The following is a 115343-nucleotide window of genomic DNA, read 5'->3' as shown; positions in this document are numbered from 1 at the left end:
GCGGCGAGCACACCGCCGAGGGCGAAGACGGAGCCGACGGACAGGTCGATGCCGCCGGTGATGATGACCATGGTCATACCGAGGGCGACCACGGCGAGGAAGGACGCCTGTACGGTCACGCCGCGGGCGTTGTCCAGGGTGGCGAACGTCGGGTAGACGAACGAGGCGATGATCACAACGGTCAGCAGGACGGCGAGCACGCCCTGGCGCTGGAGGAGTTCGGCGAGCCGCTGCTTGAGCGCGGGCTCGGGACCGGTCGCCGCCGGGCGGGGCGTGCCGCCACCGGACGGTGTGGGGATCTTGCGCGCTGCCGGGACCTGGGCCACCGCGGCGGGTGTGGTTTCGTTCATCGGGACCGACGCTCCCGGGCGACGTAGACGGCGGCGATGATGATGGCCGCCTGGGCGATCTGTGCGGTGGAGTCGGGCAGGTCGTGCTTGACGAGCGTGGCGCGCAGCAGCTGCATCAGCAGGGCGCCCGCGATGGTGCCGAGCACCCGGATGGAACCGCCGTTCAGGGGGGTGCCACCGACGACGACCGCTGTGATGGCGGAGAGTTCCATGAGGGTGCCGAGCGAGGAGGGGTCGCTGGCAGTGAGCCTGGCAGTGGCGAGGATCCCGGCGAGGGCGGCCAGTACGCCGCAGAGCACGTACACACCGATGAGTACGCGCCGTACGGGCAGTCCGGCGAGGGCCGCGGCCGAGCGGTTGCCTCCGACGGCGACGATCTGGCGGCCGAACGTGGTGCGCTGCACCAGGAAGGCGACGGCCACGGCGAGGATCGCGGCGATCAGCACGACCAGCGGGATGCCGAGGAAGGAGCCGGTGCCGAGCGAGAGCAGATCCGGGTTGACGATCTGCTTGAGCTGTCCGTCGGCCATCACGAGGGCGAGGCCCCGGCCGCCGACGAACAGGGCGAGGGTGGCGACGATCGGCTGCAGCCCGATGAGCGAGACCAGGGCGCCGTTGACCGCCCCGACGACGGCGCCCGCGAGCAGCGCGACGACGAGCGCGGGCACGAGCCCGTATCCGAGGTAGAGCGGCAGGAGCGCGGCGGCGAGCGCCATCGTCGAGCCGACGGACAGGTCGACGCCCTCGGTGCCGATGACCAGGGCCATGCCCAGGGCGACGATGACGATGGGGGCGACCTGGACGAGCTGGGTGCGGAGATTGTCGGCGGTCATGAAGTGCTCGGTGAACAGGGCGTTGAAGACGAGCACCACTGCCACGGCGACGTACACGCCGTACTCCTGGTACCAGGCGGGGTCGCGCAGCCGCGCCAGGGGGCGGGCGGGGGTGGAGAGGGCGGCCTGGGTCATCGGGGGTCCTCCTGAGCGGCCGGGGCCTTTCCGACGGGCGCGGGTGTGTGGTCGGCGAGTACTTCGAGCAGATGGCTCTCGGTCACCTCGTCGCCCACGAGTTCGCCCGCCACCGAGCCGCCGCGCAGGACGACGATGCGGTCGGCGCCCTCGATGAGTTCCTCGATGTCGGAGGAGATGAGCAGGACGGCGAGGCCTTCGCGGGCGAGGTCGTCGATGAGGCTCTGGACCTCGGCCTTGGCGCCGACGTCGATGCCGCGGGTCGGTTCGTCGAGCAGCAGCACCTTGGGTTCCAGGCAGAGCCAGCGGGCGAGGAGGACCTTCTGCTGGTTGCCTCCGGAGAGTTCGCCGACCTTCTGCTCGGGGCTCGCCGCCTTGATCCGCAGCCGCTTCATGAAGATGTCGACGATGCGGTCCTGCTTGCGGCGGGAGACCACACCGAAGCGGGAGAGCCGGGGCATGGCGGCCAGCACGATGTTCTCGCGCACGGAGAGGCCGGGCACGATGCCTTCGGCCTTGCGGTCCTCGGGCAGCAGACTGATTCCGGCGCGGATGGCACCGGCCGAGCCGAGTCTGCGCAACTTCCGTCCTCCGACGGAGAGTTCGCCGGTCTCCAGGCTCAGCGCCCCGGCGAGTGCCTTCGCCGTCTCGCTGCGGCCGGAGCCGAGGAGGCCGCCGAGGCCGAGCACTTCGCCGCCGTACAACGACAGGGATATGTTGTGCAGTTGATGGCGTCGGGTGAGGCCGGTCGCGGTGAGTACGGGGGTACGTGCCGCGTCGTGCGCCTCGCCGCCGAAGCTGGTGAGGCCGGTGCGGCGGACTTCGGACAGATCGCGGCCGAGCATCATCGAGACGAGCTGCATGCGGTCGAGGCCGGCGAGGTCGCCGGTGTGGATGTGGTGGCCGTCGCGGAGCACAGTGACGCGGTCGCAGATCCGGTAGAGCTCGTCGATGCGGTGGCTGACGTAGAGGACGGCGATGCCCTGACCGCGCAGGTTCTCGATGACCCGGAAGAGGGTCTCGACCTCGCGCGGCTCCAGCGAGGAGGTGGGTTCGTCCATGATGACGACCTGGGCGTTGACCGAGACGGCACGGGCCAGGGCGACCATCTGCTGGGTGCCGATGCCCAGCGTGTGCAGGGGCCTTCGGGGGTCGACGCGTACGCCGAAGCCGTCCAGCAGTTCGGTGGTCTCGCGGTGCATCCGGGAGAAGTCGATGAGGCCGAGGCGGTTCTTGGGCTCACGGCCGAGGAAGATGTTGCGCGCCACGCTCATCAGCGGGACGAGGTTCACCTCCTGGTAGATCGTGGAGATCCCGGCCTGCTGGGCCTCGAACGGCCGGGCGAACCTGACGTGTTGCCCGCTCAGCCGGAGTTCGCCCTCGTCGGGCCGGTAGACACCGGTCAGGACCTTGATCAGGGTGGATTTACCCGCGCCGTTCTCCCCCACCAGCGCGTGGGTCTCCCCGGCGCGCAGCGAGAAGGAGACGTCGTCGAGGGCGACGACACCCGGGAACCGCTTGCTCACCGAGCGGGCTTCGAGGACGGTGCCGGCGGCAGACGGAGCGGTCACCTCCTCCGGGTGGGCGGCCGGCTCCGGCGCCTGCGGTACTGCTTCGGGTGGTGCCATGAGTGGTCTTGGCCTTCCGCTGTTCCAAGGATGTGGGCCCGATGCCGCCGTGGCGGGGTGGTGTGCCACGGCGGCGGTGGACCGGGGGTTGCGGGTCCCTGCGGATCGGTACGGTCAGAACGCCCCGCCGAGCGAGGCCTTGGCGTTGGACTCGTCGTACGCCCGGTCGGAGATGATGACGTTCTCCGGGATCTCCTCGCCGCCGTAGAACTTCTGGGCGGTCGCGAAGGCGAGCGGTCCGAAGCGCGGGTTCGACTCGATGACGGCGTTGTACTCGCCGTCGACCAGGGCCTGCACGGCGTTCCGGGTGCCGTCCACGGAGACGATCTTGACGTCCTTGCCGGGCTTCTTCCCGGCGGCCTTCAGCGCGGTGACGGCGCCGAGCCCCATCTCGTCGTTCTCCGCGTAGACGGCGGTGATGTCGGGCTTGGACTGGATGAGCTGCTCCATGACCTGCTGGCCCTTGTCGCGGGCGAACTCGCCGGTCTGCTGGGCGACGATCTGCAGGCCGGGCGCCTGGGCCTTGAGCTGGTCGACGAAGCCCTTGGTGCGGTCGGTGGTGACGTTGTTGCCCGACGCGCCGAGGAGGATGGCGACCTTGCCCTTGCCGCCGGTCGCCTTGATCATCGCATCCGCCGCGCGCTTGCCCTGCTCCACGAAGTCGGAACCGAGGAAGGCCACATAGTCCTTGCAGGCAGCGGAGTTGACCTTGCGGTCGATGGTCAGGACGGGGACCTTCTTCGCCGCGGCCGCCTTGAAAGCCGGCTCCAGACCGTCGGAGTTCAGCGGGGCGACGATGAGGAACTGGGCTCCCTGGGAGAGCATGTCCTGGATGTCGCTGACCTGCTTGGAGAGCTGCGACTGCGCGTTGGTGGTGAGCAGTTTCTTCACGCCGACCTTCTTGGCCTCGTCCTTGATGGACTGGGTCTCGGCGATACGGAACGGGTTGGCTTCCTTCTCCGACTGCGAGAAACCGACCACCGCGTTCTTCAGGTCCAGCTTCGGCGCACCGTACGTCTGCAGCGAACAGCCCGAACCGGAGCTGCTCTCGGGGGTCTTGGCCGCCTGGGCGCCCTGGCTGCTGTCACCGCCCGCGTTGTTCGAGGTCTCCGACTTGGAGCAGCCGGAGGCGGCCAGCGTGGCGGTGGCGGCGAGGAGGCAGGCCACGGCGAGGGTACGGGATCGGCGCTGGATCATCATGCGCGGGACGCTCCTTGGCGGGATGACGGCACGCTCGCTGGCGTGCGGTCGGGGCATGGCTGGACGATGCATCAACCGCTGGGCGGCTGATGTCACTGCATTCCTCACGACCCCGCTTCGAGCTGCGTGAACAGCTGCTGAACCTACGGTCGTGAAAGCCTGCGCGGCCTGTCGGCGGCTCGGTTTACAACGTTATATAGGCGGCGCGGCACGGGCGGCAAGAGAGTTGCCGATGCGTTTCCAAAAAGTGTCGGACCCCGGAGCGACAACGGGCCCGCAGCGGACCGCAAGGTGACGCGGAACCCCTGGACAGCGAATCGGCGGCGTGCTGTCATACGGCCGGACGCCAATTTTCCAACGTTGCAAGCCAGTTGATGCATTGCCGCTACCGAGGCCGACGGCGGCCTTGCCATGCGTGGAGACAGCGGCCGATTCCGTACCGGCTCGCCTTGGCTCCAACTCGCGGCCCATTTCCCCGCTTGGGCCGTTACCCGCACAGCCGGCAGAGCAGGAGCTCTCACCCATGCCCCTCAACCGCAGACAACTCATGGCCGGTGCACTGGCCACAGCGGCCGCCACGACCGCGGCCGGCCGCTGGGCCGCCACCGCAACCGCCGCCGAGCACCGGATGACACCGGCCCACGGCGGGCACTACTCCCCCAACGCCGCACCCCTGCACCCGACCGCGTTCCTGAAACTGCCCCCGGGCAACGTCACCGCGCGCGGCTGGCCGGCCGGACAACTCCGTCTCCAGCTGGACGGTTTGTGCGGCCGCTACGAGGAGTTCTCGCACTTCCTCGACTTCTCCGCCACCGGCTGGGTGCGCCCCGATCTGGGCGGCTGGGAAGAGGTCCCGTACTGGCTGCGCGGCTACACCGATCTGGCGATCGTCACGGGGGACGCCAAGGCACTGGCAGCCGTACGGCGCTGGATCGACGCGATCCTCGGCACGCAGCAGAGCGACGGCTTCTTCGGCCCGAAGTCACTGCGTACGTCGCTGAACGGCGGTCCGGACTTCTGGCCCTTCCTCCCCCTCGTCCAGGCCCTGCGTTCCTGGCAGGAGTACAGCGGCGACAACCGCGTCATCCCGTTCCTCAGCAGGTTCTTCCGCTATATGAACGCCCAGGGGCCGGGCGCCTTCAACACCAGCTGGATCGCTCTGCGTTGGGGCGACGGCCTGGACAGCGTCTTCTGGCTCTTCAACCGCACCGGCGACACCTTCCTCCTCGATCTCGCCGACAAGATCCATACGCACGGGGCGGACTGGGGTGACAATCTGGTCAACCTGCACAATGTGAACATCGCGCAGGGCTTCCGCGAGCCGGCCCAGTACGCCCTGCGCAGCGGCTCCGCCGCCGACACCCGTGCCACGTACGGGACATACGGCAAGGCGATGGACCAGTACGGGCAGTTCCCGGGCGGCGGCTTCGCCGGGGACGAGAACGCGCGCCCCGGGCACGGCGACCCCCGGCAGGGCTTCGAGACCTGCGGCATCGTCGAGTTCATGGCCAGCCACCAGCTGCTCACCCGGATCACCGGCGATCCGCTGTGGGCCGACCGCTGCGAGGAGCTGGCCTTCAACTCGCTGCCCGCCGCGCTGGATCCGTCGGGCCGGGCGGTTCACTACATCACCAGCGCCAACAGTGTCGATCTGGACAATGTGCCCAAGAATGGGCGGCAGTTCCAGAACGGCTTTGCCATGCAGGCGTATCTGCCGGGCGTCGACCAGTACCGCTGCTGTCCGCACAACTACGGGATGGGCTGGCCGTACTTCGTCGAGGAGCTGTGGCTGGCCACCCCGGACGGGGGCCTGGCCGCCGCGATGTATGCGAGCTGCGAGGTCACCGCGAAGGTCGCCGGCGGCACCGAGGTCACCTTCACCGAGGAGACCGGATACCCGTTCGAGGACACGGTCACCCTGACCCTGAAGTCACCGAAGCGCCTGCCCTTCCCGCTGGTGCTTCGCGTTCCCGCCTGGTGCACGGAACCGGAGATCAGGGTCAACGGGCGCCGCGTCGAGGCACCGGCGGGCCCGGCATTCACCCGCATCGAGCGTACGTGGGCCGACGGGGACAGGGTCACCCTGCGCTTCCCCCAGCGCACGACCGTACGCACCTGGGCGGCGAACCACGGCGCGGTGAGCGTCGACCACGGGCCGCTCACGTACTCGCTCCGGATCGGTGAGGAGTACCGGCGCATCGGCGGTACGGATCAGTTCCCGGAGTACGAGGTGCATGCCACGACTGCCTGGAACTACGGGCTCGTACTGGACGGGGAGAAGCCCGCCTCGTCGCTGCGCCTGCACGCCGCTCGCCGCTCTCCCGGCGACAACCCGTTCACCGTCGACGGCACCCCGCTGGCCATGACCGCGCGCGCCCGCCGGATTCCCGAGTGGAGCGCGGACAGTGAGCATGTCGTCGCCCCGCTCCAGGACAGCCCGGCGCGCAGCACCGAGCCGGTGGAGGAGGTCACGCTCATTCCCATGGGTGCGGCGCGGCTGCGGATCACGGCCTTCCCGACGGCCGGTCCGGACGCCGGGCAGTGGCTCTCCGACGACTGGTACCGGGTCCGTAACCTGCACTCCGGCAAGGTGCTGGGTGTCGACAACATGTCCACGGCCGACAGCGCCCACGTCGTCCAGTTCGACGACAACGGCACCGACGACCACCTCTGGCAACTCGTCCCCAACGGCGACGACTGGTACCGCATCCGCAACCGCCACTCCGGCAAGGTCCTCGGCGTCGACAACATGTCCACCGCCGACAGCGCCCACGTCGTCCAGTTCGACGACAACGGCACCGACGACCACCTCTGGCAACTGCTGACTCCATGACCTGAGGAACCGGGGAACACACGACCACGGCCGGCCCGGCAGCGACGGTATTCCGACGCTGCCGGGCCGGCCTCTGTCCGCTCCGGCGCCGTTACGGCTGTTCGCCGTCGTGGAGGGTGCTCACCTCATCCGCGGTGAGCGCCTTGTCGTACACCCGCACCTGGTCGACGGCGCCGTTCCAGAAGTCGCCCTTCTGGCCGGCGTACTGGGCACGCCCCACGGACAGCGGCCCGGTGCTCACATCGGCGGGTCCGGCAGCGGCGTTCGCCACGAGCTTTCCGTCGACATACAGCTTCAGGTCGTCGCCCTCGCGCACGCCGACGAGGTGGTACCACTTCCCCAATTCGGGCTTCATCTCCACCCGGGCCCGGTGACCACCCGGCGTGCTGAACGCGAACGCGCCCTGCCCGTACTGGAGATAGAACGGATTCTCCGTACGGCGGCCGTCCTGGCTGAGGACGGTGGCGTAGTTGCCCGGGAGCGATTCCATGGTGGCCCAGGCCGAGACCGTGTAGTTCTGGGTGGTGTCGACGACAGGTCCGCGGGTCTCGGCGGACTGTCCCTGGCCGTCGAACTCAAGCGCGGAGCCGTGTACGCCCGGCGTCCAAGTGGTGCCCTCGATGAGGGTGAGCGCGCTGTGGTTGGGGCCCTGGTCGGCGGCCGTGGTGCCCTTGCCCTCGTCGAGCCGCCAGTCGGCGCCGCCCTTCATCTGTTCGCGGTCACCGGCGGCCGCCCCGGCGGCGATGACCTGCTCATTGATCTGCCGCACCTTCTTCGGGTCGACCTTGATCTCGCGGCGGTCGTAGGTCCAGAACCCGTTGAGCTCGTTCTCCAGGTCGGAGACCTGGGTGTACACGGAGCCGGACAGCTCGGCGCCCGCGGCCGCGAGGTAGTACGTACGGGTGTTGTCGACGTACTTCGCCGTCAGGGCGTCCTTGTCGGCGACGCCGCTGTAGATGGCCGCGGGTGCGCCCGGCCACATGTGCCCGGGGGTACGGAGGGTGAAGCCGCCGTGCTCGCCGTCCATCGCGGCCCGGTCGTCCGGGAAGGGTGCCTCACGGTTGAGGTAGTCGTGGTGGTCGATGATGTCGCCCTTGCCCGAATCTCCCTTGGACGAACAGCAGTTGACACCACTGTGGGCGTTGACGACGCGGGACGGGTCGGCGGCCTCGACGGACTCGGCGATCTTCCCGGTCTCGGTGCGGTCCCACTCGCCCCAGCCCTCGTTGAAGACGATCCAGCCGCCGATCGAGGGCGAGTTGTGCAGCTGCTGCATCATCTGCTTGCCCTGGGAGAGGAAGGACTGCTGCCCCGTGGCATCGGTGATGTTGCTGGAGACGAAGTCCTGCCAGACCAGCAGGCCGAGCTTGTCGGCGTGGTAGTACCAGCGGGCCGACTCCACCTTGATGTGCTTGCGGACCGCGTTGAAGCCGAGGTTCTTCTGCGCCTTCAGGTCGAAGGTGAGGGCGGCGTCGCTGGGCTGGGTGTAGAGGCCGTCGGGCCAGAAGCCCTGGTCCAGCATGGCGAGGGAGAAGAACGGCTTTCCGTTGAGTACGAGCTTCTGGTAGCCGCCGACCTTCTTGATCCCGATGGAGCGCATCCCGAAGTAGCTGTCGACGGTGTCCTTGGACCGGCCGTCCGTCAGGGTGACTTCCAGGTCGTAGAGGTACGGGTCGTCCGGGGTCCAGAGGTGCTGCTTCGCGACGGGCAGGCTCAGCGTGTGGTTGGCGGGCCCGGTCACCGTGCCGACGACGTGGCCCTTGCGGTCGCGGGCGACGGCCTTGATCCGGGCGCCGGGCGATGCGTCGGCGGAGTTCACGGTCAGGGCGAGGCGGCCCTTGTCGATGTCGGGCGTGGTCGTCAGCGTGTCCACGGAGGCGGCGGCGACGGGCTCCATCCACACGGTCTGCCAGATTCCGGAGGAGGCGGTGTAGACGATGCCGCCGGGGTTGCTCGACTGCTTGCCCATCGGCTGGTTCGGGCCGGTGGTGTCGGTGACGGCGACGACGATCTCCTGGGGACCGCTGCCCAGAATCGCATCGGTGATGTCGGCGCTGAAAGAGGTGTAGCCGCCGGTGTGATCGGCGACCTGCTTGCCGTTGACCCAGACTTGGGCCCGGTAGTCGACGGCACCGAAGTTGAGCTTCAGTCGCTTGCCGTTGCCGCTCTTGTGGCCGACGGCCCAGCTCTTCGGCACCTGGACCAACTTGCGGTAGAACATGTGGTCTTCGTGGCGCTCCAGGCCGGACAGCTGGGACTCGACGGGGAACGGCACGGTGATGCGTTCGTCGAGCGGCTTGCCGAAGACCGGCTTCTCGCTCGCCGCGGCACCTGCGAACTCCCAGGGCCCGTTGAGGTTCTTCCACTGGTCGCGGACCTGTTGCGGACGGGGGTACTCGGGCAGCGGGTGGTTGCGGTCGAGCTTGTCGCCCCACTCAGTGGTCAGTCGGTGGGTGGACAGGTTCTTGGCCGTACGGCTGATCTGCGGGACCGCGGCGCCGCCTGCCCGGAGACCGCCCTCCCCGTCGTACGCGACCCTGACCTGCTGGTTCTTCTGGACGGGGGCGGCCAGAGCGACGATGAGGGCCTTGGGGTTGCCGGACGCCTTCGCGACCGACTTCACCGGCATCGGCGAGGTGTCGGCCTCGATCTTGAGATGGTCCTTGACGTCGCCGAGGTCGTCGATGTCGTCCTTGAAGGTCGCCTGCAGCCGCAGCCCGTCGTCGGCGACGCTCAGAGCGACCGGATAGATCTCGAAGCCGGCGGGCGGTGTGAAGGCCGACTCGGGCACGATCTGCTTCTTGAGCTTCGCGCTGGACCAGCGCAGGAACATGGTGGCGCCACCGGTGTCCTGGAACATCTCCAGCCGGAACTCATGGGGCTCCCCGGCGGTCAGTGCGACCGGCTTGCTGGTCTGCTCGACGTCCCAGTCGGGCTGCCAGTGGTCGATGACGGCCTTGCCGTCGATGTACAGCCTGAACCCGTTGTCACCGATCGCGGCGAACGTGTAGTCACCGGTCTCGGGAGCCTCGATCCGGCCCGTCCAGCGAGCGGTCGTGTTCTCGGTGCGCCCGGTCGTGGCCTCGAACGTGCCGGTGAGGCCGGGGAAGTTGATCTCCGGGTCGAGAGCCACACCGCCGAGCTCGGCGAAGTCACGGGCGCCCGGTGCGGACATGCGGAAGTACTCGCCTTTGAGCCCGTGTACATCGGTGACCGGGTCGTCGGCCGCGAACGCGGTCGCGGGGGCCGCCGAAGCGCGGACGGCGGGGGCCGCGGCCGAGGCCGGGACCAGGGTGGCACCCAGTGGAATCAGCAGCGCGGCGGCACAGGCCAGGGATCTGAAGAGCCAGCGGGGGCGAGGTAGTTGTCGGTTCAAGGCGTCGTCCTCGTCGAGAGCAGGAGTGCCTCACACCTGTGAGACACAGCACACAATCGAACATTGAGCCACAACACCAAACACATGACAACGGTCGTGCACGCAGAATTTTCAACGATAGAAAGAGGTCCTCGGCAGACAGCCCTGTGCGGCTCACCAGCCTGCCTGTCCGCCTGCCGAGGAACTGAGTACCTCCGTCGCGCGAGCCGCCTACTGCGGCAGCCCCGAAGGCGCGGTGGCCCACCCGGTGTTGGGCTCCTCGGACAGCCGGTAGGTCAGCGAGCCTCCGCGGGTGACCAGGCGCGCATCCGTCCAGGACCGGTCACTGGTACGGCCGTTGACCTCGACCGCGTCGACGTACGGATGCGTGGCATCGGCGTCCGGGGCGCTGATCGTGATGTCCTTGCCGTGCGGCCGGCCGATCACCGCGTTCGGGAAGAGCGGGGCGCCCAGCAGCATCGTGGCGCTGCCCGGCGTCTGCGGATACAGGCCCAGCGCCGAGAAGACGTACCACGCGGACATGGTGCCCAGGTCGTCATTGCCGGGCAGACCGCCGGGGCCCGTGCCGTAGACGGTGTCGAGGATCTGACGGACCGTCGCCTGCGTCTTCCACGGCTGAGCCAGCGCGTTGTAGAGCCACGGGGCGTGGATGCCGGGCTCGTTGGTCGGGTCGTAGCGCAGGGCGTCGCCGCCCTTCACCGACCAGGATCCGTCCGGTTTGTGGAAGAAGGCGTCGAGCCGCTTCGCCGCGGTGTCCCGGCCGCCCATGGCCTCGGCCAGCCCCTGGACGTCCTGGGGAACCATCCAGGTGTACGTGGCGCTGGTGCCCTGCGCGAACCCGAGGTCGCTGCCCGGGTCGAACGGGGTCAGCCAGGTGCCGTCGAGGTTGCGTGCCTGGATGTAGCCGGCGGTCCCGGCGCCGTCGGTGGCCGCGGAGTTGAACACATTGCGCCACCATGCTCCGCGCCCCTTGAAGGACTTGGCCTCCTCGTCGCGCCCGAGCAGTTCGGCCCAGCGGCCGAGCGCGGCGTCGGCCACCGCGTCCTCCAGTGTCTCCGCCGCGCCGCCCCAGCAGTGGCACACGTCCTGGGGTGCGTAGTGCGACGTCAGGTACTGCGCCAGATTGGGCCGCTGGCCGGTGCACTGGCCTGGGCACCCGGCATCCGAGAGACCGTCGTCGACGGGGACGGTCGCCTGGCGCGCCAGGGATTCATAGGCCCCTTCGTAGTCGAAGTTCCGTACGCCCATGGCGTAGAAGGTGGCCAGAGTGGCCGCCGTCGGGTCTCCGGTCATGACGTGCGTGGCGCCGTTGATGTGCACCCAGCGGTCCCACACCCCGCCGTTCTGCTGCGCGAAGTTGTACAGCGACTGGGCGAAGTCACCGGCGATCTCCGGCTTGAGCAGGGCGAGGAGCTGGATCTGGGCCCGGTACTGGTCCCACCCGGAGAAGTTGCTGTACTGCGCCCCTTGCCCGCGCTTCACCCGGTGCGGCGCGCCGTCCATGCCGGGGTAGCGGCCGTCGGTGTCGCTGATCAGGTTGGGCTGCATGAGGGAGTGGTACAGCGCGGTGTAGAAGGTGGTGCGCTGTGCGGTGCTGCCGCCGCCGATGCGTACGGAGCGCAGCTCGTGGTCCCAGGTGCGGCTCGCCGCGGCCGCGACCTCGTCGACCCCCGCGTGCGGGGCCACTTCCGCCTTGAGGTTGGCCTCTGCCCCGGCCTGACTGACGTACGAGATGCCGATCCGCATGTGGACATCGCTGTCGGCACCGGTGTCGAACCCGACCCAGCCGCCGGATCCCCGGCCGGCCCGGTCGGCGCCGGTGGCGTAGCCCTCGCCGCCGCTCCCCGTGGTCGCGCCCGGGGCGAGCGTGCCGTCCTTCCACGTACCGGTCGAGGAGAAGTCACGGTCGAAGGAGGCGCTGAAGTACAGCCGGTAGTAGCTCTTGCGGTTGTTGGTGCCGCCGTTGGCGCGGCGCCCGCAGAAGGCTCCGGTGAGGACCGAGCCGGTGACCTTGCGGTGCGCGGTGTCGATGTCGACCTGTGCGTCCTCGCTGCCGTTGAGGGAGTTGGAGACGCGGAACAGCAGATTGGCGGGCTTACCGGCCGGGAAGCGGAAGTCGGCCACGCCCGCGCGCCGGCTGACCGCCAGGTCCGCGGTGGCGCCGTTGTCCAGCCCGACGGTGTAACGACCCGGAACGGCACGCTCGTTGTCGTGCGAGAAGTTCGCGGCGTAGACGGCGTCCTTGGTGTCGGCGGACGGCGAGGAGGTGACGTCCCCGACGAACGGCATGATCGGTACGTCACCGGCGGCGCCCGGGTTGCATCCGGCACCGTTGACATGGGTGAGGCTCAGTCCACGCAGCCGGGTGGTGCCGTAGTCGTAACCGTTGGCGGCGCCGGTGCTCGTCTGGTCCCCTCTGGTGCTCGTCGGCGACCAGCCGATCATGCCGTACGGGAGCGTGGCGCCCGGGTAGGTGTTGCCGCCGTTCGAGGAGCCGATCAGCGGGTCGACGTAGGCGGTGGGGTGCGTGACGAGGCCGGCGGTCGCCTCGGCGGCCGGGGGCATGACCGCGGCGGCGAGCGCGCCTGTGACGATCACGGCGGCCGTTCGCGCACCGAAGCGCTTCGCCGCGGGCAACGGTCTGGGGGGCATGTCGCAGTACCTTCCCGAAGTGTGGACAACGTTGTCGAAGCCGAGGGCCGGCCGGAACAACGGTGATCGATTCGCGGCCGAGCGTAGAGGCCGACGGCGTGGGAGGGAATGCTGCGAACGGCATACCTGGTGAATGAGCGGTGAACGCAGTCGGCGGGCGGACGAATTGGCGTCCTGCCGGATCCGTGGCTGCTGAAGGACCGCCGCCCCGCAAATTCCCCGCGCGGGCGTCGTACCCGCTGTGACAGGGTCCGGTGGAGCAGATCGACTCCGGTTCCCGGGACCCACCACGCCACCACGGGAGCGCCCGATGGCGACACCACCGCGCCTGATCCCCCTGTTGCGGCAGTTCGACTTCGCGCGCAGGCGCCTCACCGACCGAATGGCCGGCCCTGCCATGGACAGCGGCAACGGCACGGACATCGAAGTCGCGCCGCTGACCGACGAGGAATATCTCCGGGAGCCGGTGCCGGACTGCTGGTCGATCCGTCGTCGCGTCACCGGTCCCGGGCAGGCGGCGCCCCTCCTGGCCGGTGAGGGCGACCGGGGTCGCGACTCGGCGCTTCCCCCGCACCCGACGCCGCCGCCGTTCACCATGCTCGCGTGGCGGTTGAGCCACCTCAGCGAGCTGCCGGCCCTTCGCGCCGACCACACGAACGGCAGCCACTCGCTGACCCGGGACGACTACCGCGTCATCGCGGACGCCGCCAGGGCGATCGCGGATTTCGACTCCAGCGCCGCAGCCTAGCGGGAGGCGCTGATCGGCGTCGACGACTCGGCGCTGGACACGGTGGGGCACAGCACGTACCCGCATGGCAGCGACCCGGAGGATCCGTTCATCGAAACGGTCTGGTGGGTCAATCAGGAACTGCTGCACCGCGGGGCCGAGATCGCCCTGATCCGCGACCTGTACCGCGCGCGGCGGGGCTGACGCAGAGCCCTGCGCGGCGGCCGGCCGCGACGCACCGGGCCCCCGCCGGATGTCCGGCAGGGGCTCGTCGTGTCAGACGGCACGAAGGTACTGGGCGGGCTTGTGGACCTCGCCGCTCAGTTCGCGCGCTGCGTGCTGCGCCCATGACGGGCTCCGCAGCAGCTCCCGGCCGAGGAGCACGGCGTCCGCCTGCCCGTCGGCCACGATCTTCTCCGCCTGCTGCGGCTCGGTGATCAGTCCCACGGCCGCGACGGGCAGCGAGGTCTCCTCGCGCACCCGGGCGGCGAAGGGGACCTGGTATCCGGGTCCCGTCGTGATGCGTGCGTTCGGAGCGTTGCCGCCACTGGAGACATCCAGCAGGTCGACGCCGTGGGCCTGGAGCTCCTTGGCCAGTCGCACGGTCTCGTCGACGGTCCAGCCCTCGCGCTCGTCCTCGTCGTTCTCCGTGAGCCAGTCCGTCGCGGAGATCCGGAACAGGACGGGCAGTTCCTCGGGCCAGACCTCCCGCACCGCGTCGACGACCTGCAGCGCGAAGCGGATGCGGTTCTCGAAGCTGCCGCCGTACTCGTCCGTACGCCGGTTGCTGTGCGGGGAGAGGAACTGTCCGACGAGGTATCCGTGGGCTCCGTGCACCTCGGCGACCTCGAAGCCCGCGTCGAGCGCGCGGCGGGCGGCCTCGCGGAACTGGCCGACGACGCCCTGGATCTCGTCCACGGTCAGCTCGTGCGGCACGGGGTGACCGTCGTCGAACGGCAGCGGGCTGGGGGCGACGGGAGTCCAGCCGTACGCGTCCGGGCCGACGGGACCGCCGCCCAGCCAGGGGGCAGCCGTCGACGCCTTGCGACCGGCATGGGCGAGCTGGATACCGGGAACCGATCCCTGCCCTTTGACGAAGTCCGTGATCCGGCGGAAGGCGGCCACCTGGGTGTCGTTCCAGATGCCGAGGTCCGCCGGGCTGATCCGGCCCTCGGGGCTGACGGCCGTCGCCTCGGTGAGGATGAGACCGGTGCCGCCGGCGGCGCGCGCCGCGAGGTGGGCGAAGTGCCAGTCGGTCGCGACGCCCGCGTTCGGCCCCACAGGTTCGGCGCTGTACTGGCACATGGGCGCCATCCACGCCCGGTTGGGAATGACGAGCGACCGCAGGGTGTAAGGCTCGAAGAGGGCACTCACGTCGGACTCCGTTTCGACGGGTCGGAAGAATCGTTAGTACGATACATCCCGTACTACGACACCCGTCAAATTACGACGTCCCTCGTACAAGGGCGCGGACATGCGTGAGGCCCATTCCCGGTCCGTTTCCGGCCGGGAATGGGCCTCACACGCCGCCGAGCGGCCGTATGCAAGCTATCCGCGACGCCTCAGTGTGATGTCGGCGTCCGCGTCGTAACCCTGGGTCCAACTGCGTCCGGCGCCCGACTTCCAGGTGACATGGGCGGTGGCGCCGTCGATCCTGACGCCCTCCACCGTCATGGCCCGGTCGCCGTCCCGTACATCCCCCCGACGCAGTTCGCGCGCCTTGACGGTGACGGGCTCCGCCGACTGCGTGCTCTCGGCCTCGTCCGCCGCGAGGGCGAGAGCCGCCGCCAGTTCCCGGGCGCGGGCCGGGGTGCAGATCAAAGTGAGCTCTCCCGACGGTGCCACGCCCCGGACCCGGACCCCCGCCCCAACGGGGGTCACCTCCAGGGCCGCAACGTGTCCGTCGCGGTCCTCGATCCCACTCGTCATCGCTCTGCTCTCCCCTTGCCCGGTGCGCCCTTCGGCTCAGTGCAGCCGGAGGCTCTCCGGCGGGCCCAGATAGCTGGGCTTGAGGCCGCCGGTGTCGACCACCAGGTTCTGCAGCACCACCGTCGGGTCGACCATCCAGAATTTCAGCACATGCACACCGGACCGGCCGATCCGGTGCACCGTACTGGTGACGTTGACGTTGTCCGAGGTGTTGCGGGCCCACTGGACGTTCATCGTGCTGTCGTCGGAACCCGTCACCGCCGTGACGTTCACCTTCTGCGGTGCGTCGTCGTCGAAGGAGACGGCGTACGTGAGCCCGTCGGAGGCCAGGGCGTTGTTACGGGGTGACAGGTAGGCGTGGACGGTGACCGGGCCGGTCGTGAACAGGGAGACCCGGTACTCCAGCCGCGGGCTGCTGCCGCCCGGGGTCTGCCGGGCCGCGGTGACCGGGAAGGGTTCCATGCCGGCGCCGGTCCGGCCGATGCCGGGGATGCGCTGCCAGCTGATCCCGCCACCGCCGACGGAGCGGGAGTAGTGGTCGGCCTCGATGGAGACGTATCCGTTGGCCTCGACGAAGCCTTCGAGCTGCGAGCGGGACACCCTCGGGTGGTCGATCACCGCCTGGACGGTCACCTCGCGGCCGTCCGGTCCGCTGACCGTGACCGGTACCTTCGTGATGCCCTTGGGGGCCCGCGACCAGTCGACGCGGAAGGTGACCCGGTCCTGCTTGTCGACGCGGCCCCGCGTGCGGTCGGCGGTCAGCCAGGAAACGCCGGTCCGGACGCGGTAGTCGAACGGGGCGGTGCCCCGGTTGAACACCTCGATGTACTGCGCGGGCTGGCTCTGGTACGGGCTGAAGACAGGCAGTACGGCCGGGCCGCTCTCCTGGGGCCACCACTTGTCCGAGCCGTCGACGGCCACGCCCATCTCGGCACCGGCCGGCAGGTCGATGCGCTTGACCGCGGGGAAGAGCACGTCCTTGATGGCGACGTTGTTGATCTCGGGCTGCTGCCAGGGGGCGTTCGGCCCGTAGCGGGCCACATCGCCGTAGTCGATGTGCGGCTGGGTCTGGAAGCCCTGCCACTTGCCGTCGGCGACCTCGGTGTCGAAGCGGTCCGCCAGGGCGAGGTCGTCGGAGAGCCGGGCCTCGGCGGCGGCCGCCAGATCGTTGGTGAGCGCACGACCCTGCGCCGCGTAGTGCAGGTTGGTGAACTCGGCCTCGCGCAGCGCGTACAGGTTGGCGGTGGCCTGCACCTCGTACCCGACCAGTTCGTACCAGGCGTCCTGGACGGAGGCGGGGAGCTTGCGGCCGATCCGCCCGGCGTCGGCGGCGAGCCGCTGCCAGTCCTCGGTGACCCGCTCCAGTTCGCGGTAGTCGACGATGCTGAACGGGGTGGCCTGGTCGTCGTAGACGATCGCCGACCCGTCCTTGGCCGGGTCCTTGGCCGGGTCGAGCGTGATCTTCCGGTTCAGCAGCTCGGGCTTGCGGCGGGACTGCAGCCGACCGTACGTACCCAGCACCTCGGCCACGTCCGCGGCCTGCTTCTCGCCGAAGTTCTGCCGGGCGTACTGCTCCTCCCACTCCGGGAGCCGGTCCAGGGTCCAGCGCTCCGGATTCCAGGCGTACTCCAGGAAGAACTGCGTGGGCAGTTCGTTGCCCTTGAAGTCGCCGACGTTGGTGACCCAGAGGCCGTGGTTCCCGTAGGCGACGGACTGGTGGAGCTGGTCCCACATGTTCGGCAGCGAAGTGGTGTCCACCCACTTGTAGTTGCGGCCCACCCCGACGTAGTCGAAGTGGTAATAGAGGCCGTAGCCGCCGCTGCGGGCGTCGTTCTTGAGGTCGGGCACCTTGCGGATGTTGGCCCAGTTGTCGTCGGTGAGGACGACGGTGACGTCGTCGGGCACCCGCAGCCCGCGGTCCCAGTAGTGCTGGACCTCCTTGTAGAGCGTCCACACCTGCGGAATGGTGGTGACGTCCTTGCCGGAGACGTCGGCCAGGATCTTGCGCTGGGTGGCGATGATTTCGGTCATCAGCTCGATGCCGTCACCGTCCGGCAGGCTCACATCGCCGTTGCCGCGCATGCCGAGGGTGACGACGCCCTCGAAGTCCTGGTCCTTCATACGGCGGATGCCGTCGGCCCAGTAGGCCTTGATGGCTTCGGCGTTGCGGCGGAAGGACCACTCGCCGGTGCCGCCGTAGGGGTCGTGGCCGGGGGTGGTGATGTTGCCCGCGCTGTCGCGTACGGCAGCGACCGCGTGCCGGTTCCACTCCTCGATGCCGCGCATCATCGGCGCCTCGTGCGAGGTGCCCATGACTACGCCGTACGCCTTCGCGGTGGCGTGGTTGAGCGGGTCGTCCTCGGCGAAGGCGCGGCCCCAGACGGCCGGCCACAGGTAGTTGGCCTTGAGCCGGAGCATGACCTCGAAGATCTTGGCGTAGAAGTCGGCGTTGAAGCCGCCGTCGAAGCCAGGGGCCTTGCCGGGGCGGAAGAAGGCCGGGGCCCAGGTGCCGAGCGCAGGGTTCTCGTCGTTGATGAAGAACCCACGGTACTTCACGGCGGGGGTGCCCTGGGTGTGCCGGCCCGGCAGAACGTGGACCTCGTTCCGGTGTACGGGGGGCACGTCGTCCCACCAGTACCAGGGCGAGACGCCGATCCCCCGGGAGACGTCGTATGCGCCGTAGACCGTGCCCCGCTGATCGCTGCCCGCGATCACGAAGGCCCGGTCGACTCCGGGCAGGGGCTTCTCGACGACGGTCTGGAGGCTGGTCTCCCACTTGCCCTTGATGCCGGAGACGTCGAGTTTGCCCGCGGCGATCAGTCCGTCGATCAGGGGGCTGTGGCCGATGGTGCCGACGAGGACGATCCCGTGGCCCTTCGGTACCACGCCCCGCGAGAGGCCGGGACGGACACCGGTGACCCGCTCGATGTCGGCCTGGAGGTCACCGGCCACCCGGACGACGCCCGCGTGGTCGCTGTCGCTCACCACGATCGGGGCCGCTCGTCCGTCCCTGACCAGTGGGAAACTGCCGGAACGGGGGGTGAACGAGATGTACGCGCCCGGGTCCGTGAGCCGGACAGCGCCGCTCGGCACGGCTGCCGATGCCTCGCCGGACAGGCCGAGGAGGGAGCCCAGAGGTGTGGCCGTCAGGGCGGTGAGCCCCAGTCCGGCCCCAAGAATCGCTCTGCGACTGGTGTGTTGTTGCGGGAAGTGCTTGTCCATACCGCTCTCCCATATTTGTTCACACACATGACAAATAGGTCGGGTGTGTGCCTTGACGAGTTGTTCCTTGGCCCGCTTCGAGGGTGCTGCGTCAGTCGACCGCGCCGGGCACGGCCGGCTGAGGCACCGGCGCCGCCGCCGGGCCGTCGTCCCCGTCGGGGCCGGGCGACACCGCGGCCACGATCGCGTCGGCCGTGTCGTCCGCCTCCGGAAGGAGCAGACCGACGACGACGTACACCACCAGTGAGGTCACCAGCGGAGTGACGATCACCAGAGTCTGGTCCGTACTGTCGAGCACGAACTTCACCAGGACATAGCCCAGCAGCCCCAGCGCCCAGGAGGACAGGGCGGCGCGTGGGCCGCATCGGCGGAAGGCGGGCAGCAGGCCGAGCAGCATCGGGATGGAGATGGGTCCCATCACGGCCGCGACCAGTCCGACGATGATGCCGAGCACTCCGCCGAAGTGATCGGCCTCGATGGCGACGACCATGCTGATGGTGATGAAGACGACCGTGCACACCCGGGCGATGAGCAGCCCGGTCGCCGGGGCCAGGTTCCTGGCGCCGCGCACGACCGCCGGGATGATGTCGCGGGTGACGACCGCGGACACGGCGTTGGCGTCCGACGAGGCCATGGCCATGGTGTGGGAGAACATCCCCGCCAGGGTCAGACCCACCAGTCCGGCGGGCAGGTACGACTCCGCCATCAGCGCGTAGATCTTCTGCGGGTCGGCCACGTCCGGCATCAGAACGGCAGCGGCGACGGGCGGGAACAGCAGCACCGCCGGCCACACCACGTACAGCACAGCGGAGAGCCCCGCCGAACGGCGGGCGGCCTTCGGGGTGTCCGTGGCCATGTAGCGCTGGGCCAGGTTCCACATGCCGCCGTTGTACTCGAAGAGCTTCACGACGACATACGCGCCGAGGAACGTCGCGGTGTACGGACCGACCAGCGGGTGGGTGTGGCCCTCGGGCAGCTTGTGCCAGATGGTGCCGAGGCCCGCGATGCCGTCGCCGAGCCGGTCCAGGACCACCCAGACCATGGCGAGCGCCGCGACGCCCTGGATGACGAACTGCCCGAAGTCGGTGAGCGCGTCGGCCCACAGGCCGCCCACGGTGCAGTACAGCAGGGTGACGACACCGGTGATCAGGATGCCGGCCGTCATCGACATACCGGTGAACACATTGAGCAGCACGGCGACCGACGCCCACTTGGCGGCGACGTCGAACACCTTGAGCAGCGCCCCGCTCCAGGCGAGGGCCTGCTGGGTGGGCACGTTGTACCGCTTGGCCAGGTACTCCAGCGGCGAGGCGACCGCGTAACGCTGTCGCAGCCGGTTCCAGCGCGGGGCGAACAGCCAGGCACCCACACCGGTTCCCAGCGCGAGCGGCAGGAACGCCCATACGTAGACGGTGATTCCGTAGCTGTACGCAATGGCCGCGTAGGCGACGAACACGGCGGCGCTGTACCCGGACATGTGGTGAGAGATGCCGGACAGCCACCAGGGCATCCGGCCACCACCGGTGAAGTAGTCGTTCACATCACCGACCCGCCGGTGCGACCAGAGGCCGATGAGCAGCATCACCAGGAAATAGCCGCCTAGGGCGGCCCAGTCGAGCGGGGCCATCAAAGCTCCTTGGTACGTGGTGGGACACGGCGGGGGGCCGGTTCACCAACGGGGGGTCTTCTTCACGTAGGTGGGGTCGATCCGGCGCATGTAGCCGGTGTCGTCGCGGTCGCGCAGACCGCAGGTGAGGTACTGCTCGTGCAGTCGGGCCAGTGCGTCCTGGTCGAGTGCGACACCGAGCCCCGGTCCCTGCGGAACGCGCACGGAACCGTCGGCGAAGGTGAGCGCGCCGGGCTCCACGACCTCCTCGGTCTTCCACGGCCAGTGGGTGTCGCACGCGTAGGTGAGGTTCGGTGTGGCGGCCGCCAGGTGGGTCATCGCGGCCAGGCTGATGCCCAGGTGGGAGTTGGAGTGCATGGACAGCCCCATGGAGAAGGTGTCGCAGATCCCCGAGAGCATCCGGGACCGGTGCAGACCGCCCCAGTAGTGGTGGTCGGAGAGCACCACCTGCACCGACCGCTGGGCCACCGCGGGCGCCAGGTGCTCGAAGGCGACGACGCACATATTGGTGGCGAGCGGGATCGAGGTCTCCCGCGCCACCTGTGCCATGCCGTCCAGTTCGGGCGTCGGGTCCTCCAGGTATTCGAGAACCCCCTCCAGCCGGCGGGCCACCGCGACGGAAGTCGGCACGCTCCACGCGGCGTTGGGGTCGAGGCGCAGCGGCGTGTCCGGGAAGGCATCGCGCAGCGCCAGGACGGCTTCGGTCTCCTCCTCCGGAGGCCGTACCCCGCCCTTGAGCTTGATGGCGGAGAAGCCGTATTCGGTGATCATGCGTCGCGCCTGGGCGACGATGGCGTCGGGGTCGAGCGCCTCGCCCCAGTCGTCGGGGTCGGCCCCGGGATGTCCGGCCCACTTGTAGAAGAGATAGGCGCTGAACGGTACGGAGTCCCGTACCGCTCCGCCGAGCAGATCGCTGACCGGCCGGCCGGCCGCCTTCCCCTGGATGTCCAGACAGGCCACCTCGAACGGGGAGAACACCCGGTCCGTGGCACTACTGGTGGTGATCATCCCGGTCAGTCCGGTGCCGCCCGCACCGCTGTCGCGGCTCAGGACCCGGGCCACCGCGCGGTGCATGGCGCCCAGTGCGTACACGTCCATTCCGACGAGGGTGTCGGCGGCGGCCCGCAGCCGGCGCAGATGCCCTTCGTCGGCGTAGGTCTCGCCGAGACCGACGAGGCCCTCGCCGGTGTCGACTTCGACGATCGCGCGCAGTGCGTACGGTTCGTGCACGCCGACCGCGTTGAGCAGCGCCGGGTCGCGGAAGGCGACCGGGGTGATCTTCACTGCATGGATCCGGAGGCCGTCCGTCACTGCGCTGCCGCCTCCTGTGCTGTTGCTCATGTGCGCTTTCAGTCCCTGCCTGCGGCCAGCGTGAGGTCGTCGCTCATTGCGTTGTACGCGGCCTTGGCCTTGTAGTTCTCGTCGAAGATGTTCGCCGCACCCTCGCCCGTGAAGGTGCTGGGAACCCAGGAGTACTTGTCGGTGAAGCCCCACACCGTGAAGTCGGTGCAGTGCTCGGTGAGCAGGCAGCCGCGCAGCAGTACGTCGTAGGCCTCCGCCTGCGCCTCCAGCTCGGTGTTGTCGACGGGCATCGGGATGCGGACGTCGGCCTCGGTGATCGCGGTCTCCAGACCGAGGTCGTCGAAGCGCTTCATGTTGGTGGCAATGTCGTGCGGGGCGCTGTACTGGACGTCCAGGTGACCCTGGATGCCGACGCCGTGAACCGGCACGTGCTCCTTGCGGAGCTGCGTGACGAGGTTGTAGAGGGCGGTGCTCTTCGCGTTGACGCCCTCGATGTTGTAGTCGTTGATGAAGAGCTTGGCCTCGGGGTCGGCCTGGTGGGCCCAGCGGAAGGCGTCGGCGATGTAGCCGGGGCCGAGCTTCTGCAGCCAGATGCTGTCGCGCAGGGTGCCGTCGTCGTTGAAGACCTCGTTGACGACATCCCACTGCCAGATCCGGCCCTTGAAGTGAGCGACCTCGTCGGTGATGTGCTGGTGCAGGATGGAGCGCAGCTCATCGGGGGTGAAGTCGCCGCTGGTCAGCCAGGACGGGAGCTGGTTGTGCCAGAGGAGCGTGTGGCCGCGGACCAGCTGGCCGTGGGCGCGGGCGAAGTCGACCAGCTCGTCGGCTGCGGACCAGTCGTAGGTGCCGCGCTGCGGTTCGACGACCTCCCACTTCATGGCGTTCTCCGGGGTGACCGAGGAGAACTCCCCCGCAACCTTGGCCCGGTAGGGAGCGTCGGCGGCCAGCGCGGACATGTCGACGGCCGTCCCGATGCGTAGATCGGCCCTCTTGCCGAGCCCGGCGAGGGTGGTGGCGGTGTCGTCCTTCGGCTTGCCGTGGTGGCCCGCCTGCTCGGGGCTGGCCGCTGCGGTGAGGGTGAGCGTGGAGACGAGCAGTGCTGCGGCGGCGGTGCCGACCACGAGCGCCTGGTTTGCCTTGCGCATGACAGGTCCTTCCGATGGACGCGGACCCCCGGGGGCCGGCCGGTCCCTGACGGAGAGGGCCGGCCCCTGACCGGGGTCGATGCGTGCGACTGATGAGGATGCGGAGTGAAGATTTCGAAAGTTTCGAGAGCCTCTCCGCACAGTCGACGAGGAGGCCGGGAATCCGCGCGGGGAGGCTCTCGGAACGAGGGGAGGACGGTGCGTCAGTTCCCGGCCGCGGCCGGGGCCTGCGCCCCCTCCTCGACAGCGGTTTCGCAGACCAGCCGGCGACGGTGATCAACCGTGCGCTCGGGGCCGGTGAGCCTCAGTCGTACCGTCTGCCGGATGTCGGAGACGGCACTCGATGTGGCGAGCCGCAGTTCCAGATCGCCGGGTTCGACGACCCGTCGGCCGCCGATGCCGGTGAAGGACACCAGATCGGCATGGAATTGGAAGCGGACCTTCCGGGCCTGCCCGGCGGCGAGTTCCACCCGGGCGTAGCCGATCAGCCGTGCCTGCGGGCGGGTGGTCTGGGCGACCGGGTCGTGGACGTAGAGCTGCACGACCTCGGCCCCTTCGCGGTCACCCGTGTTGCGGACGGTGACCTCGATGCCGGCGGAGCCGTCGGTGGGGATCTCCGCCGGAACGGGCTCGCCGGGCTCCCAGGAGAAGGTGGTGTACGAGAGCCCGTGCCCGAAGGGGTAGAGCGGTGTCGGGTCCAGGTTGCTGACCCCGTTCGCCAGGCCCAGCGGCGGCTGGAGGTAGGTCCATGGCTGGCCGCCCGGCCCCTGCGGGACACCGATGGGCAGCCGCCCGGAGGGGTTGACCCGCCCGGAGAGCACACCGGCCAGCGCCGGACCGCCCTCCTCGCCGGGGAAGAACGCCTGCACGGTGGCGGCCGTCCGGCCGGCCCAGCGGCCCAGCGCGTACGGACGTCCCGTCAGCAGGACCAGGATCACCGGGGTTCCGGTGGCCAGCAGCTCGTCCAGCAGCTCGCCCTGGACACCGGGCAGGGACAGGTCGGCGGTGTCGCAGCCCTCACCGGAGGTGCCGCGGCCGAACAGTCCGGCCCGGTCGCCGAGCACGGCGACGCAGACATCGGCGTCCCTGGCCAGCTCCGCGGCGGCCGCGAAGCCGGAGGTGTCCGTGCCGTCCACCTCGCAGCCCTGTGCCGAGGACAGCTTCGCCTCGGGGAACTCCTCGCGCAGCGACTGGAGCACGGTCGGGATGTCGATCCCCATCGGCACCTCGGGGTGCGAGACACCGACATGGCTGGGGAAGGAGTAGCAGCCGAGCATGGCCAGCGCGTCGTCGGCGCGCGGGCCGACCACCGCGATCCGGCCGTCGCCGCGCAGCGGCAGCGCACCGGCAGGGTTGGCGAGCAGCACACACGCCTCTTCCGCCAGCTTCCTGGCCAGAGCCCGGTTCTCCGGCGGATCGAGGTCCACCGTCGCGCGGGCCCGCTCGGGGTCGGTGCCGAGGAGGGCGGCGGGCAGCGGGGTCCAGTCGGGGTCGAGCAGTCCGAGCTCGCACTTCTGGAGCAGCACCCGGCGCAGCGCCCGGTCGACCAGTTCCTCGGCCACGGCGCCGTCCCGTACGGCGGTCACGAGCACATCGCCGTAACTGCGGACGGTGGGCAGCTCCACGTCGACCCCGGCACTCAGCGCGAGACGGGCCGCGTCGGCGCGGTCGGCGGCGACCTTGTGCAGGGTCTCCAGGAAGCCGATGCCGAAGTAGTCGGCGACGACGGTGCCGGTGAAGCCCCAGGTGTCCCGCAGGAGTCCGGTGAGCAGGGCCGGGTCGGCCGCCGCGGGCACTGAGTCGATCTCCGCGTAGGAGTGCATCACCGAACGGGCGCCGCCTTCGCGCAGTGCCATCTCGAAGGGCGGGAGGACGACATCGGCCATCTCGCGCGCCCCGGCCCGGACCGGCGCGAGGTTGCGGGCGCCCGCCGATGACGCGTACCCGGCGAAGTGCTTGAGGGTGGCGACGATGCCGGCGGACTCCAGGCCCCGGACATAGGCCGTGCCGATGGTGGCGACGAGGTACGGGTCCTCGCCGATGGTCTCCTCGACACGCCCCCAGCGCAGATCGCGGACCACGTCCAGGACGGGGGCCAGTCCCTGGTGGACACCGACCGACCGCATGTCGCGGCCGATCCGTCCGGCCATTTCGGCCACCAGCTCCGGGTCCCAGGAGGCGCCCCACGACAGCGGTACGGGGTAGGCGGTGGCGCCCCATGCGGTGAAGCCCGCCAGGCACTCCTCGTGGGCGAGGGCGGGGATGCCGAACCGGCCGGACTCGGCGATCCGGCTCTGGGCGCGGGCCAGCGCGACCGCGCCGACGCCGGGGTCGACCGGTGCGGTGCCGAACGGCCGGGTCAGCTGGCCGAGTCCGCGGGTGGTGAGGTCCTCCCAGTCGACCGGGTCGACCATGTCGTTCTGGTGCGGTGCGACTCCGTCACCGTCGGCGTCGGCGCCCACCCAGACTCCGTACAGCTGGGCAGCCTTCTCCTCCAGGGTCATCCGGGCGACGAGATCGGCCACCCGCTCCTCGGGGGTGAGCGAAGGGTCGCGCCAGGGGCCGTCGACGGCCGGAGCCGGTTCGGCCTGACGGGCATGCGGGACGGGGTGGATTGCCATGGCGGCAGGGGTTCCTCTCGTGAATGCGGTGGTACGGGGCGGCGTGGGGAGTGCTACTTGCCGCCCACCCCCATCAGGCCGTTGATCAGCGCCCGCCGTGCCACGAGGTACACGGCGAAGATGGGCACCACGGAGAGGACGATCGCCGCCAGCACGGCGGGGATGTTCACTCCGAACTGGGTCATGAAGTTGAACAAGCCGAGGGTCAGTACCCGGTTCTCCTCCGACTGGGTCAGGATCAGCGGGAAGAGGAAGCCGTTCCATGCCTGGATCGACGAGTAGATCGCCACCGTGCTGATGCCTGCCCGGGACATCGGGACGGCCAGCTGCAGCAGCATCCGCACGGGCGTGGCGCCGTCGAGCGCCATCGCCTCGTACATCTCCTCGGACACATCACGCATGGTGCCGCTGAGCACCAGCACCGCTACGGGCATCGAGAACGCGGCGGTCGGCAGGATGATCGCGGGCAGGGTGTCGTACAGCCCCATCTTGCCGATCAGCAGGTAGAGCGGCACGATCACCGCCTGCGCGGGGATCGCCACGCCGAGCAGGAAGGTCCGGAAGGCGAGCGACGAGAGACGGCCACGGGTGCGTACCGCCACGTAGGCGACCGGCACGGAGAGCACCAGCACGATGGCCACGGTGGCCACCGCGACGATCGCGGTGTTGCCCAGCATCGAGAGAAAGCCGCTGTGCAGAACGGTGTTGTAGTTGTCGAACGTCGGATGCGTCGGGAAGGCCAGCGGATCGCCGTTGAGCGCCTCGTCCTGGTGCATCAGCGACGAGGAGATCAGCGTGTAGATCGGTACGATCACGATGACCAGCCAGACCAGCGAGCCCAGTCCGGCCAACGGGTTGCCGCGCGGCTTCCAACGGCGGGCGGCGCCTGCGGGGCGGCGGGCGGTGCGCGTCATCGCCGGCGCCGCGGAGCGGGTGTCGTATGACATTGCGTCACATACCTTCCCGGGTGGAGCGCATGTTCCCGAAGCCGCTGAAGCGGACGAGAACCAGCGACAGGCCGGTGGCCACGACGACCAGGGCCGTGGCGATGGCCGCGGCGTATCCCAGGTCGTAGGTCTGGAAGCCGGTCCGGTACATCAGATAGGGCAGGACCGTGGTGTCCGTGCCGGGACCGCCCTTGGTCATGATCAGCACGGTGTCGAAGTAGGTCAGCGAGCCGACGATCATCAGGACCGAAGAGGTCGTCACGGTGTTGCGTAGCTGCGGCAGCGTGATGTGGAAGAACTGCCGCACCATGCCCGCGCCGTCGATGGCGGCCGCCTGGTAGAGGACTTCCGGGATCTGGCGCGTTCCGCCCTGGTAGATCAGGGTGTGGAAGGGCATGAACTGCCAGCCGCCGACGAACGCCACGGTGAGCAGCGCCCCGGTGGACGAGCCCATGATGTTCGGGTCGATCCCGAGCCAGGGTCCGATCTCCTTGATCACCCCGAAGTTGGGGTCGAGCAGGGCGTGGAAGAGCATCGCGATCGCGGTGGTGGAGAGCAGCAGCGGGATGAAGAAGACCGCGGAGAGCACGGTCCGGCTGCGTTGCCGGCCCGACGCCCAGACGCCGAGCAGCAGGGCCACGGGGGTCTGGAAGGCCCAGCTGACCGTCGTGAGCAGCAGGCTCAGCCAGGCGGCCTGACGGAACTCGGGGTCCTTGAACAGCCGCGTCCAGTTGCCCACGCCGGTCAGGGTCGGGGAGTTGAGCCCGTCCCACTTGCAGAAGGAGAGATACACGGCGATCGCCAGCGGGACGATCGCGAAGGCGGCGAAGAAGAGGATGCCGGGGACGGCCCAGCCGACCGGCGGGCGGCCGACGTTGCCGACGGCCGCCTTCCCCCTTCCGCGCATCTTCGCGTGCGGAGTGTCGTGGGACATTTTTACTTGACGGCCTTCATTGCTGCGACGAACTGTTCGGGAGTGGACTTGCCGGCGAACAGCTTGCTGATCTCGGTGAGCAGCGGGGTGGCGTACTGGGACTCCAGTGCCTGGTCCCACGAGAGCGTGAAGCTGGGGGCCTTCTGGACCAGCTGGTACTGGTCGGCGGCGAACTGCGGGTTGGGCGAGGAGCTCAGCATCGACGAGGCGTTGGAGGTGGTGGGGATGTCACCGTTGTCCACCAGCGCCTTGGCGTACTTCTGGGACGCCATCGCCTTGAGGAAGGCGATCGCTGCGTCCTTGTGCTTCGTACGGGCGTTGATCGACCAGTAGTTGGTGGGGTTGCCCACCACGTCCGCAGCGTCGCCGACGCCTCCGGCCACTGTCGGGAAGGCGGTCCAGCCGAGGTCCTTCTTGGCGAAGTCGGGCGCCTTGCCCAGCTGGGTCGAGTACTCCCAGGAGCCCATCAGATGCATGGCGGCCTTGCCCTTGTTCAGGAGAGTGGGGGCGCCGCCGTTGCCGTAGTCGACCGAGTTGAAGTTCTTGCCGAACGCGCCCTCGTCGACGAGACCCTTGACGGTCTGGGCCGCCTTGAGCACCGCCGGGTCGCCCCAGCCGGAGGAGTCGCCGTCCTGGATCTTCCGGAAGACGTCGGGTCCGCCGATCCGGTCCAGCAGGTACTCCATCCACATCAGCTCGGGCCACTTGTCGGAGCCGCCGAGCGCGAAGGGGGTGATGCCCTTGCCCTTGAAGGTGGTGATGGCCTTCTGCAGGTCCTCCCAGGTCTTGGGGGCCTTCAGGTTGTTCTCGGCGAAGAGCGTCTTGTTGTAGAACAGCATCACGGGCTGCATGCCGCGCATCGGCACCCCGTAGATCTTCCCGTCGAGACTGCCCGCCGTCATGATCGACGGAAGGAAGCCGTCCTTCAGCGTTGCGTCGTTCTTGACCGTCGAGCTGAGGTCGACCAGCTGCTTGGCGTCGACGTACGGCTTGATGGATCCGCCGCCCCAGTTGAAGAAGACATCCGGAGCGCTGGGCGAGCCCATGGAGCTGCGGAGCTTGTTCACGTAGTCGGTGCCGGGGACCGACACCAGCTTGACCTTGACCTTGGAGGTCTTGTTGAAATCGTTGACCGCGGCCTGCTGAACCTTGACCGCGTCGTCTCCGTACACATAGGCGGTGATGGCTCCGCCGTCACTGCCGCCGTTCCCGCCGGAACCGCAGCCGGTCAGCAGCCCAGCCATGACCATGGCTGCACCTGCCGCGGTCCATCTCTCTGTTCGCGTACCGTGAGTGAAAATGCCCGACCGCATGACCGCACCTCTGTCGAATGTTTCGGAGATTCGCTCGAATGTTGCCGGAACCGTACGGTTGCGTTTCGGGCACGTCAAGAGGCGTGGCGAGGTATTTACCAAGCAGGACCGGCGCACCCGGCCGCGGCGGCGGGAGGCTACGATTCCTGCATGAGCCCCGCAAAGGTCCATCCCCAACAGGAGAAGACGCCGATCGACGAGTCGTCGGAAGGCAGCGCCACGCTGGCGGAAATCGCCCGGGCCGCCGGAGTCTCGGCTCCGACAGTTTCGAAAGTGCTGAACGGACGCGCCGACGTCGCCCCGGCTACCCGCACCAGGGTGGAGGAGCTGCTGCTGCTGCACGGCTACCGCCGCAGGCGTGGCTCCACGGCGCAGTCCCAGCTGATCGACCTTGTCTTCCACGAGCTGGACAGTGCCTGGGCCATGGAGGTCGTCCGGGGCGTCGAGAACGTCGCCCGGGAGGAAGGGCTGAGTCTGGTGCTCTCCGAGAGCGCCGGCCGGCTGACCCCCGGCCAGACCTGGGTGGACGGTGTGCTGGCCCGTCGGCCGGTCGGGGTGATCCTGGTGCTGTCGGACCTGACGGCCGCCCAGCGCGCCCAGCTGACCAGCCGCAACATCCCGTATGCCGTGGTCGACCCTGCGGGCGACCCGGGTGACGACGTGCCGTCGGTCGGGACCACCAACTGGCAGGGCGGGCTGGCCGCCACCCGCCATCTGACCGGGCTCGGACACCGCCGGATCGGCGTCGTGAGCGGCCCGTCCCGCATGATGTGCAGCCGCGCCCGCGTCGACGGCTACCGGGCCGCGCTGGAGACCGCGGGCCTGCCCTTCGATCCGGAACTGATCCGGGAGGGCGAGTTCCACCACGAGGCCGGCTACGCGGCGGGCCTCGAACTGCTGCAACTGCCCGACCCGCCCACCGCCTTGTTCGCGGGCAACGATCTCCAGGCCCTCGGCATCTACGAGGCCGCCCGCGAACTGGGACTGCGCATCCCTGAGGACCTGAGCGTCGTCGGATTCGACGATCTGCCCCTCACCCGGTGGATCGGACCGCCGCTCACCACGGTGCGCCAGCCGCTCATCGAGATGGCCGAGACCGCCGCCCGTCTGGTCCTCGACCTGGCCCGGGGCGACCGGCCCGCGACCACCCGGGTCGATCTGGCCACCAAGCTGGTGGTACGCAGCAGCACCGCCGCGCCCCGCCGCTGACCCCTCCTGCCCGCACCCCGCTCACCCAGTCCGACCTGCGCTTCTATTCCGTTGCGGGCCGGACCGGAGCCGCGTACCGTCCCCCGTCATGACGACCCCGACCCTGCATACCGGGCGGCTTCTCCTGGAGCCGTACACACCCGCGGACGAGGACGACTTCGTGGCGCTCTTCCAGGACGCCCGGGTGTCCCGGTGGATGGGTGACGGACCCTGTACCGAGGCCGAGGACCGCGCCCTGTTCGGGCGGGTCTTCAGCAAGGTGTACGCGCAGGAGCTCTTCGACGTATGGGCCGTGCGACAGAGCGGCCGTCTGGTCGGCCATGCGGAGATCAAGCCCTCCCCGTCCCCGGAGGTGGACGGCCACGAGATCGTCTACGCCCTGGCTCCGGCCGCATGGGGGCAGGGGTTCGGCACCGAGATCGCACAGGCACTGACGTCGTACGGGTTCGACGTCCTCGGACTCACCGAGGTGCATGCGACGGTGGCCGCCGAGAACGCAGCGTCGCTGGCGCTGCTGGGCCGGATCGGCTTCCGGCACGTCCGGGACGCGGTGGAGGACGACGGCAGCACGTCCCGTGTCCTGACGCGCCCCGCCGACGGCACAGCCGGGGCCGGTCAGCCGCGGTAGACGTCCAGACGGCCGCACATGCCGAACTTTCCGTACGCGGAGGGCTGTTCGGCGTGCACACAGGCGTCGGCGAGGTATCCGCTGTCGCCGCGCGCCAGAGCGTCGAGCTGTCCGCCTGTCACCTCGGACGCGGCAGCGGCCCCCTTTCAGGTGAGGTGGAGATGGGGCGTCCCGCCGCGCAGGCCGTCCGCGGTGGGCCGGTCGTAGACCCGCAGGTGGGAGACGGCGACGGCGCCGGGCAGCCCTTCGAAGGTCGGCACAGCTGCTCCCCGGTCCCTCTGCGATGGCTTTCGGCAAGCGCTTTCCATACGTGCTGCACCGTACCTTCGCCGACCGTGGAAGCAACAGGGCCCGGGTGTCCGGAGCCGCCCTGCGGGGCGCTGTCAGTGGTGGGGTGCAGACTGGCCCGTATCCGGCACAACGGCGTTTCGGGAGGTTCGGCCATGACCGACGTACTGCTCACCGTGGGCACCCGCAAGGGACTTTTCATCGGCCGCAGGCGTGGTGGCGCGTGGGAGTTCGACGGCCCGCATTTCAATGCCCAGGCGATCTATTCGCTCGCCATCGACACCCGCAGGCAGGTCCCCCGACTGCTGGTCGGCGGGGACAGCGCGCACTGGGGCCCTTCGGTCTTCCGCTCCGACGACCTGGGCGGCACCTGGGTCGAACCACAGCAACCGGCGGTGAAGTTCCCGCAGTTCACCGAGGCATCCCTGGAGCGGGTCTGGCAGCTGCACCCGGCGGGCCCCGAGGCGCCCGATGTCGTGTACGCGGGGACGGAGCCGGCAGCGCTGTTCCGTTCTCAGGACGGCGGGGTGTCCTTCGAGCTGGTCCGCCCGCTGTGGGAGCATCCGACCCGTTCGAAGTGGGTGCCGGGCGGGGGCGGTGAGGGTCTGCACACCATCCTCACGGACCCGAGAGATGCCCGGGCCGTGACGGTCGCGGTTTCCACGGCCGGGGTGTTCCGTACCAAGGACGGCGGTGCGAGCTGGGCTCCGTCGAACAAGGGAGTGTCGGCGGTCTTCCTCCCCGAGCCGAATCCGGAGTTCGGTCAGTGCGTCCACAAGGTGGCCCGGGACGCGGTCGACCCCGACCGGCTCTACCTCCAGAACCACTGGGGAGTGTTCCGCAGCGACGACTCCGGGGACAACTGGACGGACATCGGCCGGGGCCTGCCCTCCGATTTCGGTTTCGCCGCAGCCGCGCACCCGCACCGCGCGGACACGGCGTACATCTTCCCGATCAACGCCGATGCCGACCGCGTGCCGGCCGAGCACCGCTGCCGGGTCTTCCGTACCGGCGACGCGGGCAGCACCTGGGAGCCGCTGTCGGCAGGCCTGCCCCGGGAGACGCATTACGGCACGGTGCTGCGCGACGCGCTCTGTACGGACGACGCCGACCCTGCGGGCGTCTACTTCGGCAATCGCAACGGCGAGGTGTACGCGAGCGCGGACGACGGGGACAGCTGGCAGCAGCTCGCCTCGCATCTGCCGGATGTCCTCTGCGTCCGGGCGGCGGTCATCGGCCTGTGAGCACCGACGGAGAGCACCGGCGGTTGATCCATGAGGCGGGCCCGGCCGGGCAGTCGAGAGCGGGACCTGCCGGCCGCGGCCATACCTGAGTACGGCTCCGGATCTCCCCGCCACTCCCCCGCACCGCCCGGGGTGGGTGACGGGGCATCGGCTCCGGGCGGTTGGCACGAGATCAACAGGCCGGTCATCGGCCCGACTCGCCCCCGGACCAAACCGTTCCGCGCAATGCGCGGCATGAGGCCGGTGCCACTCCCGGAACGGCGCAATGTTCGCCACGGTCCGGCGGAATGCCCAGGCGGGTTGCCCTGTCTACGGCAGCTGCCAGTCCACCGGCTGGGCCCCCTGGCTGAGCAGGAGTTCATTGGTGCGGCTGAACGGTCGCGAGCCGAAGAAGCCTCGGTCCGCCGACATGGGCGAGGGGTGCGCGGATTCGATCGCCGGGAAGCCGTCGAGGAACGGCCGCAGATTACGGGCGTCGCGCCCCCACAGCACGGACACCAGGGGCTTGCCACGCGCGGCCAGAGCCCTGATGGCCTGCTCGGTCACTTCCTCCCAGCCATTGCCACGGTGCGCGCCCGGTTTACGGGGCGCCGTGGTGAGCGCCCTGTTCAGCAGCAGCACACCCTGGCGCGTCCAGGGCGTCAGATCGCCGTTGGACGGCCGCGGCAGCCCCAGGTCCGTGTGCAGTTCCCGGAAGATGTTCTCCAGACTGCCGGGCAGCTGACGCACCTCGGGGGTCACGGAGAAGCTCAGCCCCATGGCCATCCCGGGTGTCGGGTAGGGGTCCTGACCGACGATCAGGACACGTACCTCGTCAAAGGGTTGCTGGAATGCGCGCAGAACGTTCGCGCCGGCCGGCAGATAGGTGCGGCCGGCTGCGACCTCCGCACGCAGGAAATCGCCCATCGCGGCGATGCGTCCGGCCACAGGGGCCAGCGCCTCGGCCCATCCGGGCTCGACTACTTCATTCAACGGTCGTGGTGCCACAAAGCATCACTCTACCGGCGTACACGACCCGCTCCCCGCCGCTGTGTCGGCCTCCGCAGCCGATCTCCTGCACCCCGAAGTCCCGCTTACGGAGCTCGGGATAGGCTGCCGCCGTCATTCCTCTTCTTATTCTTACCTCTTCCTACTGGAGCCGGTCCATGAGGTCACGCAGGCGTTCGCCGGAAAGCGGCGGTGCTCGCTGCGTCCAGTGGAGGCTGTCGTGACGGCGGAGACAGAGACGGGGACGGAGACTGAGACGGACACAACGGCCGACGCGACGGATACGCCGGGGCCGTTCGTGCTCGGAGTGGACTCGGGCGGTTCCGGGCTGCGGGTGGCACTGGGCACCGTCGGCACGTCCGCCCCAGTGGGTACGACGGTCTGTGCCGAGCCGGTACGCACCGGACCTGCGGGGATCGATGCGGGCCATCTGCTGGAGCAACTGCTGCCCGCCGCCCGCCGACTGCTGGAGCGGCACGGCAGCGGTGACGGCTCCGGGATCGCCGCCGTGGCGATCGGCGCCGCCGGTATGGCGACGCTCGGCGGGCAGCTGCGCGCCGAGCTGCCTTCGGCCCTGGGGCGCGCGCTCGGGGTGCGCCGGCTGGCTCTCGCCGCCGATGCGGTGACCGCGTACGCGGGTGCGGTCGGTCAGCGCCCGGGGGCGGTCGTCGCGGGTGGCACGGGCATGATCGCGCTGGGTACGGATCTGACGAGCTGGCGCCGGGCCGACGGCTGGGGTCATCTGCTGGGTGACAGCGGCGGCGGCGCCTGGATCGGGCGGGCCGGGCTCGATGCGGCCATGCGCGCCCATGACGGACGGCGCGGTGGGTCCGCCACGCTGCTGGCCAGGCTGGAGGCGGTGTTCGGGCCGGCGCCGGAGCTGCCGGGACTGCTCTATCCGCGTACCGACCGGCCTGCCGTACTGGCCTCGTTCGCGCCCGAGGTCGCCGCGTGCGCCGGGCATGATCCGGTCGCCGCGGGCATTCTGCGCGAGGCCGCCGGACATATCGCGGAGGCGGCCGCGGCGGTGTGCCCGAAGGCCGGGGCCGACGACGAACCGTGCGAAGTGGCCCTGACGGGCGGCCTGTTCCGGATGGGCGATCCGCTGCTCGTACCGCTGCGGGAGGAGCTGTCCCGGCAGCTCCCGCAGGCACGGACGGTCCCCGGTTCGGGTGATCCGTTGACCGGTGCGCTGTCCATCGCTCAGGCGTTGGCCGCCGGGGATCTGCGACTGCCCCGCCATCCGACGCTGCTCTGCGTACCTGGTCACGGGCCTGGGCAGGAGCCCGGATAGGTGCCGACAGAGCAGGACAGTCAGCCAGTAAGCCTCTCATCGGATAAATGCGGACAGATAACGCCCGACTGGGCCCTCCCCGAACAGAGGGGCACCCAAAACCAGTAGCATGCGGCGCCATGAGCACCCCCACTGGGCCCGCTTCCGGCCTGCCTGTACGAATGCCGCGACCTCGCCAGTCCGGACGGCACCGCCGCCCGGAGCCCGTGGTCGCACCTGAGGGCGCTGCCGCGCTCGTTCTCGCCGTTCCCGGTACCCCCTCTTCGGCCACGCGCAGCCTGGCCGAAGAGGTGATCAGCATCGCCCGTTCCGAGCTGCCCGGCCTCAACGCCCGGATCGGCTACCTCGACGGCGACGATGCCGAGTACCCGAACCTCTCGTCCGTACTCACCCACAGCGCCGCCGAGCGCATCGCGCGCTTCGAGCAGGCGCAGGCCGCGGGCCGCGAGGTCGCCGAGCCCGAGGGTCCGTCCGCCGTCGTGGTGCCGCTGCTCGCGGGGCCGGACAGCGCTCTGATCCGACGGATACGGCAGGCCGTGATGGACAGCGGTACGCAGGTCGAGCTGACCGATGTGCTCGGCCCGCACCCGCTGCTCGCCGAGGCGCTGCACGTACGCCTCTCCGAGGCCGGTCTGGCCCGCGCCGACCGTGCCAGGCTTTTCACGGTGGCCACGGCCGCCGACGGCATCGTGCTGGCCACGGTGGGTGGCGAGGAGGCCGTGCAGGCCGCCGGGATCACCGGCATGCTGCTGGCAGCCCGGCTCGCGGTACCGGTGATGGCCGCCGCGCTCGACGTGGAGGGTTCCGTCGCGTCGATCGCCGAGCAGCTCACGGGCTCCGGCTCGGTGCAGCTCGCGCTGGCTCCGTACCTCGTCGGCCCCGAGGTGGCCGAGGGGCTGCTGGATGCCGCGGCGAAGGAGGCGGGCTGCGCGACGGCCGAGCCGCTCGGCGCGTATCCGGCGATCGGCAAGCTCGTGCTGTCGATGTACACGACGGCGCTCGGTATCGCGCCGGCCGCGCCGCAGGGTGCTCAGGCGCACTGACCCGGTGCCGGGCACACCCGGCAGCCGTCCGTCATCGATCGCCGGGCGGGCCTGATCTTTCCGGCCCGCCCGGCGATCGCGCTGTCCGTGGTGTGGTGTGCCGTCAGGCGAAGATCACACAGGATGCGGCAGGGGCCTCCAGCGAGCCCGTGCGGCGCGGGATGCCGGTCGCCGGGTCGACGGCGAACCAGCTGACGTTCCCGGACCGCTCATTGGCCGCGTACAGCCATCGGCCGGTGGGGTCGAGCGCGAGATCGCGCGGCCAGTGCCCGCCGCAGTCCACGGTCGTGACCAGGGCCGTCTTCTCGCCCGTTGCGTCGAGCGCGAGAACGGAGATGCTGTCGTGCCCCCGGTTGGCGGTCCAGAGAAACCGCCCGTCGTGCGAGACGACCACCTCGGACGGGTAGGTCGCGGTGTCCCCGTCACCCGCCGATCCCTCGGGCAGCACGGACGTCTCAGCGACCGGTTCCAGGACTCCCGTGGCGGCGTCCCACCTGCATGCGGTGACGGTCGGTTCGAGTTCGTTCAGGACGTAGGCGTGGCTGCCCCCGGGGTGGAAGGCCAGATGGCGCGGGCCCGTGCCCGGCCGCAGGGCCGTCTCACCGTGCAGCCGCAATGCCCCGATGGTCGCATCGAGCGCGCAGATCCGAACGGAGTCGGTCCCGAGGTCCACGCTGAGCACCCACTTCCCCGACGGGTCCGGCAGCACCTGATGGGCGTGCGGGCCCCGCTGACGGTCGGCGTCCGGGCCGCCGCCCTCGTGCCGGAGCACGGCGGTGACGGCGCCGAGGGAACCGTCCGCCCGCACGGACAGGGCGGTGACGCTGCCGGAGCCGTAGTTGGCGGTGAGCAGATGACCGCCGGCGAGCGCGAGATGGGTCGGACCGTTGCCTTCCACCGGTCGGATCTCGCCGATCGGCTGCGGCACATCGCCGGTGATGTCGAGTGCGGCGGCCGCACCGTGCTCGGTCTCGCTGACTGTGTAGAGCGCCCTGCCGCCCGGCCCCGGCCCGTGGCCCAGAACGAGATACGAGGGATCGGGGACGGCGTCCGTCGAGCCGAGGACGGTCAGCGCCCCGGTCTCCTGATCCACGGCGGCGGCGGTGATTCCCCGCCCGCCCGCCGAGGTGAACGACCCGATGAATGCCCGTCCTGCGCCGTTGTCGCTGCCCACCGTGCTGCTCGTCACCGCACTGCCTCTCTCCGCCGACTGACCACGCCCGTTCCTACCGTCGTGATCTTCCGGGGCGACGGTAGCAGTCGGCCCTTGAGGTCTAGACCAAGGCCTCGGTTGTCGGCAGGGCTCTGCGGCGACGCTTTACACACCGATCAGCGGCGCGCGCGGATCGCTGTGCAGCGGTGCGGCGAGTTCGGCGAGTGCCCGCTCCAGACCGTGCAGGTGGGCGAGCGCCGGTTCTGCGACGGCCGGGTGCGCCGGGATGCTCGGTACGCCCGCCCTGTGCGGCAGATGCGGGGCTGTCAGCGCTTCCACGGAGGCTTCGACGCGCCAGCAGGCGGCAGCGAGGCGGGCGTCGTGGGACGCTTCCGGGTCCGCGGCGACGGAGGCCAGTCCGCGCACCTCCCGTGCGCAGGTGTCCAGCAGAGCGAGCACCTGACCTGCACGGGCCTTGCGGGCGCGCAGTGGGCTCAGCGGATGAACCAGCGGGGCCAGGGACAGCCGCACCCGCCCGAGGAGCGCCTCCAGCTCGGAGATCCGTGGCGCCGGGTCGGCGGTCGTCGAACCGGAGAGTCGCGCCGCGGCTTCCGCCGTACAGGCGTGCACGCAGCGCAGGGCCCGCTGGATCCATGCGTCGGTCGTGGCGTGTGTGGTGACCGGCAGCACGAGGAGCACCGCGAGCATCGCACCGAGCACTCCGGCGCCGGTCTCGGTGAGCCGCAGCATGAGCAGGGCCGGGTCGAGCACGCCGAGGAGCCCGTAGAGCGTCCCGGCCATCACCGTCACGGAGAACACCATCCAGGTGTACGAGACCGCAGCGGTGTAGAAGATCCCGAAGACACCGATCGCGACGACGACCGCGCTGGGCGCGGCAGCACCGTGCAGCGGAACGACGACGGCCAGGCCGATGGGGATGCCGACCAGTGTTCCCAGGACCCTGCGGAAGCCGCGTACCAGCGTCTCACCGCGCGAGGCGGTGTTCACGAAGACCCACCAGGTGGCACCCACGGCCCAGTACCAGCGCTGCTCGGAGAGGAGCAGCCCCGCCGTGAGCGCCAGGGCCCCGCCGACGGTCGCCTGAATCGCCTGGCGCGTGGTCGCGCGGGCCAGCCCCTTGGCGGTCACCGGAGTGGGTACGACGGTTGCGGTCAGCCGCCGCTCGTAGCACCACAGCCCGAAGCGGACGGTCGACGAGGCGAGCAGGGAGAGGGCGACGGCGGAGTACAGCTCGGGCAATTGCCCCGGCAGGGTGTGGAGGAACTGCGTGGTGAAGAAGGCCATGAACGCGAACACGCCCAGTGAGTGGCCGCGCGGCCCCCATCGCCGGGCGTACACGCCCAGGCCCATGACCACGAGAAAGGCCGCGTCCCGTGCCAGCGGATAGTCGTGCAGCCCTGCGGCGAGGGCGAGCACCGGGAACCCGACGGCAGGCAGCAGGGCGGTGGTGATCGCCTGGTCGCGCACCGTGGCGTCCAGCACCGTGAACAGGGCCAGCAGCGCGGCAAGCCCGCCGGTGACGGCCGCGACGAGCGAGTGGCCGGCCAGGCCGCACACCACGACGGCCAGCCCGATGCCGAGGACGGCCCGGACACTACTGCGCAGCCGCAGTCGGCCCGGGTCCGGGGAAACGAACATCCTCTTCAGCACGGCATGCTCCCGCTTCTGCACACCGGCCCTGCACACCGGCATGAAAAAGGCGCCGCGGGGATCCGCAGCGCCATCGACGGGTACATCACAACATCTCTGCGGCCCGTGGCTCAACCGAGGGGGCAATCATTGGGCCATTGGCCCAGTCATTGTCCGTTGATGTGCACCACGGGTAGGCCATCGGACCGAAACGGTGCCGAACCCCGCCCGCGGCGCGGTGCGCTCGCGCATGCCGGGCAGGCCATGGCCTGCACCCGTCCGGGGCGGGGCCGCCCGCTCCGGCGCGGTGTCGGTGACCCGGACCGTGACCCCGGAGGGAAGTGGCCGATCTCCACCGCCACCTCCGCACCCGGTGCGTGGCGCATCGCGTCGCTGAGAGCCTCCTGCACGATGCGGCGCAGCGCCCGCACGGTGCGGCGCGGTGACCGCAGGACCTCCGCCGACCGCTTCACCATCTCGTCCCGCTCCACACCCGCGTCTCAAGCACGACGCGCCGCCGCCGACCTCGCGGGACGCCCCTTGCGGACGACCATGCTCTTCTTTCGCGGCCGCCCCTGCTCGTAACCACGGAACGCCAGCCAGCAGATCAGCAGCGCCATGGCGAACACGGGCAGCCAGGCCAGCCGGGCGAGTACCCAGCCGGGGGCGTCGGGGACGGTGTGCAGGCCCGGCAAGGTCCCGCCCACCAGCAGGCCGGTCGCGGTGACCGCGATCATCGCGGTCTGGTGCCACAGGAAAATCGTCATCGCGCAGAGGTTCACCGTCGCAACCACCGCCCAGACGGCCGGGCGTTGCAGCATCCGGCGCAGCGGGCCGAGCAGTAGCAGCGCCGCTCCGCACTGGGCGAGGCCGAAGGTGACCACGGCGAGGGTCGGCGGGTCGAGGTTGGAGATCTCCAGGCCGGGCACCCCGACCATGGCTGCCGGGTAGCCGGCCCCGAGGACGAGTCCGGCGGTGGCGGCGGTCCCGCCGAGCAGCAGCGTCCAGCCGGTCCTGCGGCTGTGCAGGTCGCCCCGCGCCCAGGCCGCACCCAGGCAGTACGGAACCAGCCAGCCGGCCACCACATTGACCGAGGCGAACTCGCCGGGCACCTCCAGACCGAACCGGTAGAGGTCGATGATCAGCACGACGGCGAACGGCCACAGCGGATGCAGCTTCGCCACCAGCGGGGTCGCCGCCGTCAGCGCCGCGAAGACCACCAGGAACCAGAGCGGGGACCACACGAGCTTGCACAGCGCGCGCACGGTGTCCTGGTCCGTCCCGGAGGCGAGCATCGTGCACGCCGCCACGGTCCATACGACCGGCACGACGGCCACCGGCCGCAGCAGCCGGGTCATTCGCGTGCGGAGCCACCGGCCGTAGTTCTCGCCACGGGCGCGGGCGCAGGCGTAACTCTTCGCGCCGACCTGCCCGCCGACCAGGAAGAAGACGGCAAGGGTCTGGAACACCCAGGAGACCGGGGTGAATTGGGGCATGTACTGGAGCGGGCTTGAGCCGTGCATGGTGCCGCTGTCGACGACAAGTGCGGTCACCAGCCAGTGGCCGAGAACCACGCCGAGGATGGCGATGGCGCGCAGGGCGTCGATCGCACGGTCACGGTCGGCAGGGGTGGCGGAGTCGATCTGCCGGACGAAGTCACGCATGGCGCTCTCCCGAGGGCTCTGCGGACATGGCCGTTCCGGCCACGATCCGGGCGATGTTCTTCAGCGGTACGGAACCGGGCTTGAGATAGTCGCTGTGGCCGCCGTCGCCCGCCGCGAAGATCTCGGCGCCGAACTCGGGCGAGACCGGGTCCGTTCCGAACCCGATGTCCACAAAGGGCAGTTGGAGCTTCATGTGGGGCACGTCGGCGATCCAGTCGTCGCTGCCGCGGCCCGCCCAGACGGTGGCCGGGGTGTGCAGGGCCGCGGCGTTCGCGCAGCCGGTGCCGGGGCTTCCGTACAGGACGATGTCCGCGACCCGCAGTCCGTGCGCGGCGCGGGCGCAGACGACGGAGCCGTAGGAGTGGCAGACGAGGGAGGTCCGGGCCGTGGGCCTCAGCCTTTGCAACTCCCCCATGAAGTCGCGCAGTTCGGGGGCCGCCTCGTCGGCCCGCCCCGAGGTCACCGAGGTAGGGCTCACGGTCGTCGGCGTTTCGTATCCGAGCCAGGCGACGACGGCCGACCGCTCGCCCAGCTCGCCGTGGAGTGCGAGCGCGCCGCTCCGCAGACGCCAGTAGTGGTCGACGCCGATGCCCGCGCCGGGGACCAGCACGGCGATCCGTCCGGCGTGGGACAGGTCGCCGAAGACCTCGACGCTGCGGCCCCCGTCACGGCCGTCGAAGGAGAGGAAGTGGCGTGCGGGACCGGCCATGGCGTGCAGCGCGGCAGCCCGCTTGCGGTCGCCGTGGCCGGCGGCGGCCCGCTCGGCCGCCCCGATGTCGGCACGGGTCGCGGCGTACCGCTCGGCGAGGGCCTCGGGTGCGGCGGTACGTAATGGGCCCTGGACGGCCGGAGCCGGAGCCGGTACGGCCGCGGGGCCGGCCGCTCCCGCGATCGGCACGGCCACCGAGGCGGCCACCAGCGCGGCGAGCAGGCCGCGACGCAGGCGACTGCTGCGCGAATGGGACGACATGACGGGTTGTTCCTTCCGTACCGGACGGCTGCACTGCTTCGGGTACAGAAGCTAGGGAGAGGGCTTTGTAGTCCGCGTCCCACCGGGGTGTGAACCTTTTTTGTAGCTCTGCAGGACTACGGGTATGAGATGCGAGTCGGGGTCGCGCCGGACCGGTCCGGCGGGGCCGCTGCCGGGCCATTGGTACAGTCGCAGCCCGGATCGGCCTACCAGGAAGAGACCAACGGACCATGGCGGTGGACGCCCTCGACACCCGCATCCTGCGGTTGCTCATCGAGCAGCCGCGTACCAGCGTCCGCGAGTACGCACGCATCCTCTCCGTCGCCCGGGGCACCCTCCAGGCCCGTATCGACCGGCTGGAGCGGGACGGTGTGATCACCGGTACGGGACCGGTCCTGTCCCCCGCCGCGCTGGGCCACCCGGTGCTGGCCTTCGTTCATCTGGAGGTCACCCAGGGGCATCTGGACGAGGTCGGTGAGGCACTCGCCTCGGTGCCGGAGATCGTCGAGGCCTTCTCGACCACGGGCGGCGGCGATCTGCTGGCCCGGGTCGTGGCACGCGACAACGGGCATCTGGAGGATGTGATCCAGCGGCTGATCCAACTGCCCGGTGTGGTCAGGACGCGTACCGAGGTGGCGCTGCGCGAGCGGGTGCCGCACCGGCTGCTGCCGCTGGTCGAATCGGTGGGCCGCACAGCCGCATCCAGCCCGAAATGATCACCGTCTTGACATGCTGGATGCCATGAGCTCCCGGCGCATCCCCGTCCCCACCCTCATCTTCGATCTCGACGCCACGCTGGTGGACAGCGAGCCGAACTATTACGAGGCGGCGCGCCGCCTTCTGGAGCGGTACGGCGCGCCCGGTTTCACCTGGGAGCACCACACCCGCTTCATCGGGATCGGTGTCCGAGAGACGCTGGCGGCCCTGCGTGCCGAGTACGGGATCGAGGCGCCCGTAGACGAACTGGTGGCGGATCAGGATGCCCTGTATCTGGAGCTGGCGCGGTCGTCGACCGAGGTCTTCCCCGAGATGCGGAAGTTCGTGGAGCGGCTGCGCCAGGAGGGCGTCGGGATGGCGGTGGCGTCGGGTTCGTCCCGGGCGGCGATCGAGGCGGTGCTCTCGGGCACGGGACTCGACGCGTATCTGACCACGTATGTCTCCGGCGACGAGGTGACGCACGGCAAGCCGGAACCGGATGTGTTCCTGGAGGCCGCCCGCCGCCTCGGCGCGGCGCCCGCCGGCTGTGTGGTCGTGGAGGACGCGGCGGCCGGAGCGGCCGCAGCGCATGCGGCGGGCATGCGCTGCATCGCGATTCCCTATGTGGCCGCGACGGCCTGCGATCCGGCCTTCACGGCGGCCGGTCTGCTCTTCGCGGGCGGGCAGAGCGAGTTCACGGCGCAGGCCGCGTACGACTGGCTGTTCCCGGGGGCAGGGCGCCGGCCCGCGCCCGTTCGGCGAGTTCCGTCTTCCTGACTATGGCTCCGACTCCGAGCGGGTCGCCGAACTGTACGAGCACGGCGAGGCGGTCGACGCGGCGGCGGCGCTGGAGATCGTCGCGGTGATCGACCCGGCGGACTCCCGGGCCTGGATCCTTAACGGCGCTCGGCGGCCGGTCCCCCGAGGACGTCTCCGCCCCGGCCCTCTCGCCCGGCAGGCGCCGCCCGTTCGTCGACACCTGGTGAGGAATCCGCGGCGCTGCGGCCCGGCGGAGCCCCTGCGGACAGCGAGCGGCTGCTCGGCGTGCCGTCGAGGTCCGGCGGCCCGATATCCTGATCATGCCGCGCGCCCCCACCCCGCCCCGATCCCGGTCGGGTCGCCGCCGTGGCAGTCGAAGCGGCCCACAATTCGAGATAGGTGCACAGGTGCTGGTAGCTGGTCGGTACCGCTTGTCGTCCCCCATCGGCCGCGGCGGCATGGGTGAGGTGTGGCGCGCCGCCGACGAAGTGCTCGGCCGAGCGGTGGCCGTGAAGCTGCTGCTGGGCGACCACGCGGACGAGTCGGCCACCGCCCGGTTCCGTCTGGAGGCGCAGACCGCGGCCCGCCTGAGTCACCCTCATCTGGTGGCCGTGTTCGACTTCGGGGCCTGGGAGGACCGCTTCTACCTCGTGATGGAGCTCGTCGAGGGCAGAAGCCTGGGCGATCTGCTCGCGGCCGAGGAGCGGCTCGGCGCCGAGCAGGTCGCCCGGATCGCCGGCCAGGCGGCCGCGGGGCTCGCCGCCGCCCATCGGCAGGGCATCGTGCACCGTGACATCAAGCCCGGAAACCTGATGCTGGACGCCGAAGGGGCCGTCAAGATCGGCGACTTCGGCATCGCCCAGTTCGTCGACGACCCTTCCGCCGCGCTGACCACCACGGGGCAGATCGTCGGCACCAGTCTCTACCTCGCCCCGGAGCGCGCCCTGGGCCGTACGGCCGGTGCGGCGTCCGACATGTACTCCCTCGGCTGTGTGATCTACCAACTTCTGCTGGGCGAGCCACCGTTCCGCTCCGACACCGCGACCGCCACGCTCTATCAGCATGTCGACACGGCCCCCGTGCCGCTCAGACAGCGGGGCGTCGACCTGTCCCCCGCCTTCGACTCCTATCTGCTGGGGCTGCTCGCGAAGCAGCCCGAGGACCGGCCCGGCGCCCAGCAGGTCGCCGACTGGTTCCAGAGCGATGCGTGGCGGGGACGGCCGGAGCCCATGCCCATGTACGCCCGCACGCCCCCTCAGGCAGCACCGAGTGCTCCTTACGCCCCGGCGCCCGCTCCCGCGTTCGCCCCCGCCCCGGCACCTTCCTCCACTCAGGAGGCCGGAGGCGTGACGACGTATCGCCTGCCGCAGGCCGGCAGCCGCAGACGGCGTCCGGCCGACCGGTCCGCGCCTGTCCGGCGGCGCACCGGCGCCCGCGAGGCGATCAGGCGCCGGCCCAGGGTGGCCAGCGCCATTGCCGGTACGGTCGCCTTCCTCGCGGCCGTGTACCTGGGGATGAGCCTGTTCTCCCCGGATTCCGGCTCGGCCGACACCCCGGGCCCCGGCCCCACCGCATCCACCGGACCCGAATCACCGGCCCCCGACCAGCCGGCACAGGACAGCGAGGACGACGGGGACGACGGAGAGGAGTGAGCCGCTCTCCGCTGCCGACCCCGACCCGATGACCGTACCGTCCCGACCGCGGCACTGCCCGTCAAGCAGCCGTAAGGACCGGCGGCTGCGGCATCAGTGGTTCGTCAACGGACGCCGACGGGCCGGCCGGCTTCCATAACGTCTCTGCCATGGGACGACGTGACATCCGAGCCGTGCCCGGCCCGCGCTCCGGCCGAGCACACCCTGGGCCCGATACGACCGCCTACGACCACGGCTGGGCCGGGGACCTGCGGTTCGCGGTCCGCTGCGCCGTGACTCTCCTCGGGCTGCTCCTGGCCGTCGATGCGACGGCCGGTCACCTCACCTGGCTGCGTGCACTGTTGTGGACCGGCCTGGCCGCCCTGCTGTTCGTGGTCCTGGTACCGCCACGGGTCCACGCGGGTGCCGGGTGGCTGTCCTGCCGGGGCCTGGTGCGCGAACGGATCGTGCGCACCGACCGGCTGGTGTCGGTGCGCTGGTCGGACGGAGTCTCCCAGCGCCTGGTGCTCCGTGACGCGGACGGCGGCCGGGTCGAGGTCGACCCCCAGGTGTTCCTCGCCAATCCGGCGCTGTGGCACCGGCTGGACGACGACGCCCGCGGCTGTGTGAAACGCGGGACGCTGCGGTGCGGGGTGACGGCGCTACGGCAGCTGGCCGACCGGATCGACCGTCGGACCGCGCGTACCGTGTTCACGATCTCCGGCCTGGAGTAACCGCCCCGCACGCCCGGGTTGTTGTGCGATCCCACCACCGGGGCTTGACCAAACTTGCCAAGTCCTACGGCAGCCTTCGCAGTTCATTGACGAGGCCATGGCGACATGTGAGTGTTCGGTCGCTCGATCAGGGACGACGGCGACACGGGCGACGGGGCCGGCCCTCGACGGCCGGAGCAAGTGCGTCATCGTACGCCGCTGCCCGTGATCGAGGCCCCCCGACTCAAGGAGCCTCGATGAAACGCAGACCGATGACGGCCGGGACAACCCTGGCCGTCCTCGCCGGAATGCTGGTCGCCACCAGCGGCCAGTCAGCATCTGCCGAACCGTCTCCGCCCGCCCCGACCGCGCTCTCGGCCGCGGTGTCGGCAGCCGACCGGGCCGCCGCCAGTGGTCTCGACACCCTGGCGAAGGGGCCCGACGAACAATACGAGCGGCAAATGGTGACCCCTTGGATCAAGGGCATGTACTCCGTCGCGTACCAGCGCACCTACCGCGGCCTGCCGGTCGTCGGCGGGGACGCCGTCGTGGTGGCCGACTCCGAGGGCCGGGTACGCGGCACCCAGTCGGCGGTGTCCCGGCGGATCAACGTACCGACCACACCGACCGTTTCCGCCGAGGCGGCCGAGACCGCCTCCCGCAAGAAGCTCACCACCGTGAAGCGGGTGGAATCGCACCGCCTGGTCGTGCGCGCCACAGGCAGGACCTCCCGGCTGGCCTGGGAGACGGTGCTCACCGGGCGCAGCGCCAAGGCCCCCAGCCGGCTGCATGTCTTCGTCGACGCGGGCACCGGCAAGGTGCTCGACAGCTACGACGACGTCAAGGCGGGCACCGGCAACAGCCAGTGGAACGGTCCGTCGCCGCTGGCCATCGACACCACCGCGTCGGGCAGCAGCTACTCGCTGCGCGACCCGAACCGGCCCGGCCTGAGCTGCGCCGACTACAGCACGGGCAGTGTCTTCAGCAAGTCGAGCGACTCCTGGGGCACCGGCAACGCCTCCAGCAAGGAGACCGGCTGCGCCGACGTCATGTGGGCGGCGCAGCACGAGTGGAACATGCTGCGGGACTGGCTGGGCCGCAACGGACACAACGGCAACGGCGGCAGCTGGCCGGTCGAGGTCGGACTGAACGACGTCAACGCCTACTGGGACGGCTCCTCGGTCTCCATCGGCCACAACGACGCCAACCAGTGGATCGGCGCGATGGATGTGGTGGGCCATGAGTTCGGCCACGGCATCGACCAGTACACCCCCGGCGGCGCCGACAACGAGTCCGGTCTCGGCGAGGCCACCGGCGACATCATGGGCGCCCTGACCGAGGCGTACACCAATGAGCCCGCCCCGTACGACGACCCGGACTACACCATCGGCGAGAAGATCAACCTGGTCGGCAGCGGGCCGATCCGGATCATGTACAACCCGGGGCAGATCGGCGACCCGAACTGCTACAGCTCCTCCATACCCAACACCGAGGAGCACGCGGCGGCCGGTCCGCTGAACCACTGGTTCTATCTGCTGGCCGAGGGCTCGAACCCGGGCGGCGGCAAGCCGACCAGCCCGACGTGCAACAGCTCCTCGGTCACCGGTGTCGGCATCCAGAGCGCCGGCAAGGTCTTCTACGGCGGCATGCTGCTCAAGACGAGCGGAATGACCTACAAGCGCTACCGCACGACCACCCTCACCGCCGCCAAGAACCTCGACTCCGGTTGTGTGCTCTTCAACCGGACCAAGGCCGCCTGGGACGCCGTCAGCGTCCCCGCCCAGAGCGGCGACCCGACCTGTACGCCCAGCGGCAACAACGACTTCACGATGTCCCTGGACCCGGCGTCCGGCTCCGTGAAGCCGGGCGACTCGGCGACGGCCACGGTGCGTACATCGGTCAGCTCCGGGAGTGCGCAGACGGTGAACCTGACGGCGAGCGGCCTGCCGAGCGGTGTCACCACGAGCTTCAGCCCGTCGTCGGTGCAGTCCGGAGCGTCCTCGACGATGACCGTGTCCGCGACGTCGAACGCCGCGCCCGGCGCGTACACCTTCACGGTGAAGGGTGACGGCCCCCAGAGCCACACCGCGCAGTACACCCTGACCGTCGACAACGGCGGCAATCCGGGCGGCAACGCGCCCGACATCAGCGTCGCCAACGTACAGTCGCACCTTGCGCAGCTGAACACCATCGCTACGCAGAACGGTGGCAACCGCCGGGCCGGCAGCGCCGGATACACGGCGTCGGTCGCCTATGTGAAGGGCAAGCTGCAGGCGGCCGGTTACACCGTCAGCGAGCAGACCTGCACCAGTTGCACGTACCGCGGCAACAACCTGATCGCCGACTGGCCGGGCGGCCCGTCCGACCAGACCGTCATGTTCGGCGCCCACCTGGACGGCGTCGCGGCCGGCCCCGGTATCAATGACAACGGCTCGGGATCCGCCACCCTGCTGGAAAACGCGCTCGTGCTCGCGCAGCAGAACCCGGCGATGACCAAGCATGTCCGCTTCGCCTGGTGGAACGGCGAGGAGCAGGGGCTGCAGGGTTCCGAGTACTACGTCGGCCAGCTCACCGCCGCCCAGCGCAGCACCATCAAGGCGTACTACAACTTCGACATGGTCGCCTCGACCAACGCGGGCTACTTCATCAACAACGTCAACTCGGCCGCCTCGGCCCCGATGAAGGAGTACTGGGACTCGCTGAGCCTCGCGCCGGAGGAGAACGTCGAGGGCCAGGGACGGTCCGACGACTACTCCTTCCAGCAGGGCGGCATTCCCACCTCCGGATACGCCACGGGCGCCGGCGACACCAAGTCGTCGGCGCAGGCCGCCAAGTGGGGCGGTACGGCGGGCAGGTCCTACGACTCCTGCTACCACCAGTCCTGCGACACCACGAGCAACATCAACGCGACCGCGCTCGACCGCAGCGCCGACGGTGTCGCCTACACGGTGTGGAAGACTTCCGTCGGCACGACCGCGCCGGCCGATGACTTCTCCGTCGTGGTGAAGCCGGTCTCCGGCAATGTCCAGCCGGGCGGCTCGGTCACCGCGAGTGTGTCGACGGCGACCACCAGCGGCCCCGCGCAGTCCGTGAAACTGACGGCCTCAGGGGCGCCCAGCGGTGTCACGGTCGCGTTCGACCCGGCCTCCGTACAGTCGGGTTCCTCGTCGGCCATGACCGTCTCCGCCGGGGACCGGACCGCGCCGGGTACGTACACCATCACGGTGACCGGGACCGGTACGGCCACGCACGCCACCACGTACTCGCTCGTCGTCGGTGGCGGCGGCACCTGCCAGGCGCGGCAGGCCGTCGCCAACGGCGGCTTCGAGGAGGGCGTCGCGCCGTGGACCCAGACGGACGGTGTCGTCAGCAACCGGACGTCGGAGAAGCCCGCGCACAGCGGCGCGTACATGGCCTGGCTCGGCGGCTGGGGATCCACGCACTCCGACACCGCCTCGCAGTCGCTGACCATTCCGTCGGGCTGCTCGGCCTACCAGCTGTCGTTCTATCTGCGCACCGACACCGACGAGTCGGCGGGCGACCCGACCGCGTACGACACGTTCACCGTGAAGCTGGGCACCAAGACGCTTGCGACGTACTCCAACCTGGACGCCGCAGGCTCTTACGCCCAGAAGACCTTCGACGTCGGTGCCTTCGCCGGTCAGACGGTGACGCTCGGGTTCACCAGCAGTGAGGACGCCTATCTGCAGACCAGCTTCGTCGTGGACGACGTGACGCTGAACGCAAGCTGACCCGTCATCAAAATCCCACCGGGGCGGGGCGTGTACCTACACGCCCCGCCTTCGGCGCCTCAGTGGACGACGGCCGCCAGCCGGCGGGTGAAGTCGTCGGTCTCCGGCCCATTGCCGCGCCGGGCCGCCAACCTGCTGTGCAGACCGCGCAGTTCCTGGCCGAGCAGCGTCGACGCGGTCACCTCGGTGGTGTCCAGTACGGGTTCGGCGATGGCGATCGCCGCGTGCGGATCCTGGGCGCAGGCATGGGCGTCGGCCATCCGTACCAGGAACAGCATCCGTGTCGAGTGCATCCCCTCAGGGAGCAGACCCAGCGCGGTACGGGTCGCCGCGACCGCGCGCAGCGCCAGCCGGCGGTCCCCGGTCGCCGCTGCGAGATCCCGCAGGGCCCCGGCGGCGCCGGACTCCACCCTCAGACGCACGGAGGCGACGGACAGCCAGGGTGCCTCCGTCTCGTCCTGCTCGCCGACCCGGTCCATCTGTGACCAGGCACGGTCGATATGGCCCAGGGTCTGCCGCGCGTCGCCCCGCACCGCATGCCCGCGCGCCTCGTACAGATCACTCATGGCGCCCGCCCAGAACCGGCCCGCGGCCGCCTGCCGGATCGCGCCGCCGTAGGCGAGGGCTGAGGGTCCGTCGCCCTCCAGCCGCGCCAGGGTGCTCATGTCGCTGAGCGCGGCCACCTCCGTTGCGACATGACCGGCCAGGCCGGCCCAGACCAGCGACCGGTCGAGCCAGGCCATCGCTGTCGCGTTCCGGCCCCACAACAGCCGCAGACAGCCGGCCGACTGTGCGTACTCGGCCGCCAGGGGCGCGAGTTGGCGTTGGTACGGCGCCGCGGGGAGGGCCATCCAGCGGAGCATCGCGTGCAGGGTGCGCTCGACCACGACGGTCGCTCCCGGCCAGGCGCGCTCCTCGTCGGCCCGCTGACAGACGGCGAGCAGCGCCGTCAGGGCGTGCACGGTGTCGATGTCCAGCGGCGGGCACGAGACGGTGGCCGGGCCCAGGGCACAGAAGGCCGAATGCAGGGCGATGACGTCGGCGAGTACAGGTACGCTGCAGCCGTCGCGGCCGTGCACCGGACACACCAGCCCGTAGGTGGGCAGGGTGATGGGCAGGGCGGTGTCCGGCGGCAGCATCGAGAGCAGGGCGCCGCCTGCGGGCTCGCCGGGCAGGGGGACCGTCCGGGCGGTGGCCGCTGCGGGACGTACGCGCCCGCTCTCCGCGCCCGTGCCACCCGGCCCTTCGGCCTGCGCCGCCTCGCAGGCGTCGACGAGGTCGCCGCCGGCCGTCAGCAGATCGTCCAGCCTGCGCGCCAGCGGCAGCGGTGCCCTACGGGTGCCGTGCTCCAGCTTGCTGATGGCGGTGTGGTCGTAGCCGACGCGGGCGCCCACCTGCACCTGGGTGAGCCCGGCGCGCCTGCGCCACTGACGTAATCGGGTTCCGAAGGCTCTCCATGCCTCTGCGGTACGGACATCCGGCGAAGGGTCCACGCCCTCGGTCACCCGGAACCCCGCGGAGCCCCGCCGGATGTTCCACCCGTGCCACGCTCATGGCTCATAGCCGGGAGGATAGCGAGCACGCGTGTGCGGTGTAACACTCTTTTCCAGTCGGCCAGTTGAGCGGGTCCGGATACGCATGAAGGGGCGACGCACGGGGCATATGACCGGTGAACGACAGGAGGTGGTGGCAATGGGCCGCATCACGATCGTCCGACGTCCGCAGCTGCCGTCGCGGCCGCCGCCACTCGATCTGCGAACCCCGTCCGGCCGCCCGCTGCCGTACTGAGCACGCCCCGCCGCGACCGACGAGCCGCCCGCCCTGCCCTTGGGAACCCCTGGGCGACCATCTGCGTGATGATGGACAGGGAGCCGTCGCAGCGAACGGCAGAAGCCGGAAGCGTTGCGTCGGCCGACTCGGCAGGGGCGGCGGCCGTGCGCGCATCCCGGACGAAGAAGTCAGCCGCGGCATCTCTGGGCGTGACCTTCGCTCCGGGGCAGGTCTGGATCGTCTTCGACCCGAAGTGACGCGAGCGGCATCGTCATGACCGCCATGGGCTGCAGGAGTTGAGGAGCGCTGGCGGTCCTGTGCTACTTGGAGTCGTAGGCGCGGGGCCGCAGGCGGATTGAGCCGCCCTGGCCGAGGGCGGCCATCGGCTTTCCGTAAACATCCGCCATGGCCTCGCCGAGGGCCGCGTAGGCCGGTCCGTCGGTGGAGGGCGAGCCGGTCGCTTCGGGCTCGACCGGTCCGTGCGGAACGTCTAGGTCGCGTCGGGTGCGTGGGTGAACTCGCGGATGACCTGTGCGAGCCTCGTCGGCTGATCGAGAGGGATGAGGGTGTAGCTGTCCTCGATCTCGACCAGCCGCCCCTTCGGGAGGAGTTCGGCGAGGCGTCGGCCGTGCTCGGGTGGCATCACGCGGTCGTCGCCCGCCCAGACGACGAGGGCGGGGCGGTCGAAGTCGGGCAGGGATTCGGCGGCCCTGAGCATCAGACGGGTGTCCGCCCCTGCTGCCCGCAGTGTTCGTACGGCGTCGCGGCGGATCCCGGGCTGCTCCATGACCGGCTTCACCCACCGGGCGGTGGCCGAATCACCCCGCTTGGTCAGCCGGCCGAACGCGAACGGGAGCCGCCGGAGCGCCCGGATCCGCATCTGCTGCATGAACAGCCCGAACATCCCGGGCGAGAGCTTGCCGGTGAGCACGAGCGTCCGGCCCGTGAGCCCGGGCGGGAAGTTGTCGAACGCTTCGCACGAGGCGAGCACGATCCGTCCCACGCGCGCGGTGTCTTCACAGACAGTCAGCTGGACGAGCGCACCGCCGGTGTCGTTGCCGACGAGGGTGACGTCACGCAGATCGAGGCGGTGGAGGAACTCCGCGACCAGCCGGGCGGTGCCGGGCAGCGACAGGTCGGCATCGGCCCGCATCGCGTGACGGTGCGCGCCGAGGGGCAGCGTCGGTGCCACGCACCGGTGGTCGGCAGCCAGATCGGCGATCGGTCCGTCCCACAGCGAGGAGTCCATCATCAACCCGTGCAACAGCACGACCGTGGGGCCGTCGCCGCCGGTGTCCTCGTACTCGATCGTCCCGGCGGACAGCTCGATATCCCTCATGCCGGTCGTTCCGGCGAGGAGTCCGCGGCGCCGGTGGCGATTGCGGAGTGACCGGCCGGCGCAGGGTCGATCAGGTGCCGTCGCAGGAAGGCCAACTCGGCCTCGACGGCGTGCTCGTGGCCCTCCAGGAAGGGCTCGTAGTGCCCGCCGGGCATCCGTACGAGCTCCCCGCGGGGGGCTCGGCGTGCTGCGGCGGCGGCCGGTTCGGCAAGTGCCGACCGGTCCTGGTCGCACACGAGGACCAGTAACGGGCACCGCACCTCGGACGCATAGCGGCCGGGCCGGTAGGAGCCGATACGGAGTACGGAGCGGGCGGCGACCGCCTGTTGCCAGTCCGGGTACCTGTTGTCCGGGTTGAGCGCTCGGTCGCCGTCGATGCCGTCCGGCGTGGTGAGGAGCGCGACGATGCCCGGTTTCCCGGCGAGCGGCACCAGCAGGGGCTGCCTGCCGAACAGACCGCCGACGGCGTCGAGCAGGCCCATCGCGGTGAGGCGCAGCATCACCAGTGGTTTCTGATGGCGCATCGCATTGCGTGTGGCGGCCGGGCCGTCGGCATTCGGTGTCTGCGCGATCGCTGCCGCAAGGTGTGGATTGCGCGCCGCGACGCGGAAGACATGACCGCCCGACAGGGAGAAGCCCCAGATCGCGAGTCTGGCCGGGTCGACTCCCGGCAGGGTCGCGGCGAACGCGATCGCGGCCTGCCAGTCGGCAAGCTGCTCCCCGATGCGCACGACCTGGCGCGGCTGCCCGCCGCTCTCCCCGAGGTGCCGGTGGTCGAGGGCGAGGACGGTGAACCCCGCATCGTGAAATCGCCTGGCGAACGGGTCGGTGCCCGGCTCCTTGGTCACCCCGCCGCCACCGGCCATGATCACGCAGGCGCCGTTGGTTCCCGGATAGTGCCAGGCGGCACACTCCGTGTCGCCACTGACCCAGCGGACCTTCTCGCGCTCCGCAGACACGCTCATGCCGACCTCCGAGTGGATGGGATTCATCCAGGAGAAAAGTGAACCACGTGGTTCGCAACCTGTCCATGGAAGCCGGCGGACGTCGTGGGTGCGGCCGCACCGGAAACCCGCTAATCGCCGGCGGCCTCCTCATGGTCCAGCGCACGGGCCAGGGCCTCGAACCCCGCGGAGATCCCCGCCGTGTCACCGCTGGTCCGCGAATCCACCAGGAAGCCCCGCAGCGTCGCGAGGATCATCTCGGCGACCTCCAGCTTGCGCTGCCCGGACCAGCGCTCCGGGCAGACGGAGAGCAGCAGGGGCAGGTACTGCTGAGATGCCTCCCGGCCGAGTTGCGCATAGCGGCCGGGGTCGTACATCGCCAGGCCCATGGCCTGTTCGAGCACGCGCGCTTCCTCACCCGCGAGGATCGGCCACACCGCACGCACCCACTCCCCCAGCGACCGGCGCGCCGGTCCTCCGGTGGTGGCGGCGAACGCCTTCTCGATGCGCTTCTCGCGCAGCTGGAGGATCGCCTGGATGAGCAGGTCGTCGGCCCCGTCGAAGTGGTAGAGCAACACCTTGTGCGTGGTGCCCGCCGCCCGTGCGGCACGTCGGAGCGAGAAGTCCACGAGCCCGTTGGCGGCGAGGTCGTCGGTGACGAGGTCGAGCAGTTCCCGGCGTCTGGCCTCGCCGCGCGGCGACCCTGCCGATCGCCGGTAGCCCGCTCGTCCCGGTGAGCCGCCATCGGCGGAGGTGTTCACATCGGCAGCTTCCATGGTCGAACTTCCTCACACAGTGGTTGACGCCGCATCAGGCGGGTGCCGGACATCCGGGCCGGGTTCCGCACCGGCCCTCCTTGATCGATGATGATGCACAGGGCTGCCGTACTCGGTACGGCACCGGCTGTTCCAGGAACAGGAAGGGGTTCCCCCATGCGGGAAACGACGCCAGACCAGTCCCCGTCGGACGATCGGTCCGCCCACGGCTCGGACGAGGAAGCCCAGGTGATCGTGGTGGGGGCGGGGCCGGCGGGCTCTGCCGCGGCCTTCCACCTCGCCAGGGCGGGCGTCGATGTCCTGCTCCTGGAGAAGTCCCACTTCCCCCGGGAGAAGGTGTGCGGGGACGGTCTGACGCCACGAGCAGTGCACCAGCTCATCAGGATGGGCGTCGACATCAAGGCTCCGGGGTGGACGCGTTCACGCGGGATGCGATGGGTGGCCGGAGACCATCAGGTGCACATCGACTGGCCCGCGCTCGGGCGTTACCCGGACTTCGGGCTCTCGCGCAGCCGGCACGACTTCGACGACATCCTGGCCCGGCACGCCGTCGCCGCCGGGGCCCGGCTGCGCAGCGGCGTGAAGGTGACCCAGCCCCTGACCGACCGCGCCGGCCGTATCACCGGTGTCACCGCCACGACCTCGGCGAAGGAGCCATTGGCCTTCCACGCACCGATCGTCATCGCCGCCGACGGCGCCTCCGCGCGCCTCGCTCTCGCCATGGGCCTGCAGCGGGACACGAGCAGGCAGATCGCGACGGCCGCCCGCCGCTACTACCGAAGTCCGGAGCGTTCCCAGGAGGAGTACCTGGAGCTGTGGGCCGACCTCCGCTTCCCGGGGAGCGATCACTACCTGCCCGGATACGGCTGGATCTTCCCCATGGGCGACGGCCGCGTCAATGTCGGTCTCGGTGCGCTGCCTCACCGACGGCACGGAAAGGCGGACCTGCGCGCCACGTTGGACGAGTGGCTGGCACGTACCCCGCACGCCTGGGGACTGCGCGAGGAGAACGCGGAGGGCCCCGTGCGGAGCGCGGCCCTTCCGCTGGGCTTCAACCGTCATCCTCTCTACACCCGGGGGCTCCTCCTCGTCGGCGACTCCGGAGGCATGATCAGCCCCTGGAACGGGGAGGGCATCGGGCAGGCCATGGAAGCCGGTGAAGTCGCAGCCGAGACCGCCGCGCTCGCCCTCGCTCTTCCCCGGGGGCCCAGGAGGGAGCAGGTGCTGCGCGGCTACCCCGTCGAGATGAACCGCCGCTGGGGGCGCTACTACCGTCTCGGGAACACAGCCGCGGACCTCGTCTTCAGCCGTTCGGGTTTCCAGCCGGTCCTCAACCGTTACGTCATGGGGTCGCCGTTTGTGCTCAACACCCTGGCCCGGCTGCTGACCAATCTCACGGACAAACCCTCGCACGACCTGATCGACCATCTGCTCAACGGTGTTGTGCGTCTCGTCCCGGAACCGAAAGTGCGACGCAGGCGCTGAGCCTCCGAGGCCGGGCACGAACAGTGCACCGGGGGACGCCTGTTGGCGAGCCCCGGTGCGCTGTCTCGCGTACTACTCGTCGATCGCGGCTCCGTACGCCGCGTCCGGTGACGGCGCGCCGAGCGAGCCGCCGCCGTACGTCCACGAGCCGGTGGCCGTCACCCCGCCCGACCCGGCCGAGAGCACCCACACCACGCCGTCGCCGGTGTTCTCACCGGGGGCGGCGGCCAGCAGGCCGAAGCGGCCGTCCGTGTTCGGGTCGGTCAGCCTGACCTGGCCGCCCCACTGGTCGCCCTTCTCCGCGCTGCCCGGCACCTGCGCGGAGTTCTGGTCCCACGACTTGGCACCGGTGGCGGTCAGTCCCCCGGCCGTGCCGCGCAGCACCCACACCGCTCCCGCGTCCGCCACCGTGCCGATGTCCTCGCCGGACGCGCCGATCGCCACGTCCGCGTACCCGTCGCCATTGGTGTCCGCGACGGAGAGGTCCGTGCCCCAGCCGTCACCGCGCTCGGCCGTCCCCGGGACACCGGTCGTGTCCTGGGTCCACCACTGCGGCGGGCTGCCCGCACCGTCGACGCCGAGCGGCCCGTCGGGACTGCCGTAGTAGACGCCGACCAGACCGCCGGTCATCGACTCGCCCCCGTCGTCGGGGCTGTGCGGTTCGCCGGTGACGAGGTCGTCGTAGCCGTCGTTGTCGATGTCGCCGGACGCCGCGACCGGGCCGCCCCGCAGATCGCGCTCGTACACCAGGCCCTGCGTCTGCCCGGAGAAGAAGGACGACCAGCCGTGACCGGGCTCGTCGCCGACGGTGACGCCGGAGACGACGAGGTCGGCGAGACCGTTGTCGTCGTAGTCGCCGGTGGTCAGGGACTTCGGCTGGATCGGACGCTCCTGTGCCGTGGCGGCGAGGCGGTTGCGCGCGGTGCGCTCCAGCGGCGCGGACTTCGGCTGCGGGGCCGCGTCGTACGCGTACAGTTCCAGGTCGTCACGGCTGAGGACGGCCAGTTCGTCGCCCGGGGTGTCGGGGCTGAAGCGGGCCGCGGCGAGGGCGCTGCCGAACTTCTCGCCTGCCGCGGGCTCCGCGGCCTCCAGCCAGTCGCTGTTCGCACCGGCCAGCCCCCGCGACGACCCCCACAGAACGGTGATGCCGCCGGCGTCCGCGACCGTCCCGATGTCCTCGCCCGGAATGGCCACGATCGCGTCGTCGTAGCCGTCCGCGTCGAGGTCGCCGGTGGCCAGCGCCCTGCCGAAGGCGTCGCCCGTCTCGGCGGCGCCCGGCACCCCGGCGGTGGACTGGCTGACGACCGCGGTCCGGCGGGTGCCGATACCCGTCGACGCGCCGTACTGCACGGTCACGTACCCCGCGCCTTTCTTTCCGCTGACGGTTCCGCCCGGCGCGCCGATGAGCACGTCCTCGTAGCCGTCGCCGTTGAAATCGCTGTTGCGGTCACTTGCGTGCGTGCCGCCGGGAGTACCGGCGTACGCGGAGGGAGCGGCGATGCCGGCTCCCGCCATCAGGAGAAACGAGGCCGCGGCAACGGCGGCCGGACGGTACGTGCGCACGAGCGGCTCCTTGGTTCAAGGATGACCGGGCGGGTGCGGGGGCGATGACCGGAAAGGGCCCGTTCCTTCCTGGCGTCGTGTTTGACCGAGCATGAGGTGAAAGGGTTGTACCCAGGACGCGCCGTGGGCGGGGTTCCGCCCGCCCCTGAACACCCGGGGCAGCCCCCGGTGTGCCGGGGGCTGCGACGAGGAAGGGGGATCAGGCGATGTCGATGATGGTGCGCAGTGCCTCGCCGGTGTGCATCTGACGGATTGCCTGGTTGATGTCCGTGAGCGGGACATGGTGCGTGATCATCGACTCCAGGTCGATGCGGCCCGCGCGCCATAGCTCGATGGTCGTGGCGTACGTGCGACGGATGCCGTCGCTCCCGTAGAAGGAAGGCAGCACCTTCTTCTCGTTGAGGACCGGTTCCGCCATGCTCAGGTCGGTCATGCCGGTGCGCGAGCCCGCGCCGACCAGGCAGACCGTGCCGCCCGGAGGGGTCGCGTCGTACGCGGCTCCGTGCACTTCTACTTCGGCCTCGGGCAGTCGTGGAGGTTACGCAATCACATGGCCGCCTTCGAACCCGAATAGTCACGCGGCATCATGTAGGCATGATCACCATTCATCTGAAGTACGAGATCGACGCCGACAAGCTTGAGGACTTCGAGGAATACGGTCGCCGCTGGATCGGGCTCGTCAACCGTTTCGGCGGGACGCACCACGGCTACTTCCTGCCGAGTGAGGGCGACAGCGACATCGCCTACGCCCTCTTCTCCTTTCCCAGCCTCGCCACGTACGAGCAGTACCGCACGGACAGCATGTCCGACCCGGAGTGCCAGGAAGCGTTCGAACTGGCTCGAAGCACCCGCTGCATCAAGCGATATGAGCGCCGCTTCCTCCGGCCGCTCGATGGCTTGTCCTAGGCCAGGGGGAGATGCACGGTGGCAGGCGTGCAGGATTGCTTGTCCGCACCGCCCGGCAACGCACCGAAATTCAGCCGGCTCGTCAACGCGTTGATCACCTCCCGGCCCTGTGACCGGGCTTCGGCAGCTTCAACAGCGGTGCGAAGCCCAGCCGGTGGGTGAAACAGGTACTCAGCGTGCCGGGACGGGGGTGTCGATGGTGGACGCTGCCATGCCGACCTCTTCGAGTACCTCGCGGGTGTGCGTGCCGATCGCCGGGGCGGGGCGTGGTGTCGCCGCGGGGGTTCCCCGGTACCGGGGTGCGGGCGCGGGCTGGAGCAGACCGTTCTCGGTGTAGTACGTGCCCCGCGCGATGTTGTGCGGATGGCCGGCGGCCTCGGTCAGTCCGTACACCGGCGTGACGCAGGACTGTGTGCCCTCGAAGGCGGCGGTCCACTCCTCGCGGGTCCGGCCGGCGAAGATCCCGGCGAGCCGCTCCCCCCATCGCGGGCCAGGCGTCCCGGTCGTGCTGCTTCGCGAACAGCGGGTCGCCGCCGAGCCCGAGGACGTCGAGCAGCACTGCGTAGAACTGCGGCTCCACACTGCCGACGGCCATGTGACCGCCGTCGGAGGTGCGGTAAGTGCTCACCGTCATCGACCCGGTGACCGCCCGGATCTCGCGGACCGCTTCGCCGAGATCGGTACGGCGCTGCTGCTCTCGCAGGACGTGCCCACCTCTGCGTAGCCGCCTGCGGGCGGGCGAAGCGGGGGGCTACGACCGGCGGCGAGGCTTTCCGCGCTTGCCACCCTTGGCGCCGCCGGAACCGCTCCGCGGGCTCTTCCCCGCAGTCTTGCCGGCTGCGGGCTTGCGCCGTGCAGCACCCGTATCGGGGCGTTTGGCCTTCGGCTGCGCCTGGGCCTTGGGGCGACCTCGTGAACTGTTGACGGTCCGGCCCCGGACGATCCCGATGAAGTCCTCCACCAGGTCCGTCGTCTCGTCCTCCAGCCACGACAGCGCGACGCGCGACTCGGGGGCGTCCGACACCGGCCGGTACGTGAGGTCCTTGCGGTGGTGGAGGCGGGCGAGCGACTGCGGGACGACGAGGAGGCCCACTCCTGCCGCCACGAGCTCGATGGCGTCCGCCGTCGTGGCGGGACGCTCGATCGCGGGCCGTCCCGGCCGGTGCTCCCATTCGAGGGTGTCGTCGAGCGGATGCAGCACGATGTCGTCGGCGAGATCCTCGGCGGAGACCTCGTCGACCGCCGCGATGACGTGGTCCTTCGGGATCACGACGACCGTCGTCTCGGCGTAGAGGGGGATCGCGCTGAGGCCCGTACGGTCGATGGGCAACCGCACGAGACCCGCGTCGGCGCCGCCGCCCCGCAGCACGTCGGACGCCTCGGCGGCCGGCACCCCGATGAGGGTCAGCGGGACGTCGGGCAGCCGCTCGTTCCAGATCCGCACCCACTTGGTGGGCGTCACCCCCGGGACATACGCGAGCCGGAACGAAGGGGTTTCTTCCGAGCTTGTCACTCCGCCAGGTTACCGGCCCTGGTCAGAGGTAGCGCACATGCTCGATACCCTTGGCACCATGACGTCGCACAAGACCACCCAGACAATGAAGCCCGCAACCGCGGCAAAGAAGCTGGGTGTGTACCTAGAGGCCACCCCCGCCGAGTTCCAGGAGGGTGTCGTCTCGCGCACCGAGCTGAACGCACTGCAGTCCGATCCGCCGGAGTGGCTGCAGGAGCTGCGACGCAACGGCCCGCACCCCCGGCCGGTGGTCGCGGCGAAGCTGGGCATCTCGATCTCGGGTCTCGCCCGGGGCGGAATCACGGACGCCCTCACCACGGAGCAGATCGAGGCGTTGAAGACGGACAGCCCCGACTGGCTCCAGCAGGAACGTGCCACCCAGGCCGAGGTCCGGAAGGAAGCGGTGCGCATCAAGGAGAAGAACGCAGCACGCGACGATCAGTCCCACTGACCGCGTTCCTGACCTTGTCCCTCGGCATGACAGCCTGGACGCACAAGGGCTCGCCGCACGGTCACAGACCGGAATGAGCCTTCTGTGCGAGCAGGGGTCACGTTCCTCGCGAAACCCCTCACCCCCCGTATCGCCACTCTGGCCTTCGGGCGCGTACGGCGGCGACGCGTCATGCTCAGCGGCGGGGCTGCTCACCCTGTTCGCCCTCGACCGCCGGGCGTGGTCAGTGCGTCGCTTGGCGCAAAGGCATGCAGCACGCCTTCCCGGGGTTCGGGCCACCACGGCCGACGGCCGGCTTCTTCGTACGGTTCGGTGTCCCCACGGGCCTCGCGGCCGCCCTTTTTCGGAATGCTGCTGCCGGTGCTCGGGGTCCCGTTCTCCGTCTGGGCCCTCATCACGCCGGTGGGCGTCGCGCAGACAGCCGCGGCTCTGTGGGCCGGGGGCGGTTACACGCCGCTGAGCCTCCCGGCGAGGAGTGCTCGCCGCATACAGTGCGGGAGTACTCGCATTGCCGGCCCGGCTCACCGCCGTGGAGGCTCTGACAAGCTGCGTCCTCACCGCGGGCCCCTGCCGGGCGCTCCCCAGCGGCCACAACGCCTACCTGGCGATCACGGCGGCGTCTCCGGGAGCCGCCGTGGCCTGGATGCTGCATGCGACGGTTCTCCCACTCGGACGGCGCGCGATGTGGCGCCCTTGACCGTACGAGCGGCGCCGGCGGACCCCGTCCGTCGGCCTGAAGCGCTTCTGATTCGACGCCTGCGGCTTCAGGCCGACGACGCGGGATTGAGAGAATGATCGGCATGACAGGGTCAGAGGCCTTCGAGCCGGAGTCGGAGCGCGTCACTCAGCAGCTGCGGGACGACATTCTTGACGGTGTCCGACAGCCTGGAAGCAAGCTCGTCGAACGCGAACTCGCCACAGAGCTCGGGGTGAGCAGACTGCCCATCCGCGATGCGCTCAAGGTGCTCGTGGCCGAGGGCCTGGTGACCGCCAGGCCACGGACGTGGGCCGTCGTCCGGGAGTTCACGTCCACGGACATCGCGGATCTCAACGAGATTCGTACACCCCTTGAACTGCTCACTTTCCGGCTGGCTGCTCAACGGCGTACGCGGCAGGGTCTCGAAAGACTTCGCACAGACCTCGACGCCGAGCTGGAAGCCGCTCGTACGGGAGACGCCGTGCGTGCTCGACGGGCCGCCGCCGACTTCCACCAGACAGTGACCTCGTTGGCAGGCAATGAGCTGCTCGGCGAGCTGGAGCGGACGCTTCGAAGCAGGATGCGATGGCTGCTGGCGCAGCATGAAGATCTCCTGGCAGTCGCGAAGGAGCACGAGGCCCTTTACGCCGCGATCGCGGACCGGGACGTTCACCGAGTGGAAGAACTTGTCGTGAAACACTTGGCGAGCAGCCGTAGCGCGGCCGCTGCACGTCGGAGGCGGTCTACGGGTTCCTGACGGAATGCGGCGTCGAGGCGCTCCGCGATCCGCGCAACCAGTCTTGAGCAGCATCGCCGCTCGATGTCGTTTGGGATACCATTTTTCTTATGACCCATGTGACACTGGCGAACGTCCGCCCTTGGGGTGCGGCACCCGTCGACATCGTGATGTCCGGCGACGAGATCCTTGCCGTCGAGCCCGCCGGGACCGCGAGCCATGACGGCGACCACCTCGATGGCGGCGGCCTCCTCGCTCTGCCCGGCTTCATCAATGCGCACGCCCACGTCGACAAGAGCTGGTGGGGCCAGCCATGGGTTTCCTACGGCGGAGAGGCCACGACCCAGGGGCGCATTGCCCATGAGCGCGCCATGCGTGACGGACTTGGTATCCCGAATGCGGCCTCGGCCACCGCGGTACTGGGCGAGTTTCTTCGGCACGGCACGACAGCGGTGCGCAGCCATGTGGATGTCGACCTCGGTGTCGGGCTGCGAGGGATCGAGGCCGTCCGCGAGGCGGTGGACGCTCTCGACGGCGCGATCGAGGTCGAGATCGTCGCGTTCCCGCAGGACGGTGTGATGCGCCGTCCCGGTGTGCTGGAACTGCTCGATCAGGCAGCCGCAGCGGGGGCGACCAGTATCGGCGGCATCGACCCTGCTTCGATCGACCGTGATCCTGTGGCGCAGCTCGACGGTCTGTTCGATATCGCGGAGCGCCGTGGCGTCGGTCTTGACATCCATCTGCACGATGGAGGGGAGCTCGGCGCGTTCCAGTTCGAGCTCATCATCGACCGCACCCGGCGTGCGGGCTTGCGTGACGAGGTGACGATTTCGCACGGCTTCGCCCTCGGGGAGCTCTCGGCGAGCCGGCAGCAGGACCTGCTCGACGGCTGCGAGGAGGCCGGCATCGCGTGGGCAACCGTGGCCCCGCCCCGTACCGCGCCGCTCCCCTGGCGCGGGATGCGGGACCGCGGCATCCCGGTCGGTCTCGGCACCGACGGAATCCGCGACCTGTGGTCCCCGTACGGTGACGGCGACATGCTGCGCATCGCGCTCGGCTTCGCGCGGCTGCACGGGCTGCGCACCGATGAGGAGCTCACGTACGCAGTGGAGCTGTCCTCCACCCGCGCGGCCGGCTTCGTCCACCGCCACGTCCACGACATCGTCGCGGGGGCGCGCGCGGACATCGTTCTGGTGGACGCCGAGAACGTCCAGGACGCCCTCGTGCGCTCTCCGCGGCGCCAACTCGTGGTCGCGGGTGGGCGAGTGGTTGTCCGGGACGGTGAGCTTCAGGTCTGATCCCGGCCGGCGAGCGCGGTGCGGCCGCGGCAGACACGTTCCGGGAGCGGTGGCCCCCCTCCGCGCGCAGCGCTACCGCCTTACCGCCCGTCGCCCGCGAGCCGCCTCGCCCGCAGTGCGACATAGAGCTCGGCGGCGTCGACCGGCCGTGTCGGAGCGCGGCCGGTCAGCTCCGCGATGCGGGCGATCCGGTACAGCACGGTGTTGCGGTGGCAATGGAGCAGCCGCGCCGCCTCGGCGGTCGAGCCGTCTGCGGCGAACCATGCGTCGAGGGTGTCGAGCAGAGCCGCATCGCCGTCCTCGCCGGACAGCAGTGGCCCCAGGACGTTCTCGCTGAGCTCGGCCGCGGACTCGGCGTGCGCCGCGACGAGGGTGTCGATCGGAGCGGTGCCGTAGCAGTGGACACCCACCCCGGCCGGGGCCACGCACTCCAGGGCGATCCGGGCCTGACGTACCGCCTCCGGCGCGGCGGCGAGTGTGGTGAACGGCCGGCTCACGCCCACCCGTGAGGTCGCCGCCTGCTTCACGACACGGAACACCGCGGCGGACTCGGCGTCACCGGTCGGGGCGACCAGACCCAGCCGCTCGCCCAGCTCGGTGGTCCAGACGGATGCCACGTCGACGTTCGCCAGCCGGGCGGTGATGGCGGGCAGCGGGTCCTCGCCGTTCCGCCCGACCTCCCCGGCCACTACGCGGTACGACGCCCGTTCCGGCAGGCCGAGAGCGCGCTGGACCCCTGCGGCGCTCCCGAACCGGACACCGTTCGCTCCCTCGAAGACGCTGAGGAGCGTGACCCGTCGGGATACCTGCTCCTGCCGTTCCCGGTCGTCGGCAACCTGCCGGTACGCCTCCGTCGCGGCCGTGGAGAAGCGGTCGAGCACGCCCCAGAAGTGCGACGACCGGCGCAGCAGCGCGTCGGCCTGCTCGCCGGTCGTGGCGCGGGCGATCGCCCACTCCCAGATCTCCAGTCCGCCGAGCCGGAAGGCGTGCAGCAGCGCCGGGAGCGGGATGCCGTGCTCGGCCTTGATGCGTCCGGCCCGTCGGGCCGTCTCGTCGCCGGCGTCCGGGCCGCCGGTCTCCATGCGCAGGAGCGCCTCGATGTTGGCGTGGACGATGTCGCGGAGCAGATCCGGCGGGAGCCGGCTCTGCGTGTAGCAGGACTCGTCCTCGGCGATCTTCCGGACGGTCACATCGGTGAGTTCACCGACCGAGGCGAGGATCTCGGCGAAGACGTGGTCGCAGCCCGTGGTGTCGCGCATCCGGTAAAGGTACCCGCCTGCTTCCCCATCGGAATTGTGCCGCGGCACAAAGCAGTTCGGAGATTATCGCGGTGCCCGCCCATAGCAAGGGGCCCCGATATCCGTCATCTTGGTGTGGTCCGGAGAATCTTGTGCCAGGAACCAATTCCGCAGCACGGCGCCCGTCCGTGCGGTCGCGATCGAGGGAGATCACCATGACCGCTGCAGCCCCCGCAGGCAGCACCCGGAGGATGCCCGAGCTCGACGCGATCCTCTCCGAGCTGTCCGAGGGCGAGCGGCACTGGGCGGCGACCTCGCCGGCCGAACGCGGTGCCCTCCTCGCCCGGGTCCATACCGCCGTCGCCGCCGAGGCCGAGACCTGGGTGCGGATCGCGAGCCGGATCAAGCTCCTGCCGGACGACTCCCCGCTCGTCGGTGAGGAGTGGCTCTCCGGGCCCTATGCGCTGCTGACCTCCCTGGACGTGCTCAGCCGCACGCTCCGTACGGTCGCCTCGGGCCGCGGCCCGCTCGACGGCGCGAAGTTCGGGCAGGCACCGGGCGGGCGGGTGAGCGTCCCCGTCCTCCCGCTCACCGTCTACGACCGCCTGCTCCTGAACGGCTTCAGCGCCGAGGTGTGGATGCCGCCGCGGGTCGACGCGGACACCGTGCGGCGTCGGGCGGGCCTCGGCGCCCGCCACCCCGAGCGCACCGCCGGCATCGGTCTCGTCCTCGGCGCCGGCAATGTCACCTCCATCGCGCCGCTCGATGTGCTGTACGAACTGATCGCGCACAACCGTGTCGTCGTGCTGAAACTCAACCCCGTCCTGAGCGACCTCGAACCGGTCTACCGGCGCGCTCTCGCGCCACTTGTCGAGCACGGCGTGCTGCGCATCGTCTCGGGCGACGGCGAGGTCGGCGGTTACCTCGCCCACCATCCGGGCGTCGCACACGTCCACATCACCGGCAGCCTCGCCACCCATGACATCGTCGCCTTCGGTCCGGGCGAGGAAGGCCGTGCCCGCAAGGCCGCCGGCACCCCGCTCCTGGACAAGCCGATGACGAGCGAACTCGGTGGTGTCTCCCCGGTCATCGTGGTCCCTGGCGCCTGGAGCGACGCCGACCTCCGCTACCAGGCCGAGCACATCGCGACCCAGCGCCTGCACAACAGCGGCCACAACTGCATCGCCTCACAAGTGGTCGTGGTCAGCAGCGACTGGCCGCAGCGCGAGGCGTTCCTCGGTCTGCTCCGCGAGGCCCTGCGGACGGCCCCGGCGCGGCCGGCCTGGTATCCGGGCAGTGCGGGAAGACTCGCGGAGGCGGCGCGGTGTCATCCGGCGGCCGAGTGGCAGGGCGCCGAAGGTTCACGCCTGTTGGTCGAGCTCGGTGACGGTCAGGAGGCGGCGGAGCTGGGGACGACCGAGTACTTCGCGCCCGTGCTCGGCGTGCTCACCCTGCCCGGCAGGGGCGCCGAGTTCCTCGACCGGGCCGTCGAGACCGCCAATCGCGACCTCTTCGGCACCCTCGGGGCGAACATTGTCATCGACCCCGCCACCCTGAAGCGCCTCGGCCGGGCGTTCGACCATGCAGTGGCCGCGCTGCGGTACGGCACGATCGCCGTCAACGCCTGGACCGCGGTCGGCTTTCTCACCGCGACGGCTCCGTGGGGCGCCTTCCCCGGCCATACCGTCACGGACGCCGGGAGCGGGATCGGTGTCGTGCACAACGCCCTGCTGATCGATGCGCCGGAGCGGACCGTCGTCCGGGGTCCGTTCCGGCCCTTCCCGAGGTCGGTCATGGGAGGCGAGCCGGCGCTCTTCCCGAAGCCGCCGTGGTTCGTCACCGCGCGCAGCGCCGCCGTGACGGGCCGCCGGCTCACTCAGCTGGCGAAGCAGCCGTCCTGGGCACGGGTGCCCGCCGTGTTCGCCTCGGCCTTCCGCGCCTGAGCACTACCGCAGCCGCGCAGCCCGGTGCCGCTGACGAGCGAGGGTCATTACGAGGCACCGGGCGCCGTGATGATGCGTTCGGCGGCGGCGCGGGCCGCGCGCACCGATGCGGTGACGGTGCGGGTCAGGGCAGCACGGTGGTCGTGCAGATAGAAGTGGCCGCCGGGGTAGAGGTGGACGCCCTGGAAGTACGGGGAGTGGTCGGCCCATGCCTTGAGTCGCGTGGGCTCCACGACGGGGTCCTGGTCGCCTCCGAAGACGGTGAACGGCAGTGGCGGTGAGCCGGTGGCGGGGTCGCGCGCCCAGGTGTCGACCAGTTTGAAATCGCTGCGGAACACGGGCTCGAACATCTGCCACAGATCGTCGTTGTCGAGCAGCTCGGCGGGGGTGCCGCCGACCGACCGCAGCCAGTCACGCAGTTCGGCGTCGGAGCTCTCGTGCCGTCCTGGGCGGCGCCGGTACTCCGCTCCTCTGGGCGGACCGAAGGCGGAGAGCCCGAGCCAGACCGGCAATGGCCCGCCCTGCGTGGCGAGCCTCAGGGTCAGTTCGTATGCGGCCAGGCCGCCCATGCTGTGCCCGAAGAAGGCGAACGGCCGGTCGAACAGTGGCAGCAGCTCCTCATGGAAGTGGTCGACCAGCTCGTCGACGCGGTCGATCGCGGGCTGATCGCGCCGGTGCGCACGCCCGGGGGCATTGAGCAGACACAGCTCCCAGTCCGGCGGGAACTCCGCTGCCCAATCCCGGTAGAGAAGATGCGAGCCACCGGCGTGGTGGAAGAGGAAGAGGCGCAGGGACGGGTCGGCGACCGGGCTCGGGCAGACGGCGGATCCACGGAACATGGCGGTATGTGTCATGCCCCGGTCCTCCCCGTGGCGGCATGGGGGCCGGGGTCGGTCAGGTCCTGCCGCTCCCGGCGCGGCTCGGCTGAGTCCAGCAACTGCACTCCCATCGTGGCGGATTTACGTCACTTCGCGCGTCAACTGATGTCGCAGGGCGATTGTCGCATTCCGACCATATCCTCGTTGCCGAAACCGGCCGGATCCGCGGACAAGGCACCCACGGCGGACTCCTCACCGCAGGTGCCCTCCAACACACCCGATTCGCCCAGCAGGCCCTGGCGGAAAGGGACGCCTTCGACCTCGAACCCGTCGTGCGTCGCGGCTGTCCTGCCGTCGCCGGACCTACTCCTGCCCCGGCACGACCGCCGGAATGCCCTCGGGGTTCAGCAGCTGCGTCAAATGGCGGGCCGATGCGTCCCAGGACCAGGACTCCTGGGCCCACCGACGGCCCGCGGCGCCCATCTCGGCGGCCTGGTCCGCGTCGAGCAGTATCCGGGTCAGCGCACCCGCGATCGCCGTGGTGTCGGTGCCGTCCACGACCCGGCCGGTCCTGCCGTCGAGCACCGTGTCCGGAGCGCCGCCGGAGTTGCCGACGACCACCGGCAGTCCGCTCGCCGCCGCCTCCAGGAACACGATCCCGAGCCCCTCCGCCTCCAGACCGGCCTTCCTGGTACGGCACGGCATGGCGAAGACATCCGCCGCGGCGTAGTACTGCGGCGTCTCGGTGTGCGACTTTCCGCCCACGAAACGGACCGAGCCCTCGGCGTGGCGGTGCGCCAGCTTGCGCAGCCGTGCCTCGTCCGGCCCCCGGCCGACCACGACCAGCACCGCGTCGGGCACCTCCCGCCGGATCAGCGGCAGGGCGCGGATCAGCATGTCCTGGCCCTTGCGCGGGACCAGACGGGCCACACACAGGATGATGCGCTTGCCGTGCAGGCCCAGCCGGGTCCGCAGCTCGAAGGCGGCGTCGGCATCGGGCCGGTACACCTCCGAGTCGACCCCCGGCACCAACCGGCTCATCCGCGCACGCGGGCCCAGGGACGGCCCGATCCGGGCGCGCGTGTACTGACCGAGATAGGTGACGACGTCCACGCCTTCACCGATACGGCGCATCATCTGACGCGGACCGGGTGTCCTGGCCCACCAGATCTCATGGCCATGGGTGGTTGCCACCATGCGCTGAATCCCACTGCGGCGCAGGGCCGGCGCCATCAGGGCCAGCGGTGCGGCGGCCCCGAACCAGACCCGGTCGCAGCCATGGGCCCTGGCTATCTCGACGGCCCTCCGGGTGACCCGCCCGGTCGGCAGCAACATGCCGCTGGAGTCCCGTACGACAGGGAACGGAAGAGCCGCGTCGTACGCGGTGTCGCCCGGCTCGCGCGAGGTGTACACCACGACGTCGTCGTCCGGTATACGCGTGGCCATGGCGTGCACGAAGGTCTCTATGCCTCCCTGGCGCGGCGGGAAGTCATTGGTGATGACAAGGGTGGAGCCCATGAATGTGTTGGATCCTTCTAGCTGGATAGGGTCGAACGAGTCGAGAAGAGGTAGTTGCGGCAGTCGTCGGTCACGTCGGCAACACGTTCCCAACCCCGGTTCCGCCAGCGGTACATGTCGTAGTCGAGCTCGCCGAGCCGGCTGACGAGGTCGCCCGACTTCATGTCGTACTTCTCGAGGTGGCGGTCCTCGATCTCCAGCAGGAGCGCGGGCCGGTGGCGCAGCAGCGTGCGCCGGGCCCCCGACAGCACGGCTGCCTCCGCCCCCTCGACATCGGCCTTGATGAAGTCGACGCGGTCGAAACCCATCTGGTTGCACAGGCCGTCCACCGTCCGCACCGGTGTGGTCACGGGACGGGAGGTGGGGAATTCGACGTTGGGGCCGGGCCCCGAGGCGCCCTCGGTGAGATAGGCGCGTCCGTGGACGGGCAGCAGACGGCGCCGGGGCAGGCTCATCGTTCCTTCGTGCGCCCGCGCACCGAGAGCCATGCGGTGCACGGTGACGTTGTCGCAGCCGAGGGCGGCTGCAGCGGTCCTCAGCCATTTCGCGGGGCCGTGCAGCGGTTCGACGCTGTGCACCTCTCCCGACGGTCCGGCCAGCGCGGACAGGCTCCAGGTGTAGAGGCCGTACTCGGCTCCGATATCGAGGCAGACAGCGCCCGGCGGCACCAACGGCCGCAGCCCCGCCACTTCTTCTTCCACGAAGTGCCATCGCGAGGATGCCCAGCGAAGCGCGAGCGCGACCGATAACACACGCAGCCCCGGATGCGGGCGACCGCCGGACCGGTGGCCCGAGGGCTCCGGCGGACGTGTCAACCTGCCGCTCATCAAACGCCTTTCAGCCTGCCTGGGCGCACGGATCCTGCTGCCGGAGCGACGCCACACTCGATCGGCGTTCCATCGCATCATCAGATGCGGCGTGATCCATCCCTCTGCGGGAGCAGATTTGGGCCGGCGTCTCAGACCTGAGATGTACAACTCAAGGTTGGACTCCCAGCTGCTGCAATCATCGGGCGCGCCTTCAGGCCGGCCGAGCCGGGATGCGCGCGTTCAACTGTGCCAAGGCGTCAGTTGGGCACGATCAGTTCCCCCTCGGGTTGCGGTCGGCGATCCCTCGTCTCATCTCGGCAGCGTCCGAAACGGACTGCTGCCCCGTCCCCGTGCCCGATGTGAAAGGACCTCAGTACCCGCCGGGGCGCACCAGGCCCGTCTCGTACGCATGGATCGCGGCCTGGGTCCGGTCGCGCAGGCTGAGCTTGACCAGGATCCGGCTCACATGTGTCTTGACGGTCTGTTCGGCCACCACCAGACGCTGGGCGATCTCCGCGTTCGACAGGCCCTGCGCGATCAGGGACAGGACCTCGGTCTCGCGTTCCGCGAGGTTGCCGCTGCGGCCCTTGACCGGGCCGCGGGGGACGTCGGACATCCGGGAGAACTCGGCGATGAGACGCTTGGTGATGTTCGGCGCCAGCAGGGCCTCGCCGGACGCCACCACCCGTACCGCATGGGCGAGTTCCATGGCCGATGCGTCCTTCAGCAGGAACCCGGACGCACCGGCGCGCAGCGCCTCGTACACATACTCATCGAGGTCGAAGGTGGTCAGGACGAGGACCTTGGTGGTGACGGCGGGCGATGCCATGATGCGGCGCGTCGCCTCGATGCCGCCGACCCCGGGCATCCTGATGTCCATCAGTACGACGTCGGGAGTCAGTTCGGCGACCTTGGCGACGGCGTCGATGCCGTCCACGGCCTGGCCGACGACCTCGATGCCGGGTTCGGCATTGAGCAGGACGGTGAATCCCTGACGGACCATCACTTGATCGTCTGCGATCAGTACGCGGGTGGTCGACACGGGTTGTCCTCCACAAGGTCGGCAGGTTCGGCGGCAAGCTTTGTCGATCGCGCCGGCATCAACATCGAGGACGTCCGCATCGAGCACGCCACGAGCCAGCTGACCGGGCTGGTCCACGTCAGCGTCGCACCATGCCTGACGGTGCCCCTGAAAGAGGCTCTCCAGGCCCGGGGCTGGCGGCTGCGCTGAGCACAGGAGGCATCCGGCCCGCGAACACATCGCCGCGTACGAAGGGCGGTTGTACGTCGGTTGCGGTTCGCCGGTCCGACAAGTGAGCGAATATGGCACAGTCGTGCCGGTGGAAGAGCTGCGACCTCAGGACCCCGCGCAAATAGGCGCGTACCGGATTCTCGCCCGGCTCGGCGCGGGCGGCATGGGACAGGTGTATCTCGGCCGGTCGCCCGGCGGACGGCTCGTGGCCGTGAAGGTGATCCGCGACGAGATCAACGATCAACCCGAAGCGCTGGCCCGGTTCCGGCGAGAGGCGGCGACCGTGGAGGCCGTGCGCAGCGCCTACTCCGCCCAGTTGATCGAGGCATCGCTCGACGCGTCCCCGTACTGGCTGGCCACCGAGTACGTGCCAGGGCCCACGCTGCGCGGCGCCGTGGGCACGAGCGGCCCGTTCCCGCCGGACAGTGCCCTGCGGCTGTTCGCGGCGCTCGCCGAGGGGCTGGCCGCGGTCCATGTCCACGGAGTCACGCACCGGGACCTGAAACCGCAGAACGTCATCCTCGCGCCGCAGGGACCGCAACTGATCGACTTCGGCATCGCCCGGGGACTTGAGCAGACGATTCTCACCCGGGACGGAATGGCGCCGGGAACGCCCGGGTACGCGGCGCCCGAGGTCGTCCTGCGCAACGAGGTCGGCCCGGCGGCGGACGTCTTCGCGCTGGGGGCGACGATCGCCTACACGGCCACCGGTCGGCCCCCGTACGGTACTGGCGATGCGGCGGCAGTGAGCTATCGGACGGTGCATGAGGACATCGACCTGGCGGGCGTACGGCCCGCGCTGGCTGCGCTGATCCGGCAGTGTGTCGCCAAGGACCCGGCACAGCGGCCGGAGCCGGCCGCCGTGATCGCCGGATGCGCGGTGGACTCGGCGCTGGCTACGGACGCCCACTACCGCTCGGTGGCCCGCGACACCGAACCCGTGCCCGTGCATGTGAGCACGCCGCCTTCGGCGCCCGAATCGGAGACCGGGGCCCTGACGCGGCCGGAGGATCGCAAGCCGGAGGATCGCGTCGCGGAGCGGACAGCGAAGACCGTACCTCCGGGACCGTCCGACACCACACCGTACGACGGGCCGGATCATCAGCGGCATCCCGCCCGCACCACACGCCGCAGGGGCTGGCTCGCGGCATGTGCGGTGGCGCTCGTCGTGCCGGCGACGGTCTGGCTGCTCCCCGGACAGGACAGCCAGGCCCCCGGAGCCACGCCCACGACCGATGTCACCGCGTCCCGGTCGGTCACCAAGGGTCCGGTCACCAAGGGTCCGGCCGGCCGGCCACCGGACCACATCGTGAACGACCGTGTCTCGCAGGACCGCTGGACCCTCTCGGACGATCCGGAGCAGGCCACCCAGGGCATCGGCTCCTGCGACCTGGCCAGTTTCGCCGAGTCCTCACCGCCGATGGACCTGCAGTCCTCCGTATCGCACACCACCGGCTCGGACACCGCCTCGGTGGCGTTGCGTCCCAAGACCTCCGGACAGGGAAAGCGGCCCGCGCCGTACTACATCTCCGTGGGGGTGCGGCCCCCGCACGAGACCGACCGCGCCACCGGCCGGCCCCTTCGGTCCGTCGGCAAGGGCATCGGCTTCACCAGCAAGCCCGTCGACATCTACTCCCGGTGGTCCTCGGGCGGAACCATCAAACTCAAGTATCCCGACGACTTCCGGGCCCACTTCGGCAATCGGAGCGTCGACGCGATCCCGGTCGGCGACGACAGGGGCGACTGGACCGTGGTGCTGTACCACGTCGAGGGCGGGCCCACGAAATACTCATCCGTCGTGTGCAACGGCTTCCACGCCTGAGACACCGCCATCCGTACGTTCGCGGCCCGAGGACAGCCGGCCGGCGAGTTCCGCGGATGTGAACCGCGTACTGCCCGGCCCCGGAAACGGCGCCCGCGGATCAGGAGTAGAAGTTGCGCTGCCACCGGTGCTCGGCCAGCACGGCGAGCTGGTCGGCGGTGAGCGGACGCCCGTCGCTCAGGGCCGTGTTGCGTTCGACGTTGCGTACGGTGCGCATACCGGGGATGACGGTGGAAACCGCCGGCGAACTCAGTACGAACCGCAACGCGTTCTCAGCGATCTCGTCGGGTGCGATGCCGAGGTCGGCGACGATCGCGGCCACTCGCTGTTCGACCTGTGCCGGGCGGTCGTCGCGGAAGTAGCGGTTGCGCCAGTCGCCCTCGGGGAACGTCGTGCCGGCGGTGATCCGACCGGTGAGGCCGCCCTCGTCCAGCGCCACCCGCACGATGACACCGACGCCGTGCTCCTCACAGGCCGGCAGCAGCGCGTCGGCGGGCGCCTGGTCGAAGAGGTTGTAGATGACCTGCACGCTGTCCACGGCACCGCTGCGTACGAGCGCGAGTGCGTTGTCGGGCTGGTGGTCATTGATGGAGACGCCGAACAGGCGGATCTTTCCCTCCTGCTTCAGTTCGGCGATCGTCTCCAGCCAGTCGCCACGGCCGACCCAGTCATCGCTCCAGACATGGAACTGCAGTACGTCGAAGTGGTCCAGGCCGCTGGTGCGCAGACTGGTCTCCAGGCTTGCGCGGATGTGCTCGCCCGGAAACGTCTCGGCCGGGTCCAGGCCGTCGGGCGCCGGCCACATGCCGTTCTTCGGCGGCACTTTGGTGGCGACGAGCACCTCGTCACCGGCCCACTCGCGGACGACGCGGCCGACGATTCGCTCACTCTCGCCGTAGCCGCGGGCGGTGTCGATGAAGTTCACGCCGAGGTCGATGGCCCGGTGCAGGGCGCGTACGGAATCGTCCTCCGTGGCACCCACCCAGGCGGACTCACCGATGCCCCAGGCGCCGTAACCGATCTCGGACACGGACACTCCACTGCGTCCCAGCTCGCGATAGCGCACCATCATCCTCCACGTCATGGTCCTCGCCCTGGCCGAGCCGAGGCTTCCGCCAGGAATCACGTCGACGATAAGCGACCGGAGCAGCGGGGTCAGGCGGGTTTCCGCGTCGCCGCGGTCACCGGAGGCCGCCGCGGAGGTGGCGCGGAGGCCGGTGCAGGGGCCCGCGGTGCCCGCGCGCTCGGCACCGGATCGTGTTAGGCCTGGAACCTCGAAGCACCGCTTTCGTAGGCCTGCGAGCAAGCGCCGACGCCCTGGCGGCGGCGCGGATCCATGCCGCCCGCCTGGAGGTACGACATGCCTGACCTCTTCATCGGTGGCCACTGGACCGCGGCCGTCGACGGACGGACCCGGGAGATCCGCTGCCCCGCCGACGGCAGTGTGGTCGCCCGGGTGGACGAGGCCGGTCCGAAGGACGCCGCGGCAGCGATCGCGGCAGCGCGGGAGGCGTTCGACCACGGCCCCTGGCCCCGCACCCCCACGGCCGAGCGCGCCGGGCTTCTGCTGCGCGTCGCCGATCTGCTCGCCCGGGACAAGGACGCCCTGGCCCGTGTCGAGTCGCTCGACACCGGCAAGCGGCTCGTGGAGTCCGAGTACGACATGGACGACATCGCCAACTGCTTCCGCTACTTCGGCAGCCTGGTGGGCGCCGGCGGGGTGGACCGCGTCATCGATACCGGCGACCCGGCCGTGGACAGCCGCGTGGTCCACGAACCGGTCGGCGTGTGCGCGCTGATCACGCCGTGGAACTACCCCTTGCTCCAGACGGCCTGGAAGGTCGCACCGGCGATCGGCGCGGGCAACACGTTCGTGCTCAAGCCCAGCGAACTCACGCCGCACACCGCGATCATGCTGATGCGGTTGCTGCACGAGGCGGGGCTGCCGGACGGCGCCGGGAACCTGCTGCTGGGGTCCGGCGCCGAGGCCGGTGCGCCGCTCACCGAGGACCCGCGGGTGGACATGGTGTCGTTCACCGGGGGCCTGGCCACCGGTCGGCGCATCATGGCCGCGGCGGCCCCCACCGTGAAGAAGATCGCCCTGGAGCTCGGAGGGAAGAACCCGAACATCGTCTTCGCCGACGCCGACTTCGACACGGCCGTCGACTTCACGCTGATGGCCGTGTTCCTTCATTCCGGTCAGGTCTGCTCGGCCGGCGCCCGGCTGCTGGTCGAGGATTCGCTGCACGACAGGTTCGTCGACGAGGTCGTGGCGCGGGCCGCACGTATCCGGATGGGCGGCCCGTTCGACCCGCAGGCCCGGACCGGCCCGCTCATCTCGGCGGCGCACCGGGACAAGGTCGAGGCCTACGTGGCGGCCGGCCTCGCCGAAGGTGCCGTCCTGCGGCTGGGCGGCACCCGGCCGGACGACCCGGCGCTCCAGGACGGCTTCTACTACCCGCCGACCATCCTGGACGAGTGCACCGCCGCCATGTCCGTGGTCGCCGACGAGTCCTTCGGCCCCGTGCTGACCGTCGAGCGGTTCCGGGACGAGGACGAGGCGCTGGCCCTGGCCAACGGCACGCTCTACGGCCTGGCGGGGGCGGTATGGACCACCGACCAGGACCGTGCGCGGCGGGTCGCGGACGGGCTGCGGGCGGGCACAGTCTGGATCAACGACTTCCACCCGTACGTGCCCCAGGCCGAATGGGGCGGCATGAAGCAGTCGGGGGTGGGGCGGGAACTCGGCCCGTCCGGACTCCACGAATACACCGAGGCGAAACACGTGTGGCGGAACACCGCTCAGGTACCGAAGCGCTGGTTCGAGTGACCGGCGGGCGGCTCCCGGCCCACCACCTGCCCGTACGGCCCCAGGAGAGACGTCATGCCGCCCGCTCCCCCACCCGAGACCGGCCTGAAGACAGCAGCGTCGTCCGATGACGACGCCCTCACCGAGCTCGGCTACAGACCTGAGCTGAAGCGCACGCTGGGCAACTTCCACACCTTCGCCGCAGGAATCAGCTACATCTCCATCCTGACCGGCACGTTCCAGCTGTTCTACTTCGGTGTCAGCTTCGGCGGACCCGCCTACTGGTGGTCCTGGCCGATGGTCTTCACCGGCCAGCTGATGGTCGCGCTGTGCTTCTGCGAGCTCGCCGGCCGCTACCCCGTCGCGGGCTCGGTCTACAACTGGTCCAAACGCATGGGCGGCCCGCACATCGGCTGGCTGGCGGGCTGGATGATGACGACCGCGACGATGGTCTCGCTGGCAGCCGTGGCCCTCGCCTACCAGCTGACACTCCCCCAGATCTCCAGCGTGTTCCAGGTCATCGGCGACGGTACGGGGAAATACGACGCGGCCGCCAACGCCGTACTGCTCGGCACGATCCTGATCGTCTTCACCACCTTGGTGAACGCCTTCGGAGTGAAGCTGATGGCCACCATCAACTCCTCCGGTGTGTTCGTCGAGCTGATCGCCGCCGTGGTGCTGGTCTTCCTCCTTGCCGCCCACATCACCCGCGGCCCGAGCGCGATCCTGGAAACCCACGGTCTCGGCAAGGGCCATCCACTCGGCTACTTCGGGGCCTTCCTGACCGCGTCGCTCGCCTCGGCGTACGTGATGTACGGCTTCGACACCGCGTCCTCGCTCGGCGAGGAGTCCAAGGACCCGGCCCGCAACGCACCGCGGGCCATCCTGCGCGCGCTCATCGCCTCATTCGTCCTCGGTGGCCTGATCCTGCTGTTCGCGCTGCTCGCCACCCCCGATCTGCAGTCCAGGCAGCTGGCCGAAAACGGCCTCCAGTACGTGGTGAAAGCGACGCTCGGGGAGTCGGTCGGGCTGGCCATTCTGTGGTGCGTGATCGTCGCGATCACCGTGTGCGCGCTGTCGGTCCAGACGGCGGGGCTGCGGCTGGCCTTCGCCATGGCCCGGGACAACAACCTGCCGGCCGGCACCCACCTGGCCAGGGTCAGCCCGCGGTTCCGCACTCCGGTGCTGGCCACCGTCCTGATCGGGTTCGTCGCGATCCTCATCCTGGTGGTCAACATCAAGCAGCCGCAGATCTTCTCCGTGGTCACCAGCATCGCCATCGTCATGATCTACGTCGCGTATCTGCTCGTGACCACGCCCATGCTGGTACGGCGGCTGCGTGGCGAATGGACACCGTCCGGCGGCCGCTTCTCGATGGGACGCCTGGGTCTGCCGGTCAACATCGCCGCGGTGCTCTGGGGAACCGCGATGACCGTCAATCTCCTGTGGCCGCGTGCCTCGGTCTACAACACCACCGGCGCCCAGCACTGGTATCTGCGCTGGGGCGGCGTCCTGTTCGTCGGCGTCGTCGCCGTCGGCGGGTTCACCTACTACTGGTTCGTCCAGCGCATGCGCACCGGCGTGCTCGCCGAACACGCCGTCGGCCGGTCCCTGGCGGAACCCGGCCCGGCGCACGGTGCACCGTGACACGAGAGGGAGCTGACGTGGAGGAGTTCGACTACGTGGTGGTGGGCGGCGGCACCGCGGGCAATGTGGTGGCCGCGCGGCTGAGCGAGGACCCGGCCGTCACCGTCTGTCTGCTGGAGGCCGGGCCGTCCGACGTCGGCGACGACAACGTGCTCCGGCTGGACCGCTGGTTCGGCCTGCTCGAATCCGGCTACGACTGGGACTACCCCGTCGAGCCGCAGGAGCACGGCAACAGCTTCATGCGCCACGCCCGCGCCCGGGTGCTCGGCGGCTGCTCCTCCCACAACTCGTGCATCGCCTTCTGGGCACCTCGCGAGGATCTCGACGAGTGGGCGGCGGCAGGCTGTACGGGATGGGGCTCCGCCGAGACGTACCCGCTCTACCGGCGCCTGGAGAGCAACGACGCCCCCGGCGACCACCACGGCCGCTCGGGCCCGGTGAAGATCCGCACCATCCGGCCGAACGACCCCTGCGGCAGCGCCCTGTTGGAGGCATGCGCGCAGAACGGGATCCCCACCACCACGTTCAACACCGGGACCACGGTGGTGCGTGGCGCGGGCTGGTTCCAGATCAACTCCGACGAGAACAACACACGGCAGTCCTCCTCCGTGGCCTACCTCCACCCGATTCTCGGCAGACGGCCCAATCTGGAGGTACGGACGGAGGTACGGGCCAAGCAGCTGCTGATCGACGCGGACCGGCGCTGCACGGGCGTGACGTACCTCGACCCGGATCTCGTCCACTCGCGCTCGGTCACCGCCCGCCGGGAGGTCGTCGTCAGCTGCGGCGCGATCGACACCCCGAAACTGCTGATGCTCTCGGGCATCGGACCGGCCGGGCACCTCCGCGAGGTCGGCGTGGACGTCGTCCTCGACGCGCCCGGCGTCGGCGAGAACCTCCAGGACCACCCGGAGGGCGTCGTCATGTGGGACGCCAAGCAGCCCATGGTGACCACCTCCGACCAGTGGTGGGAGATCGGCATCTTCACCGGTACCCGTCCCGGCCCGGACCGGCCCGACCTGATGTTCCACTACGGCTCGATGCCGTTCGACATGAACACCTACCGGCGCGGCTACCCGACGAGCGAGAACGCCTTCTGCCTCACACCGAACGTCACCCACGCCCGCTCCCGCGGCACGGTGCGGCTGCGCACCCGTGACTTCCGGGACAAGCCCAGGGTCGATCCCCGCTACTTCACGGACGAGGAGGACGTGCGCGTGATGACCTACGGGCTGCGGCTGGCCCGCGAGATCGCCTCACAGCCCGCACTGGCCGGCTGGGCGGGCGCCGAGCTCGCACCGGGTCCCGATGTCAGGTCCGACGACGAATTGCTGGACTACATCGTCAAGACCCACAACACCGTCTACCATCCTTCGGCCACGGTGAAGATGGGCCCTGACACCGATCCGACGGCACCGCTCGATCCACGTCTGCGGGTCCGGGGCATCAGCGGCCTGCGGGTGGCGGACGGGTCCGCGATGCCGGATCTCATCACCGTCAACCCGTGCATCACCACCATGATGATCGGCGAGAAGTGCGCCGACATGATAAAGGAGGACGCAAAGGGGTAACCCCCGGTCCACGAAGTGCCCTGCGGGCCCGCACACCGCGAACATTCCCTCCACAAGACCTCCCCCCGAGGTGTCCTGAACAGACCTTGCCTTGTCAACTCCGCGCGCTTCAGAGTGGGTTGAGCACCTATGCATCAGGAGTCACAAGCAGACTGCTTGCCCCGGACGGCCAACCGCCCGGGGGCTGACGGGGGAAACTGATGAAGCGCGTGCGATCGAGGTGCCCCGCGACCACGGGCCCGAGCGGTCGCGCACGTCGTAGCGGGCCGACCCGCTGACGAACCGTCTCCCTCTGCCGTCTCCCGGTGCCTTCACCCGGTGCCTGAGAAGGGATAGGAGGGGGAATGCCGACGAATGCAGTGAGCGCTGCCAAGCCGACGTATCCCGGCGTCTACGTCGAAGAGCTTCCCAGCAGTGTCCGCACCATCTCGGCCGTCACCACCTCGGCGACCGCCTTCGTGGGTCACACACGGCGCGGCCCGCTCAACGAGCCGGTGCGGGTCACGAGCTTCACCGAGTTCGAGCGCCGCTTCGGCGGACTGAGCGCACAGAGCGCCGTCGGCTACGCGGTGCACCAGTTCTTCGGCAACGGCGGCACCATTGCCGTGATCGTGCGGGTCGCGAAGGCAGGCACCGGCAAGGCCGCCTGCGCGACCCTCGAATCCACCGAGGGTCACAGCGAGTGCGCTGTCCTCAAGGTGCACGCCAAGGAACCCGGCGTGTGGGGCAACGGCCTGCGCGTCGCCGTCGACTACGACACGTCCCAGCCGGACGAGACGTTCAATCTGCGGGTCTACGACGCCAGGGGCGAGGCCCGCGAATCCTTCACCGGCCTCTCCCTGGATCCGGCCGGCGGCCGCTACGCCCCGATCGTGGTAAACACCGGCTCGCGCCTGATCCGTGTGGATGTCGTCGGCGAGGGCCGCCCGGACCCGTCGGGCACCGTATCCAAGCCATTCGGGCACGAACTGCCGGACTTGACAGTCGACTTGACGGTGAAGATCGGCGAGGTCGAGCGCGAGTTCACGCTGTACGACCCCGAGTGCGACGGCGAGGCTCCGTGCACCGTCACCGAACTGGCGCTGCTTCTCGAACGCAAGCTGCGCGCACTGCCCGACGCGCCCGGCAGGCATGCCTTCGCCGGCGCCGAGGTGACCGCGTTCGGCCGGCGCCTACAGGTCGTCGCAGGCTCCACCGACCCCGCGGACGTGGTCCGCTTCGTCGGTGAGTGCGCCAACGACCTGGGACTGGAGGCTTCGGTCAATCCGCCGGTGTTCCCGCTGGCCGGCGGCCAGGACGGCGAGGCGCCGGGCCCGCGCGACCTGATCGGCAGCGAGACGGACAAGACCGGCATCCAGGCGCTGCGCGATGTCGCCGACGTCAACCTGCTGGCCCTGCCGGAGCTCGCGGCGTACGAGTCGGCCGACGACATGGTCACGGTCGTCTCCGCGGCGCAGCGCCTGTGCGAGCAGCAGCGCATCTTCCTCCTGGTCGATGCCCCCGGCAGCTGGGGCAGCGTGGACGCGGCGCGCGCGGGCCTGTCCGCGTTCGACGCGGTGCGCGGCAACCACGCGGGCCTGTACTTCCCGCATCTGCAGCTCACCGACCCGCTGACCGGGCGGCTTCGCTCCTTCCCGCCGTCGGGCGCGGTGGCGGGCGTGTTCGCGCGAACGGACTCGGAGCGCGGGGTGTGGAAGGCGCCGGCCGGGACGGAGGCGCGGCTCGCGGGCGTGCACTCGCTGACGGTCCAGCTGACCGACCGCGAGAACGGGCTGCTCAACCCACTGGGCGTGAACTGCCTGCGCACCTTCCCGATGGTGGGCCCGCTGGTGTGGGGAGCACGCACGCTGGAGGGCTCCGAGGCTCTCGACAGCGAGTGGAAGTACGTGCCGGTGCGGCGGCTCGCCCTGCATGTGGAGGAGAGCCTGCAACGCGGCCTGCAGTGGGTCGTGTTCGAGCCGAACGACGAGAACCTGTGGCAGCAGATCCGCCTCGGCGCCTCCTCGTATCTGCACACGCTCTTCCGTCAGGGGGCCTTCAAGGGCAGTACGCCGCGCGAGGCGTATTTCGTCAAGTGTGACAAGGACACCACGACGGACGAGGACATCGCGAACGGCGTCGTGAACGTACTGGTCGGCATCGCACCGGTCAGGCCCGCCGAGTTCGTGATCGTCAAGATCCAGCAGACGTCCGGGCAGTTCGAGCTCTAAGGAATACCGAGGAAATTCGATGGCTGAGTTCACGGTCAACGCCCATCGTTTCGATCCGTACAAGAACTTCAAGTTCCTGGTCCTGTGGGACGGTCGTACGGTCGCGGGCATCAGCAAGGTCAGTCCGCTCAAGCGGACCACCGAAGTCGTCAAGCACCGGCACGGCGGCGATCCGAGCTCCCCGCGCAAGTCGCCGGGACGCTCCGAGTTCGAGGGCATCACGCTGGAGCGCGGCGTGACGCACGACCCCGAGTTCGACCGCTGGGCCAACAAGGTCTGGCAGGTCGGCGCGGGGCTCGGCTCCGAGGTGTCGCTCGCGGACTTCCGCAAGGACATCGTCATCCAGGTCCTGAACGAGGCCGGCCAGGTGGCCGTCTCGCACAAGCTCTACCGGACCTGGCCGAGTGAGTACCAGGTGCTCGGCGAGCTGGACGCGAACGCCAACGCGGTGGCGATCCAGAGCCTGAAGCTCGAATGCGAAGGCTGGGAGCGGGACTACGAGGTGCCGGAGCCCGAGGAGCCGTCGTTCCTCAACCCTGCCTGAGCGAAGGGGCATTGAACCACCGAAGGCCGAACGGAACGGACGGGGGCACACATGGCGATCGCCCAGGTCACTGAGCTGCTTGCCACCTGGGAGGCCGGGCTCGACCGGGCCTTTTCCGGGCGTGCCCTGCTCCTGCACCACGCGGCGCGCCCGGACACCGGCGGCGACAGCGAGGCGCTGCTCTCGCTGCCGGTGGGCGCGCGCGAGGCCGATCTGTTCGCGCTGCGCCGGGCCCTGTTCGGCGAGCGGATGCAGGTGCGCCTGGAGTGCGGGGCGTGCGCGGCCGACATGGAATTCGACCTGGATGCCGGGGAGTTCGCCCGGTCGCTGCGTGTCCCCGACGCGTCGCCGGTGCGGATCTCCGAGGAGGGCTGGGAGGTGGAGTTCCGGGTGCCGAGCGTCGCCGACCTCACGGCGGCCGCCCGGCATGCGGACGCGCGCCGGGCACTGCTCGAACGGTGTGTCGTCTCCGTGGTACGTGACGGGGGCGGCGTGTCCGCCGGGGCGCCCGACGACTGGCCCGACGGGGGCGCCGCGCTGGTCGACGTGCTGCCTCCGGCCGTCCAGCGACGCATCGCAGAGGCAGCGGAGAGGGCCGATCCGGCGGCCGACGTGACGCTCGACGTCAGCTGCCCCGACTGCGGTGCGGCGACCCGCGCCGAACTGGACATTGTCTCCTACCTGTGGACTGAACTGGACGCCTGGGCAAGGGACTTGCTGCTCGACGTCCATCTGCTCGCCACTGCGTACGGGTGGAACGAGCCCGAGATCCTGGCGCTCAGCCCACTGCGGCGCCGCTACTACCTGGAGTTGTGTGCGGATGTCTGACTCCTCCGGGCGCGCGCCCGAGGGCGCCGGGGCCCCCGACCACCTCGACCGGCTGCTCGCCCGCCACGCGCCGGGCGCCACGCCGCGCCCCGGGGTGGTGCGGGTACGGCCGCGCCTCGCGGGCCCCTTCGAGCGGGTCGAGGCGGTACGGGCCGGGGCGCCGGAGACACCGGAGCCGCTGTGGCCGAGTACACCCCAAGGGCCTTCTCTTGATGATGAGCTGGCGGATCGTCCCACCTCCCGTGAGGTCCACTTCCGTACGGAACGGGAGCGGACCGTCGTAAGGACCGATCGCGCGTCCCGACCGGAGCGACCCGCCGCGTCCCGCGAGGCGGAGCGGGAGGCCCCCGTGGTGCCGCTGCTGCGGCCCGCCGCAGCGGTGACGCCCAGGCTCGGGCCCGCTCCTGACCCGGGACGTCGGGCGGCGCCTCCCCGAGCGGACGTGCCCGCATCCCGGAGCGCGGCGTCCATGCCCATCCCCCCGGGCACGAACGCCGCTTCCGCCACCGTGCCCTCTCCCCTGCGGCCCAGCGCCTCGGACACGGCGGCGGCGCGGGATGCCGTGCGGCAGGCGGCGGGCAGGCGGTCGGGGCGGGGCGCGGAGCAGGTGGTGCACGTGCAGATCGGGCGGCTGGAGGTGACGGCGGCGCCGTCGCCCTCGGGCGGCGGCCGGACACAAACGCCCGAGGCGCGGCGGCCCGGGGCGGCCGTGAGCCTGGAGGACTACTTGGCGCGGGGGCGTGAGTGAACGACGCGAGGACAGCCGAACGGTTCACAACAGGATCAGGGACTACCGGAGCAGGGACTACCGGAGCAGGGACTACGGGATCAGGGACTGAGGAACTGACGTCATGAGCAACGCACTCGCCATCGCCCACGTCACCCAGGCCCTCGCCCTGCTGATCGAGGCCAATCTGCAGCCCGAGGTCGACATGGCCGTCAAGGTCGAGACCCGCAAGCCGCCCGCCGACCCGCCCACCGAGCCCACCATCACCGTGTTCCTCTACCAGGTCACGCCCAACACCTCGCAGCGCAACAACGATCTGGCCACCCGCGCACCGGACGGCAGGCTGCTCAAGCGGCCCGCCGCGGCGCTCGACCTGAACTTTGTGATCAGCGCGTACGGCGAGGAGACGGAGCTGGTCGGACAGCGGCTCATCGGCAGCGTGGTGCGCACGCTCCACGAGATTCCCGTTCTGCCCCACGACATCATCGAACAGGCCGGTGAGCGCCCCTACTTGACCGGCAGCGATCTGGCCGACGCGGCGCAGCGGGTGCGGTTCGTGCCGACGGTCATGGACATCGACGAGACGTCGAAGCTGTGGGGGATGCTCAACCAGACGCCGTACACACTGTCCGTGACGTACCAGGCGGCGCTGGTCCTGATCGAGGGCCGTGAGACGCCGGCGCCGGCGAAGCCGGTGGAGCGCAGCACGGTTCGGGTGCTGCCGTTCGGGGCGCCGGGGGCGCCGGTTCCGCCCGGCGCGGCCGATGCGGCCGACGGTGGCGAACCGGCCGGGACGACCGGCGCCGGGTCCGACGCGAAGCCCGCCGCCACCGGGCCCGACGCGAAGACCGGCACCAAGCCCGTCACGACGGCCATCGCCAAGAAGCCTGCGAAGGCCGTCGCCAAGGCACCCGCCAAGACGCCCTCCCGGACCCGCAGGTCGACAGCCGCCCCCACCGCCGCCGCCAAGCGCACCACCCCCGACGGAACTGCCACCGGTACGGGCAGCTCCGAGGGCGACGAGAGCTGAGGCGCGGTGCGGGCGACGGGGGCAGGTGAGGACATGGGTGCGTACGAGACGGGCACGGCGGCCGAGCCGGACGACGGGTCGACGCTGTTCGCGGAGGTACGGCGCGTCCTCGCCCTGGTGGACGCCCACGCGGCGCGCGCGCCGCGGGACGGCGGAGCCGGTGACGGATCCCCCACCGCGGCTGCCGGCGACGAGCATCCCGCGCGCGACACCGCCCCTGCCCCCACGGGCGCGGCGGTCGCAGGTCCCGGTGTCGCGCCCCTCGACGCCCTCACTGCCTGCTTCGGTCTCACCCCGTTCGAGCGGGACCTCGTACTGCTCACCGCCGCCTACGAGTTGGACCCCACCACGGCCCCGCGCTGTGCCGCTGCCTGCGGGGATCCCGAGCGGGCGTACCCCACGTTCTCGCTGGCGCTCGCCACGCTGGGCGGGGCGCACTGGAGCGCGCTGACTCCGGTCGCGCCGCTGCGCCGGTGGCGGGTTCTCGACCTGGAGGACGAGACGCGGCTCACCCGGTCCCGGCTGCGGCTCGACGAGCGGATTCTGCACTTCCTGCTCGGCTCGCCCTATCTGGACACCCGGCTGCACGGCCAATTGCGGCGCACTCCGGTGCCCGATGCCCTTCCGCCGTCGTACGACCTCGCGGTGGCCGGCGTCACCGCGGGCTGGACGACGACGGCGCGGCCCGGCGCGCCGCTGCTCGTCGAGGTCGTCGGCGGGGATCTGCGCAGCCGGGCCGACATCGCCGCCGCGGCGGCCGCACGCGCCGGGCTCGGCCTGTACACGATGAGCGCCGAGGACATTCCCACCGACCCCGCGCAGCGCGACCTCCTCGCCCGGCTGTGGCAGCGCGAGGCGATCCTGCTGCCCGCAGCGCTCCTTGTCGAGGTGGGGGAACTGGACCGCGATCAGCACGCCGCGACGGAGGCGTTCCTGGCCGGTGCCGCCGTGCCCGTCGTCGTATCGAGTCCCGATCCCCGGCCGACGGAGCGCCCGCGCGGTCGGCGCGTGAACGTGCCGCACCTGGACGACGAGGAACAGCTCGGGCTCTGGGCGGGTGCGTTCGAGGACGTCGCCGACCTCCAGGAGGGCGAACTTCGTTCACTGGTCGCGCAGTTCCAGCTTCCGCCGCACGTCATACGCTCCGCGGCCGAAGCCGTACGCCGTGATCTGCCGGGCGAGGACGAGCTCGACGCCGCCTCGCTCGCCTGGCGGGCCGGGCTCGACGAGGCCCGCATCGGCATGGACGGACTCGGACGGCGGATCGAGCCGGAGGCGGGCTGGCCCGACCTGGTGCTGCACGAGCGGCAGACCAGCACCCTGCGCGAGATCGTCGCGCATGTGCGCCGGCGTGCGACCGTCCACCAGGAGTGGGGCTTCGCCGCCACTCTGCGCCGCGGCCTCGGCGTCACGGCCCTGTTCGCGGGCGGGTCCGGTACGGGAAAGACTCTTGCCGCCGAGGTCATGGCGAAGGAGCTGGGGCTCGACCTGTTCGTCATCGACCTCTCGCAGGTCGTCAGCAAGTACATCGGCGAGACCGAGAAGAACCTGCGCAAGGTCTTCGACGCGGCCGAACGCGGCGGTGCCCTCCTGCTGTTCGACGAGGCGGATGCCCTCTTCGGCAAGCGCAGCGAGGTGAAGGACAGCCACGACCGGTACGCCAACCTCGAAGTCAGCTATCTGCTGATGCGCATGGAGGTCTACCGGGGCCTGGCCATCCTCACCACCAACATGAAGAAGGCCCTGGACACGGCGTTCATGCGCCGTATCCGCTTCGTCGTCGACTTCCCGTTCCCCGCGGAGCACGAGCGCGCCGAGATCTGGCGCCGGGTGCTTCCACCGCAGACGCCGACGAAGGGCATCGACCCCGAGCTGCTCGCGCAGCTCACCGTCGCGGGCGGCTCGATCCGCAACATCGCCCTGTCGGGGGCATTCCTCGCGGCGGAGGAGGGCGACCGGCTGCAGATGCGCCACATGCTCGCCGCGGCCCGTACCGAGTACGTGAAGCTGGAACGCTCGCTGACTCCCTCGGAGGTCCGCGGATGGGTCTGACAGGAGAGCGGAGTGTGCGCGCAGCAGAACAGCGGCAGCCGCACACGGTCCGGGTGGACATCGGCGAACTGGTCCTCGACGGATTCGGCGTGGACCCGGAGCGCGTATCCGCTTCGTTCGAGCGGGAGTTGACGCGTCTCGTACGCGAACGAGGCGTCCCGATCGCCGCGGACGGAGGCCTGGTTCTGGACACCCTGTCCGCGCTGCCGCCGCTCCCCGCGGGTGTGTCCGCGCGCCGCCTGGGCCAGGAGCTGGCGCGCGCGGTCCACGCGGGCCTCTCGGGCCGTGGGGAGGTGACGCGTTGAGCGCATCGCAGACCCAGGACGCGCACGCCGACCAGGCCGCCGAGCAGCGCCGCCGCAAGCGCAGGGAGCGGGCCGCCAAGTCCCGTGCACCCGAGCCGAAGGACATCGTCAGCGGCGCCGGGCAACCCCTCGACCTCGGCGTACGCCGGGAGTTGGAAGAACAGCTCGGCCACGACTTCAGCCGCGTACGCCTGCACTCCGACCGGGACTCCGGTGCGCTCACCGATCTGCTCGGCGCGGACGCCGTGGCGGTCGGCCAGGACATCTTCTTCAGCGAGGGCGCCTATCTGCCGGGCACGGCACAGGGGCAGCGGCTGCTCGCCCACGAACTCCTGCACACCGTGCAGAACCCGCACGGCCTCGGGGCGCTGCGGGCCGGGCGCGACCTCGGCGCGGTGAGCCTGCCGCAGCAGGCGATCGAGCGCGAGGCGGAGTCGGCCGCGCAGGATCTCGTACGTCCTTCGGCGGGCGGGGCCACCGCGGCGGCGGAGGTCGACGAGGGACAGGCCACGCCCGGCTGGCTGAGGTACGCGACGGTCGACGCGGACCTCAGCCGGATGGAGCGGATCGATCCGGCGACCCTCGTGGACCGGCTGACGAACTCGGTCGTACGTTCGCTGCGCGGCGACCCGGAGGACCTCTCGAAGCGCACACGCAGGCAACTCGCCCGGTTGCCCGAGGAGTTGCTGGAAGGCGTACTGGAACATCTGGAAGGCAGGCTCCTCAGCTCGGAGCACGACCGGGTCCTTGACCTCGTCGACGAGATCGAGGGCAACGACGGGCTCGGCGCCGACGACGAGCTGGAGCTGAACTCCCACGACGCCCCGGCCGTCGAGCCGGATGCGGCCGAGGAGCTGGAGTTCGAGCGCGAGAGCGAGCGGCGTTCGGCCGAGGAGCGGTGGGAGGAGGCGCAGCGGCCCGCGGAGGCGCCCGGTCCGGAGAAGTCCGAGCCTGACGCTGAGGGCGCGCTCGGCGGTACGCCGCAGAACGGCGGCAGCGCGCAGACCGGGACGGCTCCGGAGAGCAGTCGGCGGGAGCCGGGCTCCGACGGGAGCAGGAACGAAGGCCCGTCCGCCGGGGAGCAGCAGTCGGCCCCACCGGCCGCCGCGCCTCGGCAGCAGGCGTCCACGTCCTCGGAAGGGCAGTCCGGGGGCGCCAGTTCCACGTCCGGCGGTCCGCAGGGCGGCGAGAAGAAGGCTGCGGGTTCCGAGGAAGGCAAGGAGGGGACGGTCCAGCAGGGCGCCCCGGCCGCGAGCAAGGAGGAGTCCGCAGCGAAGAACCGTCCGGGAGCGGTCGATCCGCTCGTGGCGGGTCAGCAGCTGAAGCAGGAGGACAAGCGGGGGCCGCAGGGGCCGGAAGGTTCGGGCGCGACGTCGGGCAAGGACACCCAGCTGCCGGGCGCGTTCAGCACGCTCGACGGTGTCCGCGACCAGGATCTCGACGGTCCGCAGGAGAAGGCGGACGAGGACCCGTTCGGCGCCGGCAGTGAGTCGGAGGTCGAGGTCGGGGGCGGCGAGCCCAGCGCCTGGGACGTCAAGCTCCAGGCAGACGATTTCCTTCCCGAACAGGACCTGGATGTGTCCGGCGTGCCGACCGCGGACCGCCTCGACCCGTCGTCATCCGCTTCACCCGCAGCACCGTCGTTCCCCGCTCCGCCGGTGACCAGGGCCGACAAGGTGCAGGCCGAGCGGGACGCGGAGGACACCGAGGACGCGGCGGAGGCCGGGCCCGAGGAGGATGGCGCCACCGCGTCCGCCGACACGGAGCCGTCGGCCGAGGCGGACGATGCCGCGTCCGGCAGGGGGCAGGCGGGCGGTCTCGCTCTGGAGCAGGCCGCCGACGCGCCACCGGCGGCGGACACTGCGTCGAGGGACCCGAAGAGCGGCGCCGATCCGAAGGACGGACCCGTCGCGGCGCAGACGACGGTGCAGGAGGCACCGGGCAGGTCCGCCGAGGCGGGCAGCGACGCCAAGGAGGGCGCCGCCAAGGAGGAGAAGGGCGCTCCTGCCGCGGGCGACAAGTCGGGAGGCGCCCAGGAGAAGGCCTCTCCGCAGGCGGTGGCCGGCCGGTCGGCGGCGCCCGAGCCGACGGCCGGGGCGCAGCAGCCGAAGCCGGGCGCGGGCGAGCCGGCGGCGGAGGCGCAATCCCCCTCCCCCGCACGCGACACGCATGTGTCCGGTGGGTCCAACGCGGATACGCCCGGCGGGGCGACCAGCGGGGCGCGCGGCGAGACGTCGGACGGGGGCGCAGCAGAGAGCTCTCACGACCGGACACCAGCGCCGCAGGAGACCGCGGCCGGGCAGCCGTCCAAGACACCCGAGGCTCCGGCCGCGCCACAGGCCACGGAGACACCGAAGGGTCCGAAGGCTTCGAAGGCGGCCGCGGCGCCCAAGGCATCGCCCGCCGTGAAGGGGTCACGAGGTGGGGGCGGCGGAGGCGGAGGCGGCGCGGCCGCACCGGCCAAGGGCAAGAAGGACTCGGGTCCCGCCCCGAACCTGTCGACGGTCTCACCGGAGGCGGGCCTGTCCACGGCTTCCAGGCTCAAGCCCCACAAGGCGCTTCAGGCCATGTCGGGTGTGGGTGGCTCGGTGGACCGCACGGTCGGCGACGAACACAAGGCGCTCGCCGCCGCGCCGCCCTCGATGACGCGCCCGGCCGGTGCGCCGCAGACCCTGCAGGGCAAGCCGAAGGCCGACGCCCCGGCCCAGTATTCGCAGGACCCGGCGCAGAAGTCCGAGGCTCCGGAGCAGGAGAAGGCCGAGGTCAACGGCGCCAAGGAGCCCGAGGGCCAGATCGAGGCAGAGAAGGCGGAGGAGCCGGGCGGCTGGGACACCTTCAAGATGGCCCTGGGCTTCGGCCTGGGCAAGGTGGCGAGCTGGCTCGGCTTCGAGGTGGACGCGCAGGAGCTGGCCGCCAAGTTCGCCGGGCTGCCGACGAAGGACGAGGCGCTCAAGAAGGCCCAGGCGGGCAACGCGCCCGGCGTGCAGATGCAGGGCGACGCCGAGCAGACGGCCGGCGAACAGGGCTCCGCCGTTGACACCAAGGGCCAGGAGACCGTCGCGACGGGGCGTGACGACGCCGGGCGCCCGATGGGTGAGGACCAGGTCTACCCCGACGCTCCCAAGGAGCAGATGCGGGCGAAGGTGCCGGGCGCGCAGGGCGGCAAGGGCGGTGCGCCCGAGGGCGGAGCGGGGACCGGCGCCGTACCGCCCGAGGCTGCTTCCGAGGTGGCGGAGCACGAGCGCGGGCCCCAGTTCCAGGCCGCGTTCGGCGCGGGCCAGAAGGCCATGTCCGAGGGCCGGCAGACCAAGGACAGGGACTTCCGCGACTCCCAGCAGAAGCACAAGCAGAAGGTCGACTCGGAGGTCGGGACCAACACCAGGAGCCAGGCGGGCGAGCGCGAGAAGGCCCTGAGCGAGGTCACCGCGCAGCGTGCCGACTGGCGTACGGAGCAGGACGGGGAGCTCAAGAAGCTCGGCACCAAGAAGACCGAACGGCACGAGAAGGTCCGCAAGGACGTCAAGGACAAGGAGGAGAAGACCGACAAGGACGTCACGAAGGAGAAGGGAGACGGCGACAAGAAGATCCAGGACGAGAACACCAAGGCCGAGAAGGACGCCGAGAAACAGCGCGACACCAGCGTCCAGGACTCGGGCAACTGGGTCAGCAAGGCCTTCGACTGGATCAAGCAGAAGGTCATCGAGATCAAGAACGCGATCGTCCGCGTCATCAAAGCGGCGCGGGACGCGGTCGTCGGGTTCATCAAGCACTTCAAGGAGACGGTCGAGCGCTGGATCAACGAGGCGCGCAAGTTCATCGTCGACACGGTCAAGAACCTGATCAACGACCTGATCGAGCTGGCGAAGAACATGGTGCGGGCCGTCATCGAACTGGCCAACAGCATCCGGAAGTTGATCACTTCACTGATCGCCGCGGCGATCGCCCTGGTGAACCGGCTCGCCAAGGCCCTGAAGCAGATCATCACCGACCTGCTGAACGCCATCGGCAAACTCCTGAGCGACATCCTGAACATCCTCAAGAAGATGCTCCAGGCCGCGGTCAAGGCGGTCGTGGACGCCGTGAAGGCGGTCCTGGACTTCGCCTCGAAGCTGCTCAGCGCGCTCGGCGACTGGATGCTCATCGCGGTCGACTTCCTCTCCGACCCCGGCGGCTGGCTGAGCGGCGCCAAGAACTCGGCGGTGGACGGCGCGAAGAACCACCTCTTCCGGGAGGTCTCATCGGCCGTCAAGCAGTGGTTCAAGGACAAGATCCAGGAGATCATCGGCGTCCCGAAGGCGATCCTGGACAAGCTGGTCAACGGCGGCTTCACGCTGGACAAGATCGTCAAGGAGGCATGGGACGCGGTAGTCCCTCAACTCCCCCTGATCATCGGCGAACTGGTCATGACGAAGGTTGTCGCCAAGCTCATCCCCGGCGCGGGCTGGGTGATGGCGGTGATCGACGCGATCCGTACGGCGTGGGGAGCGCTGAGCGCCATCCTGCGCGCGCTGTCCATGGTCCTGGACTGGCTGAAGCTGGTCCGAAGCGGCGGCGCGGGTCTCCTCTTCGCGAAGGCGGTCGCGTCGGGGGTGGTCGCGCTCCTTGAGGTCCTCTACCAGGCGCTGATGACCGGCATCGGCAAGTACGTCGCCAAGGTCGGCAAGCGCCTGAAGGGTGTCGCCGCCAAGCTTGGCAAGGGCAAAGGGGACAAGCCAGGCGGCGGCAAGAGTTCGGGCGCCGAGGGTTCGGACGACAGGGGTGGCAAGAGCGGGGACAAGAAGGGCGACAAGGAGCAGGAACCGAACGCCCCGAAAAGCACGGCGGCCCCGAACGCCCGTCCGACCACCGGCAAGGGTGCGGATCCGAAGAGGCCCACTGGCACCGACAAGACCACCAACGCCCCCAGCAAGCCGAAAGACAAGACGGACGACAAGCCGGACACCCGTCCGACCCCGTCCCCCAAGCCCAAGCCGAACCCGGAACCGAAGCCGAAGTCGAAGCAGGACCCAGACACCGCCAAGCCCCGTTCGAAGGACGACACCCCGAGCCGGCCCAAGGACGACAGGGACAGTCCCGCCAAACCGAAGGACGACGGCAAGGACCCCAACAGGCCGAAGGGCGACGACAAGGACACCCCGGGAAGGCCCAAGCACGACAAGGACGGCGACAAGCCCAACAAGCCCAAGGACAAGGACGGCAAGGGCGACGGCAAGAAGCCGAAGGACAAGCACGGCAACAAGGGGTCCGACAGGCCGAAGCGCTCCAAGCACCAGGACGGCAGGCCGAAGGACAAGGACCCGGTCAAGGCGAAGCAGGAGAAAAAGGACGAGCGGAAGAAGGACGAGAACTCCCAGAAATCCAAAGAGGAGCGCCTTCGGAAGATCGTGACCCGGATCCGTCCTCGCATCGAGCGCATGCTGAGAAAAGGGACGCGGAGTTCGGTACTTCGGACAGTGCTCGCCGCCATGAGCCTCCGCTACCGGCTGACGAGTCTCGATGCGTCAACGGGCGATCGGTTCAAAATCCGCGCCACGCTCAACCCTTCGGTGGACGTTACCGAAGGGTTGACCCTGGACGAGCAAGAACTGATCGAGATGCTGAACGAGATATCCGACGAGATACTCCAGCATCCCGCGACAAGGGCTGGTGCAGCGCGGATCAAGCAAACGGAAACGAACGGAAATCAGCGAAGGTTTGAGATCCCGGAGGGTGTCGGCTTCGGCTCTCTGGCCAGCTTCATGCGGGAAGACGGACAGCAGATGCTGGGCTCGTCAAAGGAGAAGGCCTACGACATATTCGCCTTCGAGTCCGCCGAGCGGGGAGACTCGGACGGATTTGCCCCCATGGTGGCGCACCACGTCCCCAGGGAGCCGAACCGTGACCGAGATCGACGCCAGGCCGCGGTCGAAGCGGCGCCCGACGAGAAGACTCGTGAGATCGTGCAGGCAACGGAAAATCTCGATCGCTTCACGAAGAGAGGGCTGGTGAAGTCCAGGGTTGCGACGACGAAACGCGACGGAACTACCGAGGAGCAGAATCGCGCAGCAGACAGGTACCGCGAAAGGGTAAGCAAGAAGGGAAGGGTGACGAAGGGAATAGACGAAAAGATCTTCAGCGACCCGCAGCACTCCGCAGACGTCCTGGACGGCGTAGAGAGGATGGCCCGTGGCGAACGCGTGGGCGGCAGGGTCGGAACCGATGCGGCCACCGTGGGCGCTCTGATGCTCGGCAAGGAGGTGCACAGGAACAAGCGAGCCGCCGTTACGGCAGCCATGATCTTCCAGATGTCTTCGCAGGGTAGGGATATCTCCGGCGTGGACGAATTCAGCTCCCCGAACGACAGTCTGGAGAAGATGAAAGTCGGAAACCAGGGCGAGTTCGACATGGGCCGTGCACTCAAGTTCTTCCCCATGGAGGGTCAAGGAGCCGTGGGAGATGCGATGGATCTGGACAGTGAGCTCAAGAGGCGTGGCTCTTTCAATCCCTCGCTCGCGAACCAACCTCTGGAAGGAGGACAGAAGACGGCAAATCGCGAGATCTTGGCCATTCAGATGTGGCTCAAGTCTCTCGACATCAAGACGGACGAAGGAGGAAAGATCACAACGCTTCAGCAGCTCAAGGATAAGGTTCGAGCGAAAATGTATGAATTCTACGGACTGAACTAGTGGAAAACCAGCACGGAGGAGTCCCTTCATGGGCGTGAAGTTGATCCTGAGTCGGCGCATGGTCCTGCGCCCCGGCACCGACGAAGACTCTGTCGACGAGTTCGCTGCCCGGCTCGGCCTGCTCCGGCATGCAGATATTCCAGAAAACGAGGAGGAAGGCGTTCCCCATCAGGTTGTCTGGCACTCAGAATCCGGTCCGGCTTTGAACTATCGCGAAGACATGTTCTCCGGACTTCCCTATGTCGTCGTCACAGCCGAAGACCCCCGCGAACTGCACGAGTTCGTTGGGATGACGGAGACCGTGCTGGATACCTGGAGAATCCCAGAACTCTGGAAGGCGGTTGACACGAACAACGACCCCGACGAGCTTCCCGAAGCCATCCTGAGGATGGGCCTTGGCGCCCCCAAGGAATTCAATGAAGAAGTCTTTTCGCGTGTGTGCGACGCCCTGACGAGTGAACGTGAAGACGTGTGCGAAGCAGCCTTGATCGCCACGACCTACCAACCGTGGGGCCAGTACGTGAATCCCATCAGGGACCTGCTCCGGGAGGGGCTGAGCGAACCATTGGAAGATACCGCCCAGATCATCTTGGATGAGTTCGGAGCAATCGACTCATGAGCTATCGGGAGATACCCAAGCCCATCCGCTCCGGCATCGTCATAGTCGACCCCGAACGCGGAACCCCCCAGCGCATCATCGTGCTGCAGTTCAATCCCGACACCCTGGAACGCAGCCTCGCTCCCCAATCAGCTGGAGGCAGCGGCGATGCCAGCGGAGGAGGAAGCGGTAGCGGAGGGGACCGCAACGAGGCCCTCCGGCTGAAGGGCCCCGCGCAGGAGACCTGGAAGTTCACCGCCGAGATCGACGCCACCGATCAGTTCGAGATTGCCGCGCCGGACGGGATCCACCCCCAACTGGCCGTCCTCGAAATGCTGGTGCAGCCGACCTCGGCCCAACTGCGCGAAGCGAGCCGCCTGTCCAAGAAGGGGACCATCGAGATCAGCCCGATCGAGATGCCGCTGACCCTCTTCACGTGGGGCAGCAAGCGCGTCATGCCCGTGCGGCTGACCGAACTGTCCATCAATGAATCCGCCTTCGACGTGAATCTGAACCCGATCCGGGCCTCGCTGAGCATCGGCCTGAAGGTGCTCACGGTCAGCGACCTGCCGGCCGGACACCGCGGCGCCGAGCTGTACTTCGCGCACCTCGCGCAGAAGGAGCGGCTGGCCGGCGCCGCCCGGGCGGGAAGTTTCGGCACGCTCGGGCTCACCCCCGGCGACATCGGCATGGGAAGGGGCTGACCGGACATCATGGCCGGCACGGAACCGTACGAGAACGCTCTGGACGCGATACCCGGCGCTCATCCCTACCCCCGCTCCAGCCGCTACCACGACGCCGAGACAGGCGTGCACCGGCAGCCGGACGGCACCGAAGTCCGGTACACCAAGCGCCGGTTGCTGCCCCCGATCGCAGCCGACGCCGAAGACACCCAGCCGCACACCGTCAGCACCGGCGAGCGCCCCGACCTCCTCGGCCGGCGCTACTTCGGCGACCCCGGCCAGTGGTGGCAGATCGCCGACGCCAACCCCGTTCTCGACCCGCGCGAACTCACCGCCGACCCCGGCAGCGAGATCGAGATACCGCTCGCCGGTAATTTCCCGCAGGGAGACCGGCGTGTCTGAACTGCCCGTGGGTCAGGGCCCTGTCCACATCACCCTCTCCATGGGACCGCAGCTGGCCCGGCCGGTCCCCGCCGAAGTGGCCGAGGCGCTCCTCTCGGCGCAGATCACCGCGACCGCGGGTGAGCGGAGCGGGTTCCAGCTCGCGTTCGATCTCACCAAGAACGGGCTCATCAGCCGCACTCTGCTCCCCGAGGGGTTCTTCGATCCGAAGACCCGAGTCATCGTCACTGTCACGGTCAAAGGCACTCCCGAGGTCCTCTTCGACGGGCTGATCGTGCGTCAGGAAGTAGGCACCAGCAACCAGCCGGGACACTCCACCCTGACCGTCACCGGCGAGGACCTGACACTGCTCATGGACCTGGAGGAGCGCACGGACCGTTATCCCAACCTGCCCCCGTCCGAACGTGTGCTCGCGATCCTTCGCCGCTACTCGGACTACGGCATCCGGCCGGACGTGTACACGGAGAAGATCTCCCAGCCGCCGCACCAGAACCTGCGTGTGCACTACCAGACGGGCACCGATCTGCAGTACGTGACCGAGCTGGCCCGGGCCAACGGGTACACCTTCTATCTGGATCCGGGCCCGGCCCCCGGTCAGTCGTCGGCCCGTTGGGGTCCCGAGGTCCGCCTCGGCATCCGCCAGCACGCCCTCAACGTCAACATGGACGCCAACTCCACGGTCGACCAGCTGACGTTCGCGTACGACGGAACGGCCCGCGAGGAGCCGCAGGCGCGCTGGCAGGACCCTGGGACCCGGCAGTCCACCCTGCTCCCCCAGCCGGTCATCAGCCCCTTGCGCCCGCCCCTCGGCAAGCGGGCCACCCCCGCGCTCAAGCGCAGGACGCTCTCCGGCACCGCGAAACAGCAACGCGAGGCGGCCGAGGCCGAGCTGCTCGCGCGCGCGGCCGTGTCCGCCGATGTCATCTCCGGGTCGGGGTCGCTCGACGTCAACCGGCACGGCTACATCCTGCAGCCGCGCCAGCTGGTCGGCGTGCGCGGCTCCGGGCGTGCGTACGACGGCGACTACTACGTCAAGTCCGTGACGCACAACCTGCGGCCGGGCTCCTTCCAGCAGAACTTCACCCTCTCGCGAGAAGGACTCGAAGCACGAAGCCCCTACGTCCGGCCCTGACGCTTCACCGGGCAACATCCCACAGAGCAGGAGCAGTTCAGCATGGCGGCACCCAGCAATCGCTACCTCGGCAAGTTCCGTGGCCGAGTCGTGGACAACAACGACCCGTTGCACATCGGCCGGGTCACGGTCGAGGTCCCGGACGTCCTGGGCGATGAGCCGTCGACGTGGGCGCTGCCCTGCCTCCCCTTCACCGGGCCGCAGGCGGGCCAGTTCGTGGTGCCGCCGCCGGGCGCGGGCGTGTGGGTCGAGTTCGAGCAGGGCGATCCGAGCTTCCCGGTGTGGACGGGGTGCTGGTACGGGTCCGAGGCCGAGCTGCCACCGGACGCGCGCACCGCCGTGCAGCAGAACTCACCGAACAAGCCGGTCGTCGTCCAGACGCCGGGCAATCACAAGATCGTGATGAGCGACGCGCCCGAGCAAGGGATTCTGTTCCAGGCCCAGGGCGGCGCCTACATCCGCATCACCAAGGAAGCCGTGGTCATCGCGACCGGCGACGGCGCCGAGGTCATCCTGCGCGGCAAGGAAGTGACCATCAACAAAGGCCAGTTGACCATGGCCGCCAAGCGATAGAAAACGGGGGATCAACAGGATGTCCGGGACAACCGGGAATCTGCTCACCGCCGGACCCGGCGGTGGCTCCAGTGCCGTAATCAGCTGCCCGCACGGCGGCCGCGCCACCGCGGCGGCCGGCCCGTCGGACCGGGCCGTGCTCATCGATGGCGCGCCCGTCGCGACGGCCGCCCACAGTTACGTCGTGGTCGGCTGCCCCCACACCGTCGGCGGCGTGCCCGAGCCGTGTGTCGCCGTGCGCTGGACCGCGGACGCCACCGGCATCACGGTCGACGGCACGCCGGTGCTGCTCGACACCTCCGCGGCCCAGTGCGTCACGGCGGCGTTCGTACCGCAGGGCCCGCCCTTCGTCCAGCCCGCGCAGCGAGAGGTGACCGTCCGATGAACCCACGCACCCGGGTCCGCAGCGACCTCGCCTTTCCGTTCCGGGTCGACCGGCGAGGGCGCGCCGCGCACGCCGACCGCGACGAGCATGTGCGCGACCTGATCGAGCAGTTGCTGTTCACCAGTCCCGGCGAGCGCGTGATGCGCCCCGACTTCGGCTGCGGCCTGCTCGATCTGGTCTTCACGCCCAACAGTCCTGAGCTGGCGAGCGCGTTGGAGCTCTCGGTGCAGGCGGCGCTGCAGCGCTGGCTCGGTGACCTCATCGAGGTGGCGGCCCTCGACGTGGTGAGCGAGGAGAACGTCGTCCGCGTGTCTCTGTCGTACGCCGTGCGCTCCACGGGGAGCCGTCGTGACGACGTCTTCGAAGGGAGGGCCAAGGCGTGACCAGTCCCGTGTCCACCCGCCGGGCCAAGGTAAGGGCGGCGCAGCTCAACGGAGTCGACGCCGTCGAGGTGAGTGACGACGGGCTGCTGCTCACCGTCTCCTTCCTCGGCAAGGCCCCGCACGGCCTGCGCGCACAGAACGTACGCATCGACGGCGGCCGGCGCATCACCGGCATCGAGGCCGTCGATGTCGGCGTGGAACGCGAGGAGGACCCCGAGCTCGACGATCGTCTGTATGTCACGCTCGACAAGGCCGGAGACACCTCCCGCTACCTGCTGCGCCTGGTCGAGACCGACCCGTACGGGCGGCCGGGCACGGAGCCCTTCCGCGGCTTCGACCGGCGCTACCACAGCGCGGCGTTCGCCTTCAGGCCCGACTGCCCCACGCCTTTCGACTGCAAGGACGAGGCGGCGGAAGAACCCTCCTTCCCCCGGACGCCGGTCGTCGACTACACGGCCCGCGACTACGACACCATCCGCAAGCTCCTCCTGGACCGCCTGGCGCTCACCACGCCCGACTGGGTCGAGCGCAACCCGGCCGACCTGGGCATGACCCTCGTCGAGCTGCTCGCGTACACCGGCGACCAGATCAGCTATCAGCAGGACGCGATCGCCACGGAGGCGTATCTCGACACCGCGCGCCGCCGTGTCTCCGTACGCCGTCATGTGCGGCTCATCGACTACGCGATGCACGACGGCTGTACCTCCCGCGCGTATGTGACCGTGGAGGCGGCCGGTGAGCACACGCTGCCTGCGGGCGCGTTCCGCTTCGCATCGGTCGACGTACGCGTCCTCGATCCGCATGACCGCCCCGCGCCCGGGACGGTCATCGACGACCGGGACCTCGCCGACCTGGCCGAGCGGGGCACCGTGGAGGTCTTCGAGCCGGTCGCGGCCGGTGATCCCCTTGAACTGCGCGCGGCGCACAACACGATACGGCTGTGGACCTGGGGCGGCGATGTGTGCTCCCTGCCGAGGGGCGCCACATCGGCCACACTGCGCGACGAGTGGCGTGACGCGGAGACCTGTGAGGGGCGTCGACTCAGGTTGAGAGCGGGTGATTTGCTGGTCCTGGAGGAGGTGAAGGGGCCGCGCACCGGGACACCGGGCGACGCCGATCCGGCGCACCGGCAGGCCGTGCGCCTCACGTCCGTCACGCCGGGCGTCGACCGCATCGAGGACCAGCCGGTCCTGGAGGTCACCTGGGCGGCCGAGGACGCGCTGCGCTTCCCGCTCTGCCTGACCACGCGCGGCGGACGCGACTGCACCCCGGTCGAGGACGTGAGCGTGGCGCGGGGCAACGTGGTCCTCGTCGACCACGGCCGTACGTTGCACTGGTGCGGGGACGCTGTGCCGGAGACGGCGACCGTGCCGCCCGCGCCCGCCGGCGTGGCCCCCTGCGGCCCTCCCGCGTTCGGCTGCTGGGATCCCGACGAGGGCAACGCGACGGCGAAACTCATCAACTCCCTTACGGACAAGGCGGAGTGCGGCGCGGCACTCACCGCCGACGACATCCGCGAGCTCTTCGACGTTGTGGGCGAGGACGCGACCGTACGCGCCGGGCTCGGCCTGGAACTGGCCGGGCGGCGGCAGGAGCGCGTCGTACCCGGCACGGCGTACGCGCAGGCCGCAGCGCTGCGCACGCTGCTCGCGCAGTCCGTCTACCCGGGCATCGCGCCCCGCTTCCGGCCGCTGCTCGGCCGCTCCCCCGTGGTGCAGGCGGTGCCGTTCCCCGACCCCAGTGCCGTTTCGGCGGGGCAGGCCGAGCGGATCGGCGCCATCCCGGGCCGGGTGAAACAGCGCCTGGTGGAGCTGTGGCGCAGCGCCCGCGACCGCGACGGGCTCGATGACGAGGAGATCGCCGAACTGGCCGTGATCTACGGCCTGAAGGTCCTCGACCGTCTCGAACTGCGACTTCACCCGGTCCGCGCACTGCGTGAACTCCTGTACCGCAGCGATCGTTTGCTCGACTCCAAGCTGCGCCGCGCCGAGGTGCTGACCGCGCGTGCCCGCGCCGGTACGGTCCTCGACGGGGACATCGCCTGGGAGATCGAGCACAGTTGGGGCCCGGAGTACGCGGAGGGACTCCACCCCGACGAGCCGGTCCTGCGGGGTTCCGCCTCGACGGGGCTCACACAGGACCCGCGCCGCGCTCTTCCCGCCGTGCGCCTCCACGAGGGCGAGCTGCGCTGGGCGCCGCTCCGCGATCTGCTCGAAAGCGGTCCCCGCGACCGGCACTTCGTGGGTGAGCTGGAGGACGACGGACGGCTCGCGCTGCGGTTCGGCGACGGGCGGCACGGCGCGAAGCCGGCACCCGGCTCACGCCTGGAACTCCACTACAGGCTGGGCGGCGGCCTCGTGGGCAACGTGGGCGCGGAGGCCATCAACCACCTGGTGCTCTTCCGCGATGACGACGATGCCGGCACGGGCGGTGCGCCGCCGGTGGCCGGGGTACGCAACCCGCTGCCCGCCGTCGGCGGCACGGAGCCGGAACCCGTGGAGCAGGTACGCCAGTTGGCTCCGCTCGACCTGCGCCGCACCCGGCTGCGCGCCGTGACCGCCGACGACTACGCGGCCCTCGCCTCGGCCCTGCCCGGGGTGCAGAGGGCGGCGGCGGAGCTGCGCTGGACGGGCAGCGTCCAGGAGGCGCACATCGCGATCGACGCCGAAGGCACCGGGGCCCCGGCGCCGGTGCTGCTCGATTCGGTGGCCCAGTCGCTGGAGGCCTACCGGCGCATCGGCCACGACGTGGTGGTGGGGCCCGCGCGTCTCGTGCCGCTCGACATCGCGCTGTCGGTGTGCGCGAAGCCCGGGCACCAGCAGGGGCAGATCCTGGCCGAGCTGTACCGAGTGCTCGGCAATGGCCGGCTCGCCGGCGGGCGGCTCGGCTTCTTCCACCCCGACGCGCTGACGTTCGGCGAGCCGGTCAGGCTCAGCCGGCTGGTCGCGGCCGCGGCGGCCGTCCAGGGCGTGGAAAGCGTTCACGTCAGCCGCCTGCAGCGGCTGTTCGAAGAGGACCGAGGAGAGAGGGAGGACGGCGTGCTGCGGCTCGGCCCGTTGGAGATCGCCACCTGCGACAACGACCCCGGCCGGCCGGAGAACGGCCATCTGGCGATATCCCTTGGGGGTGCCCGATGAGCACGGCCGAGCGAAGCGCACCCGACCCCCGCGTCACGCCGCGTGCAGGCCGGCGCGCCGCATCGCGCCCCATCCTGCACGCCGCCCGCGACCAGCGCCACCGGCCCGCGGCGGCGAATCCTGGAGGTACCCGATGAGCGACGAGCTCACCCCGGACTGCGGCTGCGCCGGTATCTGCGCGGGCGGTCACGACGAGCGGGTGGCGCCCGCCGCGCCGCACAACCCGCCGGGCCGCACCGCCCTCGACTACCGCGTCGGCGAGTACGGCTCTTTCCTGTCCGCCCTGCTCGACCGGCTTGCGTCCCCCGCCTACCCAGCGCTCGGCAGACTGACCGTCCGCACCCCCGACGACCCGGCGATCGGCCTCCTCGACGCGACCGCCGTCCTCGGTGACCTGCTGACGTTCCACTCCGAGCGGATCGCCGACGAGGCCTATCTGCGCACCGCGAACGAGCATCGCTCGCTGGTGCTGCTCGGCCGCCTGGTCGGTCACCGGCCGCGTCCCGGCGTCGCCGCGAGCACGCATCTCGCGTACACCCTCGACCGTGACCCGCGGGCCGAGACCCTCCCCGTGGTCATCCCGCGCGGGGCGCGCAGCAACAGCGTCCCCGCGTCGGCCGACGAGGAGTCGCAGACGTTCGAGACCAGCCGGGACCTGACGGCCCGCTGGGACTGGAACGAACTGGCGCTCCGCCGCCGGCGCCCCTCCCTGATCACCCCTCAGGACCTCGCCCGTCGATCCGAACTCTTCGTCGAGGGCACGGCGAACTCCCTTCAGACGGGTGATCAGCTGCTGTTCGTCTTCGGTGAGCAAGCGGGGGGCGAGCGGCTGCTCCTTCCCGTCTCGCGCGTACGCGTCGACCGCGACGACGGGATCACGGCGATCGGCCTCCAGCGCTCGGCCCCGCCGACGATCGAGGAACTCGTCGACGAGGTGCGGCGCTGGACCACCGAGCCCCTGGCTCCGGGCGAGCCGGGCGACGAGCCGCCTACGCCCGAGGTCCCCGACCCGCGTCCGGTGAGCCGTCTGATCGACGACTTCGACGACCAGGTCCTTGCTCCGCTGCGGGACGGTCTCGACGGAGTGAAGACTCCGGAGCAGTTGACCTCCGCCCTCAAGGAGCCCGTGGACCGCCTCGCCGAGGCGCAGGTGCTGGCGACACCGTACGAGGACGTGGCCGAGTGGTTCGCGCGGCTCGAAGCCGTACTGGCCGAACTTGCCGGGCGGGCAGTGGAATTGGCCCCGTTCCAACCGGAGACAGACCCGTCCCGGCCGGAGCCGGCCCTGCCCCGACCGGAGACGGACCCGCCTCGACCGGAGTCCGTGCGGACGGCCGCCCCGCTCCCCCGCCCGGAGGAGGCCGCGCTCCAGGCCCTCGCAGCCCTCCTCCCCGCCCTGGGCGGAAAGGCTCCCGCCCCGAGGAGCGGCAGGCCCGCCACCACCCCGGGCGCGGACACGGCCCGCCTGCTCAAAACCCTCAACCCGGCCCTTGGCGCCCTCTATCCCGCCTGGCGGCAGGCTGAGGTACCGGGCACTGCGAACCTCCTGCGTGAGCTGCTCGCCCTGCGCGCACAAGCCGCCCCCTTCGGGGCGACGGCTCCCCTGAAGCCGGTCCAGGACGACCGCGGCCGGGTGATCCGCACCGCCGACTGGCCCCTGACCGGTGCTGTCCTCACCACCATGCGCGTCGTGTTCGACCCCGCGGGCAAGGTTCCGCAGACGGCCGAGTTCCAGCACGTCGAGGGCAGCAGCTCCGACCAGCGCGCCAGGACTCTCCCCATCCCTCAGCCGGAGAATCTCCCACTCGGCCCCGGCCAGGTCGAGCTCTCCACCCGCAGCGGCCAGGACCGCGAGCTGAACTGGCTGAGCCGCCGCCCCAGCGACTCCCAGGAGCCGGGCGTCACCGCCCGCCTCCACTCGGGCCTGCCCGAACGCACGCTCTTCGTGTCGCGCCCGGACGCGCACGGCGTGATCAACGTCGGCGTGTACAACGGCACGGCCAAGGAGGTCGCCCTCCACCCGGGCGTCCCGGTGCATTTCACGCACGGCGAGTACGAGGTGGCACTCCGGTACACGGTCGGCACCACCGCTCCCAATGTGGAGATCGTCATCGCCACGAAGCCGGCCCCTGCCAACCGTCGCGTGGTGCAGCTGGACACCGTGTACGACAGCATCACCGTCGGCAGCTGGGTCGCGATCGAGCGGCCCGCCAAGGGCGACGACGACGCCCACCCCGGCGACAAGAAATTCAAGCTCGTCACCACGAAGGTCGTGGCCGTACGCACGGCCGCGTACACCGATTACGGCATCTCGGGCCGCGGCACCGAACTCGTCCTCGCCGACCCCTGGCTGGACGACAAGGACGTGCTGCTCTCGCACATCCGCGACACCACCGTGCACGCCGCGGGTGAGCCGCTGCGCATGGCGGACGAGCCGCTCGGCGAGGACGTGCACGGCAACGAGCTGGAACTGGCCGAGCTGTACGACGGGCTGCGCCCCGGCCGCACCCTCGTCGTCAGCGGCAGGCGCAGCGACATCCCCGGCACCTCGGGCGCGGGCGTCGAGGCCACCGAAGTCGTGGTGATCGCGGTCGCCGAACCCGCGCTCGATCCGCAACTGCCGGGCGACCACGTCCATACGAGGCTGACGCTGACCACCGATCTCGCGTACCGCTACCGGCGCGAGACGGTGAAGGTCCTCGGCAATGTGGTGGGGGCGACGCACGGCGAAGGCCGGGCCGAGCCGATCGGCAGTGGCGACGCCGACCGTACGAACCAGACGTTCACGTTGTGGCAGTCGCCGCTCACCTGGATGGCGTCCGACACCCCGCTGGGCGCCACGCCCGTCCTGGAGATCCGCGTCGACGGGCTGCTCTGGCACGCGGTCGACAGCCTGGCGGGGCGCGGGACGCGCGAGCGGGTCTACATCACGGGCACGACCGGCGACGGCCGCACGACGGTGACGTTCGGCGACGGCGTACACGGCGCGCGCCTGCCCAGCGGCCACGAGAACGTTCGCGCCCGATACCGCTTCGGCACCGGCAGGGCGGCGAATGTGGCGGCGGAGCGCATCACTCAGGCCATGACCCGCCCGCTCGGCGTCACATCGGTCACCAATCCGCACCCGGCCTCGGGCGGCGCGGACGCGGACGGGCCGGCGCTGACCCGGCGCACCGTGCCGCTCGCGGTCGCGGCCCTGGACCGCCTGGTGTCCGTGTCCGACTACGAGGACTTCGCGCGCTCCCGAGCCGGGATCGGCCGGGCCGTTGCGGGTGAGCTCTTCGACGGGCGACGGCGCGTGCTGCACGTGACGGTCGCGGGCACGGACGACGTTCCGATCGCCGATGCCACCGGGGATTCAGCCCTGCTGCGCACACTGCGCGGCTCACTCACGGAGTACGGCGACGCGCGCCTGCCCGTCCGGGTGGATGTACGCGAGCTGGTGCTGCTCCTGATCGCCGCGAAGGTGAAGCTCGCGCCCGACCACACCTGGGAGGTCGTCGAACCACGGCTGCGCCAGGCGCTGCTGCGCCGACTCGGTTTCGAGGGACGGGAGTTGGCTGAGCCTGCGCGCCTCTCGGAGGTCCTTGCGACAGCGCATTCGGTACCGGGGGTCGACTACGTGGATGTCGATGTCTTCACCGGGGTGTCCGCATCCGCCGCCGCGGGCGCCACCGCGCAGCAGCTGACGCGGCTGCTCGGCACGCCCGGCGAGCCGAGGTCCACGGTCCCGGCGCGCTCGGCGACGTACGACGAGAAGATCCACACCGTGCGCAAGAAGGACGGCGAGACCCTGTCGGAGGTCTGCGCACGCCACGGCGTGCCGCTCGCCGAACTCCTGCGCCTCAACCCCGACATCACCGATACCCGGCGCCTCGCCGAGGGCCGTTCGGTGTTCGTCTTCCGCGGCATCTGCCCGGCGCAGCTCGTACTGCTGACGCCGAAGGCCGCGGACACGCTGATTCTGACGGAGGTCAAGTGATGTCCAGGGAGCCGGACGGGCTCGCTCAGCTGCTCCCCCCGTGGCACCGCCTCAGGGACGCCGAGGAGGGCGAACCGCTGCGCGCCCTGCTCGCGGTGATGGCCGAGCAGATCGATGTCGTACGCAACGGGGTCGAGCAGAGTTACGAAGACCTGTTCGTGGAGACGGCGGCGCCCTGGGTACTTCCGTACCTCGGCGACCTCGTGGGCTTTTCGACACTGCCCGGCTATGAGCGCGTCCTCACCACCGGTCTGCGGAGCGGGAGTTCGGCCACCGCGCTGACGGAGGCGATCGCGCCGCGCCGCGATGTGGCCGCCACGGTCGCGAACCTGCGCCGCAAGGGCACGCTGCACCTGCTGGAAGAGCTCTGCGAGCAGGTGGCGGGTTGGCCGGCGCGGGCGGTCGAGCTGTCCCGGCTCGTCTCGCACCAGCAGCCGGTCAAGCTGTACGGGTCCGGGTCCTCCGGGTCCGGGAACGCGGGCCGCTCGCGGCGCGGGCGCCTCGCCGACCTGCGGGACGGATCCGCGCTGGACCTGGCGGGTTCCGCCTTCGGGACGGTGGCCCGCTCGGTCGACGTCAGGAGCGCAAACTCCCGTCGCAGGCAGGGTGGTTCGACTCCCGCCGGGGTCGGCCTCTTCGTCTGGCGGCTACGGGCGCACTCGCTGACGTCCTCACCCGCGTACTGCATCGACCGGGCCCGCAACCTCTACACCTTCTCGATCCTCGGCAACGACAGCCCGCTGGTGACCAAGCCGGTCCCGGAGCCCTCGGCGACGCACATCGCGACGATCGACAACGTCCCCGCGTTCATCCGGCGCCGCCAACTGCACGACCGGCTCGCCGACTACTACGGCCCCGGCAAGAGCTTCGTCATCCGGCGCGACGGTGAGGACAAGCCGGTGCCGCCGTCGGACATCGTGGTGGCCGATCTGTCGGACTGGCGCTACCGGCCGAAGCGCGGGCAGGTCGCCGTCGATCCGGAGCTCGGGCGGATCGCGTTCGGGTCGCGGTCCGCGCCCCGGCAGGGTGTCTGGGTCGACCACCACTACGCGTTCGGCGCCGACATGGGCGGCGGTGAATACGCACGGGAGCGCCGGCCGCGCCCGGACGCCGCGCTCTACCGGGTCGGGCCCGGGCAGACGTACCGGCAGATCATGGACGCGTACCGGGCGTGGCAGCACGACCGGCGGTCCGGGACCTGCGGACCCGAGGGCATCGTCGAGATCACGCACAGCGGCGCCTACCAGGAGCAGCTGGACTTCGACCTCGACCCGGGCGACCGCTTCGAACTGCGCGCGGCAAAGGGCACCCGCCCGGTGATCCGGCTCCTGGACTGGTACAGCAACCGTCCTGACGCGCTCAACATCCGTGCAGTGTCCGAGGATTGCGAACCGGGCGAGCGACCGCGGATCACCCTCGACGGACTGCTCGTCGCCGGACGCGGCATCAACGTGACGGGCCCGATGGGTGCGGTTGTCGTGCGCCACACGACGCTCGTACCCGGCTGGTCCCTCGAACCCGAGTGCGATCCGCACGCGCCGCAGGAGCCGAGCATCGTGCTGGAGCGCACCACGGCGTGCCTGCAGATCGAGGACAGCGTCCTCGGCACGATCGAGGTCATCGGCGACGAGGTGTCCGAGGAACCGCTCGACATCCACATCCGCGACAGCGTCCTGGACGCCACCGGAATCGAGCGCCCGGCCCTGTCCGCCCCGGACTGCCGGCACGCCCACGCCGTCCTGCACGCGCACCGCACCACGGTGATCGGCGAGGTGCACACGCACGCGGTGGCGGTCGCGGAGGACTCCGTCTTCACCGGACGGCTCCACGTGGCGCGGCGCGGTATCGGCTGCCTGCGTTTCTCGTACGTCCCCGCCGGCTCGCGTACGCCACGCAGGTACCGCTGTCAGCCGGACCTGGCCGGCCCGGGCGAGGCCTCGCGCGTGCGGCCCCTGTTCACGTCCGAGCGCTACGGGACGCCCTGGTACGGGCAGTTGGCGGACCGGTGCGCCCAGGAGATACGGCGCGGGGCGCAGGACGGGGCCGAAATGGGCGCCTTCCACGACCTGTACCGGCCGCAACGCGAGGACAGCCTGCGGGCGCGGCTCGCGCAGTACACGCCCGCGGGCACGGACGCCGGGATCTTCTACGTCACCTGAGCCCGCCTCGCCGACCTTCTCAACCTGCAGATTCCTGAACCAGGGGGACCCCCTTCATGCACGCTGATCTCTCCCGCTCCACCTTCCGCCCGGAGCGGCACTATTCCGCGGTCATCTCCCAGCAGGGCCGCGTCCAGCTCGACGCCGACGCCAACGAGCAGAGCGCGATCGAGCTCCACCGGGTGCGCGCGCTCGCCGCTGACCTGATCGGCCGGCACGGCGCCCCGCGCGACGCGGCGGGCTTCCGTATTCAGTACGTGGGCGGCAAGCACGACATCGACACCCTGAACATCTATGGCGGCCGCTACTACGTCGACGGCATCCTGTGCGACGCGGACCGGCCCGCGCCCGGACTGCCAGTCCCGGACGAGGACGCCGCGGATGACGACGCCGAGTCCACCGCGCCGCCCGCGTTCTGGACGTACTGGGACCAGCCGGACGGCTTCCGCGACCCGGAAAAGCCGGGCGACCGGCTGCCGTCGCCCGCCCAAGTACCCTTCGTGGTCTGTCTGAAGGTGTGGGAGCGTTCGGTCAGCGCGGCGGAGGACCCGGCGCTGCGCGAGGTGGCGCTCGGCTCGGCGATGCCGGACACGGCGGCGCGCGCAAAGGTCGTCTGGCAGGTGCTTGCGCTGACGCTCGCCGCGCTCGGCATCGAGGAGAGTGACCCGTCGAAGGAGCAGGTGAGCGAGAAGTTCACCCAGTGGGCGATCGGCCAGAGCGCCCCTTCCGCACATCTCGCGGCCCGCGCCGAGCGGCCCGACCACGCGGACGAGGACCCGTGCCTGGTCAAGCCGGACGCCCGCTACCGCGGCCCGGAGAACCAGCTGTACCGGGTGGAGGTGCATGACGGGGGCCCGGCCGGGGACGCCACGTTCAAGTGGTCGCGCGAGAACGGCTCGGTCGTCTTCCCCGTGGATGAACTGGACGGCACCTGGGTGCAGTTGGCGAGCCTCGGCCAGGACGACAAGCTGGATCTGGACGTGGGCGACCAGGTGGAGTTCACCGACACCGCGTACGCCTCGCGTCTGGAGGCCCTCCCCCTGCTGCGGGTCGAGGAGCTGGACCTGCCGGGCCGCCGGGTGCGGCTGTCCGCCGAGCCCGAGCCGGGCGTGGGACGGCTGCCCCACCTGCACCCGTTCCTGCGCCGCTGGGACCACCGGGCGGGGCCCAGGCGCCAGGGCCGCACAGCCGGCCTGCGGGAGGGAGCGATCGGTGTCGAGGAGGGCGCATGGCTGCCTCTTGAGGACGGCGTCGAGGTGTACTTCGCCAAGGGCGGCACCTACCGCACCGGCGACCACTGGATCATCGCGGCCCGCACCGCGACCGGCAGCGTCGAGTGGCCCACGAACGACGCGCGCAAGCCGCTGCTCCAGGCCCCCGCGGGCATCGCACGGCATTTCGCGCCGCTGGCCCTGGTGAAGGGCGAGGACGCCCCCGTCGACCTGAGGCTCGTCTTCGACCCGCTCGGGTACGGCATCCCGGCCGCGGACAAGGCGACGCTCGCCGCGGAAGCGCTCGCGGCCGAAGAGGAGCACGCGGCGGAGACCACGCAGGACGCCCCGGCGGGGCCCCGGTCACAGACCACGGCAGAGGCGGAAACCGCAGTGGAAGGAGACAAGTGATGGCCAAGCCACTGAGCGCGTCCAAGCTGGTGGAGATCCTGCGCGCGGAGGGTCTGACCGTCCATGAGGTACGCAGCTGGCGTACGCACAACCGTAATTCGAAGGGTCCGTGGGGCCCGATGAACGGCGTGGTGATCCACCACACCGTCACTTCGGGCACCGACGCGTCCGTGGACATCTGCTACGACGGCTACTCGGGCCTGCCCGGCCCCCTGTGCCACGGCGTGATCGACAAGAAGGGCCACGTCCACATGGTCGGCAACGGCCGCGCCAACCACGCGGGCCTCGGCGACGGCGATGTCCTGCGCGCCGTCGTCAACGAGACGAAGCTGCCGCCGGACAACGAGGCCGACACGGACGGCAACCGCCATTTCTACGGCTTCGAGTGCATCAACCTCGGCAACGGCAAGGACCCCTGGCCCGAGGCCCAGAAGGAGGCCATCGAGAAGGTCTCGGCCGCGATATGCCGGGCTCACGGCTGGAGCGAGCGTTCCGTCATCGGCCACAAGGAGTGGCAGCCGGGCAAGCAGGACCCGCGCGGCTTCACGATGGACGGCATGCGCTCCCGCATAGCCGACCGCCTGCGGAGCAACAAGCCGGGCGGTGGCACAAGCCCGAAGCCGCCGACCAAGCCGCACCCCGCGTACGAGCCGTTCCCCGGCTCGGCCTTCTTCCGGACCGGCCGCCACGACAAGCTGATCACCGCCATGGGCAAGCGCCTGGTCGCGGAGGGCTGCGGCCGTTACGAGCAGGGCCCGGGCCCCGAGTGGACCGACGCGGACCGCAAGTCCTACGCGGCGTGGCAGCACAAGCTGGGCTACCGGGGCAAGGATGCGGACGGAGTACCGGGGAAGGCCAGCTGGGACAGGCTGAAGGTGCCGGCGTCCTGACCGGCAGTCCGCTTGCCGGAAGGGCCCGTACGGAAGGCCACCACTCTCGTCGCCGCCCGCGGCGACAGCGCTCAGCGGGCGGCGAGGTCTCGGGCGGTTCGGACGATGTGGGTGCGTGAGATGCCTGCGGTGTCGAGGAGTTCGGAAGCGGTTCCGGAGCCCGGCAGGTTGCGCACGGCGAGGTGGACGACTGCGGGAGCCAGCCGCTGCGAGGCGAGTGCGGACAGCACGGCCTCGCCGATGCCGCCTTCGGGATGGTGGTCCTCGACGACGACCAGTGCGCCGGTTTCCTGGGCTGCGCGGGCGAGCATGTCGAGGTCCAGGGGCTTGACGGAGTACAGGTCGACAACCCGGACGGGGATGTTCTCGGCGGCCAGCCGGTCGGCGGCGGCGAGGCATTCGTGGAGGGTGACGCCGGCGCCGATGAGGGTGACCTTGTCGCTGTCGCTCGCGCGCAGGGTCTTGGACCCGCCGACGGGGAAGTTCTCGTCGGAGGCGTACAGGACGGGGTAGGCGCCCCGGGTGGTGCGCAGGTAGGAGATGCCGTCCAGGTAGGCCATGGCGGCGGTCAGAGCGGCAGCGGATGTGGCGTCGCTGGGGTAGAGCACGGTGGAGCCGTGGACGGCGCGCATCATGGCGAGGTCTTCCAGGCCCATCTGGGAGGGGCCGTCCGCGCCGATCTCGACACCGCAGTGGGTCCCGCACAGACTCATGGAAATCTGGGAGACGGCCGCCATACGGATGAAGTCATGGGCCCGGGTGAGGAAGGCGGCGAACGTGGTGGCGTAGGGGCGGTAGCCGCGTACGGCCATACCCACCGCGCCGGCGATCATCTGCTGTTCAGCGATGTACATCTGGAAGTACCGCTCTGGGTGTGCCTTGCCGAAGTCCTCCGTGTGGGTGGAGTTGCCCACCTCCGCGTCCAGGGCCACGATGTCGGGCCGGGCCCCGATCGCGGCGAGCGCCTTGCCGAAGGCGACACGGGTGGCGACGGTTTCGCCGACCTCGAAGCGCGGCAGCGACACCTCCACGGGAGCGGCCGGGGTGCTTGGGGTGGCGGCGGGAGGCTGGGGGCCGCGGACGGTGAGGTGGCGTACGCCGCCCAGTTCGGTGATGGCGCGTGCGGCAAGATCGTCGGGCAGTGGCTTGCCGTGCCAGCCCTCGGCGTCCGCGACCTCGAAGACGCCCTGCCCCTTGATGGTCTTGGCGACGATGACGGTGGGGGCCTGCCCGTCGTCCGCGGCGGCCAGGGCTTGTTCGACGGCCACGAGGTCGTGGCCGTCGACGACGAGGGCGCGGCAGCCGAAGGCTTCGGCGCGGCGGGCGTAGGCGCCGGTGTCCCAGCCCAGCTCCGTGGGGCCGCGCTGGCCGAGGCGGTTGACGTCGATGATCACGATGAAGTTGGCCAACCGGTGGCGGCCTGCCTTGTCCAGGGCTTCCCACACCGACCCTTCGGCCATTTCGCTGTCGCCGCACAGCACCCACACGCGGTACGGCTGGTGTTCCAGGTCCCGTCCGGCCAGCGCGATGCCGACGCCGTAGGCGATGCCCTGGCCCAGGGAGCCGGTGGCCGCATCCACCCAGGGCAGGACCGGAGTGGGGTGGCCCTGCAGTCGAGCGCCGTTGCGGCGGTAGGTGGTCATCAGTTCCTCTTCGTCGATCGCACCGGCGGCGAGGAACATCGCGTACAGCAGGGGGGAGGCGTGCCCCTTGGAGAAGATCAGGTGGTCGTTGGCCGGGTTCTTCGGGTTCTGCCAGTCGTAGCGCAGTTGGCGTGCCATGAGTACGGCCATCAGGTCCGCGGCGGACAGGCTGGAGGTGGGGTGCCCGGAACCGGCGGCGGTGCTGGCGCGAACGGAGTCCACGCGCAGCTGCTGAGCCAGCTGAAAGACCTGGTCCAGGCCGCTGTCGGGCCCGAGGGAGACAGTGGGGGTGTTCTCGACCGACATCGCGGCTTCCTCTCGTGTCCTGCGTTCTGATCCGGTCGTCGACGGCTGCCGGCTCGCGGGCCGCGCGCAGAGGCTGCGTGGGGCGCCTGTGCCCTTGCCGACCGTATGTCCGTGATGCGGTGGCCGCGATCTGAACGCGTGCCGGTCAGAGGGTGCGGTCCAGGAGCGCCATCAGTGCTTTCCAGTGGCGGTCGTCCGCCGTGCTGTCGTATGCAGCGGTGTCGGCCTGGGTGAAGCCGTGGTGCGCGCCGGCGTAGACCTCGCTGCGGTGGCGCACGCCCGCTGCGGTGAGGGCCTCGTCGAGGCGGTTGATCTGCTCGGGGGGCAGCGAGGGGTCCTGGTCGGCGTGGCCGAAATACAGCTCCGCGGTGATCCGGTCGGCGACCAGGTGCGGGCTGTCGGCAGAGTCGGTGGCCAGCCGCCCACCGTGGAAGCCGGCCATGGCCGCCACCCGCTCCGGGTAGGTGCCGGCGGTACGCAGGGCAAGGCCGGCGCCCATGCAGTAGCCCGTGATACCGACCGGCCCGTCAGTGGTCAGGGGCGAGGCGGTCAGCCAGCTCAGGTAGGCGTCGGCGTCGCGCATCGCGAGATCGGGTGTCAGTGACTGCATGATCGGGCCGAGACGCTCGAAGATCTCCGGGCGTCGGGCCGGGTCGATGAAGTCGGGCAGCTCGACCACCGGCGCTCGCCCATGGCGGTAGAAGACATTGGGGGCCAGGACGGTGTAGCCGGCTTCGGCGAGGCGGTCGGCCATCTGCCTCAGGTGAGGACGGAGTCCGAAGGCGTCCGGGTAGAGCAGGACCCCGGGGTGGGGACTTCCGTCGTCGGGGTGGGCCAGGTAGGCGTCGGCGGTGCCGTCCTGTGTGGGAATGTCCACGGATGTTCCGCGCACGGCAGTCATGGGCGTTCTCTTCTCTCGTCCGGTGCCCCTCCTTGCCCGGGGCAGGAGGGACCGAAGGCGGGGTTGCAGTCAGTGATCGTAAGGGGTGAGTGATCAACCGTGGCGGCGTGACGGCGCCGCAAAGCGGTGGTTGACTCAGGACCGATGCAGCATGGGGCGCCACCGCTCGGGCACCGCGCCGCCGTACTCGATGCCGGTGGCGCCGACGAGGGATGCCAGGTCGGCGAGCTGTCCGGTGACCGCCCGGCACAGCACCGCCGTCGGCTTGATGCCGGCCTCCAGATACAGGCCCTCGATCAGCAGGACTCCTCGGCTCCGGTCGAAACGTGGAGCGGCCCGGCCGACCGGGTGGTCGCCGTGCAGGATCGGCGGCCGCCGGAAGCCGGGGCCCGGCCAGGTGTTGCCGCGAAAGGGCCAGCCGGCGCGCATCCGCCTGGCTGATCGTCAGAAGCCGCTGGGGCGTGGGCATCGTGGGGGCCCTTGCTCCGTCTCGAATCATCTCGGCACCGAGATGCGCGCACTACAGGTGGTGTCCCCGGGAGGCCGGACCTTCCACTCGGTATCGTCGTCCGACATCCTCGGTGAACGAACGGAACTGGCACAGACAGTGGGTGCGGTTTCCGGCAGGGAGCCACGACGGTTAAGGATTCGAAAGCCCGATGACAGACAACTCCGACATGATCGACTTCGTTCGGGCGCGTCTTGCTGAGGAAGAACAGATTGCGCAAGCGGCAGGCGGCGAGAGCTGGCGTTGCCCGGCCGACGTGCCCGGCGAGGTCCACGACCGGACCGGCGCCATCGCGTTCAGCGTGCGGAATCTCGGCTTCGACCAGCACATCGCTTTCCAGGACCCCGCGCATACACGTCGCCGCATCGAGACGAGCCGAGTCCTCCTGAATGAGTACGCGGAGATCGCCGACAAGGACACCGACCGCCCCGAATACGACTTCCCGTCCGGCCGCGCCGTCGGCCTCGGTTTCGCCGTCCGGCAGATGGCCGCAGAGCATGCCGGCCACCCCGACTACCGGGCCAAGTGGCTGCCGCGGTTCATCCATTAGCATCCGGCGACGGCCGCCCCCGGGCCGGCCTTGAACGCGACCGTGACCTACAGCCGGGGTCCTTCATCAGCGGGAACCGGGCGCAGGGGGTCACCTCGGGCGGCAGGGGCAACTGCAGCAGCGGTGAGACCCGGCACCGGCCGATCAACGAGATCCTGAACGCGCACCGACCGGCCGGCCGGCCGAGGTGAGCAGGGCGGATTCGGGGCCGCTCCGTGGGACGTACACTCCACCCATGGGCGACACACATGCAGTGAGGGAGTGCCTGCGACAGGCCCCTCACGTGCTGGGCCCAGTTGCGCCGAAGGCGCTCTGCCGTGCGCTGCACGGTCACGGCTGACCAGGCACTCACGATCGTCACGGATTTCGGTCCCGATCGCCTGATCCGCAACTTCTCCCGCAGTTTCTGCTCCGCCCATGGAGCGCTTCTCCACCCCCTTCGCTGTGCGTTCCGCAGCACCCCACACTCGCGCAGCTCCTCGGCGTGCCGTCGGCATCCCCTTCGGCGACGGCCGATGGGGCGTGCCGCATTTTCGAGAGGACCCTGTATGAAGTTGAGGGAGTTGCTGGCCGGTCACGATCACGAGGTCCTTCTGGGCGATCCGGAGACGAGGATCAGCGCAGGAGCCTGTTTCGACGCCCATCGCGTTTCGCCGGGTTCGCTGTTCATCGCCGTACCCGGTCATCGGGAAGGGGGACCCGGAGCCATCGGCTCGGCACTGGCACGTGGCGCTGTGGCGGTACTCGTCGACAGGACAGCGCCCGATCTCCCAGCGGCAGTATGGGCATCGGCAGGCAATGCATGCGTCGTCCGAGTGCCGGACACACGGACAGCAGCGGCGGTCGTCACCTCCCGCTACTACGGCGAACCCGGTCAGGACATGGACATGGTGGCCGTGACCGGTACCAACGGGAAGACCTCGGTTTCGTACATGGTCGAGTCCGTCCTGAGGATCGCCGAAGGCGCGAAGGTGGGCGTGATCGGGACATCGGGCAGCCGGATCGGCGACGAACTGATCCCGATGCCGCGCTCGGTGTTGACCACACCGGAATCGCCGGACTTCCAGTACCTGTTGGGACACATGCGCGACCACGAGGTGGGCGCTGTGGTCCTGGAGGCCACCTCGATGGGCCTGCTGAACCACCGGGTGGACCATGCGTTCATCGACGTGGGGATCTTCACCAACCTCACGCAGGACCACCTGGACGACCACGGCACCATGGAGAACTACCGCGACGCCAAACTCCGCCTCTTCCAGGGGCTGTGCCGGCTCGCAGTGGTCAACGCCGATGATTCCGTGGGGGCCGGGATCGGGCGGTTGATGCCGGGCATGGTCACCACGTACGGCATCGACGCGGAGGCGGACTACCGGGCGACGGACCTGAGCATGAACGCCTTCGGTACGAGCTTCACCCTCCACCACGCGGGAAGCAAGTACCCCGCGGCGATCCCGGTGCCCGGCCGGTTCTCGGTGGCCAATGCGCTGGCCGCCGTGGCGGCTTGTCACGTCCTGGGACACGATCTGGCGGGTCTGGTTGCCGCACTCGACCGGATGCCCCCGGTCCCCGGACGGCTCGAACGCTTCGAGACCCCCCACGGCTCGTCCGTGATCGTGGACTACGCCCACTCTCCCGACTCCCTGGACAAGGTGCTCTGCGCCGTCCGGGACTTCGCGCCGGGCCGGGTGATCACCGTGTTCGGCTGCGGGGGCGACCGGGACGTCACCAAGCGCGCGCAAATGGGCGAGATCGCCGGGACCCTCTCCGATCTGTGTGTCCTCACCTCGGACAATCCACGGAATGAGGACCCCGAGGCGATCATGGACCAGATCACGCCGGGGCTCGTGGCCACCGGCACCCGGTTCGAGAGGTTCGCCGACCGCCGCCGGGCGATCGCCTTTGCCCTGTCCGCCGCCGGCCCGGATGACATCGTCCTGGTTGCGGGGAAGGGCAGTGAGCCGTACCAGATCGTCGGCGAACAGCTGATTCCGTTCAGCGACATGGCCACGGTGCGCGAACTAGCAGCCACGCAGGAGTAACAGGCGCAGCCGCCGGAAGAGCGGGAAGAATTGAGGGTACATGTCCCCATGTGACTGACCCGGGGATTCACCGAAGGGAGCGGTTGCCATGGAGCGGACCACGTGCTGCGTGGTGGGTGGTGGCCCCGCCGGAATGATCCTCGGGCTGTTGCTGGCCCGGGCGGGGGTGGCGGTCACGGTCCTGGAGAAGCACGGCGACTTCCTGCGCGACTTCCGCGGTGACACTGTGCATCCGTCCACCCTGGCGCTGCTGGAGGACCTGGGGCTGGCCGGGCGGTTCAGCCGGCTGCCGCAGCGGCGGGTGACGACAGTCCAGCTGCCGCTCGGCCCGGACCGTTCGCTGGTCACCGTCGGAGACATCGGCGCGCTGCGGGGCAAGTACAACTACATCGCGATGGTGCCCCAGTGGGAACTGCTCAACCTCCTCGTGGACGAGGCCCGGCGGGAGCCGTCCTTCTCCGTGCGGATGAACACCGAGGCGACGGCCTTCCTCATGGAGGGCATGGAGGTCCCCCCTGGTCGAGCGAAGCCGAGAGCTCGCGGGAGGGTCACGGGGGTCCGGTACCGCACGTCCGACGGCCGTACCGGTGAGCTGCGGGCCACCCTCACCGTGGCCTGCGACGGCCGGTCCTCACTGGCCAGGGCGTTGCCCGAACTGGGACTGCGGAAGTTCACCTGCCCGATGGACGCCTGGTGGTTCCGGCTGCCGCGGCGGGAGGACGACCCGCACGGGCTCGTGGGAGGCGTCGGCGACCGGTTCTTCAGCGCCATGATCGACCGCGGGGACTACTGGCAGTGCGCCGCACTGATCCCCAAGGGAACCGACACCCGGCGCCGCGCCGCCGGTCTCGGCCGGTTCATGGGCGAATTCACGACTGCCGTCCCGTGGCTCGCGGACCGGGTGCACGCGCTCGGGTCGTGGGACGACGTGAAGCTGCTCGACGTGCGGCTCGACCGCCTACGGCGCTGGCACCGCCCGGGGCTGCTGTGCATCGGCGACGCGGCGCACGCGATGTCACCGGTCTTCGGCATCGGCATCAACCTCGCCGTCGAGGACGCGGTGGCCGCCGCCCGGTATCTCGTCGAACCGCTGCGCGCGGGCGCGGTCGGCCTGCGGACCGTACGCCGCGTCCAGCGCCGCCGCTGGCCGACCACCGCCGCGACGCAGGCCCTGCAGCGTTTCGCCCACACGAACGTCATCGAACCGGTCCTGTCGGGCCGCCCGGCGTTCGGCAGCCGGAAGCGCGCCCAGCGGCTGAGCGAGCTCATCACGACCTCGCGGTGGCTGAACCGCCTGCCGGCGTACTTCCTCGCCTACGGCGCCCTGCGCGAGCGCCCGCCGGCCGCGTCGGTGCGCTGAGCCGGACGCCTTGCGTCGGCGGAGCCGGCACCGCGCCCACCCCGATGTCGGGGCGACGGCGCGGGACCGGGCTCGTTCTCGGCACGAGTTCTCGGCACGAGATGGAAGGGCAGCCGTGGCGGCACCCTCGGGGCGCGTACCCGCAACGCCTGTCAGCCACGCCGTCCTGCGTTGCGGACGCCCGCATGGTGCGGGCATGCCGGCACGTCGAGCACATGCATTCCAACGCAACCGTCCACCTGGCCGGTCCCCCGCCGAGGCGTCAGGCGCGCGCCTTGCGGGCCGACATCCATGCGTAGACCAGGACACCCGCGAAGAGGAACAGCACGCCCTGGTAGACGGCGGCGTAGCCGGAGCCCGCCAGGAGCC

General features: G+C 70.2%; 85 protein-coding genes and 2 pseudogenes (2 of these 87 running past the window's edge). 47 read left to right on the top strand and 40 right to left on the bottom strand.

What is annotated here, in order from left to right:
- The 4 genes from ACGFU7_RS17150 to ACGFU7_RS17135 form a co-directional block, all read right to left on the bottom strand.
- Nucleotides 1-350, bottom strand: the 5' end (the start) of a protein-coding gene (locus tag ACGFU7_RS17150; RefSeq protein WP_393696570.1) for an ABC transporter permease. It extends 715 nt beyond the left edge of the window; 350 of the gene's 1065 nt are visible here — the first part of the coding sequence; it begins with the start codon at nt 348-350; the stop codon falls past the left edge of the window.
- On the bottom strand, nt 347-1318 hold the full coding sequence (locus ACGFU7_RS17145; RefSeq protein ID WP_393696568.1) for an ABC transporter permease: 972 nt from the start codon (nt 1316-1318) through the stop codon (nt 347-349). Before ACGFU7_RS17145 ends, ACGFU7_RS17150 begins: the two co-directional genes overlap by 4 nt.
- Entirely contained in the window at nt 1315-2946 is a 1632-nt protein-coding gene (locus tag ACGFU7_RS17140; protein ID WP_393696566.1) for a sugar ABC transporter ATP-binding protein, read from the bottom strand. The genes ACGFU7_RS17145 and ACGFU7_RS17140 overlap by 4 nt, the downstream gene beginning before the upstream one ends.
- Nucleotides 2947-3060: 114 nt before the next feature.
- Nucleotides 3061-4146: an ABC transporter substrate-binding protein gene (locus ACGFU7_RS17135; protein WP_393696564.1), complete on the bottom strand. Its 1086-nt coding sequence runs from the start codon at nt 4144-4146 to the stop codon at nt 3061-3063.
- Nucleotides 4147-4669: 523 nt separating this feature from the next.
- Here ACGFU7_RS17135 and ACGFU7_RS17130 point away from each other — a divergent pair.
- Entirely contained in the window at nt 4670-6979 is a 2310-nt protein-coding gene (locus ACGFU7_RS17130; protein WP_393696562.1) for a beta-L-arabinofuranosidase domain-containing protein, read from the top strand.
- Nucleotides 6980-7070: 91 nt separating this feature from the next.
- Here the strand turns inward: ACGFU7_RS17130 and ACGFU7_RS17125 are convergent, their stop codons facing one another.
- Nucleotides 7071-10355, bottom strand: a complete 3285-nt coding sequence (locus tag ACGFU7_RS17125; protein ID WP_393696560.1) for a LamG-like jellyroll fold domain-containing protein — start codon at nt 10353-10355, stop codon at nt 7071-7073.
- Nucleotides 10356-10565: 210 nt separating this feature from the next.
- Nucleotides 10566-13007: a GH92 family glycosyl hydrolase gene (locus ACGFU7_RS17120; RefSeq protein ID WP_393696558.1), complete on the bottom strand. Its 2442-nt coding sequence runs from the start codon at nt 13005-13007 to the stop codon at nt 10566-10568.
- 310 nt (nt 13008-13317) lie between these two features.
- Here ACGFU7_RS17120 and ACGFU7_RS17115 point away from each other — a divergent pair.
- A pseudogene (locus ACGFU7_RS17115) lies at nt 13318-13938 on the top strand (DinB family protein).
- Nucleotides 13939-14010: 72 nt separating this feature from the next.
- On the opposite strand, the gene ACGFU7_RS17110 reads toward ACGFU7_RS17115, so the two are convergent.
- The 10 genes from ACGFU7_RS17110 to ACGFU7_RS17065 all read right to left on the bottom strand — a co-directional run bounded on the left by ACGFU7_RS17110 (nt 14011) and on the right by ACGFU7_RS17065 (nt 28711).
- Complete coding sequence (locus tag ACGFU7_RS17110; protein ID WP_393696556.1) at nt 14011-15108, bottom strand: NADH:flavin oxidoreductase/NADH oxidase; 1098 nt, start codon at nt 15106-15108, stop codon at nt 14011-14013.
- 174 nt (nt 15109-15282) lie between these two features.
- The gene (locus ACGFU7_RS17105) at nt 15283-15663 is read right to left on the bottom strand and encodes a hypothetical protein (protein ID WP_393696554.1); all 381 of its coding nucleotides are present in this window, start codon (nt 15661-15663) and stop codon (nt 15283-15285) included.
- Nucleotides 15664-15699: 36 nt separating this feature from the next.
- Entirely contained in the window at nt 15700-18885 is a 3186-nt protein-coding gene (locus ACGFU7_RS17100) for a glycosyl hydrolase 115 family protein (protein WP_393696552.1), read from the bottom strand.
- Nucleotides 18886-18976: 91 nt separating this feature from the next.
- Nucleotides 18977-20512 carry a sodium:solute symporter family protein gene (locus ACGFU7_RS17095; protein ID WP_393696550.1) on the bottom strand — a complete coding sequence of 512 codons (1536 nt, stop codon included), beginning with the start codon at nt 20510-20512 and terminating at the stop codon, nt 18977-18979.
- A 42-nt stretch (nt 20513-20554) separates the two neighbouring features.
- Nucleotides 20555-21853, bottom strand: coding sequence for a glucarate dehydratase family protein (locus tag ACGFU7_RS17090; RefSeq protein ID WP_393696548.1), 1299 nt, complete (start codon nt 21851-21853; stop codon nt 20555-20557).
- Nucleotides 21854-21861: 8 nt separating this feature from the next.
- Nucleotides 21862-22959: an endo-1,4-beta-xylanase gene (locus ACGFU7_RS17085; protein WP_393696546.1), complete on the bottom strand. Its 1098-nt coding sequence runs from the start codon at nt 22957-22959 to the stop codon at nt 21862-21864.
- A gap of 203 nt (nt 22960-23162) precedes the next feature.
- Nucleotides 23163-25580 (bottom strand): glycoside hydrolase family 3 N-terminal domain-containing protein, encoded by a 2418-nt coding sequence (locus ACGFU7_RS17080; RefSeq protein WP_393696544.1) that lies wholly within the window; start codon nt 25578-25580, stop codon nt 23163-23165.
- A 53-nt stretch (nt 25581-25633) separates the two neighbouring features.
- Nucleotides 25634-26527, bottom strand: a complete 894-nt coding sequence (locus tag ACGFU7_RS17075; RefSeq protein ID WP_393696542.1) for a carbohydrate ABC transporter permease — start codon at nt 26525-26527, stop codon at nt 25634-25636.
- 4 nt (nt 26528-26531) lie between these two features.
- On the bottom strand, nt 26532-27461 hold the full coding sequence (locus ACGFU7_RS17070; RefSeq protein WP_393696541.1) for a carbohydrate ABC transporter permease: 930 nt from the start codon (nt 27459-27461) through the stop codon (nt 26532-26534).
- A gap of 2 nt (nt 27462-27463) precedes the next feature.
- Nucleotides 27464-28711, bottom strand: a complete 1248-nt coding sequence (locus ACGFU7_RS17065; protein ID WP_393696539.1) for an extracellular solute-binding protein — start codon at nt 28709-28711, stop codon at nt 27464-27466.
- 213 nt (nt 28712-28924) lie between these two features.
- On the opposite strand from ACGFU7_RS17065, the gene ACGFU7_RS17060 reads away from it, so the two are divergent.
- Nucleotides 28925-29983, top strand: a complete 1059-nt coding sequence (locus ACGFU7_RS17060) for a LacI family DNA-binding transcriptional regulator (RefSeq protein WP_393696538.1) — start codon at nt 28925-28927, stop codon at nt 29981-29983.
- 88 nt (nt 29984-30071) lie between these two features.
- Nucleotides 30072-30611, top strand: coding sequence for a GNAT family N-acetyltransferase (locus tag ACGFU7_RS17055; RefSeq protein WP_393696536.1), 540 nt, complete (start codon nt 30072-30074; stop codon nt 30609-30611).
- On the opposite strand, the pseudogene ACGFU7_RS17050 reads toward ACGFU7_RS17055, so the two are convergent.
- Nucleotides 30599-30757 (bottom strand): annotated as a pseudogene (locus ACGFU7_RS17050) (cupin); the annotation flags it as partial. The gene ACGFU7_RS17055 and the pseudogene ACGFU7_RS17050 overlap by 13 nt on opposite strands.
- Before the next feature lie 297 nt (nt 30758-31054).
- Between ACGFU7_RS17050 and ACGFU7_RS17045 the strand changes: the two are divergent.
- A complete protein-coding gene (locus ACGFU7_RS17045; protein ID WP_393696534.1) occupies nt 31055-32143 on the top strand; it encodes a WD40/YVTN/BNR-like repeat-containing protein in 1089 nt (362 codons plus the stop codon).
- Between the two features lie 309 nt (nt 32144-32452).
- Here ACGFU7_RS17045 and ACGFU7_RS17040 read toward each other — a convergent pair whose 3' ends face one another.
- Complete coding sequence (locus ACGFU7_RS17040; RefSeq protein ID WP_393696533.1) at nt 32453-33130, bottom strand: uracil-DNA glycosylase; 678 nt, start codon at nt 33128-33130, stop codon at nt 32453-32455.
- A 307-nt stretch (nt 33131-33437) separates the two neighbouring features.
- Here ACGFU7_RS17040 and ACGFU7_RS17035 point away from each other — a divergent pair, with 307 nt between their 5' ends.
- Nucleotides 33438-34424 (top strand): N-acetylglucosamine kinase, encoded by a 987-nt coding sequence (locus ACGFU7_RS17035; RefSeq protein WP_393696637.1) that lies wholly within the window; start codon nt 33438-33440, stop codon nt 34422-34424.
- A gap of 119 nt (nt 34425-34543) precedes the next feature.
- Nucleotides 34544-35467 carry a sirohydrochlorin chelatase gene (locus ACGFU7_RS17030; protein ID WP_393696531.1) on the top strand — a complete coding sequence of 308 codons (924 nt, stop codon included), beginning with the start codon at nt 34544-34546 and terminating at the stop codon, nt 35465-35467.
- A 103-nt stretch (nt 35468-35570) separates the two neighbouring features.
- Here ACGFU7_RS17030 and ACGFU7_RS17025 read toward each other — a convergent pair whose 3' ends face one another.
- The 4 genes from ACGFU7_RS17025 to ACGFU7_RS17010 form a co-directional block, all read right to left on the bottom strand.
- A complete protein-coding gene (locus tag ACGFU7_RS17025) occupies nt 35571-36641 on the bottom strand; it encodes a lactonase family protein (protein WP_393696635.1) in 1071 nt (356 codons plus the stop codon).
- A 144-nt stretch (nt 36642-36785) separates the two neighbouring features.
- Nucleotides 36786-38291, bottom strand: coding sequence for an FUSC family protein (locus tag ACGFU7_RS17020; RefSeq protein ID WP_393696529.1), 1506 nt, complete (start codon nt 38289-38291; stop codon nt 36786-36788).
- A 479-nt stretch (nt 38292-38770) separates the two neighbouring features.
- The gene (locus ACGFU7_RS17015) at nt 38771-39934 is read right to left on the bottom strand and encodes an acyltransferase (RefSeq protein WP_393696527.1); all 1164 of its coding nucleotides are present in this window, start codon (nt 39932-39934) and stop codon (nt 38771-38773) included.
- Nucleotides 39927-40904, bottom strand: coding sequence for an alpha/beta hydrolase (locus ACGFU7_RS17010; RefSeq protein WP_393696525.1), 978 nt, complete (start codon nt 40902-40904; stop codon nt 39927-39929). Before ACGFU7_RS17010 ends, ACGFU7_RS17015 begins: the two co-directional genes overlap by 8 nt.
- 230 nt (nt 40905-41134) lie before the next feature.
- Here ACGFU7_RS17010 and ACGFU7_RS17005 point away from each other — a divergent pair, with 230 nt between their 5' ends.
- The 5 genes from ACGFU7_RS17005 to ACGFU7_RS16985 all read left to right on the top strand — a co-directional run bounded on the left by ACGFU7_RS17005 (nt 41135) and on the right by ACGFU7_RS16985 (nt 48455).
- Nucleotides 41135-41620: an Lrp/AsnC family transcriptional regulator gene (locus ACGFU7_RS17005; RefSeq protein WP_393696523.1), complete on the top strand. Its 486-nt coding sequence runs from the start codon at nt 41135-41137 to the stop codon at nt 41618-41620.
- A 25-nt stretch (nt 41621-41645) separates the two neighbouring features.
- Nucleotides 41646-42377 (top strand): HAD family hydrolase, encoded by a 732-nt coding sequence (locus tag ACGFU7_RS17000; protein WP_393696521.1) that lies wholly within the window; start codon nt 41646-41648, stop codon nt 42375-42377.
- A gap of 440 nt (nt 42378-42817) precedes the next feature.
- Nucleotides 42818-44011: a serine/threonine-protein kinase gene (locus ACGFU7_RS16995; protein ID WP_393696633.1), complete on the top strand. Its 1194-nt coding sequence runs from the start codon at nt 42818-42820 to the stop codon at nt 44009-44011.
- Between the two features lie 149 nt (nt 44012-44160).
- A complete protein-coding gene (locus ACGFU7_RS16990; protein WP_393696519.1) occupies nt 44161-44724 on the top strand; it encodes a hypothetical protein in 564 nt (187 codons plus the stop codon).
- A gap of 251 nt (nt 44725-44975) precedes the next feature.
- Nucleotides 44976-48455 (top strand): M28 family peptidase, encoded by a 3480-nt coding sequence (locus ACGFU7_RS16985; protein ID WP_393696631.1) that lies wholly within the window; start codon nt 44976-44978, stop codon nt 48453-48455.
- A 59-nt stretch (nt 48456-48514) separates the two neighbouring features.
- Here the strand turns inward: ACGFU7_RS16985 and ACGFU7_RS16980 are convergent, their stop codons facing one another.
- The 4 genes from ACGFU7_RS16980 to ACGFU7_RS16965 all read right to left on the bottom strand — a co-directional run bounded on the left by ACGFU7_RS16980 (nt 48515) and on the right by ACGFU7_RS16965 (nt 53284).
- Complete coding sequence (locus ACGFU7_RS16980) at nt 48515-49960, bottom strand: helix-turn-helix domain-containing protein (RefSeq protein ID WP_393696517.1); 1446 nt, start codon at nt 49958-49960, stop codon at nt 48515-48517.
- Between the two features lie 755 nt (nt 49961-50715).
- Complete coding sequence (locus tag ACGFU7_RS16975) at nt 50716-51564, bottom strand: alpha/beta fold hydrolase (RefSeq protein WP_393696515.1); 849 nt, start codon at nt 51562-51564, stop codon at nt 50716-50718.
- Nucleotides 51561-52529, bottom strand: coding sequence for an alpha/beta hydrolase (locus ACGFU7_RS16970; protein WP_393696513.1), 969 nt, complete (start codon nt 52527-52529; stop codon nt 51561-51563). Before ACGFU7_RS16970 ends, ACGFU7_RS16975 begins: the two co-directional genes overlap by 4 nt.
- A gap of 110 nt (nt 52530-52639) precedes the next feature.
- Nucleotides 52640-53284 (bottom strand): TetR/AcrR family transcriptional regulator, encoded by a 645-nt coding sequence (locus ACGFU7_RS16965; RefSeq protein ID WP_393696512.1) that lies wholly within the window; start codon nt 53282-53284, stop codon nt 52640-52642.
- A gap of 156 nt (nt 53285-53440) precedes the next feature.
- Here ACGFU7_RS16965 and ACGFU7_RS16960 point away from each other — a divergent pair, with 156 nt between their 5' ends.
- Nucleotides 53441-54769: a geranylgeranyl reductase family protein gene (locus ACGFU7_RS16960; protein WP_393696510.1), complete on the top strand. Its 1329-nt coding sequence runs from the start codon at nt 53441-53443 to the stop codon at nt 54767-54769.
- 72 nt (nt 54770-54841) lie between these two features.
- Here the strand turns inward: ACGFU7_RS16960 and ACGFU7_RS16955 are convergent, their stop codons facing one another.
- Both ACGFU7_RS16955 and ACGFU7_RS16950 read right to left on the bottom strand, forming a co-directional pair.
- On the bottom strand, nt 54842-56332 hold the full coding sequence (locus ACGFU7_RS16955; protein WP_393696508.1) for an esterase: 1491 nt from the start codon (nt 56330-56332) through the stop codon (nt 54842-54844).
- 199 nt (nt 56333-56531) lie between these two features.
- The gene (locus tag ACGFU7_RS16950) at nt 56532-56840 is read right to left on the bottom strand and encodes a hypothetical protein (RefSeq protein WP_393696507.1); all 309 of its coding nucleotides are present in this window, start codon (nt 56838-56840) and stop codon (nt 56532-56534) included.
- Between the two features lie 86 nt (nt 56841-56926).
- On the opposite strand from ACGFU7_RS16950, the gene ACGFU7_RS16945 reads away from it, so the two are divergent.
- The gene (locus tag ACGFU7_RS16945) at nt 56927-57238 is read left to right on the top strand and encodes an NIPSNAP family protein (protein WP_393696505.1); all 312 of its coding nucleotides are present in this window, start codon (nt 56927-56929) and stop codon (nt 57236-57238) included.
- 171 nt (nt 57239-57409) lie between these two features.
- Here ACGFU7_RS16945 and ACGFU7_RS16940 read toward each other — a convergent pair whose 3' ends face one another.
- Nucleotides 57410-57820: a CoA transferase gene (locus ACGFU7_RS16940; RefSeq protein WP_393696503.1), complete on the bottom strand. Its 411-nt coding sequence runs from the start codon at nt 57818-57820 to the stop codon at nt 57410-57412.
- On the opposite strand from ACGFU7_RS16940, the gene ACGFU7_RS16935 reads away from it, so the two are divergent.
- Complete coding sequence (locus ACGFU7_RS16935) at nt 57744-57962, top strand: hypothetical protein (RefSeq protein ID WP_393696641.1); 219 nt, start codon at nt 57744-57746, stop codon at nt 57960-57962. The two genes, ACGFU7_RS16940 and ACGFU7_RS16935, sit on opposite strands and share 77 nt — an antisense overlap.
- 27 nt (nt 57963-57989) lie before the next feature.
- On the opposite strand, the gene ACGFU7_RS16930 is transcribed toward ACGFU7_RS16935, so the two are convergent.
- On the bottom strand, nt 57990-58751 hold the full coding sequence (locus ACGFU7_RS16930; protein WP_393696502.1) for a LysR family substrate-binding domain-containing protein: 762 nt from the start codon (nt 58749-58751) through the stop codon (nt 57990-57992).
- A 58-nt stretch (nt 58752-58809) separates the two neighbouring features.
- Between ACGFU7_RS16930 and ACGFU7_RS16925 the strand changes: the two genes are divergently transcribed.
- The 3 genes from ACGFU7_RS16925 (at nt 58810) to ACGFU7_RS16915 (ending at nt 61933) form a co-directional block, all read left to right on the top strand.
- A complete protein-coding gene (locus tag ACGFU7_RS16925; RefSeq protein ID WP_393696501.1) occupies nt 58810-59202 on the top strand; it encodes a DUF5997 family protein in 393 nt (130 codons plus the stop codon).
- An 800-nt stretch (nt 59203-60002) separates the two neighbouring features.
- Complete coding sequence (locus ACGFU7_RS16920) at nt 60003-60656, top strand: GntR family transcriptional regulator (RefSeq protein ID WP_393696499.1); 654 nt, start codon at nt 60003-60005, stop codon at nt 60654-60656.
- An 89-nt stretch (nt 60657-60745) separates the two neighbouring features.
- Complete coding sequence (locus ACGFU7_RS16915; protein ID WP_393696497.1) at nt 60746-61933, top strand: amidohydrolase; 1188 nt, start codon at nt 60746-60748, stop codon at nt 61931-61933.
- A gap of 80 nt (nt 61934-62013) precedes the next feature.
- On the opposite strand, the gene ACGFU7_RS16910 is transcribed toward ACGFU7_RS16915, so the two are convergent.
- The gene (locus tag ACGFU7_RS16910; RefSeq protein WP_393696495.1) at nt 62014-63192 is read right to left on the bottom strand and encodes a PucR family transcriptional regulator; all 1179 of its coding nucleotides are present in this window, start codon (nt 63190-63192) and stop codon (nt 62014-62016) included.
- 194 nt (nt 63193-63386) lie between these two features.
- Between ACGFU7_RS16910 and ACGFU7_RS16905 the strand changes: the two genes are divergently transcribed.
- Nucleotides 63387-65114, top strand: a complete 1728-nt coding sequence (locus ACGFU7_RS16905; protein WP_393696493.1) for an aldehyde dehydrogenase family protein — start codon at nt 63387-63389, stop codon at nt 65112-65114.
- A gap of 47 nt (nt 65115-65161) precedes the next feature.
- Here ACGFU7_RS16905 and ACGFU7_RS16900 read toward each other — a convergent pair whose 3' ends face one another.
- The 4 genes from ACGFU7_RS16900 to ACGFU7_RS16885 all read right to left on the bottom strand — a co-directional run bounded on the left by ACGFU7_RS16900 (nt 65162) and on the right by ACGFU7_RS16885 (nt 69301).
- Nucleotides 65162-65968 (bottom strand): thioesterase II family protein, encoded by an 807-nt coding sequence (locus ACGFU7_RS16900; RefSeq protein ID WP_393696491.1) that lies wholly within the window; start codon nt 65966-65968, stop codon nt 65162-65164.
- 327 nt (nt 65969-66295) lie between these two features.
- On the bottom strand, nt 66296-67450 hold the full coding sequence (locus ACGFU7_RS16895) for a glycosyltransferase family 4 protein (protein WP_393696489.1): 1155 nt from the start codon (nt 67448-67450) through the stop codon (nt 66296-66298).
- 17 nt (nt 67451-67467) lie between these two features.
- Entirely contained in the window at nt 67468-68151 is a 684-nt protein-coding gene (locus ACGFU7_RS16890; RefSeq protein ID WP_393696487.1) for an FkbM family methyltransferase, read from the bottom strand.
- Between the two features lie 478 nt (nt 68152-68629).
- Nucleotides 68630-69301, bottom strand: coding sequence for a response regulator (locus ACGFU7_RS16885; protein ID WP_393696485.1), 672 nt, complete (start codon nt 69299-69301; stop codon nt 68630-68632).
- A 3-nt stretch (nt 69302-69304) separates the two neighbouring features.
- Here ACGFU7_RS16885 and ACGFU7_RS16880 point away from each other — a divergent pair, with 3 nt between their 5' ends.
- Both ACGFU7_RS16880 and ACGFU7_RS16875 read left to right on the top strand, forming a co-directional pair.
- Nucleotides 69305-69490 (top strand): hypothetical protein, encoded by a 186-nt coding sequence (locus ACGFU7_RS16880; protein ID WP_393696483.1) that lies wholly within the window; start codon nt 69305-69307, stop codon nt 69488-69490.
- Between the two features lie 109 nt (nt 69491-69599).
- Complete coding sequence (locus ACGFU7_RS16875) at nt 69600-71333, top strand: protein kinase (protein ID WP_393696481.1); 1734 nt, start codon at nt 69600-69602, stop codon at nt 71331-71333.
- 100 nt (nt 71334-71433) lie between these two features.
- Here the strand turns inward: ACGFU7_RS16875 and ACGFU7_RS16870 are convergent, their stop codons facing one another.
- Nucleotides 71434-72399 carry an aldo/keto reductase gene (locus tag ACGFU7_RS16870; protein ID WP_393696629.1) on the bottom strand — a complete coding sequence of 322 codons (966 nt, stop codon included), beginning with the start codon at nt 72397-72399 and terminating at the stop codon, nt 71434-71436.
- Nucleotides 72400-72693: 294 nt separating this feature from the next.
- On the opposite strand from ACGFU7_RS16870, the gene ACGFU7_RS16865 reads away from it, so the two are divergent.
- The 23 genes from ACGFU7_RS16865 to ACGFU7_RS16755 all read left to right on the top strand — a co-directional run bounded on the left by ACGFU7_RS16865 (nt 72694) and on the right by ACGFU7_RS16755 (nt 107667).
- The gene (locus ACGFU7_RS16865) at nt 72694-74163 is read left to right on the top strand and encodes an aldehyde dehydrogenase family protein (RefSeq protein ID WP_393696480.1); all 1470 of its coding nucleotides are present in this window, start codon (nt 72694-72696) and stop codon (nt 74161-74163) included.
- Between the two features lie 54 nt (nt 74164-74217).
- Nucleotides 74218-75789: an APC family permease gene (locus ACGFU7_RS16860; RefSeq protein ID WP_393696478.1), complete on the top strand. Its 1572-nt coding sequence runs from the start codon at nt 74218-74220 to the stop codon at nt 75787-75789.
- A gap of 17 nt (nt 75790-75806) precedes the next feature.
- Nucleotides 75807-77360 carry a GMC family oxidoreductase gene (locus ACGFU7_RS16855; RefSeq protein ID WP_393696476.1) on the top strand — a complete coding sequence of 518 codons (1554 nt, stop codon included), beginning with the start codon at nt 75807-75809 and terminating at the stop codon, nt 77358-77360.
- A 344-nt stretch (nt 77361-77704) separates the two neighbouring features.
- The gene (locus tag ACGFU7_RS16850; RefSeq protein WP_393696474.1) at nt 77705-79570 is read left to right on the top strand and encodes a phage tail sheath family protein; all 1866 of its coding nucleotides are present in this window, start codon (nt 77705-77707) and stop codon (nt 79568-79570) included.
- Between the two features lie 19 nt (nt 79571-79589).
- Complete coding sequence (locus tag ACGFU7_RS16845; RefSeq protein ID WP_067023001.1) at nt 79590-80114, top strand: phage tail protein; 525 nt, start codon at nt 79590-79592, stop codon at nt 80112-80114.
- A gap of 51 nt (nt 80115-80165) precedes the next feature.
- The gene (locus tag ACGFU7_RS16840) at nt 80166-80942 is read left to right on the top strand and encodes a hypothetical protein (RefSeq protein WP_393696472.1); all 777 of its coding nucleotides are present in this window, start codon (nt 80166-80168) and stop codon (nt 80940-80942) included.
- Nucleotides 80935-81690 carry a hypothetical protein gene (locus ACGFU7_RS16835; RefSeq protein ID WP_393696471.1) on the top strand — a complete coding sequence of 252 codons (756 nt, stop codon included), beginning with the start codon at nt 80935-80937 and terminating at the stop codon, nt 81688-81690. The genes ACGFU7_RS16840 and ACGFU7_RS16835 overlap by 8 nt, the downstream gene beginning before the upstream one ends.
- A gap of 103 nt (nt 81691-81793) precedes the next feature.
- A complete protein-coding gene (locus tag ACGFU7_RS16830; protein ID WP_393696470.1) occupies nt 81794-82699 on the top strand; it encodes a DUF4255 domain-containing protein in 906 nt (301 codons plus the stop codon).
- 33 nt (nt 82700-82732) lie between these two features.
- Nucleotides 82733-84751, top strand: coding sequence for an ATP-binding protein (locus ACGFU7_RS16825; protein WP_393696468.1), 2019 nt, complete (start codon nt 82733-82735; stop codon nt 84749-84751).
- A 14-nt stretch (nt 84752-84765) separates the two neighbouring features.
- Complete coding sequence (locus ACGFU7_RS16820) at nt 84766-85056, top strand: hypothetical protein (protein WP_393696466.1); 291 nt, start codon at nt 84766-84768, stop codon at nt 85054-85056.
- Complete coding sequence (locus ACGFU7_RS16815) at nt 85053-91721, top strand: DUF4157 domain-containing protein (RefSeq protein WP_393696465.1); 6669 nt, start codon at nt 85053-85055, stop codon at nt 91719-91721. Before ACGFU7_RS16820 ends, ACGFU7_RS16815 begins: the two co-directional genes overlap by 4 nt.
- Nucleotides 91722-91749: 28 nt before the next feature.
- A complete protein-coding gene (locus ACGFU7_RS16810) occupies nt 91750-92340 on the top strand; it encodes a hypothetical protein (RefSeq protein ID WP_393696463.1) in 591 nt (196 codons plus the stop codon).
- Complete coding sequence (locus ACGFU7_RS16805; protein ID WP_393696461.1) at nt 92337-93023, top strand: hypothetical protein; 687 nt, start codon at nt 92337-92339, stop codon at nt 93021-93023. Before ACGFU7_RS16810 ends, ACGFU7_RS16805 begins: the two co-directional genes overlap by 4 nt.
- A 9-nt stretch (nt 93024-93032) precedes the next feature.
- Nucleotides 93033-93404 carry a hypothetical protein gene (locus ACGFU7_RS16800; RefSeq protein WP_393696459.1) on the top strand — a complete coding sequence of 124 codons (372 nt, stop codon included), beginning with the start codon at nt 93033-93035 and terminating at the stop codon, nt 93402-93404.
- Nucleotides 93397-94536, top strand: coding sequence for a hypothetical protein (locus ACGFU7_RS16795; protein ID WP_393696457.1), 1140 nt, complete (start codon nt 93397-93399; stop codon nt 94534-94536). Before ACGFU7_RS16800 ends, ACGFU7_RS16795 begins: the two co-directional genes overlap by 8 nt.
- 42 nt (nt 94537-94578) lie before the next feature.
- On the top strand, nt 94579-95109 hold the full coding sequence (locus tag ACGFU7_RS16790; protein ID WP_393696455.1) for a phage baseplate assembly protein V: 531 nt from the start codon (nt 94579-94581) through the stop codon (nt 95107-95109).
- A 19-nt stretch (nt 95110-95128) separates the two neighbouring features.
- Nucleotides 95129-95494, top strand: coding sequence for a hypothetical protein (locus tag ACGFU7_RS16785; RefSeq protein WP_393696453.1), 366 nt, complete (start codon nt 95129-95131; stop codon nt 95492-95494).
- Entirely contained in the window at nt 95491-95877 is a 387-nt protein-coding gene (locus ACGFU7_RS16780) for a GPW/gp25 family protein (protein ID WP_393696451.1), read from the top strand. The genes ACGFU7_RS16785 and ACGFU7_RS16780 overlap by 4 nt, the downstream gene beginning before the upstream one ends.
- Entirely contained in the window at nt 95874-99014 is a 3141-nt protein-coding gene (locus ACGFU7_RS16775; RefSeq protein ID WP_393696449.1) for a putative baseplate assembly protein, read from the top strand. The genes ACGFU7_RS16780 and ACGFU7_RS16775 overlap by 4 nt, the downstream gene beginning before the upstream one ends.
- A gap of 133 nt (nt 99015-99147) precedes the next feature.
- Entirely contained in the window at nt 99148-102996 is a 3849-nt protein-coding gene (locus tag ACGFU7_RS16770) for a putative baseplate assembly protein (protein ID WP_393696447.1), read from the top strand.
- Nucleotides 102996-105155: a hypothetical protein gene (locus tag ACGFU7_RS16765; protein WP_393696445.1), complete on the top strand. Its 2160-nt coding sequence runs from the start codon at nt 102996-102998 to the stop codon at nt 105153-105155. The genes ACGFU7_RS16770 and ACGFU7_RS16765 overlap by 1 nt, the downstream gene beginning before the upstream one ends.
- A 56-nt stretch (nt 105156-105211) precedes the next feature.
- The gene (locus ACGFU7_RS16760) at nt 105212-106777 is read left to right on the top strand and encodes a DUF6519 domain-containing protein (RefSeq protein ID WP_393696443.1); all 1566 of its coding nucleotides are present in this window, start codon (nt 105212-105214) and stop codon (nt 106775-106777) included.
- Nucleotides 106777-107667: a peptidoglycan-binding protein gene (locus tag ACGFU7_RS16755; protein ID WP_393696441.1), complete on the top strand. Its 891-nt coding sequence runs from the start codon at nt 106777-106779 to the stop codon at nt 107665-107667. Before ACGFU7_RS16760 ends, ACGFU7_RS16755 begins: the two co-directional genes overlap by 1 nt.
- Nucleotides 107668-107738: 71 nt before the next feature.
- On the opposite strand, the gene ACGFU7_RS16750 is transcribed toward ACGFU7_RS16755, so the two are convergent.
- From ACGFU7_RS16750 to ACGFU7_RS16740, 3 genes are all read right to left on the bottom strand, one after another.
- Nucleotides 107739-109616, bottom strand: coding sequence for a transketolase (locus ACGFU7_RS16750; protein WP_393696439.1), 1878 nt, complete (start codon nt 109614-109616; stop codon nt 107739-107741).
- Between the two features lie 145 nt (nt 109617-109761).
- Nucleotides 109762-110517, bottom strand: coding sequence for a dienelactone hydrolase family protein (locus tag ACGFU7_RS16745; RefSeq protein WP_393696438.1), 756 nt, complete (start codon nt 110515-110517; stop codon nt 109762-109764).
- A 135-nt stretch (nt 110518-110652) separates the two neighbouring features.
- Nucleotides 110653-110946, bottom strand: coding sequence for a hypothetical protein (locus ACGFU7_RS16740; protein ID WP_393696436.1), 294 nt, complete (start codon nt 110944-110946; stop codon nt 110653-110655).
- A gap of 230 nt (nt 110947-111176) precedes the next feature.
- Here ACGFU7_RS16740 and ACGFU7_RS16735 point away from each other — a divergent pair, with 230 nt between their 5' ends.
- The 3 genes from ACGFU7_RS16735 (at nt 111177) to ACGFU7_RS16725 (ending at nt 114974) form a co-directional block, all read left to right on the top strand.
- Nucleotides 111177-111575, top strand: coding sequence for a DUF6221 family protein (locus ACGFU7_RS16735; RefSeq protein ID WP_393696435.1), 399 nt, complete (start codon nt 111177-111179; stop codon nt 111573-111575).
- A 548-nt stretch (nt 111576-112123) separates the two neighbouring features.
- Nucleotides 112124-113614, top strand: coding sequence for a UDP-N-acetylmuramoyl-L-alanyl-D-glutamate--2,6-diaminopimelate ligase (locus tag ACGFU7_RS16730; protein ID WP_393696433.1), 1491 nt, complete (start codon nt 112124-112126; stop codon nt 113612-113614).
- A gap of 88 nt (nt 113615-113702) precedes the next feature.
- Nucleotides 113703-114974, top strand: coding sequence for an FAD-dependent oxidoreductase (locus tag ACGFU7_RS16725; protein ID WP_393696431.1), 1272 nt, complete (start codon nt 113703-113705; stop codon nt 114972-114974).
- A 262-nt stretch (nt 114975-115236) separates the two neighbouring features.
- Here ACGFU7_RS16725 and ACGFU7_RS16720 read toward each other — a convergent pair whose 3' ends face one another.
- Nucleotides 115237-115343, bottom strand: partial view of an amino acid permease gene (locus ACGFU7_RS16720; RefSeq protein WP_393696429.1) — the 3' end only. The gene runs 1318 nt beyond the window's last position; 107 of the gene's 1425 nt are visible here — the last part of the coding sequence; its start codon lies beyond the right edge, outside the window; it ends in the stop codon at nt 115237-115239.

This window comes from Streptomyces sp. NPDC048473 (assembly GCF_043200155.1).
Taxonomy (GTDB): domain Bacteria; phylum Actinomycetota; class Actinomycetes; order Streptomycetales; family Streptomycetaceae; genus Streptomyces.
This window is presented reverse-complemented; position numbering and strand designations above follow the sequence as displayed.

Coding starts and splice junctions, on each gene's coding strand:
- ACGFU7_RS17145 (WP_393696568.1), bottom strand. CDS start 1,318: ATGACCCAGGCCGCCCTCTCCACCCCCGCCCGCCCCCTGGCGCGGCTG.
- ACGFU7_RS17140 (WP_393696566.1), bottom strand. CDS start 2,946: ATGGCACCACCCGAAGCAGTACCGCAGGCGCCGGAGCCGGCCGCCCAC.
- ACGFU7_RS17135 (WP_393696564.1), bottom strand. CDS start 4,146: ATGATGATCCAGCGCCGATCCCGTACCCTCGCCGTGGCCTGCCTCCTC.
- ACGFU7_RS17130 (WP_393696562.1), top strand. CDS start 4,670: ATGCCCCTCAACCGCAGACAACTCATGGCCGGTGCACTGGCCACAGCG.
- ACGFU7_RS17120 (WP_393696558.1), bottom strand. CDS start 13,007: ATGCCCCCCAGACCGTTGCCCGCGGCGAAGCGCTTCGGTGCGCGAACG.
- ACGFU7_RS17105 (WP_393696554.1), bottom strand. CDS start 15,663: ATGACGAGTGGGATCGAGGACCGCGACGGACACGTTGCGGCCCTGGAG.
- ACGFU7_RS17100 (WP_393696552.1), bottom strand. CDS start 18,885: ATGGACAAGCACTTCCCGCAACAACACACCAGTCGCAGAGCGATTCTT.
- ACGFU7_RS17095 (WP_393696550.1), bottom strand. CDS start 20,512: ATGGCCCCGCTCGACTGGGCCGCCCTAGGCGGCTATTTCCTGGTGATG.
- ACGFU7_RS17090 (WP_393696548.1), bottom strand. CDS start 21,853: ATGAGCAACAGCACAGGAGGCGGCAGCGCAGTGACGGACGGCCTCCGG.
- ACGFU7_RS17085 (WP_393696546.1), bottom strand. CDS start 22,959: ATGCGCAAGGCAAACCAGGCGCTCGTGGTCGGCACCGCCGCCGCAGCA.
- ACGFU7_RS17080 (WP_393696544.1), bottom strand. CDS start 25,580: ATGGCAATCCACCCCGTCCCGCATGCCCGTCAGGCCGAACCGGCTCCG.
- ACGFU7_RS17075 (WP_393696542.1), bottom strand. CDS start 26,527: ATGTCATACGACACCCGCTCCGCGGCGCCGGCGATGACGCGCACCGCC.
- ACGFU7_RS17070 (WP_393696541.1), bottom strand. CDS start 27,461: ATGTCCCACGACACTCCGCACGCGAAGATGCGCGGAAGGGGGAAGGCG.
- ACGFU7_RS17065 (WP_393696539.1), bottom strand. CDS start 28,711: ATGGTCATGGCTGGGCTGCTGACCGGCTGCGGTTCCGGCGGGAACGGC.
- ACGFU7_RS17060 (WP_393696538.1), top strand. CDS start 28,925: ATGAGCCCCGCAAAGGTCCATCCCCAACAGGAGAAGACGCCGATCGAC.
- ACGFU7_RS17055 (WP_393696536.1), top strand. CDS start 30,072: ATGACGACCCCGACCCTGCATACCGGGCGGCTTCTCCTGGAGCCGTAC.
- ACGFU7_RS17045 (WP_393696534.1), top strand. CDS start 31,055: ATGACCGACGTACTGCTCACCGTGGGCACCCGCAAGGGACTTTTCATC.
- ACGFU7_RS17030 (WP_393696531.1), top strand. CDS start 34,544: ATGAGCACCCCCACTGGGCCCGCTTCCGGCCTGCCTGTACGAATGCCG.
- ACGFU7_RS17015 (WP_393696527.1), bottom strand. CDS start 39,934: ATGCGTGACTTCGTCCGGCAGATCGACTCCGCCACCCCTGCCGACCGT.
- ACGFU7_RS17010 (WP_393696525.1), bottom strand. CDS start 40,904: ATGTCGTCCCATTCGCGCAGCAGTCGCCTGCGTCGCGGCCTGCTCGCC.
- ACGFU7_RS17005 (WP_393696523.1), top strand. CDS start 41,135: ATGGCGGTGGACGCCCTCGACACCCGCATCCTGCGGTTGCTCATCGAG.
- ACGFU7_RS17000 (WP_393696521.1), top strand. CDS start 41,646: ATGAGCTCCCGGCGCATCCCCGTCCCCACCCTCATCTTCGATCTCGAC.
- ACGFU7_RS16995 (WP_393696633.1), top strand. CDS start 42,818: ATGGGTGAGGTGTGGCGCGCCGCCGACGAAGTGCTCGGCCGAGCGGTG.
- ACGFU7_RS16990 (WP_393696519.1), top strand. CDS start 44,161: ATGGGACGACGTGACATCCGAGCCGTGCCCGGCCCGCGCTCCGGCCGA.
- ACGFU7_RS16985 (WP_393696631.1), top strand. CDS start 44,976: ATGACGGCCGGGACAACCCTGGCCGTCCTCGCCGGAATGCTGGTCGCC.
- ACGFU7_RS16975 (WP_393696515.1), bottom strand. CDS start 51,564: ATGAGGGATATCGAGCTGTCCGCCGGGACGATCGAGTACGAGGACACC.
- ACGFU7_RS16970 (WP_393696513.1), bottom strand. CDS start 52,529: ATGAGCGTGTCTGCGGAGCGCGAGAAGGTCCGCTGGGTCAGTGGCGAC.
- ACGFU7_RS16965 (WP_393696512.1), bottom strand. CDS start 53,284: ATGGAAGCTGCCGATGTGAACACCTCCGCCGATGGCGGCTCACCGGGA.
- ACGFU7_RS16960 (WP_393696510.1), top strand. CDS start 53,441: ATGCGGGAAACGACGCCAGACCAGTCCCCGTCGGACGATCGGTCCGCC.
- ACGFU7_RS16945 (WP_393696505.1), top strand. CDS start 56,927: ATGATCACCATTCATCTGAAGTACGAGATCGACGCCGACAAGCTTGAG.
- ACGFU7_RS16925 (WP_393696501.1), top strand. CDS start 58,810: ATGACGTCGCACAAGACCACCCAGACAATGAAGCCCGCAACCGCGGCA.
- ACGFU7_RS16920 (WP_393696499.1), top strand. CDS start 60,003: ATGACAGGGTCAGAGGCCTTCGAGCCGGAGTCGGAGCGCGTCACTCAG.
- ACGFU7_RS16915 (WP_393696497.1), top strand. CDS start 60,746: ATGACCCATGTGACACTGGCGAACGTCCGCCCTTGGGGTGCGGCACCC.
- ACGFU7_RS16910 (WP_393696495.1), bottom strand. CDS start 63,192: ATGCGCGACACCACGGGCTGCGACCACGTCTTCGCCGAGATCCTCGCC.
- ACGFU7_RS16905 (WP_393696493.1), top strand. CDS start 63,387: ATGACCGCTGCAGCCCCCGCAGGCAGCACCCGGAGGATGCCCGAGCTC.
- ACGFU7_RS16900 (WP_393696491.1), bottom strand. CDS start 65,968: ATGACACATACCGCCATGTTCCGTGGATCCGCCGTCTGCCCGAGCCCG.
- ACGFU7_RS16895 (WP_393696489.1), bottom strand. CDS start 67,450: ATGGGCTCCACCCTTGTCATCACCAATGACTTCCCGCCGCGCCAGGGA.
- ACGFU7_RS16865 (WP_393696480.1), top strand. CDS start 72,694: ATGCCTGACCTCTTCATCGGTGGCCACTGGACCGCGGCCGTCGACGGA.
- ACGFU7_RS16860 (WP_393696478.1), top strand. CDS start 74,218: ATGCCGCCCGCTCCCCCACCCGAGACCGGCCTGAAGACAGCAGCGTCG.
- ACGFU7_RS16850 (WP_393696474.1), top strand. CDS start 77,705: ATGCCGACGAATGCAGTGAGCGCTGCCAAGCCGACGTATCCCGGCGTC.
- ACGFU7_RS16845 (WP_067023001.1), top strand. CDS start 79,590: ATGGCTGAGTTCACGGTCAACGCCCATCGTTTCGATCCGTACAAGAAC.
- ACGFU7_RS16840 (WP_393696472.1), top strand. CDS start 80,166: ATGGCGATCGCCCAGGTCACTGAGCTGCTTGCCACCTGGGAGGCCGGG.
- ACGFU7_RS16835 (WP_393696471.1), top strand. CDS start 80,935: ATGTCTGACTCCTCCGGGCGCGCGCCCGAGGGCGCCGGGGCCCCCGAC.
- ACGFU7_RS16830 (WP_393696470.1), top strand. CDS start 81,794: ATGAGCAACGCACTCGCCATCGCCCACGTCACCCAGGCCCTCGCCCTG.
- ACGFU7_RS16825 (WP_393696468.1), top strand. CDS start 82,733: ATGGGTGCGTACGAGACGGGCACGGCGGCCGAGCCGGACGACGGGTCG.
- ACGFU7_RS16810 (WP_393696463.1), top strand. CDS start 91,750: ATGGGCGTGAAGTTGATCCTGAGTCGGCGCATGGTCCTGCGCCCCGGC.
- ACGFU7_RS16805 (WP_393696461.1), top strand. CDS start 92,337: ATGAGCTATCGGGAGATACCCAAGCCCATCCGCTCCGGCATCGTCATA.
- ACGFU7_RS16800 (WP_393696459.1), top strand. CDS start 93,033: ATGGCCGGCACGGAACCGTACGAGAACGCTCTGGACGCGATACCCGGC.
- ACGFU7_RS16790 (WP_393696455.1), top strand. CDS start 94,579: ATGGCGGCACCCAGCAATCGCTACCTCGGCAAGTTCCGTGGCCGAGTC.
- ACGFU7_RS16785 (WP_393696453.1), top strand. CDS start 95,129: ATGTCCGGGACAACCGGGAATCTGCTCACCGCCGGACCCGGCGGTGGC.
- ACGFU7_RS16780 (WP_393696451.1), top strand. CDS start 95,491: ATGAACCCACGCACCCGGGTCCGCAGCGACCTCGCCTTTCCGTTCCGG.
- ACGFU7_RS16770 (WP_393696447.1), top strand. CDS start 99,148: ATGAGCGACGAGCTCACCCCGGACTGCGGCTGCGCCGGTATCTGCGCG.
- ACGFU7_RS16765 (WP_393696445.1), top strand. CDS start 102,996: ATGTCCAGGGAGCCGGACGGGCTCGCTCAGCTGCTCCCCCCGTGGCAC.
- ACGFU7_RS16760 (WP_393696443.1), top strand. CDS start 105,212: ATGCACGCTGATCTCTCCCGCTCCACCTTCCGCCCGGAGCGGCACTAT.
- ACGFU7_RS16755 (WP_393696441.1), top strand. CDS start 106,777: ATGGCCAAGCCACTGAGCGCGTCCAAGCTGGTGGAGATCCTGCGCGCG.
- ACGFU7_RS16750 (WP_393696439.1), bottom strand. CDS start 109,616: ATGTCGGTCGAGAACACCCCCACTGTCTCCCTCGGGCCCGACAGCGGC.
- ACGFU7_RS16745 (WP_393696438.1), bottom strand. CDS start 110,517: ATGACTGCCGTGCGCGGAACATCCGTGGACATTCCCACACAGGACGGC.
- ACGFU7_RS16740 (WP_393696436.1), bottom strand. CDS start 110,946: ATGCGCGCCGGCTGGCCCTTTCGCGGCAACACCTGGCCGGGCCCCGGC.
- ACGFU7_RS16735 (WP_393696435.1), top strand. CDS start 111,177: ATGACAGACAACTCCGACATGATCGACTTCGTTCGGGCGCGTCTTGCT.
- ACGFU7_RS16730 (WP_393696433.1), top strand. CDS start 112,124: ATGAAGTTGAGGGAGTTGCTGGCCGGTCACGATCACGAGGTCCTTCTG.
- ACGFU7_RS16725 (WP_393696431.1), top strand. CDS start 113,703: ATGGAGCGGACCACGTGCTGCGTGGTGGGTGGTGGCCCCGCCGGAATG.